At 64.9% G+C, this 106,245-nt stretch carries 117 protein-coding genes and 1 pseudogene (1 of these 118 only partly in view); 59 read left to right on the forward strand and 59 right to left on the reverse strand.

All coding sequences use genetic code 11. From position 1 onward, the window contains the following. The 4 genes from HWY37_RS08735 to HWY37_RS08750 form a co-directional block, all read left to right on the forward strand. Positions 1-728: the 3' end of an ATP-dependent nuclease gene (locus HWY37_RS08735; protein WP_176088391.1), read on the forward strand. It extends 979 nt beyond the left edge of the window; 728 of the gene's 1,707 nt are visible here — the last part of the coding sequence; its start codon lies off the left edge, out of view; its stop codon occupies positions 726-728. Beyond that, positions 721-2,160, forward strand: coding sequence for a DEAD/DEAH box helicase family protein (locus HWY37_RS08740; RefSeq protein ID WP_176088392.1), 1,440 nt, complete (start codon positions 721-723; stop codon positions 2,158-2,160). Before HWY37_RS08735 ends, HWY37_RS08740 begins: the two co-directional genes overlap by 8 nt. Before the next feature lie 336 nt (positions 2,161-2,496). Continuing rightward, positions 2,497-3,168, forward strand: a complete 672-nt coding sequence (locus HWY37_RS08745) for an HNH endonuclease (RefSeq protein WP_176088393.1) — start codon at positions 2,497-2,499, stop codon at positions 3,166-3,168. 270 nt (positions 3,169-3,438) lie between these two features. Continuing rightward, on the forward strand, positions 3,439-4,359 hold the full coding sequence (locus tag HWY37_RS08750) for a phospholipase D family protein (RefSeq protein WP_176088394.1): 921 nt from the start codon (positions 3,439-3,441) through the stop codon (positions 4,357-4,359). A 173-nt stretch (positions 4,360-4,532) separates the two neighbouring features. Here HWY37_RS08750 and HWY37_RS08755 read toward each other — a convergent pair whose 3' ends face one another. The 3 genes from HWY37_RS08755 to HWY37_RS08765 all read right to left on the reverse strand — a co-directional run bounded on the left by HWY37_RS08755 (position 4,533) and on the right by HWY37_RS08765 (position 7,395). Next, positions 4,533-4,832 carry a hypothetical protein gene (locus HWY37_RS08755; RefSeq protein ID WP_176088395.1) on the reverse strand — a complete coding sequence of 100 codons (300 nt, stop codon included), beginning with the start codon at positions 4,830-4,832 and terminating at the stop codon, positions 4,533-4,535. Between the two features lie 1,020 nt (positions 4,833-5,852). After that, complete coding sequence (locus HWY37_RS08760) at positions 5,853-6,428, reverse strand: hypothetical protein (protein ID WP_176088396.1); 576 nt, start codon at positions 6,426-6,428, stop codon at positions 5,853-5,855. Between the two features lie 106 nt (positions 6,429-6,534). Next, positions 6,535-7,395, reverse strand: coding sequence for a class I SAM-dependent methyltransferase (locus tag HWY37_RS08765; RefSeq protein ID WP_176088397.1), 861 nt, complete (start codon positions 7,393-7,395; stop codon positions 6,535-6,537). Between the two features lie 221 nt (positions 7,396-7,616). Here HWY37_RS08765 and HWY37_RS08770 point away from each other — a divergent pair, with 221 nt between their 5' ends. Then, positions 7,617-8,021: a VOC family protein gene (locus HWY37_RS08770; RefSeq protein ID WP_175208034.1), complete on the forward strand. Its 405-nt coding sequence runs from the start codon at positions 7,617-7,619 to the stop codon at positions 8,019-8,021. A 36-nt stretch (positions 8,022-8,057) separates the two neighbouring features. After that, positions 8,058-8,687: a LysE family translocator gene (locus HWY37_RS08775; RefSeq protein ID WP_176088398.1), complete on the forward strand. Its 630-nt coding sequence runs from the start codon at positions 8,058-8,060 to the stop codon at positions 8,685-8,687. Between the two features lie 124 nt (positions 8,688-8,811). Here HWY37_RS08775 and HWY37_RS08780 read toward each other — a convergent pair whose 3' ends face one another. From HWY37_RS08780 to HWY37_RS08835, 12 genes are all read right to left on the reverse strand, one after another. Continuing rightward, a complete protein-coding gene (locus HWY37_RS08780) occupies positions 8,812-9,981 on the reverse strand; it encodes a CMD domain protein (RefSeq protein ID WP_175208032.1) in 1,170 nt (389 codons plus the stop codon). Positions 9,982-9,999: 18 nt separating this feature from the next. Then, positions 10,000-11,295 carry an acyl-CoA thioesterase/bile acid-CoA:amino acid N-acyltransferase family protein gene (locus HWY37_RS08785; protein WP_176088399.1) on the reverse strand — a complete coding sequence of 432 codons (1,296 nt, stop codon included), beginning with the start codon at positions 11,293-11,295 and terminating at the stop codon, positions 10,000-10,002. 3 nt (positions 11,296-11,298) lie between these two features. Further along, complete coding sequence (locus tag HWY37_RS08790) at positions 11,299-12,870, reverse strand: ABC transporter substrate-binding protein (RefSeq protein ID WP_176088400.1); 1,572 nt, start codon at positions 12,868-12,870, stop codon at positions 11,299-11,301. Between the two features lie 66 nt (positions 12,871-12,936). After that, the gene (locus tag HWY37_RS08795) at positions 12,937-13,950 is read right to left on the reverse strand and encodes an ABC transporter ATP-binding protein (RefSeq protein WP_176088401.1); all 1,014 of its coding nucleotides are present in this window, start codon (positions 13,948-13,950) and stop codon (positions 12,937-12,939) included. Next, positions 13,947-14,954: an ABC transporter ATP-binding protein gene (locus HWY37_RS08800; protein WP_176088402.1), complete on the reverse strand. Its 1,008-nt coding sequence runs from the start codon at positions 14,952-14,954 to the stop codon at positions 13,947-13,949. The genes HWY37_RS08795 and HWY37_RS08800 overlap by 4 nt, the downstream gene beginning before the upstream one ends. Next, the gene (locus HWY37_RS08805; protein WP_176088403.1) at positions 14,951-15,868 is read right to left on the reverse strand and encodes an ABC transporter permease; all 918 of its coding nucleotides are present in this window, start codon (positions 15,866-15,868) and stop codon (positions 14,951-14,953) included. Before HWY37_RS08805 ends, HWY37_RS08800 begins: the two co-directional genes overlap by 4 nt. After that, a complete protein-coding gene (locus HWY37_RS08810) occupies positions 15,865-16,839 on the reverse strand; it encodes an ABC transporter permease (RefSeq protein WP_175208026.1) in 975 nt (324 codons plus the stop codon). Before HWY37_RS08810 ends, HWY37_RS08805 begins: the two co-directional genes overlap by 4 nt. Further along, the gene (locus tag HWY37_RS08815; protein ID WP_176088404.1) at positions 16,836-18,305 is read right to left on the reverse strand and encodes a flavin-containing monooxygenase; all 1,470 of its coding nucleotides are present in this window, start codon (positions 18,303-18,305) and stop codon (positions 16,836-16,838) included. The genes HWY37_RS08810 and HWY37_RS08815 overlap by 4 nt, the downstream gene beginning before the upstream one ends. Continuing rightward, positions 18,302-19,279: a LysR family transcriptional regulator gene (locus tag HWY37_RS08820; protein WP_175208024.1), complete on the reverse strand. Its 978-nt coding sequence runs from the start codon at positions 19,277-19,279 to the stop codon at positions 18,302-18,304. Before HWY37_RS08820 ends, HWY37_RS08815 begins: the two co-directional genes overlap by 4 nt. A gap of 239 nt (positions 19,280-19,518) precedes the next feature. Further along, complete coding sequence (locus tag HWY37_RS08825) at positions 19,519-19,749, reverse strand: hypothetical protein (RefSeq protein WP_175208023.1); 231 nt, start codon at positions 19,747-19,749, stop codon at positions 19,519-19,521. 377 nt (positions 19,750-20,126) lie between these two features. Next, on the reverse strand, positions 20,127-20,336 hold the full coding sequence (locus HWY37_RS08830) for a DUF7661 family protein (RefSeq protein ID WP_175208022.1): 210 nt from the start codon (positions 20,334-20,336) through the stop codon (positions 20,127-20,129). A 16-nt stretch (positions 20,337-20,352) separates the two neighbouring features. Beyond that, entirely contained in the window at positions 20,353-21,234 is an 882-nt protein-coding gene (locus HWY37_RS08835) for a LysR family transcriptional regulator (protein ID WP_176088405.1), read from the reverse strand. A 97-nt stretch (positions 21,235-21,331) separates the two neighbouring features. Between HWY37_RS08835 and HWY37_RS08840 the strand changes: the two genes are divergently transcribed. From HWY37_RS08840 to HWY37_RS08850, 3 genes are read left to right on the forward strand one after another with little or no spacing between them, the layout of a single operon-like run. Beyond that, on the forward strand, positions 21,332-22,339 hold the full coding sequence (locus HWY37_RS08840; RefSeq protein WP_176088406.1) for a membrane dipeptidase: 1,008 nt from the start codon (positions 21,332-21,334) through the stop codon (positions 22,337-22,339). Positions 22,340-22,364: 25 nt separating this feature from the next. Beyond that, entirely contained in the window at positions 22,365-23,336 is a 972-nt protein-coding gene (locus tag HWY37_RS08845) for a Bug family tripartite tricarboxylate transporter substrate binding protein (RefSeq protein WP_176088407.1), read from the forward strand. An 8-nt stretch (positions 23,337-23,344) separates the two neighbouring features. Then, on the forward strand, positions 23,345-23,845 hold the full coding sequence (locus tag HWY37_RS08850; RefSeq protein ID WP_175208018.1) for a RidA family protein: 501 nt from the start codon (positions 23,345-23,347) through the stop codon (positions 23,843-23,845). A 29-nt stretch (positions 23,846-23,874) separates the two neighbouring features. Here the strand turns inward: HWY37_RS08850 and HWY37_RS08855 are convergent, their stop codons facing one another. From HWY37_RS08855 to HWY37_RS08865, 3 genes are all read right to left on the reverse strand, one after another. Further along, the gene (locus HWY37_RS08855; protein ID WP_176088408.1) at positions 23,875-24,477 is read right to left on the reverse strand and encodes an OmpA family protein; all 603 of its coding nucleotides are present in this window, start codon (positions 24,475-24,477) and stop codon (positions 23,875-23,877) included. A gap of 1 nt (position 24,478) precedes the next feature. Then, a complete protein-coding gene (locus tag HWY37_RS08860; protein ID WP_246302230.1) occupies positions 24,479-24,970 on the reverse strand; it encodes a hypothetical protein in 492 nt (163 codons plus the stop codon). 164 nt (positions 24,971-25,134) lie between these two features. Next, positions 25,135-25,344 (reverse strand): hypothetical protein, encoded by a 210-nt coding sequence (locus tag HWY37_RS08865; protein ID WP_176088409.1) that lies wholly within the window; start codon positions 25,342-25,344, stop codon positions 25,135-25,137. Positions 25,345-25,527: 183 nt separating this feature from the next. Between HWY37_RS08865 and HWY37_RS08870 the strand changes: the two genes are divergently transcribed. Further along, positions 25,528-25,800 carry a hypothetical protein gene (locus HWY37_RS08870; RefSeq protein WP_175208015.1) on the forward strand — a complete coding sequence of 91 codons (273 nt, stop codon included), beginning with the start codon at positions 25,528-25,530 and terminating at the stop codon, positions 25,798-25,800. 28 nt (positions 25,801-25,828) lie between these two features. On the opposite strand, the gene HWY37_RS08875 is transcribed toward HWY37_RS08870, so the two are convergent. Together HWY37_RS08875 and HWY37_RS08880 are read right to left on the reverse strand one after the other, a co-directional pair. Further along, a complete protein-coding gene (locus HWY37_RS08875; protein ID WP_176088410.1) occupies positions 25,829-26,794 on the reverse strand; it encodes a 2-hydroxyacid dehydrogenase in 966 nt (321 codons plus the stop codon). A gap of 69 nt (positions 26,795-26,863) precedes the next feature. After that, positions 26,864-27,862: a Bug family tripartite tricarboxylate transporter substrate binding protein gene (locus tag HWY37_RS08880; RefSeq protein ID WP_176088411.1), complete on the reverse strand. Its 999-nt coding sequence runs from the start codon at positions 27,860-27,862 to the stop codon at positions 26,864-26,866. Between the two features lie 176 nt (positions 27,863-28,038). On the opposite strand from HWY37_RS08880, the gene HWY37_RS08885 reads away from it, so the two are divergent. After that, positions 28,039-28,944, forward strand: a complete 906-nt coding sequence (locus HWY37_RS08885) for a LysR family transcriptional regulator (RefSeq protein WP_176088412.1) — start codon at positions 28,039-28,041, stop codon at positions 28,942-28,944. A 74-nt stretch (positions 28,945-29,018) separates the two neighbouring features. Here the strand turns inward: HWY37_RS08885 and HWY37_RS08890 are convergent, their stop codons facing one another. Both HWY37_RS08890 and HWY37_RS08895 read right to left on the reverse strand, forming a co-directional pair. Beyond that, positions 29,019-29,399 carry a DCC1-like thiol-disulfide oxidoreductase family protein gene (locus HWY37_RS08890; RefSeq protein WP_013394373.1) on the reverse strand — a complete coding sequence of 127 codons (381 nt, stop codon included), beginning with the start codon at positions 29,397-29,399 and terminating at the stop codon, positions 29,019-29,021. 113 nt (positions 29,400-29,512) lie between these two features. Next, a complete protein-coding gene (locus tag HWY37_RS08895) occupies positions 29,513-30,463 on the reverse strand; it encodes a GlxA family transcriptional regulator (RefSeq protein ID WP_175208011.1) in 951 nt (316 codons plus the stop codon). 118 nt (positions 30,464-30,581) lie between these two features. Between HWY37_RS08895 and HWY37_RS08900 the strand changes: the two genes are divergently transcribed. Then, positions 30,582-31,187 (forward strand): LysE family translocator, encoded by a 606-nt coding sequence (locus HWY37_RS08900; RefSeq protein ID WP_175208010.1) that lies wholly within the window; start codon positions 30,582-30,584, stop codon positions 31,185-31,187. A gap of 160 nt (positions 31,188-31,347) precedes the next feature. Here the strand turns inward: HWY37_RS08900 and HWY37_RS08905 are convergent, their stop codons facing one another. The 14 genes from HWY37_RS08905 to HWY37_RS08965 all read right to left on the reverse strand — a co-directional run bounded on the left by HWY37_RS08905 (position 31,348) and on the right by HWY37_RS08965 (position 41,576). Continuing rightward, positions 31,348-31,980, reverse strand: coding sequence for a DUF2239 family protein (locus HWY37_RS08905; protein ID WP_176088413.1), 633 nt, complete (start codon positions 31,978-31,980; stop codon positions 31,348-31,350). Between the two features lie 202 nt (positions 31,981-32,182). After that, on the reverse strand, positions 32,183-33,130 hold the full coding sequence (locus HWY37_RS34625) for a tyrosine-type recombinase/integrase (RefSeq protein ID WP_343060967.1): 948 nt from the start codon (positions 33,128-33,130) through the stop codon (positions 32,183-32,185). 113 nt (positions 33,131-33,243) lie between these two features. After that, on the reverse strand, positions 33,244-33,600 hold the full coding sequence (locus HWY37_RS34630; RefSeq protein ID WP_246302231.1) for a hypothetical protein: 357 nt from the start codon (positions 33,598-33,600) through the stop codon (positions 33,244-33,246). Between the two features lie 9 nt (positions 33,601-33,609). Then, positions 33,610-33,801 (reverse strand): conjugal transfer protein TraR, encoded by a 192-nt coding sequence (locus tag HWY37_RS08915; RefSeq protein WP_176088415.1) that lies wholly within the window; start codon positions 33,799-33,801, stop codon positions 33,610-33,612. Next, entirely contained in the window at positions 33,801-34,253 is a 453-nt protein-coding gene (locus tag HWY37_RS34635) for a DUF3310 domain-containing protein (RefSeq protein WP_246302232.1), read from the reverse strand. The genes HWY37_RS08915 and HWY37_RS34635 overlap by 1 nt, the downstream gene beginning before the upstream one ends. A 2-nt stretch (positions 34,254-34,255) precedes the next feature. Next, positions 34,256-35,653 (reverse strand): DEAD/DEAH box helicase, encoded by a 1,398-nt coding sequence (locus HWY37_RS08925; RefSeq protein ID WP_176088416.1) that lies wholly within the window; start codon positions 35,651-35,653, stop codon positions 34,256-34,258. Continuing rightward, positions 35,650-36,129, reverse strand: a complete 480-nt coding sequence (locus HWY37_RS08930; protein ID WP_176088417.1) for a hypothetical protein — start codon at positions 36,127-36,129, stop codon at positions 35,650-35,652. The genes HWY37_RS08925 and HWY37_RS08930 overlap by 4 nt, the downstream gene beginning before the upstream one ends. Then, positions 36,129-37,049 (reverse strand): hypothetical protein, encoded by a 921-nt coding sequence (locus tag HWY37_RS08935; protein ID WP_176088418.1) that lies wholly within the window; start codon positions 37,047-37,049, stop codon positions 36,129-36,131. The genes HWY37_RS08930 and HWY37_RS08935 overlap by 1 nt, the downstream gene beginning before the upstream one ends. 240 nt (positions 37,050-37,289) lie before the next feature. Beyond that, a complete protein-coding gene (locus HWY37_RS08940; RefSeq protein WP_176088419.1) occupies positions 37,290-37,688 on the reverse strand; it encodes a hypothetical protein in 399 nt (132 codons plus the stop codon). Position 37,689: 1 nt separating this feature from the next. After that, positions 37,690-37,989 carry a PDDEXK family nuclease gene (locus HWY37_RS08945; RefSeq protein ID WP_063959467.1) on the reverse strand — a complete coding sequence of 100 codons (300 nt, stop codon included), beginning with the start codon at positions 37,987-37,989 and terminating at the stop codon, positions 37,690-37,692. After that, positions 37,982-38,152 carry a hypothetical protein gene (locus HWY37_RS08950; protein WP_176088420.1) on the reverse strand — a complete coding sequence of 57 codons (171 nt, stop codon included), beginning with the start codon at positions 38,150-38,152 and terminating at the stop codon, positions 37,982-37,984. Before HWY37_RS08950 ends, HWY37_RS08945 begins: the two co-directional genes overlap by 8 nt. A 3-nt stretch (positions 38,153-38,155) precedes the next feature. Further along, the gene (locus HWY37_RS08955) at positions 38,156-39,103 is read right to left on the reverse strand and encodes a DUF7666 domain-containing protein (protein ID WP_176088421.1); all 948 of its coding nucleotides are present in this window, start codon (positions 39,101-39,103) and stop codon (positions 38,156-38,158) included. Between the two features lie 85 nt (positions 39,104-39,188). Beyond that, positions 39,189-39,389, reverse strand: a complete 201-nt coding sequence (locus HWY37_RS08960) for a hypothetical protein (protein ID WP_176088422.1) — start codon at positions 39,387-39,389, stop codon at positions 39,189-39,191. 78 nt (positions 39,390-39,467) lie between these two features. Next, the gene (locus HWY37_RS08965; RefSeq protein WP_176088423.1) at positions 39,468-41,576 is read right to left on the reverse strand and encodes a DNA polymerase family A protein; all 2,109 of its coding nucleotides are present in this window, start codon (positions 41,574-41,576) and stop codon (positions 39,468-39,470) included. A 66-nt stretch (positions 41,577-41,642) separates the two neighbouring features. Between HWY37_RS08965 and HWY37_RS08970 the strand changes: the two genes are divergently transcribed. After that, complete coding sequence (locus HWY37_RS08970; protein WP_176088424.1) at positions 41,643-42,107, forward strand: hypothetical protein; 465 nt, start codon at positions 41,643-41,645, stop codon at positions 42,105-42,107. Positions 42,108-42,109: 2 nt separating this feature from the next. Here the strand turns inward: HWY37_RS08970 and HWY37_RS08975 are convergent, their stop codons facing one another. From HWY37_RS08975 to HWY37_RS09015, 9 genes are all read right to left on the reverse strand, one after another. Further along, positions 42,110-42,478: an HNH endonuclease gene (locus tag HWY37_RS08975; protein ID WP_176088425.1), complete on the reverse strand. Its 369-nt coding sequence runs from the start codon at positions 42,476-42,478 to the stop codon at positions 42,110-42,112. A 229-nt stretch (positions 42,479-42,707) separates the two neighbouring features. After that, positions 42,708-42,890 (reverse strand): hypothetical protein, encoded by a 183-nt coding sequence (locus tag HWY37_RS08980; RefSeq protein WP_176088426.1) that lies wholly within the window; start codon positions 42,888-42,890, stop codon positions 42,708-42,710. Positions 42,891-42,901: 11 nt separating this feature from the next. Beyond that, positions 42,902-43,501, reverse strand: a complete 600-nt coding sequence (locus tag HWY37_RS08985) for an ssDNA-binding protein (protein ID WP_176088427.1) — start codon at positions 43,499-43,501, stop codon at positions 42,902-42,904. Between the two features lie 37 nt (positions 43,502-43,538). Then, a complete protein-coding gene (locus HWY37_RS08990; protein WP_175213590.1) occupies positions 43,539-43,745 on the reverse strand; it encodes a hypothetical protein in 207 nt (68 codons plus the stop codon). Next, positions 43,742-45,010: a DUF2800 domain-containing protein gene (locus tag HWY37_RS08995; protein ID WP_176088428.1), complete on the reverse strand. Its 1,269-nt coding sequence runs from the start codon at positions 45,008-45,010 to the stop codon at positions 43,742-43,744. Before HWY37_RS08995 ends, HWY37_RS08990 begins: the two co-directional genes overlap by 4 nt. Further along, a complete protein-coding gene (locus tag HWY37_RS09000) occupies positions 45,003-45,326 on the reverse strand; it encodes a hypothetical protein (RefSeq protein ID WP_176088429.1) in 324 nt (107 codons plus the stop codon). Before HWY37_RS09000 ends, HWY37_RS08995 begins: the two co-directional genes overlap by 8 nt. After that, positions 45,323-45,577 carry a hypothetical protein gene (locus tag HWY37_RS09005; protein ID WP_175213587.1) on the reverse strand — a complete coding sequence of 85 codons (255 nt, stop codon included), beginning with the start codon at positions 45,575-45,577 and terminating at the stop codon, positions 45,323-45,325. The genes HWY37_RS09000 and HWY37_RS09005 overlap by 4 nt, the downstream gene beginning before the upstream one ends. Beyond that, the gene (locus tag HWY37_RS09010) at positions 45,574-46,065 is read right to left on the reverse strand and encodes a hypothetical protein (RefSeq protein WP_176088430.1); all 492 of its coding nucleotides are present in this window, start codon (positions 46,063-46,065) and stop codon (positions 45,574-45,576) included. Before HWY37_RS09010 ends, HWY37_RS09005 begins: the two co-directional genes overlap by 4 nt. 152 nt (positions 46,066-46,217) lie before the next feature. Beyond that, positions 46,218-46,658 carry a hypothetical protein gene (locus HWY37_RS09015; RefSeq protein ID WP_176088431.1) on the reverse strand — a complete coding sequence of 147 codons (441 nt, stop codon included), beginning with the start codon at positions 46,656-46,658 and terminating at the stop codon, positions 46,218-46,220. A gap of 148 nt (positions 46,659-46,806) precedes the next feature. Between HWY37_RS09015 and HWY37_RS09020 the strand changes: the two genes are divergently transcribed. From HWY37_RS09020 to HWY37_RS34880, 25 genes are all read left to right on the forward strand, one after another. Continuing rightward, the gene (locus tag HWY37_RS09020; protein WP_175213584.1) at positions 46,807-47,046 is read left to right on the forward strand and encodes a hypothetical protein; all 240 of its coding nucleotides are present in this window, start codon (positions 46,807-46,809) and stop codon (positions 47,044-47,046) included. A gap of 290 nt (positions 47,047-47,336) precedes the next feature. Further along, a complete protein-coding gene (locus tag HWY37_RS09025) occupies positions 47,337-49,634 on the forward strand; it encodes a VapE domain-containing protein (protein ID WP_176088432.1) in 2,298 nt (765 codons plus the stop codon). A 283-nt stretch (positions 49,635-49,917) separates the two neighbouring features. After that, entirely contained in the window at positions 49,918-50,151 is a 234-nt protein-coding gene (locus tag HWY37_RS09030) for a hypothetical protein (RefSeq protein ID WP_175213582.1), read from the forward strand. 40 nt (positions 50,152-50,191) lie between these two features. Beyond that, positions 50,192-50,668 carry a terminase gene (locus HWY37_RS09035; protein ID WP_176088433.1) on the forward strand — a complete coding sequence of 159 codons (477 nt, stop codon included), beginning with the start codon at positions 50,192-50,194 and terminating at the stop codon, positions 50,666-50,668. Positions 50,669-50,677: 9 nt separating this feature from the next. Then, positions 50,678-52,198, forward strand: coding sequence for a terminase (locus HWY37_RS09040; protein ID WP_176088434.1), 1,521 nt, complete (start codon positions 50,678-50,680; stop codon positions 52,196-52,198). Positions 52,199-52,210: 12 nt separating this feature from the next. Further along, positions 52,211-52,501 carry a hypothetical protein gene (locus tag HWY37_RS09045; RefSeq protein WP_176088435.1) on the forward strand — a complete coding sequence of 97 codons (291 nt, stop codon included), beginning with the start codon at positions 52,211-52,213 and terminating at the stop codon, positions 52,499-52,501. Between the two features lie 8 nt (positions 52,502-52,509). Beyond that, a complete protein-coding gene (locus HWY37_RS09050) occupies positions 52,510-52,914 on the forward strand; it encodes a hypothetical protein (RefSeq protein WP_176088436.1) in 405 nt (134 codons plus the stop codon). Between the two features lie 2 nt (positions 52,915-52,916). After that, positions 52,917-54,593: a portal protein gene (locus HWY37_RS09055; protein ID WP_176088437.1), complete on the forward strand. Its 1,677-nt coding sequence runs from the start codon at positions 52,917-52,919 to the stop codon at positions 54,591-54,593. 8 nt (positions 54,594-54,601) lie between these two features. Next, entirely contained in the window at positions 54,602-54,922 is a 321-nt protein-coding gene (gp10, locus tag HWY37_RS09060) for a capsid staple protein (protein WP_176088438.1), read from the forward strand. Between the two features lie 42 nt (positions 54,923-54,964). After that, entirely contained in the window at positions 54,965-55,321 is a 357-nt protein-coding gene (locus HWY37_RS09065) for a Bbp19 family protein (RefSeq protein ID WP_176088439.1), read from the forward strand. Further along, on the forward strand, positions 55,278-55,991 hold the full coding sequence (locus tag HWY37_RS09070) for a peptidase (RefSeq protein WP_176088440.1): 714 nt from the start codon (positions 55,278-55,280) through the stop codon (positions 55,989-55,991). Before HWY37_RS09065 ends, HWY37_RS09070 begins: the two co-directional genes overlap by 44 nt. 12 nt (positions 55,992-56,003) lie before the next feature. Beyond that, the gene (locus HWY37_RS09075) at positions 56,004-57,053 is read left to right on the forward strand and encodes a major capsid protein (protein WP_176088441.1); all 1,050 of its coding nucleotides are present in this window, start codon (positions 56,004-56,006) and stop codon (positions 57,051-57,053) included. Between the two features lie 27 nt (positions 57,054-57,080). Beyond that, positions 57,081-57,515, forward strand: a complete 435-nt coding sequence (locus HWY37_RS09080) for a Bbp16 family capsid cement protein (RefSeq protein WP_176088442.1) — start codon at positions 57,081-57,083, stop codon at positions 57,513-57,515. A 12-nt stretch (positions 57,516-57,527) separates the two neighbouring features. Beyond that, positions 57,528-57,722 carry a hypothetical protein gene (locus tag HWY37_RS09085; protein ID WP_175213571.1) on the forward strand — a complete coding sequence of 65 codons (195 nt, stop codon included), beginning with the start codon at positions 57,528-57,530 and terminating at the stop codon, positions 57,720-57,722. A gap of 70 nt (positions 57,723-57,792) precedes the next feature. After that, complete coding sequence (locus tag HWY37_RS09090) at positions 57,793-58,491, forward strand: phage connector family protein (protein ID WP_176088443.1); 699 nt, start codon at positions 57,793-57,795, stop codon at positions 58,489-58,491. Between the two features lie 3 nt (positions 58,492-58,494). Continuing rightward, entirely contained in the window at positions 58,495-60,552 is a 2,058-nt protein-coding gene (locus tag HWY37_RS09095) for a phage tail protein (RefSeq protein WP_176088444.1), read from the forward strand. Continuing rightward, on the forward strand, positions 60,542-61,024 hold the full coding sequence (locus tag HWY37_RS09100) for a hypothetical protein (protein WP_176088445.1): 483 nt from the start codon (positions 60,542-60,544) through the stop codon (positions 61,022-61,024). The genes HWY37_RS09095 and HWY37_RS09100 overlap by 11 nt, the downstream gene beginning before the upstream one ends. A 1-nt stretch (position 61,025) precedes the next feature. Then, positions 61,026-61,541, forward strand: coding sequence for a virion core protein, T7 gp14 family (locus HWY37_RS09105; protein WP_176088446.1), 516 nt, complete (start codon positions 61,026-61,028; stop codon positions 61,539-61,541). 145 nt (positions 61,542-61,686) lie between these two features. Further along, positions 61,687-63,783, forward strand: a complete 2,097-nt coding sequence (locus HWY37_RS09110) for a transglycosylase SLT domain-containing protein (protein WP_176088447.1) — start codon at positions 61,687-61,689, stop codon at positions 63,781-63,783. Next, complete coding sequence (locus tag HWY37_RS09115; protein ID WP_176088448.1) at positions 63,773-70,375, forward strand: ADP-ribosyltransferase-containing protein; 6,603 nt, start codon at positions 63,773-63,775, stop codon at positions 70,373-70,375. Before HWY37_RS09110 ends, HWY37_RS09115 begins: the two co-directional genes overlap by 11 nt. A gap of 62 nt (positions 70,376-70,437) precedes the next feature. Then, on the forward strand, positions 70,438-72,915 hold the full coding sequence (locus tag HWY37_RS09120; RefSeq protein ID WP_176088449.1) for a hypothetical protein: 2,478 nt from the start codon (positions 70,438-70,440) through the stop codon (positions 72,913-72,915). Positions 72,916-72,986: 71 nt separating this feature from the next. Continuing rightward, entirely contained in the window at positions 72,987-73,184 is a 198-nt protein-coding gene (locus HWY37_RS09125) for a hypothetical protein (RefSeq protein WP_176088450.1), read from the forward strand. Continuing rightward, entirely contained in the window at positions 73,181-73,675 is a 495-nt protein-coding gene (locus HWY37_RS09130; RefSeq protein WP_176088451.1) for a lysozyme, read from the forward strand. The genes HWY37_RS09125 and HWY37_RS09130 overlap by 4 nt, the downstream gene beginning before the upstream one ends. Next, positions 73,654-74,064 carry a hypothetical protein gene (locus tag HWY37_RS09135; protein ID WP_176088452.1) on the forward strand — a complete coding sequence of 137 codons (411 nt, stop codon included), beginning with the start codon at positions 73,654-73,656 and terminating at the stop codon, positions 74,062-74,064. The genes HWY37_RS09130 and HWY37_RS09135 overlap by 22 nt, the downstream gene beginning before the upstream one ends. Then, complete coding sequence (locus tag HWY37_RS34880; protein WP_425485010.1) at positions 74,018-74,179, forward strand: hypothetical protein; 162 nt, start codon at positions 74,018-74,020, stop codon at positions 74,177-74,179. The genes HWY37_RS09135 and HWY37_RS34880 overlap by 47 nt, the downstream gene beginning before the upstream one ends. Here HWY37_RS34880 and HWY37_RS09140 read toward each other — a convergent pair. Then, positions 74,169-75,248, reverse strand: a complete 1,080-nt coding sequence (locus HWY37_RS09140; protein ID WP_176088453.1) for an acyltransferase family protein — start codon at positions 75,246-75,248, stop codon at positions 74,169-74,171. The genes HWY37_RS34880 and HWY37_RS09140 overlap by 11 nt on opposite strands. Before the next feature lie 539 nt (positions 75,249-75,787). On the opposite strand from HWY37_RS09140, the gene guaB reads away from it, so the two are divergent. Further along, a complete protein-coding gene (gene guaB / locus HWY37_RS09145; RefSeq protein ID WP_059373216.1) occupies positions 75,788-77,248 on the forward strand; it encodes an IMP dehydrogenase in 1,461 nt (486 codons plus the stop codon). A 118-nt stretch (positions 77,249-77,366) separates the two neighbouring features. Beyond that, positions 77,367-78,959, forward strand: a complete 1,593-nt coding sequence (gene guaA / locus HWY37_RS09150) for a glutamine-hydrolyzing GMP synthase (RefSeq protein ID WP_175208008.1) — start codon at positions 77,367-77,369, stop codon at positions 78,957-78,959. 80 nt (positions 78,960-79,039) lie between these two features. On the opposite strand, the gene HWY37_RS09155 is transcribed toward guaA, so the two are convergent. After that, on the reverse strand, positions 79,040-80,278 hold the full coding sequence (locus tag HWY37_RS09155) for an MFS transporter (RefSeq protein ID WP_176088502.1): 1,239 nt from the start codon (positions 80,276-80,278) through the stop codon (positions 79,040-79,042). Positions 80,279-80,303: 25 nt separating this feature from the next. Further along, complete coding sequence (locus HWY37_RS09160; RefSeq protein WP_176088454.1) at positions 80,304-80,957, reverse strand: DsbA family oxidoreductase; 654 nt, start codon at positions 80,955-80,957, stop codon at positions 80,304-80,306. Between the two features lie 105 nt (positions 80,958-81,062). Between HWY37_RS09160 and HWY37_RS09165 the strand changes: the two genes are divergently transcribed. Continuing rightward, a complete protein-coding gene (locus tag HWY37_RS09165) occupies positions 81,063-81,977 on the forward strand; it encodes a LysR family transcriptional regulator (protein ID WP_176088455.1) in 915 nt (304 codons plus the stop codon). Positions 81,978-81,993: 16 nt separating this feature from the next. On the opposite strand, the gene HWY37_RS09170 is transcribed toward HWY37_RS09165, so the two are convergent. Beyond that, positions 81,994-83,160 carry a mandelate racemase/muconate lactonizing enzyme family protein gene (locus HWY37_RS09170; RefSeq protein ID WP_176088456.1) on the reverse strand — a complete coding sequence of 389 codons (1,167 nt, stop codon included), beginning with the start codon at positions 83,158-83,160 and terminating at the stop codon, positions 81,994-81,996. 81 nt (positions 83,161-83,241) lie between these two features. Between HWY37_RS09170 and HWY37_RS09175 the strand changes: the two genes are divergently transcribed. From HWY37_RS09175 to HWY37_RS09195, 5 genes are read left to right on the forward strand one after another with little or no spacing between them, the layout of a single operon-like run. Next, positions 83,242-84,009, forward strand: a complete 768-nt coding sequence (locus tag HWY37_RS09175; RefSeq protein ID WP_175208004.1) for an ABC transporter permease — start codon at positions 83,242-83,244, stop codon at positions 84,007-84,009. 24 nt (positions 84,010-84,033) lie between these two features. After that, positions 84,034-84,897 carry an ABC transporter ATP-binding protein gene (locus tag HWY37_RS09180; protein WP_175208003.1) on the forward strand — a complete coding sequence of 288 codons (864 nt, stop codon included), beginning with the start codon at positions 84,034-84,036 and terminating at the stop codon, positions 84,895-84,897. Between the two features lie 33 nt (positions 84,898-84,930). Then, positions 84,931-85,929 (forward strand): ABC transporter substrate-binding protein, encoded by a 999-nt coding sequence (locus HWY37_RS09185; protein ID WP_176088457.1) that lies wholly within the window; start codon positions 84,931-84,933, stop codon positions 85,927-85,929. Further along, a complete protein-coding gene (locus HWY37_RS09190; RefSeq protein WP_176088458.1) occupies positions 85,926-87,593 on the forward strand; it encodes a GMC family oxidoreductase in 1,668 nt (555 codons plus the stop codon). The genes HWY37_RS09185 and HWY37_RS09190 overlap by 4 nt, the downstream gene beginning before the upstream one ends. Beyond that, positions 87,590-88,309, forward strand: coding sequence for a GntR family transcriptional regulator (locus tag HWY37_RS09195; protein WP_175208000.1), 720 nt, complete (start codon positions 87,590-87,592; stop codon positions 88,307-88,309). The genes HWY37_RS09190 and HWY37_RS09195 overlap by 4 nt, the downstream gene beginning before the upstream one ends. 72 nt (positions 88,310-88,381) lie before the next feature. Here HWY37_RS09195 and HWY37_RS09200 read toward each other — a convergent pair whose 3' ends face one another. Further along, entirely contained in the window at positions 88,382-89,164 is a 783-nt protein-coding gene (locus tag HWY37_RS09200) for an aminoglycoside adenylyltransferase family protein (protein WP_176088503.1), read from the reverse strand. Between the two features lie 218 nt (positions 89,165-89,382). Between HWY37_RS09200 and HWY37_RS09205 the strand changes: the two genes are divergently transcribed. Then, entirely contained in the window at positions 89,383-89,988 is a 606-nt protein-coding gene (locus tag HWY37_RS09205; RefSeq protein WP_175207999.1) for a hypothetical protein, read from the forward strand. Between the two features lie 22 nt (positions 89,989-90,010). On the opposite strand, the gene HWY37_RS09210 is transcribed toward HWY37_RS09205, so the two are convergent. Continuing rightward, positions 90,011-90,355, reverse strand: coding sequence for a Rap1a/Tai family immunity protein (locus HWY37_RS09210; protein WP_175207998.1), 345 nt, complete (start codon positions 90,353-90,355; stop codon positions 90,011-90,013). Positions 90,356-90,399: 44 nt separating this feature from the next. Continuing rightward, complete coding sequence (locus HWY37_RS09215) at positions 90,400-91,317, reverse strand: LysR family transcriptional regulator (RefSeq protein WP_176088459.1); 918 nt, start codon at positions 91,315-91,317, stop codon at positions 90,400-90,402. Positions 91,318-91,436: 119 nt separating this feature from the next. Between HWY37_RS09215 and HWY37_RS09220 the strand changes: the two genes are divergently transcribed. The 5 genes from HWY37_RS09220 (at position 91,437) to HWY37_RS09240 (ending at position 93,792) form a co-directional block, all read left to right on the forward strand. Then, entirely contained in the window at positions 91,437-91,808 is a 372-nt protein-coding gene (locus tag HWY37_RS09220) for a VOC family protein (protein WP_176088460.1), read from the forward strand. Beyond that, the gene (locus HWY37_RS09225) at positions 91,795-92,598 is read left to right on the forward strand and encodes an SDR family NAD(P)-dependent oxidoreductase (RefSeq protein ID WP_176088461.1); all 804 of its coding nucleotides are present in this window, start codon (positions 91,795-91,797) and stop codon (positions 92,596-92,598) included. The genes HWY37_RS09220 and HWY37_RS09225 overlap by 14 nt, the downstream gene beginning before the upstream one ends. Positions 92,599-92,661: 63 nt before the next feature. Next, entirely contained in the window at positions 92,662-93,096 is a 435-nt protein-coding gene (locus HWY37_RS09230) for a VOC family protein (RefSeq protein WP_176088462.1), read from the forward strand. A gap of 77 nt (positions 93,097-93,173) precedes the next feature. After that, positions 93,174-93,521 (forward strand): hypothetical protein, encoded by a 348-nt coding sequence (locus tag HWY37_RS09235; protein WP_175207993.1) that lies wholly within the window; start codon positions 93,174-93,176, stop codon positions 93,519-93,521. A 52-nt stretch (positions 93,522-93,573) separates the two neighbouring features. Next, positions 93,574-93,792 (forward strand): tautomerase family protein, encoded by a 219-nt coding sequence (locus tag HWY37_RS09240; protein WP_176088463.1) that lies wholly within the window; start codon positions 93,574-93,576, stop codon positions 93,790-93,792. 31 nt (positions 93,793-93,823) lie between these two features. Here HWY37_RS09240 and HWY37_RS09245 read toward each other — a convergent pair whose 3' ends face one another. The 5 genes from HWY37_RS09245 to HWY37_RS09265 all read right to left on the reverse strand — a co-directional run bounded on the left by HWY37_RS09245 (position 93,824) and on the right by HWY37_RS09265 (position 98,618). Then, positions 93,824-94,729 carry a LysR family transcriptional regulator gene (locus HWY37_RS09245; protein ID WP_176088464.1) on the reverse strand — a complete coding sequence of 302 codons (906 nt, stop codon included), beginning with the start codon at positions 94,727-94,729 and terminating at the stop codon, positions 93,824-93,826. Between the two features lie 63 nt (positions 94,730-94,792). Continuing rightward, a complete protein-coding gene (locus HWY37_RS09250; RefSeq protein WP_176088465.1) occupies positions 94,793-95,659 on the reverse strand; it encodes a pirin family protein in 867 nt (288 codons plus the stop codon). Between the two features lie 12 nt (positions 95,660-95,671). Next, positions 95,672-95,800 carry a hypothetical protein gene (locus tag HWY37_RS34765; protein WP_258127996.1) on the reverse strand — a complete coding sequence of 43 codons (129 nt, stop codon included), beginning with the start codon at positions 95,798-95,800 and terminating at the stop codon, positions 95,672-95,674. 139 nt (positions 95,801-95,939) lie between these two features. Further along, a complete protein-coding gene (locus HWY37_RS09260; RefSeq protein ID WP_176088466.1) occupies positions 95,940-97,562 on the reverse strand; it encodes an NAD(P)/FAD-dependent oxidoreductase in 1,623 nt (540 codons plus the stop codon). A 102-nt stretch (positions 97,563-97,664) separates the two neighbouring features. Further along, a complete protein-coding gene (locus HWY37_RS09265; RefSeq protein ID WP_176088467.1) occupies positions 97,665-98,618 on the reverse strand; it encodes a GlxA family transcriptional regulator in 954 nt (317 codons plus the stop codon). A gap of 121 nt (positions 98,619-98,739) precedes the next feature. On the opposite strand from HWY37_RS09265, the gene HWY37_RS09270 reads away from it, so the two are divergent. Genes HWY37_RS09270 through HWY37_RS09280 form a run of 3 tightly spaced genes read left to right on the forward strand, consistent with a single transcriptional unit; the run spans position 98,740 to position 101,216 of the window. Continuing rightward, a complete protein-coding gene (locus HWY37_RS09270) occupies positions 98,740-99,540 on the forward strand; it encodes an SDR family NAD(P)-dependent oxidoreductase (RefSeq protein ID WP_176088468.1) in 801 nt (266 codons plus the stop codon). A gap of 3 nt (positions 99,541-99,543) precedes the next feature. Continuing rightward, complete coding sequence (locus HWY37_RS09275) at positions 99,544-100,761, forward strand: multidrug effflux MFS transporter (RefSeq protein WP_176088469.1); 1,218 nt, start codon at positions 99,544-99,546, stop codon at positions 100,759-100,761. Between the two features lie 41 nt (positions 100,762-100,802). Then, the gene (locus HWY37_RS09280) at positions 100,803-101,216 is read left to right on the forward strand and encodes a PaaI family thioesterase (protein WP_176088470.1); all 414 of its coding nucleotides are present in this window, start codon (positions 100,803-100,805) and stop codon (positions 101,214-101,216) included. A gap of 69 nt (positions 101,217-101,285) precedes the next feature. Here the strand turns inward: HWY37_RS09280 and HWY37_RS09285 are convergent, their stop codons facing one another. Then, positions 101,286-101,729: a DoxX family protein gene (locus HWY37_RS09285; protein ID WP_175207984.1), complete on the reverse strand. Its 444-nt coding sequence runs from the start codon at positions 101,727-101,729 to the stop codon at positions 101,286-101,288. A 328-nt stretch (positions 101,730-102,057) separates the two neighbouring features. Here HWY37_RS09285 and HWY37_RS09290 point away from each other — a divergent pair, with 328 nt between their 5' ends. The 4 genes from HWY37_RS09290 (at position 102,058) to HWY37_RS09305 (ending at position 106,044) form a co-directional block, all read left to right on the forward strand. Next, the gene (locus HWY37_RS09290) at positions 102,058-102,333 is read left to right on the forward strand and encodes a hypothetical protein (RefSeq protein ID WP_175208062.1); all 276 of its coding nucleotides are present in this window, start codon (positions 102,058-102,060) and stop codon (positions 102,331-102,333) included. A 4-nt stretch (positions 102,334-102,337) separates the two neighbouring features. Continuing rightward, positions 102,338-102,862 carry a helix-turn-helix transcriptional regulator gene (locus HWY37_RS09295; RefSeq protein WP_176088471.1) on the forward strand — a complete coding sequence of 175 codons (525 nt, stop codon included), beginning with the start codon at positions 102,338-102,340 and terminating at the stop codon, positions 102,860-102,862. Positions 102,863-103,049: 187 nt separating this feature from the next. Continuing rightward, complete coding sequence (locus tag HWY37_RS09300; protein ID WP_176088472.1) at positions 103,050-104,663, forward strand: ABC-F family ATP-binding cassette domain-containing protein; 1,614 nt, start codon at positions 103,050-103,052, stop codon at positions 104,661-104,663. Between the two features lie 106 nt (positions 104,664-104,769). Continuing rightward, positions 104,770-106,044, forward strand: coding sequence for a hypothetical protein (locus tag HWY37_RS09305; RefSeq protein WP_176088473.1), 1,275 nt, complete (start codon positions 104,770-104,772; stop codon positions 106,042-106,044). Between the two features lies 1 nt (position 106,045). On the opposite strand, the pseudogene HWY37_RS09310 reads toward HWY37_RS09305, so the two are convergent. Then, positions 106,046-106,245 (reverse strand): annotated as a pseudogene (locus tag HWY37_RS09310) (hypothetical protein); the annotation flags it as partial.

Consider the following 106,245-nt stretch of genomic DNA (forward strand, 5'->3'; position numbering starts at 1 on the left):
ACGTTGTGCATAGCAAAGACGGGGTGGTGCAGATCATTTCGGCGGCCAAGGAAGGGCTTGAACAGCTTGAGGTGCAGGGGAAAATTCGCTCCAGCACCGAAGCATTTCTGGCGAAGAAGGTTGTGGTCTGTGAGGGAGCTACCGAAGTCGGGTTCGTGAGAGGCTTTGACGATCACCAAGTCTGCAAGGGGAAAGACCCGCTGTCGTATCATGGCGCAGCTCTGCTGGACGCCAGAGGCGCCAGCAAGATCAAGGATCTGGCGAGGGCATTCAGATCGCTCGGCTACGATGTTTCAGTGCTTGCTGATGCAGACGCTGAAGATCAGTTCTCGGCCCCTGAAGCAGAGGAACTCAGGAGGCTTGGCGTCCCCGTGCATGTGTGGAGCGACAAACTGTCCTTGGAGGAGCGGGCGTTCCTGGATCTACCCTGGGCCAGTGTGTTGGTCAGCTTGAAGCTTGCGCAGAATGAGCTGGGTTACCCAGTTCATGACCAGGTGCGCTCGAGGTTTCAGGAAGCACTCGATCAAGATTTTGACAAGTGGCCCGAAAGCGCGAAGTTGCGGACCACGATCGGTGTCGCAGCGAAGAAGGGCGGTTGGTTCAAGGACACCACGAGAGGTGATCAGTGGTTCAAGGCTGTGAGTCCTGCATTCACCGACGCAGAATTTCTGGAGAAGGACTTGGCTGTCAAACTGGAGACGCTTTGGACTTGGGCCGAGCATGTCTGAGGAGCTAGCGCTTAAACTCAACGAGTTCCCTACCAAGGGGTATGTGATTGCGCCTGCCGGTTACGGCAAGACGCACCTTATTGCCATGGCAGTCAAAGCTGCCACCAAGCGGCAACTTATCTTGACCCATACCTTCGCGGGCGTGAATTCCATCAAAACCAAGATGACGGGACTTGGCGTACCTTCCTACAAGTACCAAATTGACACGATTGCGAGCTGGTCCCTGCGGCTCTGTCTGGCCTATCCGAAGACTTCTGGATGGAAGGTGGAGCATCCCACCAGCAAGCAGTGGAACAAGCTTTATGAATGTTGTTCACGATTGCTAGGGAAGCAGTTCGTTCGCCGCGTTGTCGCTGCCACCTACGCAGGCGTCTATGTGGACGAGTACCAGGACTGCTCCGTTCTGCAGCATTCCCTTGTTTGTGCCTTCGGTGAGTTTCTGCCCTGCCGAATCTTGGGCGATCCTATGCAGGCCATCTTTGACTTTGGTGGCGACGAAGGCAAGCCCGTCGACTGGGCTCTAAATGTCTATCCAACCTTTGCGTGTCTCGGTCAACTGGAGACGCCGTGGCGCTGGAGGATGGCTGGCGATCCGAAGCTTGGGGATTGGCTCAAGAAGGCAAGGGACACACTGGAACAGGGCCAGAAAATTGATCTTTTGAATGCTCTGCCTAGGTGTGTGAAACGGGTTTACACGGCCCCCGAATACCTTTCGTCAAAGCAGTACTCTTCGCTTATGGACATGCTGGATCATCAGGACAGTGTTATTGCCCTGCATGGCGGCGATCAGGAGTCCAAAAACAAGACCCATCTCTTGGCCCGAACTTTGGGTGGGCGGTTTTCTTCCATCGAAGAAGTTGAAGGCAAAGAACTTCATTCGTTCGTCAAGAAATTTGTTGCGGCCAAGACGACCAAGGCGGGCTTCCTCCTGGCGGTGGACTTTGCTAAGAAATGCTTCACCGGCGTTGCTAAGGCTCTGACTGCCGGTACTCGAAAGGGTGAGGTAGCGAAGCAAAGCAAAGCGACCAAGTATCCGTTGGTCCTGCACGCTGCGAACGCCTATCTGAACAGTCCGACAAGTGCTCACTTGAAAGCCTTCTTCTTGGCGTTGAAGGTCAACCCCGAGACATCTGCCTACCGTCGTGATCTGTTGTATCGCTTCCTAAACGTGTTGAAGATTCACATTGACGGGACAGGAGCGAATCTGACGGAGGCCGCGAACCTCTATCAGCGCGACATGAGGCACACGGGACGGCCAATTGGTCACCGCAAGCTCATTGGCACAACGCTACTAGTGAAGGGGTTGGAGTACGACCATGCAATCATCCTTGATGCAGATGCATTGGATGCCAGGGATTTGTATGTCGCAATGACCCGTGGGTCCAAGTCTTTGACCATAATTGGCGCGCAGCGGCACCTGCCAGCAAGATAAGGGTCCGTTTGGTCCTCCCGCACGAGGAATGGTGTCAGACTGAGCTGATCCGGATTTCTCGGACAGTTTGGTTAAGGCCCGGAGGCCTCGACCTGGACAGGGGTTCGATAACCTAGCCCTTGGTGGATTCGCTGGCGGCTATATAAGACCTCAATGTAGTTAAAGATTAGAAAATGGTGTCAGGCTACAATTTAGTGAGTTAAATTGTAGCCTGACACTTTTTCTTAGGGGCGTCGAAAATAAAGGTGTCAGACTACAATTTCGGCGATGAAAATTCTAGTTTGATAATTTAATTTTTTTCGTTCCCGTTCAGCCATTTTTTAGACAGGTACGTTCATGGCTTACGCCTTTGATCTCCGACAGGTTTGTGGGGGCTATGCTTACTTCAGTACGTTCACTCATGGGGATTTATCCCCTGATGATAGATACGAAATCAGAGTGCCATCCGAAGTGAACGTGGATCGCTTCTCAACAGCGCTAGAGGAACTTGGGCAGTCATTTCAATTCATCGACTCCGAAGATTCCTACAGAATTTGGATCTACTCGCAGGGGTGGGCAGTGGTAGCACCTGCCTTTGCAAGATCTCGCATGCAGAATTGGTTAAAACAACATAAATGCATCAGTACTGCTTTGGGAGCTTTTACGGATATCGAAATTGCCGCGCCAAGTGTCATGAAAAGGAGCTTTCGAGGTGTTGCAAAGAAAAAAATATTAGATAGAGATGGCGGTCGTTGCCTGGAATGCGGAAGCCAAAATGCACTGACTCTTCAGCATGTAATTCCTTTTTCGGCCGGAGGAGAGACGAGCAGCCGGAACATGGTAACTCTATGCGAAGAATGCAATCAAAGCTATCGTGACGAGATTAATCCTGAGCTATGTCGCCTAGCAGGATTGCATTACGGATATGAACCGTCATTAATCAAGTTGGCACCTGACCGGCAGACAGCGCTACGTCGTGCCGTATATTTCTCGAACAATCTCATGCATACCCGATGTGATTTATGGTGAACAACATGACTAAATTGGTGCTTGCGAAGAGGATGCTGTAGTTCACCTGTCTCGGCGTCGATCGACTGCTTCGGGTCGATAGCGCACCTTCATCAGCGCCGGCTTCCGGCCAACAGCAGACAGTCCTCGGATGTGGAAATTCTTTGGTTAGCCTAAGCAGACGCAAGTGGCTGCTGCCAGATGAGAATTTAGAATCAATCTGTCAAGCGAACAGTCTTAGTCTATGATTTTTCGTCCATTTTTAGTTGAGTACCCCATTTCGGAGTATGCATGTTCATCGGTGCCGCCAATGCCATTCTTCGTGCGATTGCGCGTCTCAGCGCGGCGCAAAGTCCCGGGCGACCTATTGGGTTAGCAGTAGCTTTCTGGGGCGAAGGCGCAGAGGGCCTCATTCGAATAGATCGGCACTACAGGGTTGTATGCAATCTCAAGACGGGCGGAACAAATCCCAAGGTAGTTAGGGAGCTTCTTCGACGGCCAAACGCGGAGGTTCGACACCTTCCCAATCTCCACGCGAAGGTTTCCGTGTTCGAGCACGGAGCTATTGTCTCATCAGCAAATTTTTCTAAAAATGGGCTCTGGCTTGACGGCGATTCAAGTGGCGGTTGGGATGAGGCCGCTTACGAGTTCTCCGATCACGACAAAGGATTCGCCGAGGTCGAGCTTTGGTTTGAAGCACTTTTTTCCAGAAGTCTGCTCATCTCAGAAGAGGATTTACTTGAGGCAGAGGCTGCGTGGGCTGCTCGAGTGCCATTTGCACCGATGGTCACCGTGTCTTCGGAGGTCCGCGACGCTGAAGCTGCGGGACTGCGAGCCGTGGAGCTTACCGAAGACGACCTGTTCGAGCGATTCCTCAAACCTAGAAATCGATTCCGTATGGCGGCACCGTGGTTGATTCAAGTCTTCTCGAAGATCGAGGAAGTGAACAATAGCAGCCGATATGTGCCCGCGTATGTAGCAAACATGATTTGGACTCAGTCTGGGAAGCCGATTGCCAGCAATATTCCGGAGCACCGCACGCTGCGGCAGCCGAGCGAGGTATGGAGCTTAGCTGTCGCGAAGAGCAAGAAACATGGCCCGAGAATTCATGCGCTCTTGCGGGCGGTGATCCACGACGAGATCACCCCGCCTGCCGTGAGATACTGGGCCGAAGAATGTGCGCAGGTAATATCCAACCCTTCGTTACAGTGAACTGCGTTCGGCACCCTCTGAGCCCAAATGTTGGTGTTGCGAGGCTGCCTTTCGACGAGACCAGTAACTGACCGCTTGGGGTCGTAAGCTGACCCTCCCCCTTGCATCTGACGCGCTGGCTGTGCTATCGCCAGTCAGCATCATGTCAATGCTGACTCCGTCAGACAAATCTCTCAATGAATCGGTTTTGCTCCGTCGGTGAATCTGAATTCATCAAGAGCAGATTCAACAAGATCTGTGATGTGATCGCAGAGACTTTCAATGCCGCCCAGCAAGTTGGATACAACCCAAGGATCGAGCTGCTGGTTACCGGCCGTCTCCGAGTCATTTGCTCCATTGCCAACAATTCGGCTAATTGCCCAAATTCCCTGGCAAGCCCGCTCCATCTTCCGCAGGTCTGAAAACCGAACTACGCCATGCTCGGGATCATCCGGCGTCGCCCAGCGGTCAAGTGTGTAGGGGTGATCATTCATTACTGCCTCCTGTTGAGTAAGGAGCCCGCGTCCCGCTGTCAATCGGGGTGGGCGGGCACAAGGCCGGGTTGACAGACCGGTAACAGGAGCAACCGGCGCACGCGAGCGTGCCCCAGCCTAGGCCCGCCCATAGCAGGGACGTGCGTCGGCCGACGGACGTAAAAATGCCGCTATTGCGGCGGCTGTCCGCTCCTGTTAACTCCGGCTGTCAATCCGGACGATCGTTGGTGCGATCGCAGGGCAAGTATAGGCGGAACGGATCATGGCAGTAATGCGACTAGTGGCATTTTCGTCTCTTTCGAGCTCCCGCGTATGCGGCGGATGTCTCCAGATTTCGATCGGAGGATCGGTTAGCGCCTGGGCATTGTCTTTACGCAGCATCGAAACCACTTCCGCCAGGCTGCGGGGTACGGAGACGATGTACTTGGTCTTCTTTTCCAACGCGAAGTGAGTTGTTTCGTCGGGGAAGTGTTGCAGGCGTGTTGGTCAGTGACGACGTCAACCGTGACGGGCAAGTAGTCCGACGTGCTCGAACCGGCCATGAACAGATTCAGGAAGCGCCTGCCGGAAAAGTCCCATTCGCTTGGCTAGTGCCCCCGATGATTTCATCGGTTGTTCGCGGGTTTCGATGCAGTAGATGCCGAAGCCTTTCGTGAGTTCCTGGGGCGTTCCTTGCAGAACGGTTCGTACGCAGGGTGAAGCCCAGGTAAGACTTGCTCGTCCGGTCGTCATCTTCGATCCCGTACACTACCCGGGTAACCAGGGAGCGATATGTCGATTCAATCACTAAGCCGATACAGCATTGTCTTGTTTCTCGTTGCGCTAAGTTCAGGTTGTTCTTCCATAGGCAACGAATGTCGCTGGAACCGCAGCAGCTGCATGTATGACGGCAAGTACGAGCCGGGCGAGGAAGATTACGCGGAAGCTGAGGCGAAGCGTCTGAACAAGGACTCGACTGATCGGTTGCGCCGAAGCTCTGGCAATTGATCGACGGATCGAGCTTTCTAAGCTCGTGAGGTCCTAGCCAGAGACCTGCCAGTCGCGAAACTGCTTGAACAAGCGAAACCCCACATAAGTTTCGCTCCTGAGCCAGCGCCGCCGGTAGTAGCAATCCCAGTAGCTGGTCATGCGTTGTTGCGCCAGATCCAGAAAGGCCGGATTGTCCCGAAGAACCGTTCCGTAGGTGCGCTTGTCCAGCAAGGGCAAGCACGCCTCGATGTCCTGCAGGATTTCGACGACGTATTCACTGCAGAGCTGCACCACGAACGGCACAACCCAAGGCTCGGATGCCCCAGCCAGCCGCTCAATTTGGCGCTGGCGTACGTGGCCGTCATGATGGCGTGACTGTATGCACGCGTAGATCAGTGCCTGGGGTTCGTCCAGCTTGGAGGACAAGGAGTCGCTGCCCTCATGCTGAACGCGATAGGGCAGTGCCAAGGGCTCGTCCTGCACAATGACGGACAAACCGCGGCCGCTCATGACCGAGGGGCAGATCTCCTCGGTGATATGTGCTGCTTCAGCGCGCAGTCGCGCGGGGAAGGCTGCTGTTAGCAGCGCTGTCTGCTCTGGAGCGGCCTTGCGCGGACGAGAGGACATGTGGGGAAGGTTGCTTGAATGGTGTTTACCGTGTCATGCGGTGCGTCTGGCGGAAGACCACGGCACGCACGGATGCTGACGCTGCGGCATGAAGCAGGAGAGGTGCTTACGCCGCCGCCTCCGCAGGTTTCGGCACAAAGAACCGATCCTTCAACTCCTGCAGCCCAATCCTATCCAGCATCTCCGTCAACCGCTCAGCCGCCTTCCTGCGCGGCAAATCCTTGTGCTGCGCAATGATGAGTTCGTTCTTCATCGAATGCTCCCATCCCACCAGCTCAGTCACGCTGACCTGATACCCGTGCGCCTCCAGCTGCAGGCACCGCAGCACATTCGTGATCTGGCTCCCGAACTCCCGCGTATGCAGCGGATGCCGCCAAATCTCAGCCAGCGGATCAGCCAGCGCCTTGGCCTTGTTCTTGCGCAGAACCGACGCCACTTCCGCCTGGCAGCAGGGCACGACGACGATGTACTTGGCCTTCTTCTCCAAGGCGAAGTGGATCGCGTCGTCGGTGGCGGTGTTGCAGGCGTGCAGGGCGGTGACCACATCGATCGTGGCGGGCAGTTTGTCCGACGTGATGGAATCGGCGACCGACAGGTTCAGGAACGACATCCCGCCAAATCCCAGCCGCTTGGCCAGTTCTTCCGACGACTTCACCAGTTCTTCGCGGGTTTCGATGCCGTAGATGTGGGAACCGTTCTTCAGCGCCTCGGGTTGTTCCTTGAAGAACAGGTCGTACAGGATGAAGCCCAGGTACGACTTGCCCGCGCCGTGGTCGGCGAGGGTGACGGCGCCGCGTTGTTGTTGGACGTCTTTGAGCAGCGGTTCGATGAACTGGAACAGGTGGTAGACCTGTTTGAGCTTGCGGCGGCTGTCCTGGTTCATCTTGCCGTCGCGGGTCAGGATGTGCAGGGCCTTGAGCAGTTCGATCGACTGGCCGGGGCGGATGTCGTGGGTTTTGTCGGACATGGGGTAAGGCAATGCGCCCCGCGATGGGCGGGGCGCATAAGAAGGCGGAAAGCGTCAGTTTAACGAAAACGCGGCCGGCCCTGGCGGAACGGGAGTGGACTGAGCCTCTTCTAGTGATCCGCATGATTTGGCATGCGAGTAACATGCCCGATGCGATTGGAGCAGGTCATGCATTTCTGAAAGCGCCCGGCCGCCAGGGCGGGCGCAGGGAGAGTCATCAAATGTTCAGCCACATCACTGTCGGGACGCGGGATCTTGAACGCGCGGGCCGTTTTTATGACGCGGTGCTGCTTCCGCTCGGACTGAAGCGTCGCGTAGTCGCGCCGGATGGAGGCCCTGAAGCGCTTTGCTGGGTGACGGGGCAAGCGCTGCTGCCGCGCTTCTACGTCTACATGCCCTACGACGGCGAGCCGGCGACGGTGGGTAATGGCAGCATGGTGGCTTTTCTGGCGCCTACGCAGGAAGCCGTGAGCACGGCCCATGCGGGCGGTCTGGCGCAGGGCGGTACGGACGAAGGTGCGCCGGGGATGCGTCCTCATTACGGCGACGGCTACTTTGGCGCGTATCTGCGCGATCCCGACGGCAACAAGGTCCATATAGTCCATCGCGGGGACCTCCCGCTGTAACGCTGGATATGTCCTGGCATCCCTGGAGAAACGCAAATGCTCGTGAGTCAGCTCGCTCTTGTGTATGGCACCTATCTGATTGCCACCGCCAGTCCCGGACCCAGCAATATGGCGATCATGGCAACGGCGATGCGTGACGGCCGTGTGCCGGCGCTTGCATTGGCGGCGGGCGTCATTACTGGCTCGTTGTTCTGGGCGACGCTGGCTGCGACTGGCATTTCCGCCGTGCTGGCGGCTTCCGCGCAGGCGCTTTACATCATGAAGATGGTGGGGGGCGTCTATCTGCTCTATCTGGCGTTCCGCACCGGCAGGTCGGCGCTGAGGCCGGGTGCGGCCTTTGTGAATGTGAAAACGGGCCGTGCGACGCCGCGCTATCGGGTGCTCTACCGCCAGGGCGTGCTCATGCATATCGGCAATCCGAAGGCGGTGCTGGCCTGGATGGCGATCATGTCCTTGGGGCTGGGGGAGAGCGCGTCGGACGGCACCTTGCCCGCGATCATCGGCGGTTGCGCGTTGCTCGGCGTCATGGTGTTCGGCGGTTATGCCATCGCGTTCTCGACCGCGCCGATGATTGCGCTGTACGCCAGGCTGCGGCGCTGGATCGAAGGGACGGTGGCCGTGGTGTTTGGCATTGCAGGTGTCAAGCTGCTGACCTGGCAACGTTGATGGGGCGGCTAGTCATCGGCGGCCAGCGTCGGCGATGACTAGCCTCAGCCCAAGCAAGCCCCAGCCCAAGCAAGCGTCCGGCCCAAGCAAGCGTCCGGCACGCAATCGGCCGAACGCCGCAGGATCAAGCCTTCGGAAAAACCGGCTCGCCTAGATTCAGCATCAAGCGATTCGCCCAGGCAAAGATCGCATCCGAATGCAGCAGATCCAGGATCTCGCCTTCATTCAAGCCCGCATCCTTCAAAGCCTGGATGCTGTCCGCATTCACCGCGGCAGGCGCTTCGGTGATCTGGATCGAGAACTTGCCGATAGCCAGTTCCCGCGCCGTGGTGCCGGCAGTAGCGGGATCCTCGAACACCTGCGCAATAACTTCATTGCGCTTGGCCAGCTGCTCGAAGCGCTGGGCATGCACAGACGCGCAGTACACGCAGCCGTTGATACGCGACACATAGGTCGAGCCCAGTTCACGCTCTGCACGCGACAGCCCGCCCGGTGCATACATGATGGCGTTGAACGCCGTGGAGCGCTGGCGCAGGATTTCCGGCTGATGCACCAGGAACAGGTAGTAGTCCGAGACCTTGGCCTTGGGGTGGCTTTCTTCCAGGACGGCGACTTGCTCGGGCGTGGCGGTTTCGACGTTGACGACGTCGAGCCAGGCCTTCCATTCCAGCGATTCGTTGGTGAAGCCGTGGGCCTTGATGACCGCGCCGGGCGCGGTGGCGGCGGTGTTGGCGGGGAAGGGTGCGGGCGGCACGCTGGCGGCGCGCGCGGGGCCGGCTTCCAGGGCCTTCATGGCTTCCAGGCCGGCGACTAGGCGGACCTGGTAGGACAGGAAGGCGACGAGCTGGGACAGCGTGACCACGGCGGGCGTGGAGACGCCGGCGGCCGGCAGAGTCTTGAGGGCGGCTTCGTCGCCTTCGACGGGCTTCTCGATCAGCTTGCGCGTGAATTCCAGGATGGCGGCCAGGCGCGGGGTGGCGGCGTCGGACGGCTTGCCGGATTCGGCGGTGGCGATGTCGGCCGGCGCGGCGCCGGCGTCGGCCACGCGCTTGCGGTAGTGCGCGGCCAGCAGCGGCGACGGGGTGATGCGGGTGGCGTACAGCGCGACCAGCAGGCGTTCGGCCAGGGACAGGCCGGGCAGCGCGGGGTCGAAGAGGGCGTCGTAGCTGCCCTGAGTGGCGGCGGCGACCTTCTCGCGGAAGTGGCGCACTTCGTAGGTCTTGGCGCCCGGGGCCAGGCCGATCAGGCGGTCGACGAGGTCGTCCGTGACGTTGTAGACGATGGGTTCAGCCATGCGTATCTCCTTGATGCTTTACTTGGCGGCGCGCGCTTGGACCGCGGCGTCCAGGAACCGCTTCACGCCTTCCCAGGATTCCTGGTCGGCGCGCGCGTTGTCCTTGGGGTTGCCGCCGCTGGTGCTGATCTTGCCGGACACGGGGTGGGCGTAGACGTGCTGAGTGGTGGGCACGTAGGGGAACAGGATGGAGTGCCCGCCGTTCTCGTAGTCCAGCCACTCGACCGGGTAGGGGTGCTTAACCTCGGTCAGCTTGTCCCGCACCATCTTCGAGTACAGGCTGGACGGCCAGGAGCCGTCGTCGGTGCCGGACAGCAGCATGACGGGACCCTGGATGTCCTCGACCTTGATGCGGGCGCGGGCCACGGCATCGGGGTCCTGCAGCGCGGTGAGGATGGCGCGTTCATGGCGGTGCGGCGCGGGGCCTTCGTCGAAGGGCGCCCAGGTGGCGGTGCGGTTGTTTTCCCAGACGTGGGGGATGGGCTTGCCGCCCAGGAGCCACGTGGGGCCTTCGCGGCCGATCTTGGGGTCGCAGGCGTTCTGGCCGCTGTGGACCACGGCGCCGGGCACGTAGGCGACCACGGCCGAGACTTCCTCGGGGAAGGTGGCGCCCAACAGCAGCACCAGTTCGCCGCCGCGCGACTGGCCGCTGATGGCGACGAAGTCGTGCTTGGGCTGCACTTTCTTGCGCAGCCAGCGCAGGCCGGTCTGGAAGTACTCCAGCGGGGTGTTGGAGATGTAGTCCGACAGGCCCGGCGCCTTGAAGTAGGCCAGCGCGAAGGCGGCGTAGCCGCGGGACGCATACAGCGCCGCGCGCGGTTCGTTGATGCCGCCGCCGGAGCCGTTGAGGATCATGACGGCGGGGAACGGGCCGGGGCCGGGCGGCAGGTACAGCGTGCCGACCAGGCCTTCCTCGCGCACGTCCTGGCGCGTCACGCCTTCGGCGGCCAGGCGCTGGGTGAAGCTGGCCTGGGCCTGCGAGCCCGCGGCGCGCGCCACCACGTCGGTGACCAGTGCCTCGGTCACCGGGTGGTTGAATTGCTCGCGGCTGGGCGAGTCCACGGGGGACTGCGACCAGATCAGGCCCATGGGCGCCACGCCGGCGTAGTCGCCGGACACGGGCGCGTCGCGGCCCAGGTCCACCGTGCCGTCCGCGCCCGCCACGAAGGCGGCCTGGCTTTGCCAGAGCACGCCGTTGCGGCGGGTCAGGGCGGTGATCTCCACCGTCTGGCCGGGCGCCACGTGTTCGACCCGGATCTGGCGCGGCACGTCGATCAGGTCGTCGGCCGGGGTGATGGTGAGGGTGGGCGTCATGGCTTACTTGCCCGTGTCTTTGGTGACCATCATGGCGGCGGTGCGGTCGCTGGTCATGGGGGTGACCTTCAGGCCCTTCTTGGCGGCCCAGATGTTCTTGTAGTGGAACAGCGGGATGATGCCGACGTCGTCGGACACGATCTTGACGGAGTCGCGCAGGATGGCTTCACGCTTGGCCACGTCGAATTCCGAGGTGGATTGCTCCAGCGCGGCGTCGACCTTGGGGTTGCTGTAGCGGCCCCAGTTGGACGCGCCCAGGCCCTTCTTGGCGTCGGCGGTGGCCAGGATGTTGACCAGCGCGTAGCTGCCTTCGCCGGTGCCGTTGCCCCAGGCCAGCATGCTGACCGCGAATTCGTTCTTGTTGGCGCGGCCCGAGTACACGGCCCACGGCACGACTTCCACCTGGGTCTTGACGCCGACGCGGGTCCAGAACTGCGCCACGGCCTGGGCCGTTTCCGGGCCTTGCGGGTAGCGGTCGTTGGGCACGTGCATGGTCAGCTTGAAGCCGTCGGGGAAGCCGGCTTCGGCCAGCAGCTTCTTGGCCTGGGCGACGTCGTTGGGGATGTCCTTGACGTCGGGGTTGTAGCCGATGGTGCCCTTGGGCATCCACTGGTTGGCTTCGGTGGCGGCGCCTTGCAGGATGCGGTCGGCGATGGCCTTGCGGTTGATGGCCAGGTTCAGCGCCTGGCGCACGCGCACGTCCAGCAGCGGGTTTTTGTCCAGCGGCTTGCCGTTGTTGTCGGTGATGTACTGGTTGGGCGCGGGGTTGAAGCTGGGCTGCAGGATCATGACGCGCAGGCCGTCGTAGGGGTAGACGGAGACGTTGGGGGCCTTTTGCAGCTTGGCCAGGTCGGACACCGAGACCTTGTCGATCACGTCCACGTCGCCCGCCAAGAGCGCGGCGGTGCGGGCGGCGGCGTTGTTGATGTAGCGGTAGTTGACCTTGTCCCAGATCTGCTTGTCGCCCCAGTAGGCGTCGTTGCGTTCCATGATGACGCGGTCGCCGGGGGTGTAGGACACGAACTTGTAGGGGCCGGTGCCAATCATGGCCTTGCCCGAGTTGTAGTCCTCGGTGGTGGACTTTTCGCCGACGTGCTTGCTGACCACGTGCACCGAGGCCAGGTTCAGCGGCAGGTCGGGGTTGGGGGCCTTGGTCTTGACGATGAGCGTCAGCGGGTCCTTGGCGGTCATCGTGTCGATGGTGCGCAGGTAGCCGGCATAGGTGGCGACGCTGCCCGGCACGGCGCGCGCGCGGGTGTAGGAGTAGATCAGGTCGTCGGCGGTGAAGGGCGTGCCGTCCTGCCACTTGACGCCTTCGCGCAGCTTGAATTCCCAGGTTTTGTCGTCCAGCGGCTTCCAGCTGACGGCCAGGCCGGGCTGCAGCTTGTTCCACTTGTTCTCGATCAGCAGGTCCCAGAAGTGCAGGGCCACCGAGCGGTCGCCGGCGTGGTTGTTCAGCTGCGGGTCCAGGGACGACAGCGGGTCGGCGAAGCCGATGGACAGGTCGTCGGCGCTGGCGGCGGCGGAGGCGCCGAGGATGGCGGCGGTCAGGGTGGTGAGAATCAGGCGTTTCATGTTCGGAGTCCTTGGTACAGGGGGAACTGGCGGTTAATTCGGAAGGCCGCCGCGCGGCGGCCGGGTTCACGCCATGTCGTTCAGGTGACAGGCGCTCAGGTGGTTGATGGCGATTCCCTTCAGCGTGGGAACCTCGGTCTTGCAGCGCGGCATCGCATGCGGGCAGCGCGGATGGAAATGGCAGCCTCCCGGGGGATTCAGCGGGCTGGGGATCTCGCCCTTGATCGCGGTAAAGGTCTTGTGGCGCGACTTCAGGCTGGGGATCTCGGCCAGCAGGGCTTGCGTGTACGGGTGGTTGGGATGGCGGAAGACTTCTTCCACCGTCGCCGTTTCCACCACGCGGCCCAGGTACATGATCACGACGCGGTCGGACAGGTGCTCGACCACGCCCAGGTCATGGCTGATGAAGAGATAGGTCAGCCCCAGGTCTTCGCGCAGGTCCATGAAAAGGTTCAGGATCTGCGCCTGGATCGACACGTCCAGCGCGGCCACGGCCTCGTCGCACACCAGCATTGTGGGCTGCACGGCGAGCGCGCGGGCGATGCCGATGCGCTGGCGCTGGCCGCCGCTGAACTGGTGCGGATAGCGCTGGCGCAGCGCCGGGTCCAGGCCGGCGCGTTCCAGCTGGGCGCTGACGTAGTCGTCGAAGTCGCCGTTGCCGACCAGGCCGTGGATGCGGGCCGCTTCGCCCACGATCTCGTCCACGCGCAGGCGCGGGTTGAGGCTGGCGTAGGGGTCCTGGAAGATCATCTGCACTTGCAGGCGCGCGGCATGGGCCTGGGCCGAGTTCATGTCGGCCGGACGTACGCCGTTGATGCGGATCTCGCCGCCGGAGGGCGTGAGCAGGCCCGCGGCGATGCGGCCCAGCGTGGACTTGCCGCAGCCGGACTCGCCGACCAGGCCGACCACTTCGCCGGGGTTGACGATCAGGTCCACGTTGTCGACGGCGCGAGTCACGGCGGGCGGCTTGGACAGGCCCAGGCGCTGCATGGCGCGCGTCGCCGGGCCGGCGGGGCGTTCGCCGAAACGCTTGCTGACTTGGCTGAGATCAATCAGCGGGGTAGGGGCAGTCGTGCTCATGCCATCGCCTCGCTGGTCTGGATCGTGGGGTGGAAGCAGCGCACTTTGTGTTCGGGCAAGGCCTGGGTGATGCCGGGCTGCTGGCCGCAGGCGGCGGTGGCGCGCGAGCAGCGCGCCGCGAAGGCACAGCCCGCGGGCAGGTTGAGCAGGTTGGGCGTCATGCCGGGAATCTGGCGCAGGCGCTGGCCGCGCTGGTTGTTGCTGGGCAGGCTGTCGATCAGGCCCACGGTGTAGGGATGCTGCGGACGGTCCAGCACGTCGTCGACGGTGCCGTGTTCGACGATGCGGCCGGCGTACATCACCGCCACGTCGTCGGCCAGGCCGGCCACCACGGACAGGTCATGGGTGATCCAGATCAGGCTGGTGCCGTGCTGCTGCGCGAGCTTCTGCACTTCGGACAGAATCTGCGCCTGGATGGTGACGTCCAGCGCGGTGGTGGGTTCATCGGCGATGATCAGGTCGGGCCGGTGCAGCATGGCAATCGCAATGGCCACGCGCTGGCGCATGCCGCCGGACAGCTGATGCGGATAGGCCAGCAGCCGCTCTTCGGGGCTGGGGATGCCCATCATGCCCAGGGTGTCGCGCGACAGGGCGCGGGCTTGTGCCGCGCTCATCTTGTTGTGGGCGCGCACGGTCTCGATCATTTGCGCGTCCACCCGCAGCACGGGGTTCAGCGTCATCATCGGGTCCTGGAAGATCATGGCGATGCGGTTGCCCTGCAGCTTGCGCAGCTCGCGGGGCGCCAGCTTGGTCAGATCGCGGCCCTGGAACAGCACCTCGCCGCCGACGATGCGGCCGGGAGCGTCGACCAGGCCCATGATGGAGAAGCCCGTCACGGACTTGCCCGAGCCGGACTCGCCGACCAGGCCCAGGATCTTGCCGCGTTCCAGCGTGAAGGAAACGTCGTCCACGGCGGGCAGCACGCCCGCGCGGGTATGGAAGTGGGTGCGCAGGTTGCGCACCTCCAGCGTCGGCGCGCCGGCAGTATGGCGGTCGGCGCTCATTTGTGGGTCCTCGGGTTCAGCACGTCGCGCAGGCGGTCGCCCACCAGGTTGATCGCCACGATGGTGATCAGGAGCGCGATGCCGGGATAGAAGCTGATCCAGTACTCGCCGGACAGCATGGTCTGGAAGCCGTTGGAAATCAGCAGCCCCAGTGACGGCTCGGTGACGGGCACGCCCAGGCCCAGGAAGCTGAGTGTGGCTTCCAGCGTGATGGCGCGCGCGATCTGCAAGGTGCCGATGACGATCAGCGGCGGTAGGCAGTTGGGCAGGATGTGCTTCAACATGATGCGCCAGTTGGGGATGTCCAGGCAGCGGGCGGCCTCCACGTATTCGCGGCGGCGCTCGACCAGGGCCTGGCCGCGCGCGGTGCGGGCGTAGTAGGCCCATTCCAGGATCACCAGCGTCAGCACCACGTTGCCCACGCCCTTGCCCAGATAGGCCAGGATCATCATGGCCACCAGGATGGACGGGAACGACAGGATCAGGTCCACCAGGCGCATGATCAGCGCGTCGACCTTGCCGCCGGCGTAGGCGGCCAAGAGGCCCAGCAGCGTGCCGACGATGCCGGCGATGAGCGCCGAGCCCACGCCCACCACCAGGCTGATGCGCAGGCCATACAGAATGCCCGAGAGCAGGTCGCGGCCCTGGCCGTCGGTGCCCAGCCAGTAATGGAAGGTGTCCAGCCCGTTCATGCTGCCCGGCGGCAGGCGCGCGTCCAGCACGTCGATCTGCAGCAGGTCATAGGGGTTCTGCGGCGCGATCCAGGGCGCAAGGGCGGCGGCCAGGATCAGCAGCGTGGCGACGACCAGGCCCAGCACCGCCGTCTTCGACGACATGAACTCGGCCAGGTTGCGCCGCCACGGCGATTCGCGGCGCAGCGCGGGGGTAGGGTTCGGGGTAGATACGGCGCTCATGCCGAGGCCTCCAGCCGCACCCGCGGGTCCAGCACTTTATAAAGAATGTCCACGATCAGGTTCAGGGTCACGAACAGGCACACCACCACGATCAGGTAGGCCACGATGACGGGGCGGTCCAGCGCGTTCAGGCTGTCCAGGATCAGCTTGCCGGCGCCGGGCCAGGCGAAGATGCTTTCCGTGACCACGGCGAAGGCGATGGTGGAGCCCAGCTCCAGGCCCAGCACCGTCACCAGCGGAATCATGGTGTTGCGCAGCACGTGCACACAGACCACGCGCATGGGCGACAGGCCCTTGGCGCGCGCGAACTTCACGAAGTCCAGCGGCAGCACGTCGCGCACGCCGGCGCGGGTCAGGCGAATCACCAGCGAGATCTTGAACAGCGACAGGTTGAACGCCGGCAGGATCAGGTGGCGCCAGCCGTCGGCCGTCAGCCAGGACCACTGGAAGCCCAGGAACTCCACCGTCTCGCCGCGGCCGCTGGCCGGCAGCCAGCCCAGCGACACGCTGAAGGTCATGATCAGCATCAGCGCGATCCAGAACGTCGGCAGCGAGAAGCCGACGATGCTGCCCGCCATGATCATCTTGGAGAAGCGGCTGTCGGGATACAGGCCGGCGTAGAGGCCCAGCGGCAGACCCACCACCACGGCCAGCATCATCGCGGCGATGGCCAGTTCGAAGGTGGCCGGCAGGCGCTGGATCACCAGCTCGATTGCGGGGATGTTGTAGACGAAGCTGTTGCCCAGATTGCCGTGCAGGGCGCCGTTCAGGAACCCCAGATACTGTTCCCACAGCGGCTTGTCGAAGCCCAGCTCGGCGATGATGCGGGCGCGGTCCACCTGGTCCACGTCCTGGCCGATCAGGATGTCCACCGGATTGCCGATGGCGTGCAGGCCCACGAAGACGATCAGCGTCATCAGGAAGACCACCACCGCGGCTTGCGCGATGCGGCGCAGCAACCAGCCTGTCATCGCGCGGTCTCCGATTGCGGGGTCGGCGTCGGGGCTGGTACCCATTCATCGCCGAACACTTCCGGCTCGCAGAACGCTTCCATATTGGCGTAGTGCGTCTCCACGTCCTCGCGGTAGAACAGGCCGGCGATGCCTTGCGCCAGGCGCTTGGCGCCTTCGCTGATGGCCGGGATGTCGCCCGAGATCGTGCCCTGCGTCAGGGCCGCGGGGTAGGAGAAGCAATGCACGCGGTCCAGACCGGGGCAGGCGCCCGGGGTCTTTTCCTGCAATTCGAACACCGCGCCCAGGTCGGGCGAGTCATGCAGCTCCTGGTCCTCTTCGCCGGCCGGCGGCACATAGCGGTCGCCCCAGGCGCGCACGTGCGGCGCCAGCGCGGCGAACTCCGGACGCACGGTCCAGTCGATGCGGAAACCCGTGGAGAAGATCAGGAAGTCCAGCACGAACACGCCCTTGGGCGTGGTGACGTGGATCTCGTCGCCGACCAGCGCCAGGTCCTGCACGCCAGCGCCCAGGTTGAAGCGGGCGTTGGGGTGGCGCGAGACGCGCAGCGTGCTGCCGCGCGGCGGCGGCACCTGGGCGGCGTTGATGTAGTGGCGGATCTTCCACTTCCATTCGTCGGGCAAGGTCAGGTGGCCGTGGGTCAGGCCGGGATTGCCCGCGCCCTTGCCCTTGTTGACGCGGGGAATGTCGTTGCGGCGGATCAGCAGGTCGACGCTGGCGGCGCCGGCTTCCAGCGCGGTGGCCGCGCTGTCCATGGCCGACGCGCCCGCGCCCACCACGCCCACGCGCTTGCCGGCCAGGGTGTTGTAGTCCATCACGTCGGACGAGTGCGCCCAGCGGTTGCGCGGCAGCTTCTTCGCAAAATCAGGCACATAGGCGCCGCCCAGGCCGTCGCGGCCGGTGGCCAGCACCACGCGGCGCGCCAGCACCGTGCTGCGTCCGGCGGGGGATTCGATGTCCAGCTGTACCAGCTGGTCGGCGCGCGGCAGCACGGCCAGGACGCGGTGCTCGTTACGCAGGTCCAGGTCCAGCGCGCGGCGGTACCAGCGCAGGTAGTCCATCCATTGCAGGCGCGGAATCTTGTCCAGTGCTTCCCAGGCCTCGGAACCGAACTGGGCTTCGAACCAGGCGCGGAAGGTCAGCGCCGGCAGGCCCAGCGCGGGGCCGGTCAGCTGCTTGGGCGAACGCAGGGTTTCCATGCGGGCGGTGGTGGCCCAGGGGCCTTCATAGCCTTCCGGCGCCTGGTCGAAGATCGGGGCGTTGATGCCCAGGTGCTTGAGCGAGGCGGCGGCGGCCAGGCCGGCCATGCCGCCGCCGATGACGGCCACGTCCAGCACCGGCTGGCCGTCGACGAGGCGCGGCGTGACCCAGTTCTTGGCGGGGATTTCCAGCCAGGACAGGTCTTGCCGCAGGCGCGCTTCCAGCGCGGCGAGGCCTTGCGGCGGGGTGGCTACAGGCTGATTCATATAGCAGGTGATTCCGTAAGAGGGGCGTCGTCGCCGTAGATCGACTGCAGGAGCGCCGAATGTTCGGCGGCGTCGTGCAGGGCGAAGCCGGGCAGCAGGGCCGCGGCGGCTTGGGCGAGCGCGTCGACCATGGCCTGGCAGGCTGGCGTCGGCGTTTGCGACTGCGGGGTGATGACCCCGAAGAAAAAGGGGATGTCCAGGTCGATGGGCCGGATCGCCACGCCCGGCATGGGGGCGCCGTAGGCGGTGATCGGTTCCAGCACCGACACGCCCAGTCCGGCGCGCACGGCGGCCAAGGCGTTGACGGACGAATTGGTTTCCATGGTGCCCAGCGCCTGGGCGTTCTGCGCCAGCGCGGCGTCCAGGCGGCGGCGCAGCCGGTAGGGGTTGGCCATGGTGATCAGGCGGCGTCCGGCCAGCGCGGCCACCGGCACCACCGCCTGCTGCGCCAGCGGATCGTTTTCCGGCAGCGCGACCACACAGGGCGCTTGCCCGATCCAGTGCACCGTCAGGCCGCGATGTTCCAGCGGCAGGCTGGTCGCGCCCAGTTGGGCGGCGCCCGACAGCACGGCGTGCACCACGCGTTCGGGTGAGGCGCTGCGCAGCTGGATACGCGCGGCGCCGACCCGGTCCTCGATGCGCTTGAGCGCGTCGGGCACCAGGCCTGCCGCCAGGGCGGAAGTGGCGGCCATCAGCAGCGGCTGGGCCTGGCCGCGGGCGATTTCATCGGCGCGGCTGCGGATCTGCTGCAGGCCCGCCAGCGCGCGTTCGACATCGTCATACAGCAGGAAGCCTTGCTCGGTCGGCGTCACGCGCGGACCGCTGCGAGCAAACAAGGGATAGCCGATCTCGGCTTCGAGTTCCTGCAACAACCGGCTGATCGCCGGCTGGGAGCGTCCCAACAGCCGGCCGGCAGCAGTGACGCTGCCCGTGGACATGACGGCCGCGAAGGCCTCGAGTTGACGAAGTTCCATCTGATTTGATCTATGCCAAGGACGAATTCTTGCCCGGCAAGTATGCGCTTTGCAAATAATTAAAGAGCATAAGTAAATTCCCTGATGGGGTTTTCCTCAGGGAATTTCATAACTGGTAGTTATTTCAAGGGCTTGCGGGAATCCGTCCGCCTTCCTGGCTCCCGGCAAGAGAAAGCCCGCTTGCGGCGGCAGCGGGCTTTTGGCTGGTCAAACGGGCGGGCGCGGTGGGTTCGGCCCGTTCAGGAATGGCTGCGTCCTTCGCGGCGCCAATACAGATAGCGTTCAATCTCTGCCTGCTCCACCGCAGGGTCAAGCCGGCGCCATCTGACCACGTATCCGCGGTGCGCCGGCGGCATCCAGCCCAGCACGGAGTACATCGTGACTTCGGTCTCGCCCGTATTGAATTCGGTTTCGAAGAATCCCTGGCGATCCGGTGGATCGCTGCCGCAAATCCAGCTGGAACCTGGCATGACGTTCTCCCCGTACACCATCGCGTTGTAGGGGCGATCCGGTCAAAAGCCGACCCGCGTTTCGGATTGAGGTCGATGGCTATGGACCAGACCACCTGCAATCAGCCGATTGGTAAAACTGCTTTCAATCCTACGCGCCGGGCTATGGAATGGCATACGTTTTAGCCCCGATGCGGGCTGCGGCCGCCTTGTGTTAGAAACACGGATGGGGCTGCTGCCGCAATCTTTGCGAACCTTTGCAGTTCGATTTGGCGGATGCCGGTAGTATTCGGCCATCGAACCTCAGGAGCCCGCCATGCACAGTCAGCAACCCGCGCCCGAGCCGAACAAGCGCCGTTGGCCCTTCGGCTACGGTGAAGAGGAATAGGCCCGCGACGTCAGTCGATGCGCGCAACCCGGTCACCCGGACCGGAGGCCTCGTGATAGATGTCATCCAGGTATTCGGCCAGTTCATCGCCGGATACGTCGGCAGGGATGGCCAGATCCGAAACCCTTACGCGCTTGCCGCCTTCCGAGCGGTACACCGCCCACGCCGCGCCTTCGCGCTGGATATCCAGTTGAAATCGGCCGTAGATGTCGAATCTCATGGGCGTCCCTGAAGAATCATGACCAGGTCAGCGCCAGCTCGGCGGCCACGCTGCGCGTGAGTCCCAGCAGCGCCTGAGCGGCCGGGCTGAGCGTTTCGCCGCCGCGCGTCAGCACTTCCAGGCTGCGCACGGCGCTTTGATCGGCCAGGGGCACGATCGCCAGTTTTTCGCTGGCCGTGACGGCCAGCGCGGGCAGGATGGTGACGCCAAAGCCCTGTTCGACGAAGGTCAGCAGGGACGTCGTGTTGCGCACCGTCAGCAGCGACGCGTCGACCAAGGCGGCGACCTCCGGGGTATTGAAGCGGGCGCACAGGCCGTTGGCGATGAACGTCGAGGCGTCGATGTCGCTCCAGCGCGCTGCGCGCCCGAGCTTCGTCAGGCTATGCCCGGCCGGGCACACCAGCACGAAACGGTCCTCGAACAAGGGCTCGGTCACGATGCCGGGCAGGGGCGCCGGCAGGGTGGCGATGCCGAAATCGACCTCGCCATCGGCCACCGCCTTGCCCACGGCGGCCGAGTCTATGTCGCGCAAATCCACCCGCACCTGCGGATACTGCCTGCGCATCGCGCCGATGACCTGCGGCAGGAGCCGGATGGCGGCCGAGGGCACGGCGGCGACCTTGGCCATCCCCAGCGCGCCGCTGGCGTAGCGCACCATGTGCGCCACGGCGGAATCGAACTCGCTGATGGCGCGCTGGGCCTGTGCCCGGACATAGAGCCCCAGGGGCGACAGCCGGATCTTGCGTTCGCCTTCGAACAGGGGACCGCCCAGTTCCGATTCCAGCTGCTTCAGGGTCATGGAGAGCGCGGCGGGCGTGCGGCCGACCCGGTCGCCGGCCTGGGCCAGTTCGCCGGCGTCGACCACCGCCATGAACATGCGCAAATGTTCGAGCTTCACGTTTAAGAAAATATTAAATAGATCGAAGAACTTTTAGTTTGACTGAAATTCGGCCGGATATCTACAGTACCGCTCATCCCAATCAAGGAAGCAAGCAATGAGCGCAAGCGCCTTACGCGTCGACGGGCTGCAGTACAGCAACTGGTCCGAAAAGATATTCCGCCAACTGCGCGAAGGAGGCGTGGACGCGGTCCACGTCACCATCGCGTACCACGAGAACCTGCGCGAGATGATCCACAACATCGAACGCTGGAACCGCTGGTTCGAACGCTATCCGGACCTGATCGTGCATGCGCGCAGCGGCGACGACGTCCGGCGAGCCCGCGAGTCCGGCCGCACCGCCATCATCTTCGGGCTGCAGAACCCGTCGCCCATCGAGGACGACATCGGCCTGGTCGAGGTAGTGCACACCCTGGGCGTGCGCTTCATGCAGCTGACCTACAACAACCAGTCCCTGCTGGCTTCGGGCTGCTATGAATCGGTCGACAGCGGCGTCACCCGCATGGGCCGCGAAGTGATCAAGGAAATGAACCGGGTCGGCCTGGTCATCGACATGAGCCATTCGGGCGAGCGCTCCACGCTGGAAGCGATAGAACTGTCCGCGCGGCCCATCACCATCAGCCACGCCAATCCGCACGCATGGGCCCAGGCGTTGCGCAACAAGTCGGACACGGTGCTCAAGGCGCTGGCCGCGGCGGGCGGCATGTTCGGCTTTTCGCTGTATCCGCATCATCTGAAGAACAAGTCGGCCTGTACGCTGGACGATTTCTGCGCCATGGTGGCCCGCACGGCCGAGCTGGTGGGCGTGGAGCATCTGGGCCTGGGATCCGACCTGTGCCAAGACCAGCCGGACTCGGTGGTGCAGTGGATGCGCACCGGCCGCTATACCAAGAGCATCGATTATGGCGAGGGCTCCGCCGCGCAGCCCGGGTTTCCGCCCCAGCCCGTGTGGTTCCAGGACAGCCGCGACTTCCAGAACATCGAAGAGGGACTGCGCGCGACCGGGTTTGCGCAGGACGAGGTGGCGCTGCTGATGGGCGGGAACTGGATGCGCTTCTTCGACGAGGGCTTCGGCCCGCAAGCCCCTGCCTCTTCCCATGCCTGACCGGCCGCAATCTCGGAGCACTTACATGAAGAACGCAATTCGCATCCTGGCTTGCGCCACGCTGGCGCTGGGCGCCATCTGCAACGCCCGCGCGCAGGACTTTCCGACCAAGAGCATACAGATCATCGTGCCGTTCCCGCCGGGCGGCGTGGCCGACCTGGTCGTGCGCACCGTGGCGCAGAAGCTGGGCCAGGACGTCAAGCAGCCCGTTCTGGTGGTGAACAAGCCCGGCGCCAGCGGCATCATCGGCGCGGAATACGTGGCCCGCGCGGCGCCGGACGGCTACACCTTGCTGCTGGCCAACCTGCCCATCATGTCGATCAACGAGCTGCAGTACAGCAGCCTGCCGTATTCCGCCGCGCGGGACTTCGCGCCCGTGATCCTGCTGGCCGACCAGCCCTACATCATCGCGACCGGCAACGCCGTGCCCGCCAAGACGATGAAGGAGTTCATCGCCTATGCCAAGGAAAAGCCCGACACGCTGACCTTCGGTTCGGCGTCCAGCTCCACCTTCCTGGCGGGCGAGCTGTTCAAGCAGCGCGCCGGCATCCGCATGGCTCACATCCCCTACAAGGGCAGCGCGCCCGCCATCAACGATCTGCTGGGCGGACACATCAGCCTGATCCTGGATCCGGTGATCACGCTGCTGCCGCATGTGCAGGCCGGCAAGCTGCGCGCCCTGGCGGTCACCTCGCCCGCGCGCATCGATTCCGCGCCGGACATTCCCAGCTACAAGGAGGTCGGCCTGGAAGACATGGACATCACGTCCTGGCAAGGCATCGTCGCGCCGGCCGGCACGCCCGCGGCCGTGGTCAAGAAGCTGAACGAGGACTTCAACCGCGCCTTGCAGTCGCCCGAAGTGGCATCGCGCCTGAAAGAGCAGGGCGTGAGCACCAAGGGCGGCTCGGCCCAGGCCTTCACCGATTTCGTCGCGGCCGAGAACAAGCGTTGGGCGACCTTGGCCAAGCAGGTCAACTTCCTGCCGGGCAAACTCTGAGGATCGTCATGAGCGGAGCCGATGCGCGTTTGCAGGCCCTGGGACTGACGCTGCCGCAGCCCACGCCGACGCACTATTCCTACCTGCCCGCGCTGCGGCACGGCGCCACGGTGTACGTGGCCGGGCAGATCCCCAAGCTCAGTGCGGACACGCTGCTGGTGCAAGGCCTGGTCGGCGAGCAGGTCGACGAGGCGCAGGCGCGCGAGGCCGTGCGGCTGTGCGTGCTGCATGCCCTGTCGTGGGTCGCGCATCACGCGCAGGGCAGCCTGGATGCGGTGGAACAGGTCTTGCGCGTCAACTACTTCTTCCAGGTGGGAGAGCGGGCAAGCACCAGGCTGTCTTCCATTGCCGATAGCGGATCGGAACTGCTGACCGCGGTATTCGGCCGGCAAGGCGAACATCCGCGTTCGGTCATCGGCGTGCGCGAGTTGCCGCGCGATGCGCCGGTGCTGATCAGCATGGATGTGGCCCTGGCCGTTGCGGGCGAATCGCGAAGCCCGGCCCGTTGAGGCGGGCGCGGGCTGCGCGTCGCATCTGTTCAGTGCTTCTTGGGCAGCACGAATTCCACCCGCCGGTTCTGCGCCCGCCCTTGCGGGTTGTCCGCGCCGTTGGCCAGCCGGTTCGACTGCACCGGCTGGGTATCGCCCAGGCCCTTGACCGACAGGCGAGCCTTGTCCACGCCGTGGCTCGTGAGCCATTGCGCCACGGCCTGGGCGCGCCGCAGCGACAGGTCCTTGTTGTAGGCGGCGGACCCCTTGGAGTCGGTGTGGCCTTCGATCGCGACGGTGCCGGCGGAGTCTGACTTGATCAGCTTCGCGATGTCCTGCAGCGTGGGTTCGGCGGCGGGGCGGATGGCGGCCTTGTCGAAATCGAACAGCACGTCGCCCAGCATCGAGACCGTCACGGCGTTCTTGTCCTGCCGCACCGACAGGCCGTCGTGGCGCGCGGCCAGTCCATCAATCTGCGAGCTCAGGTCCGATATGCCGCCGCTGGCGTCGGAAGGCAATCCCTTCAGGTCCAGGATGGTCGCTTGCAAGTCCAGGATCTCGGCCTTGTAGGGAGGCTCCTGCGCCATGGAGCCGCCGGCGGCGGCGAGCAGCGCCGCGGCCAGGATTATCGGCGCGCCCGAGGAGGCGGCCATGTCAGCGGTCGGTGATCTTGATGGCGTCGAAGGTCTCGACGCCCGGGATCGTCAGCGACACTTCCTTGACGTCCTTGGGCGGGGCGGGGAACTTGCCCTGCCAGGACCCGGCGATGGGGGCTTCCTTCGAGGTCCGGATCATCAATTTGGGATTGGTCAGCGGCTTGTCGTTGCTGTCCTTCAGCAGCAGGTGCTTCTTGTTGCCGGCGATGACGTAGAAGCTGTTTTCGTAGTCGCTCTTGCTGATCTGCGGATAGATCATCTCCGTTTTGTCCATGACGACGGGCTTGAACCGTATCTTGATGGACAGGATTTCTCCGCTGCGCACCGCTTCGACAACCTGGCCTTCGGCGCTGCCGGAGTCGGTCAGGCCGGTGGCCAGCGGCGCGGGCGCGTCGGCCTGGCCCTGGGCCAGCGCGGCCTGGCCGGCCGCTGCCAGCGTCAGGCACAGCCCCAGGGCACAGGCGGCGGCAGTCTTTCTGATCGGAGTCACGATAAGCATCCTTTGTCGTTGAAAACCATTCAGGGCTATGCGCCCGGCCCGGGACTCATCCTTTCGGCCTAGTCCAAAGTCCAGCGCAAGATGGTCCGACTTTCAGACGCTTATTTCCGTTTGATGTTTTTCCAAGAAGTTACGGAATCTGGCTGGCCAGGGGCTCACCCGCCACGGTGGCCGTGGTAGCGGGGCGCGGCCACGCTGCGGGTGTTTTCCTTGTGCTGCGATCCGACCAGGGCTTTGCGCCGCGCGTCCTCGTGCTGGTGTTCCGCCTTGGCGCGTTCCTTGTCGGCATGGGGTGGCGCGGATAGGTCGGCCGGGGCGGAATCGGCGGTATGGGCGGGATTGGGGTGATGGGTTTTGGGCGTCATGGTGCGTACCTATGAAGGTGACGCGGCATATGCCGCCAGTCCACGTTACGCCGCTTGCGGGCGTTACGCCAGCGATCCGCCGCCTGGCCCCTGGCACAGGCCCGGTTGTGAGAATTGCTGAGCTTTCATCGCTTTTCCCTTCGTAATATCCAGTTTGAAAGGGTATTGAAAGGACAAAGAGCCATGGGGACATGCAAAAAATGCGAGGCGATCGTGCCGAACCGGCGCGATGAGCCCGGACACGGGAGCCTGATCAGCCTGGGTCTGGTGAGGACGCTGGGGCAGGAACAGCGCGGGGTGAAGCACGAGGCGTTCACCTGCGCGGACTGCGGCACGGATTGGGACTATCTGCACGACAAGCGCGACCCGGCATCCGGGTGGAGCCGTTGCGCGCCCGAACCGCGAGCCGAAGCCGCCGTGGCTCAGCCGCAGGCCAGGATGGCCGGCGCCGCCTAGCGCCCGAGTGCCCGGGCGGGCGCTGTCTTCACACCACCCGGGTGCGCACCTGGCCTTCCCGGAACCAGCCGTCCAGGTTCGCCAGCATCAATTCCGCCATCGCACGGCGGGTTTCATGCGTGCCGCTGGCTATGTGCGGCAGCAGCACCACGTTATCCATTTCATGCAGCGCCGGGGGCGTGGCGGGCTCGTGTTCGAACACGTCCAGCCCGGCGCCCGCGATGCGCTGGTTTATCAGCGCATCCACCAGCGCGGCCTCGTCGACCACGGTGCCGCGCGCGATATTGATCAGCCAGCCCTGCGGGCCCAGCGCCTCCAGCACGGCGGCGTTCACCATGTGCCGCGTGGCGCCGCCGCCCGGCACGGCCAGCACCAGGAAGTCGGATTGGGCGGCCAGGTCCAGGATGTCCGAGCAATAGCGGTAGGCGGCGGGGGCATCCGCGCGCGGCTTGCGGTTGGTGTACAGGATCTCCATGTCGAAGGCGGCGGCGCGGCGCGCGATCTGCAGGCCGATATTGCCCAGGCCGACGATGCCGCAGCGCTTGCCGCTCATGCGCGTGCCCAACCCGAATCCCGCATCAGGCCAGCGGCCGGCCCGCACGAAACGATCCGCCTCGGCGATGCGGCGCGAGACGGCCAGCATCAGCGCCAGCGCGGTGTCGGCCACGCACGCGTCCAGTACGCCGGGCGTGTTGGTGACGATGACCCGCCGCGCCTGCGCCGCGGCCACGTCGATGCTGTCATAGCCCACGCCGAAGCTGAACACGCCTTCAAGCGCGGGCAGGGCGTCGATCAGCTCGCGCGTCGCGCCGTGGCGGCCGCTGGTGGCCACGCCGCGGATGGCGGGGCCGTGTTCGCGCAGGAAGGCGGCGGGATCGGCGGCCTCCCAGAGGCGGTGGACCCGGTAGCGGGAGTCCAGTTCCGCGGCGAGTTCGGGCAGCAGCGGGCCGACCATCAGCAGTTGGGGGGCGGTGGCGGGGAGGGAGTGATTCATGGGCGCGGCTTCAGGATGTGGCTTCAGGAGTTGGCTGTAACCCGGGCCCGGAGCGCGGGCCCGTCAGGGTCAGTTGTTGGTCTGTATGTTGCGGGACTTGATGATGTGGCCGTAGCGCTCGCGTTCGCTGGCCGCCAGCGCTTGCAGCTGACCTGGCGTGGATCCGTGAGCCAGCGCGCCTTGCGATTCCAGCTTGGTCTTCATGGCGGGGTCGGCGGCGATTTCGCGGATGGCCTGCGACAGCTTGTCGATGACGGCCGGGGGCGTGCCGGCGGGCGCCAGCACCGCGGTCCAGGAGCCGGACTGCGCATTCTTCACGCCGGCCTCGTCGATGGTGGGCACGTCCGGCATGGCCGGCGAGCGCGTCGCGCCCGTCACGGCCAGCGCGCGCAGCTTGCCGCCGTTGACGTAGGGCATGGTTTCCAGCACCGAGGCGAACAGCATGTCGACGCGGCCGGCCATCAGGTCGGTCATGGCGGGGCCGCCGCCCTTGTAGGGCACGTGCATCAGGTCCGTGCCGGTGGCTTGCTGGAAGATCTCGGCGGACAGGTGGGGTGCGCCGCCGGTGCCGGAGCTGGCGTAGGTGTGCTTGCCCGGCTGGGAGCGGGCCAGCGCCACCAGATCCTTCACGTTCTTGGCGGGCAGGGTGGCGGGCACGACCAGCACGAAGGGCAGGTCGGAAAACAGCGACACCGGCGCGAAGGCGGTGGCGGGATCCGAGTGCAGCTTGTAGATCCACGGGTTGATGGCAAGCATGCCGGAATTGGCGAACAGCAGCGTGTAGCCGTCGGCGGGCGAGCGCGCCACCAGGTCGGCGGCGATCTGTCCGCCCGCGCCGGGGCGGTTGTCGACCACCACGGACGAGGCGAATTTTTCGCCCAGGGCGACCGCCAGCAGGCGCGCCGAGATGTCGGTGCCGCCGCCAGGTGAGAAGGGCACGATGAGGCTGATCGGGCGGTCCGGGTATCCGGCCGCGTTTGCATTCCAGGTCAGCGCGGCGGTGGCGCTCAATGCCAGCGCCGCGGCGATGAGCCGGACGCGTTTCCGGGCGATGTGCTTAGTCTCCATGCTTTTCTCTTTTTGGCGGTGTGGGCGGCGTTTGCCGCGGAAAAAGCGATGCTGCGCGGGTGCTCCTTGGTGATGCCTGGGGGCCGTCTTGCGGCCTAGGGCGGAGTATAGGAACGGCTATCGATGGATAGCCGTTCGAGCTATAAATAGCATTGATCAATTCAAGGATTGGATCGATGGAATTCCGTCAACTGGAGTGCTTCATAGCGGTCGCGGAGGAGCTGCATTTCGGCCGCGCGGCCGAGCGGCTCTGCATGACCCAGCCGCCGCTGTCGCGCCAGATCCAGCTGCTGGAGCAGGACCTGGGCGTGACCCTGTTCGAGCGCAACAGCAGGCAGGTGCTGCTGAGCGCCGCGGGCAGGCGCTTCCTGCGCGATGCGCGGCACCTGCTGGAGTTCTCGGCGCGCGCGGCCGCCAGCGCGCGCCGCACCTCGGGAGGCGAGGCCGGCCACATCACCCTGGGCTTCACGGCCGTCGCCGCCTACCGCCTGATGCCGTCCATGATCATGCGGGCGCGCAAGCTGCTGGGCGGCGTGGAGATCCAGCTGCGGGAAACGGTCAGCACCGACCTGGGCCGGCTGCTGCTGGCGCGCGAGGTCGACGCCATCCTGGCGCGCAGCATTCCGCAGCAGGCCGGCATCGAGGCGCGCCTGGTCGAGCGCGAACCGCTGGTGTTGGCGCTGCCCGCCGGCTCGCCGCTGTGCGAGCACGCCACCGTGCCGCTGCGCCTGCTGCACGGGCAGCCGTTCGTGCTGTATTCGCCGCGCGAAGGGAAGTACTTCTACGACCGCATCGTCGGGGCCTTCGGCCTGGCCGACGTGCAGCCCGATTACGTGCAGCGGGCGGGGCAGACCCACACGCTGCTGGCATTGGTGCGCGCAGGGCTGGGCGTGGGCATCGTGCCGGATTCGGCGCGGGAGCTGCGCTTCGAAGGGGTGGAGTTCCGGCCGATAGGCCAGCGCAATCTGTACGCGGACATGTACTTGGCCTGGCATGCGCAGCATGACAATCCGGCCCTGGAGGCGTTCCTGCAGCGGGTGGTGGAGGTGGACCGGGCGGCATCTTCGCGGCGACGGGCTTGATGCCGGATGCTGTGGTGCCTGAGTCAGCGCCAGCGCCGGCGGGCGGCGCTGGCGCGTAGCGGCGGGAAAGCCGGCTACATCTGCATCTTCTTCTTGCCCAGCAGCGTCAATGCCAGGCTGCGGCCCGTGCGCATGAAGGGATACAGCGCGGTCGACAGGCAGGGGTTGCGGAACACGGCGGCGTTGACGCTGTTGAACAGGTCGTTGCCCGTGCTGATCAGCGCCAGCCGGTTGATGCAGTCCGCGCCCCAGTAATCCTGTCCGTCCAGGTGCAGCAGCATGCCCTGGTTCAGGTCATAGCCTTGCGCCTTGTAGGCCACCGCCAGGTCGGGGTGGTCGCGCATGTTCAGCAGATCGATGGGGCCGACGGCCTTCTGCAATTGCAGCATCCGCACGTAGTTCGAGCAGAAAGGGCAGTCTCCGTCGTAGAGCAGGAAGTTCTTTGCGATGGCCATGGTGCACCGTGTGGAAATGCGCGGGCGCGAAGAGCGCGCCCGCCGCCTTGTTCCGATTAAAACGCATATCGCGGGATGCGCCCACTGTCTGTCTTGCGTTGCGTGAGCGTATCTCAGCGCATCTGGCGCACGCCATGTCCCAGCCGCCGACGCAGCAGGTTGCGCAGCGTGACGCCGTCGGCGTAGCCGACCTGCGCCGCGATCTGCTCCAGCGATTGGCTGGTGGTTTTCAGCAAATGGGCCGCGCGCTCCACGCGCAGGTCCTGGAAGAACGACAGCGGACTCTTGCCCAACACCTCCTGCATGCGGCGCGCCAGGGTGCGCTTGCTGGCGCCGAGCGCCTGCGCCGCAGCGTCCAGCGAAAAGCCCTGCGCCAGATGGGCGCGGGCCCAGCGTTCGAAGGCCTGCACCAGCGGTTCGGCATGCGTGAGGTGATCGGTGATGACGTAGGCCGATTGCGCGGGCCGCTGGTCCACGATCAGATAGCGGGCCACCAGCGCGGCCAGTTCAGGACTGGCCTGGCGCACCAGCCATAGCGCCATGTCCATGTGGCTGAGCGCCGCGCCTGCCGTCAGCAGCGACGACGAGCGCACCAGCATGCGCCCGTCCTCCAAGTCCACCGCGGGATAGCGCTGCCGGAATAGCGGCGCCAGCCACCAGGTGGTGGTGGCCTTGTGGCCGTCCAGCAAGCCGGATTCCGCCAGCACGAAGGTGCCGATGCAGGCCGCGGCAGTGTTCGCGCCGGAGCCGCGCTGGCGCAGCATGCGGCCGGCGTCGCGCACGTCGGCCCGGTCCAGCGCGGGCAGCAGCGTTTCGGGCATCTTGCAGCCGATGGCCGGGATGACCAGCCAGTCCGGGGCCGACGGGTCCGGACCGCCCGCGACGGGCACGCTGAATCCTTGCGAGGTACGGACCTTGCGGCGCATGCCGACGATCCGCGTATCGAATCGCGGTACGGATTCGGGCAGCAGCGGCGCCAGTTCGTTGGCCGTGGTGAACACGTCCAGGATGGCGGACAGACCGGTATCGAACACGCCCTCCAGGGCCAGGATCTGGATCTTCATGGCAAGAACGCTATCAAAGATGTCAAAACCGCCAATATTAATAAGGTCGGCCCGGACCCACAATGCTGCTGTCTGATCGGCGGCGCAAAGGTGCGCCGCGAGCAACCGGAGCCGTATCTTGTCCTTAGTCTGGTCCTTTGAAAATCTGCTTGCCCTGGCGCTGTTCGCCTTCGTGACCTCCGTGTCCCCGGGGCCCAGCAACGTCATGCTGATGACCTCCGGAGCCAACTTCGGCTTCGGCCGGACGCTGCCGCAGGTGCTGGGCATCACCGCGGGCTTTACTTCGCTGCTGCTTGGGGTAGGGCTGGGCCTGGGCGCGCTGTTCCACGCCTGGCCGGCCCTGTCGGTGGGCCTGAAGCTGGGCGGCGCTGCCTACCTGCTGTACCTGGCATGGCGCATCGCGCTGTCGCGCTCGATCAGCGCGGGCCAGGCCTCGGCCAGGCCGCTCACCTTCATGGAATCGGCCTTGTTCCAGTGGATCAACCCCAAGGCCTGGATCGTGGCGCTGGCCGCGGTCGCGGTCTATGTGGACGCCGCCGCGCCCTGGGCTTCGCTGGCGTGGATGTGCCTGGTGTTCGCGGTGGTGAACGTGCCCAGCGTTTCGCTATGGGCGGGCTTCGGCGTGGCGCTGCGCGGATTCCTCGCGCAGCCCGGACGTCTGAAGTGGTTCAACATCGCCATGGGGACGCTGCTGGCGCTGAGCTTGTGGCCGATGCTACGGTGATGGAGTCCGGCGCCAACGTGGAAGAGGGGGGGCGATACGGGCGGGTGCTGCATTTCTGTGCCGCACCCGCAGCCGCACTCACGCCCGCAGCCGCGCATGTCGCTTCCTTGCAGGCCGCGCATGCGCATGCCGCACGCGGGCATGTCGCACCCGCGGACAGTCAGCCCGCGACAGCTTCGCCGGTTTCGCCCCAGGCCAGGCCCATGGCGTAGCCGCGCACGTCCTCCGGCCATGCGGCAATCTGCTGCGCAAAGCGCTCGCGGTCGTCGGCATACAGCGCCCGCGTTGCTTCCTCGAAACCGGGCAGGTTGCCGCCCATGCTGGACATGAAGTGGTAGGTGGCCTCCTGACGCTGGCGGCGGCGGTCCCGCGCCTCGTTGTCGCGGCGCGCCTGTTCCACCAGCTTGCGCAAGGCGACCGAGGCGCCGCCGGGTTGCTCGCCCAGCCAATCCCAATGGCGCGGCAGCAGGGTCACTTCACGCGCCACCACGCCGAGCTTCGGACGGCCGCGGCCGCGGGGTTGCGTTTCTTCCTCCGCGTCGGCGGGGATGCCAGGCGGTGGGGCGACGCGGGCGCGGTGACGCTCGGCGATGGCGGCGGGGCTGCCGCTCAAGTCCAGGTCGACCTGCTTGCCGGACTGGTCGTCGAACAACAGGATGGTGGCGTCGTTGCCGGCGTCCATGGCCTGCCTGACGGCGAGCGCCACGTCGGCGAGCGCGCCGGCGGCAAGAATGTGGTGGCCGGCGAACGCGGTATGCGAAGCGACGGGGAGAGGGGTGATTGCTTGGTTCATATTTTGTCCGGGTAAAAATTCATGGACGAATTATGATCCGGGTAAAAATAGAAGTCAATATACCCGGATAAAAATATTTGAGCAGGCTGGCGGCTGCGGATCCGCGCAGAAATATCCTCGAGAACCTAGGGTCAACACCTAGAAATGCCGCGAAGCCCCACCGCAATTTTCGCTGCAAAATCAGCGGCTTACCCGCAGAATCTCAGGCCACCAGCTTTAAACTGGGGGACTTTTGGGGTAGCGCCTTCGCCCGCATCTCGCGCATCAACGCCCACAGGTTGAGCGATTCGCCCTCGTCGTGCCGCTGGTTCATCTGCTCCAGGGCGTCGTAGATCTCGCACAACTGCGCGACGGCATAGTGGTGCGTCATGTTGTTGCTGCCCTGGGTGTGCCACAGGATTTCGTTCTGCGTGCGTTCGGAAACACCGGCCGCGCGCAGCCGCATCCCTACCGTGTGCCGAAGATCGTGCACGTGGAGGTCGTCGAGCCCGGCCTTTTCCCGGGCTGCTACCCAGTAGCGATTGCCCATCTTCGTGACAACGGCGTACTTCGGCGGGCGGCCCGGGCGGGTCTGATGGGGGAAAACGAATACCCGTTCTGGGTGCAGGCCACGCTGGGCGTCAACCAGTCGTTGCGCGACCGAGTTGCAGACGATCAGACGTTCCGACTTCCGGCCCTTCACGAACTCCCGCGGCACCACGAAAATGGACACCTCCAGGCCAGGCCGGATACTGACGCGAACCTCCCAATCCCAGCTGAGATTGCTGACGACGTTGCTGCGCACCCCCGTGTTCAGCACGAATTCGGCCATGGGCTTGAGGTAGGGGGCCAGGTGCTGCAAAAGGCGCTCCTGCTCGACCCAGGTGATCGGACGGGGCTGCCGTTGATCTGACAGCGGCAGCATCGTGATCTTGGGCGCATGCGGTAGCCACGTGGCGCCGTTTTCAAACTGCCATTTCGATACCGCCCGGCTGAGGATCGTGCGCACGCATTCCAGGGCGTTGTTGATGGTCTTGTTCTTCCAGCCGTACCGACGCCGATCGATGACGAAGTCTTTGAGGACGGCATCACACAGCTTGTCGATTGTTAAAGAACCGTTCCATTCCACCAGCGGTTCGAGCATGTAGGCGTCGGTCACGACCGACGGCATGCCCTCCTTATCCTTGAGCAGCTGCGTGGCCGCGTCTTCCAGTGTGACCGGCACCCGTTTGTTGGGATCTGCCAGAAACTGCAGGGAGACACGGATTGCTTCACGCTGCGCCGTCAGGTAGTCGGTTGCCGCTGCTTGGCTTTCGAAGCCGCGCTTGCGAATGCGCTGTTTTTTGTACTGGGCGTCGACCTCGAAGGTACCGTCACCAGTCGCGTAGACGCCGTTCGTTTTTGAACGTCCCATTGCTTCACCTCTGTGATAGAAGCGGGACACTCATTACCCGCGGGCAGTTTAACCGCTTCCTTGTAGTCGTCCCAGGCGGCGTCCAGGTCCGCGCGCTCGTAGATGATCGACGGCCCGGCGCGCGTGCCCTTGCCGGCCAGTCGTGGTGCGATGTTGGTATCGAAGAACCGGCGCCGCACGCCGAGATAGGCCTGGGCTTCCTGGATGGTGAATCCCCGTTTTTCCATGTCGCACCCCTACGGCAGCTTGTAGCGGTCGCGGCAGGGCGCGCAGGCGCCCGCCACCAAGCGGCCCGACCATTCGCCGCACAGGTCGCATTCGCCGGGCTCGCCCTTGGGCATAGCCGCGGCGCGGGCACTAGCGGCCGCCTGGCGCGCGGTGGCTTCGCGCTCGATGTGGTCGCCAGCTTCGTCGATGATGTCAGCCATCAGTTATCTCCCAGCAGGTGGTTGATGTACCAGCGCGCCTTGCGCAGATCCTCGGGACCGTTCTTGCGCTTCCAGCGCCACAGGTACTTGATGGCGTTCGCGGTGCAGGCGGCCTCGATGCCTTCCAGGCCGGTCGTGGCGGCCGCGATCGCGTCGATGCACTCGATGCCGCCGGCCGTGTAATGGGCCGGGTGATTCACGGCGTCGGTACGAGCGTCGGCGTCGGCTGCCGAGACGGGCATGCCGCCTGTCGTGTAGCGGGCGTCGAGAGCTTCCAGATCAGCTTTGGCCTCGGTGAGTTCAGGCCTCTTCGCCAGTATTTCGGTCAGGCACTTACGAAGCCCGGTTACCTCCCAAGGCCGTAAGGGCAGGGATTCCTTCAGCTTATGCAGCACGTGCTGCGCAGGTGAATTATCTTCAATGAATGGGGCGAAGGGTGCAGGTTCACGCATGGTTACGCTCTCCTTTTCAGGGCTTCCAGCAGGAGGTCTTGCACCTCGCGCTTGGTTTCGATGCGCGCCAGCACGATCTCGTCGACCGTGTCGCGCGCCAGGATGTAGTGGATGAAGACGGGCCGGTCGTGGCCGGCCTGCATCTGGCGCGTGGGCCCGATGCGTTCGATGATTTGCTGGTGCTCTTCCAGGTTCCAATTGACGCTGAAGAACACCAGGATGTTGCCGCCGTCCTGCAGGTTCAGGCCGTGGCCGGCGCTGGCGGGGTGGGCGAACAGGACCGGGATCTTGCCGGCGTTCCAGTCGCGCAGGGTCTGCGGATCCTTGTCCAGCTGGCGGCCCTTGGGGAAGGCCTTGAGCAGGCGCGCCAGGTCGGACTTGAAGTGGTAGGCCACCAGCACCGGCATGCCGGCCGCTTCCTCGATCACCTCGTCCAAGGCCTGCAGCTTCACGTCGTGGACCTCAGCCCACTGCGCGCCGTCCTCGCCGACATAGGCGGCGCCGTTGGCCAGCTGCAGGCACTTCATGGTCTTGGCCGCGGCGTTGAACGCCTCGACCTCGTGTTCACCGATCTGGGCGAACATGGCTTTTTCCATGTCGTCGTACAGGCTGCGCGCCTTGGCCGGCAGATCCACGCGGATCATGTTGACGATGGGCTCTTTCAGGTCGAACCAGTCGCGCGCGTCCAGCGACAGGCACAGGTCGCGCATGGCGTCCTCGATCTGTTCCTGGGCATAGGGCAACGGCTCGATGCCGTAGCCGTCGAAGGAGGGCCGGAACCAGCGCTGGCGGAACGCGTCGAAAGTGCGGCCCAGGCGCTGGCCCTGGTCCAGGTACCAAGCCTGGCCCCACAGGTCCTGCAGGCCGTTGGGGGAGGGTGTCCCCGTGAGTTCGATGAAGTGCGCCGCGTGCTTGTGCGCGACGCGACCCAGCGCGCGGGCACGCTGCGTGCCCTGGCGCAGCCGGAAGCCCTTCAGCTTGGTGGACTCGTCGGCCACAATCTTGCGGAACGGCCAGGGCCTTTTCCAGCGGTCCAGCAGGTCGACCAGCCAGGGCAGGTTCTCGTAGTTGATCGTGAAGACACTGGCGGAAAACCCGAAGGCGCGCACCAGGGCGCGCTCGCGCGCCTTCACGTCGCCCACGATGGGCGTCACTTCCAGGTTGCGCAGGTGCTGCCATTTGCCGGCCTCGTCCGGCCAGGTCGACTGCGCCACGCGAAGGGGTGCGCAGACCAGCACAGGGCCAGGCTCGACCAGTTCGAGCAGGTCCAGGGCGTTCAGCGTGGACACGGTCTTTCCCATGCCCATGCCGGCCCAGACGCCGCAGCGCTGCACGTCCAGAATGTGATTCGTGATGAGCGCGCCATATGGGCGCGCGATGAAGGCGCGGCGCTTCGTCACTGGCGGCCGTCCTTCTGCGCGCCCGCTTGCGCCGCGATGGTGAGCTTGTAGTGCGCCACCACGTCTCGATATAGGGCTCGGTGCAGGCTCTCTAGGCTGTTTCCCAGCCCGGTATAGTCCCACGCCATATGCGTGCCGTTCATCGTCTGGAGAATTTCGAACGATGGCTCATCCGCGTCACCGGCCTGATCGTGCGCCCATTGCCTAGCTATTGTGTAGGCGACGTTCACGTCTTTCGCGCTCTGTTTCCCCTGGGTAAGGAGGTCTAGAAAGCGCTTCTCGGTCAACGGCTCTATCCAGTACGTTTCGCTGTTTCGCGGAACCCAGTGTTCAGTGATGCCGTCCGGGGATGCATACCGAGTCTTGTAATCTCCGTCTTCGGTGTATCCCACCACGACGACAAGGTGCCAATCGTTGCCGGGCCAGCCTAGTCGGGTAACGCAAACGGTACCCGGCGCAATGACTTTCCGTCCCATTACATGCCCTCCGGCTTGGTGACCGGACCGCCGTTGTCTGGCTCGGTCGGGCGGTCATCGAGGTGGTATTGCGCGGACAGGGCGGCGTCGATCACAGACTGCGCGTGCTTCCGCATGGCGACGCGCCCCGGTTCAGGTAAATGCTCCCAGGGATACCCCTTGAATTCAGTCATCGCCTTCGCGGCGGCATCCAAGTCGATGCCGACCCAGCGCACCGCCTCGCTGGCCTGGGCGGTTGCCCTTGGGGTCTGCTGCATGGTGTAGCTACCGTCAGCATGGCGAAGGAATGAAAAGCCCGCAGTCCGTGCGGCGTCGATGATTCCTCTCGGCACAGCCTCGCTGGCCTGGGGCGCGGCATTCAAAATTGCCTGTACCAGTCCTACAGCGTTGTCCCACGTGCTGTCGTTGGCGAAGTTGCTCAGCACCTCATCCACTTCCGGCAATTCGGCAATGCGCAACGCATCATGCCAACTCGTCGAGTTCGCGTCCTCGGCGGCAGGGACGCTGGTCTGAGGAGAGGCATAGAGGGCGATCCCCGGCTTGCAGCCGTGCTTCCAGTGAACATCCCCACGATGATCGGTTACGGCCACCGGATTCTGCGCCGCCCCGGCTACAGGGGCGCTTGCCAAGGCGGCGTTGTGCTTGGCATATGCGCGGACCTCCTTGTGCGTTTTCAGTCCGGGGCCGGTTCCGGCCCACGCCGCGATATGTTCCAGGGCGAAGACCGCGCGCGGGGTATCGGCTACAGGGGAGCGCAGCTTTACCAGCGCTTCCACAACGCGCCGCATGTGGTCGTACTCGGCCTTGGCCTCCGGCTCGCTGGTCCAGTCGTCGCGGTCGCTGCTGGGCGTATGGCACTCGCGGAGGCTGTCCGCTTCTGCGATCAGGATGCGGATAGCCTCCCGGATCGGGTCCTGCATTGCCGCCGGAACTCTTCCAGGGCGGGCTATTGTGCTAGTGTTGGCCATATCCGGTTTTCCTTTCTCAACTAGGGGATTGACAGTGACTGCTCCGAACTACCGAAAGGCCGTGGCGAACCATGAGGTCATCGTCCAGGCGGAAGAGGGAAGTGCAACTGCGGCGGTGTTCATTCGTCAGCCAGGTGGCACAGCGAAGGAGGCGAAGCTGCCCATTGAGGTGCTTGTTGCTGGGGGTCTTCCTCATCGGGCCGCATTGGCGTTTCTTGCCGACGCCGTTGCAGTGGGCATTGCCAACGCTCGATTGGCGGAATAGCCGTGCCTAGCGGCAACCGCACGTAGAACGACCGCCAGGTCATCCACCCATGCCGGCCAGGTCGGCTCGCCACCTGCGGCAAGCTCGGCCTGGTACTGTTTGCGTGCTTCGTTCGCCATAGCTGACAGGCGCGCCGCCGCGCCCGCCAACGGCGTATCGTCCGCCGCGCTGGCCGCGCCAACGTCGGCCGGCGCGCCGAACAGGCCGGCCATCATTTTTTCGTGCATGGCCTCGGTGTCGCAGGTGGCGCAGACGCCAGGACCGCCGCAGCGGGCGCGGGCACCATCGGCGCGAGGGGTAACCCATCCGTGTTTCGTATCGCTCATGTCATGCCTCCCGGGCCAGCGCATCCACGCCGGCGATGCTGTCGACCACCTCCACGCGAAAGCCCAGCTTGCGCAGGCGCGCATGCTCGCGCTCCTGCGCCGCGGTGGCGGCTTCGCCGGTGGCTTTGAACTCGATGAATTGGACGTAGCGCGCGACGATGGCCTGGTGTTCGGGCGGGATCGCGCGCAGGCGCAGCCGGTCCGGCACGTTGCGCCGGCCGGGGCTGGTGAACTTGTAGGGGAGGTCGCCCTGCGCCTTGAACATGGCGACCCCGTACTGCTCGATGCTGGACTCACGCATAGCAGACACCCCAGACGTCGCATAGAGCCATCGCCACCAGGTCGAATACCAAGTAGCCCAAGACGCCCAGGCACACCAGCGCGCAGAAGACCGCGCACGCCGTGTCCAGGCGCCCCAGCGGGGGCAGGAGAGGGAATTCGTCGTCATCGTGGCGCTGGTGCATGGCTTACTCCTGGTCGTCGGGAACTTCGATGAAGGCGCCGTCGGCCGCCAGGCGGTACCAGGTGTCGGGCTTGACACCGTCCTGGCCCGCGATGGCGCTGCGGATGTGCACGAGCTTGAAATCGTCGTCGCGGTAGCACAGGACGATGGCACTGCCGGCGCTAGCGCGGGCGCGGCCCTGGTAACCCGAGGCCATGGCAACGGAATCCTTGCCGGAAACGCTGGCGGCCGAGTAGTCGCCCGTGTTGCTGGCGGCCGAGCGGGCGCCCGTGTTGCTGGCGGCCGAGCGGGCGCCCGTGTTGCTGGCGGCCGAGTAGTCGCCCGTGTTGCTGGCGGCCGAGCGGGCGCCCGTGTTGCTGGCGGCCGAGCCGTAGCCCGTGTTGCTGGCGGCCGAGCGGGCGCCCGTGTTGCTGGCGGCCGAGTAGTCGCCCGTGTTGCTGGCGGCCGAGTAGTCGCCCGTGTTGCTGGCGGCCGAGCGGGCGCCCGTGTTGCTGGCGGCCGAGCCGTAGCCCGTGTTGCTGGCGGCCGAGCCGTAGCCCGTGTTGCTGGCGGCCGAGTAGTCGCCCGTGTTGCTGGCGTGGGAACGCTCTTCGGTTGCGGTCGCGCCGTTCGCCTTGTCCACGCGCGCCATGATCCACTCGACGGCGGACTTGATCAGCTGCGGAACCTTGATTTCCGCCTCGATGGTGATCTTGCCGCTGGCCAGCTTCGTGTCGCCGCCTTCCTTCCGGTCGATATCGCCGTGCGCGACCACCACGGCATAGCGGCTCTCGGCCGGCGCGTAGTAGCCGAACACGTCCAGCGGATACTCGCAGCTGTGGAAGCCGCCCGAGGCGCAGCGCACGACCTTGCCTTCGTGCTCGTAGGTCTTGCCCAGCTCGTACTGGTAGCCGCGGCAGGCGAGGTTCTTGTCGAAGCCCTTGAACGCGGTGATGCGGGTGTCGTTGCTCATGTTGCGATCCTTGTGGTGTGGTGTTTGCTACAGTGAATTGCCTATTTGCTAAACATTGAGGCGAAAGAAAGCCCGGCGAACCGGGTTAGGCAGGGGTGGCAGGGCGCAGCTCGCGCGGACGGTACGCCTTAGGCTGGCCGCAATAGGCGCGGCGAGCGTAAGTCAAGGCCCCATCTGCGCCCCAGCCCTCGGCGCGCAACGACAGGTAGACGTTCGCGCTGAAAGCGTGGCCGCGGCTTTCGGCCAGGCGGTAGACGCGGCGGCAAAGCTTCAGACTTGCGGTCATGTTCTTCTCCTGGTAGCTCGCCTGAAATTGGCGTGTTAAGCAAATATTAGCAAACGCTAAATTAAAAGGTCAACAACTTTATTCTTTGCGATAGCGCAACGCTTCGAACCCGGCCGCCGCCAGGGGGATGTCAGCCGCCCAGGCCGGCGGCGTGGCCATGATGCTGGCCAGGTGTGCGGCGTTGAACTCAGGACTGTCCGGGGCTTCGGTAATGATTTCGTCGTGCACGGTCAACACGATCTGGTAGCCGGCCGCCTCGACCGCCGGCATGTTGTGCGCCAGGATGTCGCGCGCAAACGACTGGCAGGCGTTCTCGAACAGCTTGCCGCCGTAGCTGTGCAGCCGTGTCCACTTCCGGCTGTACTGGTTCACGCCCATGTACGAGAACTTGCCGTTGTCGTCGACCTGAGGGGAGGGGTAGCACAGGAACCGGCCCGACGGCATGCGCACGCGCAGCCAGGCGCCGTCCCGGCGCAGGCGGAACCGTCCGCAGTCGATCGTCATGCCCGGGTTGCGGGTGGCGCGCATGGCGGACTCTTCCAGCGCGCCCCACAACGACTCAATGCCCTGGTGCCCGCGCCGCCATGCCCGCTTGAAGCTGTCGCAGACGATGAACGCGCGCTCGGACAGGCCGAAGGTGCTGCGGCGCTTGCGCACCGTCCAGTCGTACATGCCCTTGGCTTCGTCGCGGATGTCGTCGGGCAGGCCGGGGTAGGCGTCCTCGGCCATCTGCTCGATGTCGAATCCGTAGGTCAGAGCGCCTGTCAGGAACGCGCCGACGCCGCCCTGGTACGCCAGCATCAGTTCCATGACCTTGCCGATTTGACGCATGGTCTTGTCGACGTCTTCCGGCCGCACGCCGAACGCCTTGGCATATGCCACCTTGTACAGGTCGGCGCCGATGCCGGCGTCGAAGTCACGGAATGCCTGCAGCTTCCAGGACTCGCCCGCCAGCCAGGCTGCGTCCCGCCCCTCGATGTTGGCCAGGTCGGCCACGACCAGCTTCTTGCCGCGCGGTGCCACGATGCAGCCGCGGATGGCGGCGCTGGCCACCTCCATGACGTTGTCATAGATGAGGTCCGCCGCGCCGGCCTTGATGGCGTCGATGCCGAAATCGATCTCGTCCTGCAGGGCCTCGTCGCGCAGCGTTCCGATCTTCGGGCGCGGCAGGTTCTGCGGCTGCCAGAGGCGACCGGCCCAGCGCCGCGTGCGCCCGGCGCCGGCAAACTGCAGCAGGCCGCGCAGCCGGCCGTCCGCGCTGGCGCCGTTGATGAGCCGCTTGTACTTGCTGGTGCTGGACGTGCTGGCCTGCAGGCGGATTGCCAGCAGCTCGCGTAGGGCCCACGGCAGCGCCTGGTCCTCGATGCGACGCTCCAGGGTACTGGCCTGCAGGTCGGGCAGCTCTACGCCATACTCGGCCAGCAGGTGCGCCAGCAGCTTGTCGCGCTTGGTGGCCGACTCGACCGCGCCGTCGGTCAGCTCCAGGGTGCGGGCGGCCAGGTTCTTCTTGGCACGCTCCACCGCCGTTACCGCCGCCTGTGCCAGCTCCCTGTCCACCAGCACGCCGCGCTGGTTGATGCGCTGGTCCAGCAGCCAGAGGTTGAACTCCTCGCCGCTGTAGTTCCAGGTGGGCATCTTGCGGTAGATGACCCGCATGGCCTCGATGTCCTGGCCGGCGTACTCCACGAACTGCGCCCACTCGGCAGGGTGGGTGTGGCGCGTCGCGCGGCGCAGGGCCATATTCTTGGGCCGCGGCTTGCAGAACAGCTGGATGAAGCCCTTGCCGGTCTTGAGCTTGCGCTGGTCCAGAGGCACATTCATCACGTCGCACAGGATGTCCAGCGCGCCCGGCAGGGCGTGCGTGTAGGCCTGCACCATCGTGTCGAACCAGGCCGCCTCGGGGATCATGGCGTGCAGCGCCGGCTGGGCGTGCTTCATGACCGTGCGGTCGAACATGCCGCCGTTGTGCCAGACGTGCCGGGTATCGGGCCGCTGCAGGATCTCCAGCAGCGCGGCCGGCGGGCGCGGGTCGGCTGTGACATCCCAGACGCGCACCGACTCGTCCTCCAGCGCGTAGGCCCAGAGCAGGATCTCGGCCTTCTCGGCGTAGGCGTGCGTGCCGTAGGTCTTCAGGTCGCGCTCGCTGAAGGTTTCCAGGTCGTGGAAGGCGGTGGCGGTGGGGATCATGCTGCGGGGACTCCAGGTCTACCGGTACACTTGACGCATCTTGTGGGCGTCAACAGGGGGTAAAGCGTGCGAAAAATCATTGCTGCTGTGGTGGTTTTGTCTTGCTTCAGCGGGCCTGTTCTGGCGCGCGACCTTAATGCGGGCGCCGTCGCCCGCCTCTGCCTCCACGAGGCCGCCCGCGAGGCGGCGGGCAGTGCGCAGGCGCAAGGTCTGTGCACTACGCTTTTCGAAGGCTATTTGGCCGGCCTCAACGAGGGGGCATCCCGTGGCGTTTCCGCCGCCTACATGGATGACGCCGAAGTGTTCAAGATCACTGGGGCCGACGGCGCGAACGCCCTGGCCGAGCGTGCGGCAAGAGCCGTTGCTCGCGCGCGGTGTAACGCGCCGCCGAACTCGGACATGCTCATTAACCGTTTTGTCGACAAAGTGGTGCACGTGAAGGACGGCAAGCTGACGAACACGCCCCTTGCCGATCGCACATTCAAGCTCGTAATGCGCCTCGTGCTTGATGAGGGCGATTGCAAGGGCTGACATCACGCTGCCTTCCTAAAAGGGGTGTAGTGCCGGCCTTCGGCCACGCACTGTTGGACGTTCTTGCGTTGCGTACCGCCCTGCAGGTGGGCGGGGTTGCAGCACAGTCGGTTGTTGCACAGGTGCATCACGACGCTCTTGCTGTTCAGGCGCCGGCCGCCCATTTCGACTAGCGCCACGCGGTGCGCCAGCGCCGACTTCACCTTGCCCTTGCGCGGGCCTTTCTTGAATCGCATGCTCATCTTTCCGTAGCCGGAAGCATTCCGTGCGCCGATCCACAGCCAGCAGGGCGTGCCGTTGTGCGACAGCTCGTCGGAGATCATGGTGTTGGCCAGGATGCGCTCGGCCAGGTTTGCGTACGGCGATGCCACGGTGCGTCCTCATGCTGAAAGGGGTGGGGACCATGCCCCGGATTGCCGCCATTTCTATTGCCGGCTTCCAACGGATTGCGCGTACTCACCAGCGCCGTAATCAACATGTGCGGGCGGAGCTGGGTAGCGATCCGGGGCGTTGGCGCCGCGTGGTCCTGGTCGCGGCTGAGGATGGGAAGCCCCCGCTATCGCACGGCGCCGGGGAGGGCGGCGCCGTGAGGGTGTGGGGTTATGCCTGGTTGCCGGTGTCGTCGTCTTCGCAGTGCGAATACTCGCCGCCGAGAGCCGTCGCAATTTGTTCGCCAGTCGCCCGGGCGACAGCGTCGAATCGGTCGGTAGACACTTGCGATCCCACATACTGAGCCGGAATGCGGAGGAAAAAATCTCCCACGTGCACAATGAAAGTCAGCATGTGCGCGCTCCTTAGGCCAGGTCGTCGCCGGCGTCGGAGCCGTCGCCGAGGTCGTCGAAGTCGTCGGCGTCGCCCTTGCTGGTGCCGCCGAAGGAATCGCCGTCCTTGGCGAACTGCACGCCGTTCACCGTGCAGCGGATCGTCTTGCCGTACTTGTTGTCCTGGGCCCACAGGTCCACGGTGGCGTTGACGTAGCAGCCCGAATAGATGCGGCCTTCCTTGCCCGGGTATGCGGTGCCCTTGGCGGCGTCGATGATCGGCGACTTGTCGGCGTCCAGCAGCAGCGGCATGCCGTCCTTCTTTTGGCGCACCGCGCCCAGGGCCATGTTGCCCTCGAAGCCGTCATAGGCCTTGCGCTTGCCCGGGTAGTAGCAAACCTCTTTCGGGTTGCCGGTTTCGAGCAGGTTGTCGACGATGGCCTTGCCCTTGGCACCCCACTTTTCCGCCGCGGCGGCATACATGCCGTCCTCGATGGTCTTGCGGGCGGGGTGGCCCTGTTCGGGAATGAGGAAGGTGCAGCCGTAGCGCTCTTCCTGACCAGCTTCGAAGGCCTTGGCCTCGGTCAGGCTTTGGGCGAAGGCGACACGGACGTTGCTCAGTTTGACTTTCATTTTCAGGTTCCTTATGGGTCTGTCTATTTGCTGCGGTTCAACGGAAAAATTCAGGGTGCGCGCGCTTGGCGCGCGCGGTGGCCTTGGCTATCGCCTTGGCCCGTTCGTGGGGGTTTCGGACGCGGGCGGCCGACTGCAGCGCCAGGCGGAACTCCAGCGGCAGGACGTTGGCGTCCTTGCCTTCGTTCTCCCGGGGCGCCGATGTCAGCGTCGGGTTGTTGGGCTGCAGTCGGTGCGTGCTCATACGAGGTCCGCTCCTTCGGTGACGACTTCGCCAGCGCCGGCCGTGACGTCGTCGAAGTCGTCCGCCGCGGGCTTGATGACCAGCGCGGGGCGCTTGTCGGATGCCGGCGCCACGCTGGGCGAGCCCTCGGACTTGGTGATCAGGGCCTGCGCCTTCGCCCAGCGGCGCGGGGTGTCCTTGAGCAGCTTCTCGGCGTTGGTCGGGCTGATGACCTTCTTGTCGTACATTTCGTCCGACTTCAGGCGCATGCCCTTGAGCAGTTCCTCGGCGTCTTGCTCGCTCGTCCACTTGCGGGGGCCAGCGCGGCCCTGGACCAGTTTCCAGCCGTCGACGGGCTCGCCCAGCAGCAGGCGGCGTTCAACTTCGCCCCGGACGCCGTTGCCCCAGATCTCGATCAGATCTAGGGCCTGCATCGCTTTGCCCAAGGCTTCGGGCGTGGCCGGTGTCAGCGCTTTCAAGGTCATGGCCTTCTGCTCGTCAGAGCACGCCCACGCAGTCAGGGTGTCGAAATCGGTGCCGATCTCGTCCTGGACGTGCTGCGCCAGCGCAGGGCATGCGCCGCGTGCCTTGCAGAAGCGACACGCCTTTTCCGACGGCGCGTAGTCCGAGGGCACGGGCGGTGTCTCGCTGCCGACATACAGATAGGCGCGCTCGGCGGCTTCCTTCAGGCGCGCGCCGCGCTCGCGCAGCTCGTCGACCGTGATGGCCCACTCGCTGACGTGGTTCAGCCGCGGCTGGTGAATCGTCATGCGCACGCGCTCGAAGTCCAGGACGACGGCAAACTGATCCAGCGCGCCCAGCGCGTAGAGGATCATCTGCTTGTTCTCTTCGGCGTCGACCTTCACGCCGCGCCCGAACTTCAGGTCACAGACGTGCAGCTCGTCGTCCGTGCGCAGGATGACCGCGTCGGACGTGCCGAAGGCCTCGGGCACCCAGCGGCTGATGTCCAGGCGCTGTTCAAGCAGCAGCTCATGGCCGGCGGAGACGTCGCGCACGTAGTCCACATACTTCTGGACCTCGGTCGCCATGTCGGCCGTCACCTCCACGGTCTTGCCGGCGCGCATCGAGATGCGACGACCCTTGTAGGCCATCGCATCCTTGCCCTCGCGCAGCGCCATTTCAGCCACAGAATGCGCGGCCGTGCCCTCGTCGGCGTAGTCGCTGCTGGTGTCGGGGTAGCCCGCCTCCAGCTGGATGCTTGCCGGGCAGGTGGACCACCGCTCAGCGCCCGAGGGCGAGAGGGTGGCGTGTGCGGGTTCAGTCATTGCTGACCTCCCCACCGCCCTGGACTGGCGCGCCCGTCAGCGTCGCGGCTTCCACCGGGATGCAGGAGACACGACTCCCCTGGAAGGTGTACAGCTGGCCCGCGTAGATGAACGGCGCGCTGCTGCCGCGAAGGTCAAGAAGTTGCGCACCCAGCTGGGTGACGCGTTGGGTGGCGGCCTCCATTGCAGCTATCGCAGTCGCCGGTTGACCAGCAGTACCCATCGCGGCGATCGCAGCTGCGGCTGCCTCCCGGTGCGTGTTCTCCTCAGCTTGCGCCGCAAGCAGATTCGAAATCAGGGAATCCAGGCTGTTCATTTCAATGCTCCTATGTCAGCTTGGCCATAGACGCGCTTGAGCTTCTGATAGACCGCGCGGGTGCTGGTGGCCCGATGGCGCCAGGTGCCGGTGATGGCCGCGTAGCGCATGATGGGTTTGCCCATGGCGTCCAAATTGCCGGTAGGCACAGCCTCCTCACGGCCGCCCTCGCAGACCAAATCGTGAGAGGGCATTCCGGCCGTCATGCGGCGCGCAGCCCGGCGCAGCGCACGAGCTTTGCGGCCGTTCATGCGATGGCCTCTTCGTGGGACGCGGTGGGGTCGTAGTCGCCGGCGATTACCTGTTCCGCCTTCGCCTTGAAGTCCGCGAACTGATCGGCTTTCAGATCCTTGGCGGAGGTGACGCCGAAACGCTGCAGCAGGCCTTCAGCCTTGGCGCGGCTGATCTTGGCGATCTCCAGCACCAGCGGCTTGATGTCCTTCGTGTAGTCGAGGGAGGAATCGACGGGCGCGCTGGCTTTCGTCGATTCGGTCGAGGAATTCGCCGAGCTGTCGGATGCAGTCGGGGTCGGCTTTTCCTGCGAGGCCTTGGCGGACGTGTCCGCCGTCTGGGCCTTTTTTTCCGCGGGCGCCGAATCGGGCTTGGTCGTAGCTGCCGGTACGTCGCCAGTGGCGAGCAACGTGGCGGTGGCCAGGGCGTCCTTGGCGGTATCGAGTGTCGCGGTGAAAGTGACTCGCGCGTCCTTGATGGCGCGCTCAACGGTGATCCCGAAACTCATGTCTTTTGCTCCAATTGGTGAGGTGGTGCACTGCTATTTCAGATTAGCAAATGCGATATTTATGGGCAATTGAAATTTACTGTTTGCTAAATTTCAGGACGCAAAAAAGCCCGCAGAAGCGGGCGCGGTTTTCGAATCGGCATGGCGGGCTCCTACATGGTCAGCTTCACCAATCTCATAGAGAAATCACGGTCGAGCTTGCCTGTAAGTTGGGCGTGCTCATAGACCAAATTCACGATATCCGCGTATTTTTCAGGGGTCAGCGAGGTTTTCAACTCCTGTTGTATCTCTGCAACCATTTTCACTGCGCCGCCCACGAAGCTCGGATCAACGCGCACGGTTTGCGTCGGGGCGACCCCGCCGGTACCGGTATGCGGCTGGTCCATCCAGTAAATGGGTTTACCGGCCTCGCGCTCGATGCGACGGCACGTTTTTTCGGTAATGACCCGGTGTCCGTTAACCATTTGCGACAAAAACGATGGTCCCGAGTGTCCCATCTTTTTAGCAAAGCTGGCCGGGCCTCCTTGCTCTGACAGAACGATGCGAAGGTTGGCGCGGCGTTGCTTATTCATTGGTGTGTCGTCGTTCAACATTGCGTTTTCCTCGTTGGTGGGGTTGGGGTTTTCTCTAGGCCGCGACGGTAACATCCGCCGAAAAGATAAGCAATACGTAATGTTAAATTGCCCGCTCGCATAGTCGATTGCTAAACTACGTTAGCAAACAGTCGAGTGGAGCAATCGAATGAACCAAGACCCCATGGCCGCGCTCTACACGGCGCGCCTATGCAACGTGCGCGCCCTGGCCGCCAGAGAGGGCGGATCCGTCGCCCTGGCTGACAAACTCGGGTGGGATCAGGCCTGGATGTCCCAACTGATCGGCAAGAACCCGTCGCGCAACATCACGGAGCGCACGGCGCGCAAGATCGAGGCGCGTATGGCGCTGCCGATCGGCAGCCTCGATCTTATGCGGGCGGCAGCATGAGGTGCGCACGCCCCATCCATAGGGCCTACGGCCTTTGGGCATCCCGTAAGCGTCGGCCGTTGCCGAAGCCGCCGGTGGACGAGCTGGCGCGTTTCCTTTCTACCTGGGATTCACGCGAGACCCTTCGGGTACGGCAACAGGCTGACATCGCGGCGGAGTGTGTAGCCCGGATTGCAGCGAATAACGAGGCCATCTATGGGCTGCCTTCTGTTCGGGCCGTCTGGTTGTTTGGCCTGTGCGTGGTGGCGATCCTAGCCGGCGTGGTCATGGGCTACCTGGAGAGGTAACAGATGACCGAGAACGATAAGCAGGCGCTGGTCGCAGCGCTGGGCCCCATCATCGACCGCGTGCGCCGGGATGTGTGCTGGAAGAAGACGGACGACGGCCCGCGCCGCGTGGATGAGGCCTTGACCGATGCGCGCCTCGCGCAGCACGTCAACGGCGGCCCGGCCTACGGCGCTGCGCCCATCCTGCCCGGCCAGTCCGTGACGCTCCTGGGCGTGCTGGACTTCGACAGCCACAAGGGTGAAACCCCGTGGCCTGACATGCAGGCCGCGGCCGCGCGCGTGGCGCAGGCGCTGCAGGCCCAGGGCGGCGCACCCGTGGCGTTCCGCTCATCCGGCGGGCACGGTATCCATCTGTACTGCCTATGGGCCGAACCCCAGGACGCCTATAGCGTTCGCATGTGGCTGCGCGCGGCGCTGGCCGCGGCGGGCCTGGCGCCGGGCACCAAGGGCGTGGCCGATGGTCAGGTCGAGGTGTTCCCGAAGCAGGACGCCGTGGGCACCGAAAAGAAGCGCTACGGCAACATGTTCATCCTGCCGCTGGCCGGCGCCAGCGTGCCGCTGGACCCGTTCGACCTGGACGACCTGCCGCGCGACTATCTGGTGGGCATGGACTGGCCGATGTCGGCGCCCGTACCAGTGCTGGAGAAGCCCGAGCGCGAGCTCGCCGCGGTGCCGGCGGGCGACGCCGACGCGGCCGTGCTGGAGAGCGCGCTGGCCGCCATCAAGAACGAGGACGGCAACGCGCTGGACTACGACCAGTGGCGCGACGTCGTCTTCGCCATCCACCACGCCACGGCGGGCGCCGACTACGGGCTGGAGCTGGCGCACCAGTTCAGCGCGCGCAGTGGCAAATACGATCCGGACTTCCTGGATAACCGCGTCTGGCCCTACATCGACAGCGCGCGGGCCGACGCCGTCACCATTCGCACGGTGCTGCACATGGCCCGCCAGGCGGGCTGGCAGGAGCCGGCCGACCTGGTCGCGCGCGACTTCGATGTGGTGGAAGCGCCGCGCGCAGCCGACGGTCGACCTGAGAGGCCGCTACCCAACTTCGAGCGCAACGACCACGGCCGTATCCTGGCCACGATCGGCAACCTGGCGCTGGCCGTGCGCGATGAGCGTTGCAGCGGCGCAACGGTGCGCTATGACGATTTCCGAGCCGAGATCCTGGCTGCGAGCCCGACCGACCCGGAAGGGTGGCGCCCGTTCGAAGACGCCGACTACACCCGCATGCAAATCTATATGGAGGCCGGCGGCTTCCAGAAGATCGCGCGCGAGTCGCTGCGCGACGCCGTATGGCTGGTTGCCATAGAGAACCGATTCGATACCGCGATCAAGTGGCTGTCCTCGCTGGAATGGGACGGCGTGGCGCGCATCGGTACGTTCTTGCCGCGGTACCTCGGCACGCAAGACACGCCGTACACCCGAGCGGTGTCGCGCTACACCTGGACGGCGCTGGCCGGGCGCGTCATGCAGCCTGGCGTGCAGGCCGACATGGTCCCGGTGCTGATTGGTAGCCAGGGCCTGCTCAAGTCCTCGGGCGTGGCCGCCATGGCGCCAGCCGAGGAGTTCTTCACGGAAATGGATCTGGCGAGCCGCGACGCGGAGGCAAGCCGGCGCATGCGCGGGCGGCTGGTCATCGAACTCGCCGAGCTGAAGGGCCTTTTCTCCAAGGACGACGAGGCAATCAAAGCGTTCATCACTCGGCGCGAGGAAGAGTGGCGTGTCCTCTATAAGGAGTTCAACACGACATTCAAGCGCCGGCATTTGTTCGTGGGCACCTCCAACCGTTACGAGTTTCTGTCAGACGATACTGGGCATCGCCGCTGGCTGCCGGCCGCGGTCGTGCGGCAAGTGGATGTGGCAGCGATCGTGCGCGACCGGCTGCAGCTATGGGCTGAAGCCCGCGAAGCCTTCGGCCGGGGCGGGGTGGACTGGCAAGAGGCGGAAGACTTGGCCAAGGGCGTGCACGCCCAGCATGAGATCCATGAGCCGTGGACGCCCATTGTCGAAAACTGGCTCACCGCGGGCGATTTCGAGCCGCTGGGCGGGGCCGAAGATGTCCGCCGGTTGGTGGCCACGTCGCACGAAGTGCTGGTCGGCGCACTGGGGTTCGAGCCGCGCAACATCAAGGTGGGGGATGAAAGGCGCGTGGCGGGAGTCATGAAAAGGTTGGGGTATTTGCAATCAAGGCCGTATGTGGACGGAAAACAGGTCAGGGCGTGGGTTTTTACGGGTCTGCAAGAAATTGCGAGTACGCAAGAAACTGCGAACTCGCAAGAATTTGCGGATTTAGCGTGATGACTGGCCGATTCTGCCCCGTGGACAAGACGCATAAGACGGATCAAGACAGATCGGATTTTTTCTATCTGTCTTACCGGAGAGCCTTTGTTTATGCGGTTCTAGGAGGTAACAAGACAGATAAGACAGATAAATTCTCTATATTTCATGTGCGAATAATTAGGGGCTCCAGGAAAGTTTCCCAAACGAGGGGTCTTATCTGTCTTATCCGTCTTACGGTAAACGCGCAGTTTTTTGCGGATTGGCGCTGGCGCGCGGCGGCCGTTTGCATCGGGAGTGCGCGATGACCCGAATCACGGTAGGTGTGAACGAGAAGGGTGTGCGGGTTGGCGAGGACCACCAGCGCGCCACGCTCACCGACCACGACGTCGAGCTTATGCGCCAGCTGCGCGAGGAGGGCCTGGGCTACAAGCGGCTGGCCAAGATGTTCGACACGAGCGTGCGCAATGTGCGAGACATCGTGAACTACAAACGGCGCGTGACCACGCCCACGGCCTGGAAGACCGTCGAGGGGTAGGGTGCGCATAGCGCGGGCGGCGGAATTTACCGTCCCGTGCATGCAGACCATCCGCACACCTGAAAAAGATTTCGCGTTTTTGGCCACCCTGGCCGACACGGGAAACGTCACGAAGTCGGCCGCCGCGGTCGGCGCAAGCCGACGTGTGGTGTACGAGTGGCGCCTGGCTGACCAGGATTTCGCCGAGGCTTGGGACCAGGCAATACGCGTGGCCACCCTGGGTTTGGAGGACGAAGCCCGCCGGCGGGCGCAAGAGGGTGTCGAAGAGCCCGTGTTTTACCTGGGCGGTCAGTGCGGCACGATCCGCAAGTACAGCGACACGCTGCTGATCTTCCTGCTGAAGGCTCATGATCACAAGTACCGTGAAAAGACCGGCCTGGAGTTGAGCAACCCCGACGGCTCCCTCCAGCCGTTGAGCGATGCGCAAGCAGCCGGCCGCATTGCAGCCCTCATCGCGGTGGCTCAGGCCCGCCAGGCGCAGGAAGCGAGCGACGAGCCCGGCGCCGACCTGGTGTAGGGGCGCGGCTTGAACGCGTCCGAGATTCTGAAGCTACTGCGCTACCTGACCCCGGCCGAGCGCGCCGAGGTCGAGGCCATCCTCGCGCAGGACAAGACCATCTGGCGCCCGCTGCCAGGCCCCCAGATGATGGCTTATGACTCGGTGGCCACGATTATCGGGTACGGCGGCGCAGCGGGCGGCGGCAAGACGGACCTGGCCTGCGGAAAATCGCTCACGGCGCACCAGAAGATCCTGGTGCTGCGCCGCGAGGCCACCCAGCTGACCGGCATCGTTGACCGCTTCACGGAGCTATTGGGCAGCCGTGATGGCTACAACGGCGCCGAACGCATCTGGCGCCTTCCAAACCGCCAGATCGAATTCGGCTCTACGCCCAATCCCGACGACTGGAACAAGTACCAAGGCCGGCCGCACGACCTGCTGGTGTTCGACGAGGCGGCCAACTTCCTGGAAGGGCAGGTGCGCGCGCTGCTGGGCTGGTTGCGATCCGTGGACCCCTCACAGCGCTGCCAGGCCCTGCTCACGTTCAACCCGCCCACGAGCGCCGAGGGTCGGTGGATCGTCGATTTCTTTGCGCCCTGGCTCGACCCCAAGCACCCGAACCCGGCCCAGCCGGGTGAGCTCCGCTGGTTCGCCACCGTGGACGGCAAGGACGTGGAGTGTGCGGACGGCACGCCCTTCGAGCATGGCGGCGACCTGATCACACCGCTGTCGCGCACCTTCATCCCGTCGCGTGTGAGCGACAACCCGTACCTGATGGGGACCGGATACATGGCAACCCTCCAATCCCTCCCCGAGCCGCTGCGCTCCCAGATGCTCTATGGCGACTTCCAGGCCGGCATGGAAGACGACGCGATGCAGGTCATCCCCACGGCATGGGTAGAGGCGGCGCAGGCGCACTGGAAGCCGATGCACAACAAGCCGCGCATGGACAGCGCAGGCGTGGACGTGGCGCGCGGCGGGCGCGACAACACGATCATCGCGCGGCGTCACGGCTGGTGGTTCGACGAGCCGTTGGCCTACGCGGGCAAGTCCACGCCCGATGGTCCGAGCGTGGCCGGCGTCACCATTGCCGCCGTGCGCGACCGCGCGCCCATCCACATCGACGTCGTGGGCGTGGGCGCGAGCCCGTATGACTTCCTCGTGCAGGCTGGGCAGCACGTCCTCGGGATCAACGGCGCCGAAGCCGCGCCAGGCACGGACAAGTCGGGCCGTCTGACCTTCGCCAACACGCGCAGTCACGACTGGTGGCGAATGCGCGAGGCGCTGGATCCCGCCGCGGACAACGGCATCGCGCTGCCGCCCGATCGCCAGCTGCTCGTCGACCTGTGCGCGCCGGTATGGCGCCTGCAGGGCCGCACGATCTACGTAGAAAGTCGCGAGGACATCATCAAACGCATTGGTCGGTCGCCGGACTGGGCCAGCGCCTACATCCTCGCGCTGCACGACACGCCCCGAGTGGAAGACATCCCGGGTGCGCATACCCGCAAACGTGGCTCCTACGATCCGTACGCAAACCTGAATCGATAGGACAGAACCCCCATGTGCGAACCCACGACCATTGCTCTTGGCGCTGCAGCGTTGGCGGGCGGAGCGGTGCTGTCGTCTGCCATGGCGCCGAAAACTCCCAGTGTTGCGCCCACGGCGCCCGTACAACCGCCAACGAAACAGGGCGAGAAGGCGCCGGACGCCGATCAGCTGCGGCGCAAGAACGGCGGGAACCTGATCGATACCGGGCCTGGCGCGTCTTCGGGCAGCACGCTACTCACGGGGCCCGGGGGCATCGACTCCGAAGGGCTCAGCCTGAACAAGAACACGTTGCTGGGGGGCTGACCATGTGCATGGCACCGAGCATGCCCGGCACGGGCAACACCTTTTGGACCACCGGCGCGGCCGGTATGACTCCCGAAGAGCAACAAGCTCTACCCTCGTTGACGCCTGAAGCGATCACCTGGGGCGGAATCAGTACCGTGGCCCAGTTGAGCCAGGAGCGCACGGCGGCGCTCGATAAGTGGAAAGCTGAGAACCCCGAGCGCTACCAGGAAGGCCTGCGCGAGCAGGAGCGGCAAGCGGCAGGTCAAGCGCCGCGCACGCAGGCCGCTACGGATGCACGCCGCGGCGCCGGCGGATCAGGCGGCGGGGCGGGCGCATCGTCCACAAACACGCTGTTGACAGGCAGGGGCGAGTCCCAAGGCGTGGACCCGTCCGCGCTGGACCTGTCCAAGAGCACGTTGCTGGGGCTCTGACAATGGCCCAGCCGCACGTTCCGCGCGACAAATACCTCTCCCGCTACTCTGCGCTGCAATCCGAGCGATCCAGCTGGAACACATTCTGGCGCGAGCTGACCGATTTCATCCTGCCGTATAGCGGCCGGTTCTTCACGTCTGACCGCAACCGCGGCACGCGGCGCTTCAACAACATCTACGACCCCACGGGCACGCTGTCGGCGAACACGTTGTCGGCCGGCCTGATGGCGGGCATGACAAGCCCGGCGCGCCCTTGGTTCCGCCTGGCCACGCCCGATCCGGCGCTGATGCAATACCACTCCGTCAAGGTGTGGCTGTCAGACGTCACGAAGCTGATGCTGGACGTGTTCGCACGATCCAACACCTACAACAGCCTGCAGAGCATGTATCAGGATCTGGGCGTGTTCGGCACGGCCGTCAGCTTCGTGCACCCGGATTTCAACGACGTCATCCACCATTCCCCGTTGCCGGTGGGCGAGTTCTATCTCGCCACGAACGACAAGGGCAACGTCGATACGCTGTATCGCGAGTTCGACGTCACTGTCGCGCAGCTGATCAAGAAATTCGGTATCGAGAACGTCAGCACGGCCGTGAAGTCCATGTACGAGAACAGCACGCTCGACAGCTGGGTGACCGTTGTCCAGTGCGTCGAGCCGAACGTTGACCGCGACCCGAAGTTGCGCGACGCGCGCAATATGCCGTTCACGTCAGTCTACTTCGAACACGGTCAGACGCCCGACAAGTACCTGCGCCGCTCCGGCTTCGAGGAGTTCCCCGCGCTGGCGCCGCGGTGGCAGGTCTGGGGCAGCGACGTCTACGGCGTGGGACCGGGCGGCCTGGCGCTGGGATCGGTGAAGGGGCTGCAGCACCGACAGCTGCGCCTGGCCGAAGGCCTGGACTACACGACGAAACCGCCAGTCCAGGCGCCTACCGCCCTCAAGAATCATGACATCGACATGCTGCCGGGCGGCGTGACGTTCGTGGACGCAGCCAATCCGAACGCTGCCATTCGGCCCGCCTGGCAGGTGCAGCTCGACTTGGGCGGCATGCAAGCGAACATCCAGGACACGCGCGAGATCCTGCGGTCGACGTTCTACGCCGACTTGTTCCTCATGCTGTCCAACGTTGACGTGCGCATGACCGCCACGGAAGTGGCCGAGCGGCACGAGGAAAAGCTGCTGATGCTGGGCCCCGTGCTGCAGCGCTTGCACAACGAGATGCTGGACCCGATGGTCGAAATGGCTTTTCACCGCCTGGCCGCCGCCGGCGCACTGCCGCCGCCGCCTCCCGAGCTGGAAGGCGTCGACCTGAATATCGAATTCGTGTCCATGCTGGCGCAGGCGCAGCGCGCAATCGGCGTGAACAGCACCGATCGCTACGTCATGACCCTCGGCCAGGTGGCGGCGGTCAAACCCGAAATTCTGGACCGGCTGGATGCTGACGCACTGGCTGACAGCTACGCGGACCAGTTGGGCGTCGACCCCCGTCTGGTTGTGCCGCTCGACAAGGCTGTGCTGGTGCGCCAGCAGCGCGCCCAGCAGCAGGCTGTCATGCAGGCCGCGGCCACCGCCGAGCAGGCCGCCACGGCCGCCCAGCGCCTGGGCGCCGTGCAGACCGGCGAGCGCAATGCCGCCTCTGACCTCATCAACCAGTTCCAGGGATACAGCATCCCGCAATAGGTGCCGCCATGAACCTGACCGACATGAAGCTCTCGCCCGATGAGGCCAAGGAAATGGATTGCACGGCGGGCTGCCTGGGCGGCGATGATGGCGGCCCCAAGTACCCGTGGGGGCTGATCCTGTCCCTGGACGACGACACACTGCGCAAGCTCGGTGTGTCGGAGCTGCCCAAGGTCGGCCAGCAGATGCACCTGATGGCGGTGGTCGAGGTATGCACCACCAGCCAGCACGCGAATCAGGACGGCACGGACAAGTGCGTGTCCCTGCAGATCACGCAGCTGGGGCTGGAAGGCGCCGCGCCGGATCCCGCGCAGGTGCTCTACGGCTAGGGGTGCGCATACCGTGCGCGGTGAATCCCAGAATTCGAGCGCATGAGTTCCACGACATACGACCCTCTCAATCCGTCGGCCACGGAAACGGACCGCGACGCGAAGCGTGAAGACGCCAAGCAGGAATCACGGCTTGAATCGGACGACTTGAAGTGGCTCATGGGAAACCGACGCGGCCGCCGCATTGTGTGGCGCCTGCTTTCCCGGGCGGGGGTGTATCGGTCCTCCTTCAGTACGAACGCCATGCAGATGGCGTTCAACGAGGGGAACCGGAACGAAGGGCTACGGCTCATCGCGAAGTTGCACCAGCTCTGCCCGGAACGGTACGCCGAAATGCTCCAGGAGCAGACCAAGCATGACCACCGAAACCCAAGCGACGACCGGAACAACGCCAACTGATCCCGGCACGCAGCAAGCCGCGACCGCACCGGCCACCCAGGACTCCACCGTCCTGACTACCGACGCGCCCGCGAGCGAGCAACAAGCGCAACCCACGCAGCAGGGCGAGGCTCGGGCCGGCGACAAGCCGACCACCGAGGCCAAGCCAGATGGCGAGAAGCCGCAGAACGAGGACGACAAGTCCGAGGCTGACGGCGAAAAGGGCGCGCCCGAGCAATACGAGGACTTCGCCGCGCCCGAAGGGGTGCAGCTGGACGCCGAGCTGGTGGGCGACCTGAAGACCATCGCCAAGGAACTGAACCTTTCGCAGAAGGACGCGCAGCGTGTGGCCGACCTGGGCCCGAGGCTGATGCAGAAGCTGCAAGGACATCAGGCCGAAGCGTTCGCGCAGATCCGCCAGACCTGGGCGGACACCGCGAAGGCCGACAAGGAAATCGGCGGCGAAGCTTTCGCCGAGAACCTGGGCGTGGCTAAGAAGGCACTCGATTCGTTCGGCACTCCCGAATTGCGCACGTTGCTCAACGAGTCCGGCATCGGAAACCACCCGGAGCTTATCCGGTTCATGGTCCGCGCCGGCAAAGCGATCAGTACCGACACGTTCGTCGCAGGGGAGCGCGGCGCGGCAGGCGCGCGGCGTGACCTGGCGAGCAACCTTTACCGCAAGCAATAAGGAGCCTTCACCATGGCCACCCTCCCGTCCCGTCCTGGCGCCGTCACGCTGACCGACTTCGCCAAGTCCATCGATCCCGACGGCTCGACCGCTTCGGTGATCGAACTGCTGAACCAGTCCAACGAAGTGCTGCAGGATATGCGCTGGATGGAGGGCAACCTGCCCACCGGCCACCGCACCACCGTCCGTACCGGTCTGCCCACGCCGACCTGGCGCAAGCTGTACCAGGGCGTCCAGCCGACCAAGTCGCTGCGCGCACAGGTCGATGACGCCACGGGCATGCTCGAAGCCCGCAACGAGGTGGACGTCGATCTGGCCAACCTCAACGGCAATAGCTCGGCGTTCCGTCTGTCGGAAGCGCAGGCCGAAGTCGAGGGCATGAACCAGTCGTTCACGCAGACCCTGTTTTACGGCGACACCGCTGCCAACCCCGAGCGCTTCATGGGCCTGGCGCCGCGCTACTCGTCGATCTCGGCCGCGAACGGCGTGAACATCGTCGACGGCGGCGGCACGGGCAGCGACAACACGTCGATCTGGCTGGTCCTGTGGGGCGAGAACACCGTCACCGGCATCTACCCGAAGGGCTCGGAAGCCGGCTTGACCCATCAAGACCTGGGCGAAATCGACGCGTTCGACACGCAGACGCCGCCGGCGCGCTTCCGTGCCCTGGCCGACCTGTGGAAGTGGAAATGCGGCCTGACGGTCCGCGACTGGCGCTATGCCGTGCGCATCGCCAACGTGGACATTTCGGACCTGGTGGGCCAGACCGGCAGCCAAGCCCCGACCGCCACCACGGCGCTGATCAAGCTGATGGTGCGCGCCATGGCTCGTATTCCGCAGATGGGTATGGGCACCGCGGCCTTCTACGCCAACCGCACCGTCAAGGAATACCTGTCGATCGCGGCCCTGGACAAGTCGAACGCGGCGCTGGCTATCCAGCCTGCCATCAACCAGTTCGGCACGGTGTCGCCCGGCAGCGTCGGCAACGGCACCACGACCTTCCTGGGCGTGCCGGTGCGCACCGTGGACGCGCTGCTGTCCACCGAAGCCCGCGTCGTCTAAGCGTCCAACGAGATACGGAGAACCACCATGATCCTGGACACCCAAGAAACCTTCTCGGAAGGTCAATCCATCGCCGCCGCGGCGGGCGACGTCGTGTCGACCAATGTGTACGACACCGGCGCCGCCCACGATGTGGGCATCGGTGAGCCGCTGTACCTGTACGGCCGCATCGGTACCGCTGTCGTTGGCGCCGGCGCGACGGTGCAGGCCGTCCTTCAGACGGACGACAACGTCGGCTTCGCGACCCCGCGCGAGTTCCCCATCACCGGGGCACTTGCCCCTGCGGCGCTGACCACCAATGCGGACTTCTTCAAGTACCGACTGCCGGTGGGCCTGGAGCGGTACCTGCGCATCGTGTACCGCGTTGCTGGCGCCACCACGACCGCGGGCACGGCCAGCGCCTACATCGTCAAGGACGTGCAGGCCAACGTGCCGTATGCCAGCGGCTTCACCGTGGCCTAAAGGAGCTATCACATGAAAGTTATCGCGACCGCTGTGGGTTACGCCGGCAAGGATGGGCACCAGCTGCGCCAGCCGGGCGATGTCTTCGAGATGCCTGAAGGCTCCAAGGCGTCTTGGTTCAAGCCCGTTGATGACGACGAGCAGGGCGACAAGCCCCGCGGTAGTCGGAAGGCGGACAGCAAGCAAGCAGGTCAGGACCTGGCGTAAGCCCGGGCGCCTCTGACCCGGTGACAAGAAGCGGGGGCCGAGTGCCCCCGCTTGTTCGTGGAGCATGACCATGGCGTCCGTCGTCGACATCTGCAATTTGGCGCTTGCCCACCTGGGCGACGAGGCCACTGTATCGAGCATCGATCCGCCCGAGGGGAGTGCGCAGGCGGAGCACTGCGCGCGCTTCTACCCAATCGCGCGCGACTCGGCACTGGAAGGCCACGACTGGAACTTCGCCACCACGCGCGGCGTGCTGGCGCTGGTCGGCTCGGCGTGGCCCAGCTGGGCTTACTGCTATGAGCTGCCCGCCACCTGCGTGCGCGCGATCAGCGTGCTGCCTCCTGGCGCACTGGACGACTACAGCGTCGGCTATCCCGCCTCCGGCGCCGACTTGGGCTACCCCGGATCGATGATGGTGGCGCACGGCGCGCTATACATGCCCCAGGAATTCAGCATCGAGACGGGCGAGAACGACGGCCAGGCCACTGACGGGCGCCGGTTGCTGTACACGAACCAGCAAGGTGCCGTGCTCCGGTACACGCGGCGGGTAGAGGACCCGACGCGCTTCCCGCCATTGTTCGTGGATGCACTGTCCCGGCTGCTCGCCTCGTACCTTGCGGGGCCGGTAGTGAAGGGGACCGAGGGAGTCGCGGTTGCGCAGGCGCAACTTCGCGCCTACCAGAGCATTGTTTCGCAGGCGACCGTGTCGGATAGCAACCAGCGCAGTATCAAGCCGCGGCAAAGCGTGCCGTGGATCGCGGGGCGCTGAGTTATGGCCAACGTTCGCACCCTATCGCGTTCCTTCGCGCGTGGCGAGATCAGGCCGGAACTGTTCGGCCGCGTCGACCTGCCGCAATACCAGACCGGCCTGGCAACTTGCTCGAATTTCATCACGTTGCCCCATGGACCTGCCCAGAACCGCGCGGGCCTTGGCTTTGTCCGCGCCGTGAAAGACAGCAGCAAGCGCACCAGGCTGATTCCGTTCTCGTTCAACACGCAACAGACCTTCGCGCTGGAGGTGGGCGAGGGTTATGTTCGATTCCATACCATGGGCGCGACGCTGGTGAACGGCGCGACTCCGTATGAGGTGGTGACCCCTTACCTTGCAGTGGATCTGTTCGACCTGCACTATGTGCAGTCCGCGGATGTGCTGACGATCGTTCACCCGGGCTATGCGCCCCGGGAACTGCGGCGGCTTGGGGCGCTGAACTGGGTGCTTTCCACCATCCAGTTCACGCCGACCATTTCCGCGCCGGCTAGCGTCACAGCGACCGCGCACGCAGGCACAGGGACGGCCGACAATACCGATCACACCTATGCCGTCACCTCGCTGGCGTCGGACACGCTCGAAGAATCGCTTATCTCGACGGCTTCCAACACCGTTTCGAATGATCTGTCCCTGCAGGGCGCGTACAACGATGTCGCGTGGCCGGCCGCGACCGGCGCGGTACGCTACAACGTGTATAAGCGCAGCAACGGGCTGTGGGGATATGTCGGGCAGTCCGGCGGGTTGACGTTCCGGGACAACAACATCACGCCCGACATTTCGCAGGCCGCGCCCACCTTGGCGGACCCATTCAATGGTGCCGACAACTACCCCGCGGCAGTCTCGTACTACGAACAGCGCCGCTGGTTCGCCGGCACGCGGAACAAGCCCCAGAATGTCTGGGGCACCCGATCGGGCACAGAATCGAACCTGGCCTCGTCCATACCGACGCGAGACGACGACGCCATCGCCTTTCGCATCGCGGCGCGCGAGGTGAACACGATTCGCCATATCGTGCCGCTGTCCAATCTCGTTGTGCTCACGGCCAGTGCCGAGTGGCGTGTTTCGCCGGCTAACTCCGACGTGCTGACGCCAGCGACGGCGTCGCCGCGGCCGCAGTCGTACAACGGCGCGAACAACGTGCAACCGGCCGTCGTGAACAACAATCTGCTGTATGCGGCCGGGCGCGGCGGGCATGTCCGGGAAATGTCCTATAACTGGCAGGCGAACGGCTACATCACCGCGGACGTGTCGATCCTGGCACCCCATCTATTCGATTACCGCACCATCGTGGACATGGCGTTTTCACGCGCGCCGCATCCGATCCTTTGGTGCGTGTCGTCGTCGGGCGAGCTGCTCGGCCTGACCTACGTACCCGAGCAGCAGGTGCAAGGCTGGCACCGTCACGGCACGAAGTCCGGGCGCTTCGAATCGATATGCACGGTGGCCGAAGGCGACGAGGACGCGCTCTATGCGATCGTCCGCCGAACGGTCAACGGGGCGCAGGTGCGCTATGTGGAGCGCTTGCATACCCGGATGATGCCTAGCCAGGCCGACGCGTTCTTCGTGGACAGCGGCCTCACCTATGACGGGCCGCCCGCCACGGTGTTTTCTAACCTTGGCCATCTCGAAGGGGAGGCGGTGAACATTCTGGCCGATGGCGCGGTGGTGTCATCGCAAACCGTCACGGCCGGCACCGTCACGCTGGAACAGCCAGCCCGCAAGGTCCATATTGGGCTGCCCATCCAGGCGGATGCAGTGACCTTGCCGTTGGCCTTCGAAACGCAGGCGATGGGCCAGGGCCGCGTCAAGAACGTGAACAAGGTGTGGTTGAGGCTGAATGAATCGTCGGGCGTCTTCGCCGGGCCTGGGTTCGACAAGCTGACCCAGGTCAAGCAACGCACGACTGAGCCGTATGGATCGCCACCCCGCTGGATCTCGGGAGAGTTCGAACACGTGGTAAAGGCCGCGTGGACTGACGGGGCGCAGGTGTACGTTCGACAGACCGATCCCCTTCCTGTCACTCTCGTGTCCATGACCATCGAGGCGGCAATTGGCGGCTGATCTGGTCATCCGGCCGGCTGCCCCCGTGGATGCCGCCGCGCTCGCGGTCGACCTGCGCGCCCAGGACGCCCAGGAGATCCGGGCGATGCACGGCGCGCAGGTCGATGTTCCTGAAGCCATACGCCACAGCATCGCCGTGTCTTCGCATGCGTGGACTGCCGTGTCGGACGGGCGCATCGCCATGGTCGGCGGGGTGGCGGACATTGGAACGTTGCTTGGCGACAACATTGGGAGTCCCTGGCTACTGGGCTCCTCGATCATGTTCCGACGTCCGGGTGCGCTTACTCGTGTCGGGCGTCGATATGTTGCTTTTATGCACACTATTTATCCCGAACTGCGCAACATGATCGACGCCCGGAACACTCAGAGTATCGCCTGGTTGCAACGCCTGGGGTTTACGGTGCACTCCGAAATTGGGGTGCCATGCGGGCCGGACGGCGTGCTGTTTTATCGCTTCAGCAAAAAGGTTTGATATGTGCACCCCTGCCGCAGCTCCTTACGTGATGATGGCCGGCGCTGGCGCGTCGGCGGTCGGCGCGAGCAACAGCGCCAAGGCGCAACAAGCGGGCTTGAACCACCAGGCCGACGTCGCGGCGAACAACGCCCAGATTGCGGAATGGCAGGCGCAAGATGCGATCCGCCAGGGGCAGGAGCAGGAGCAACAGAGCCGTTTGCAGTACGCCGCTACCAAGGGTACGCAGCGCGCAGCGCTCGCCGCCAATGGCGTGGCCCTAGATGAAGGGAGCGCCGTCGATATCCTGGCGTCGACCGCCTACATGAACGAGATGGATGCCGCCACCATCCAGGCGAACGCTGCGCGCTCTGCCTGGGGCTATCGCACACAAGGCACGAGCTACAGCGATAACGCGACAGCCCTGCGAGCCGGTGCTGGCGCAGTGAGCCCTGGATCAGCGGCTGGGCTGAGCTTGCTGGGAAGTGCTGGCCAGGTTGCGGGCAGTTGGTACCAGTATTCGAAAGCGTCAAAGTGAGGGCTGACCCGTGCCGCGCGTTCCTATCGTAGACGCACCCCGCGTCAATTCGTCCGGCTTGCCGGGTGTGCGCCAGCAGGCGGGCCCGGGCGCGCTTGCGCAGGAGATTGGCGCTAGGCAGACGGCGCAGTTGGGCCAAGGGCTCATGTCTGCAGGTGTGGCAGCCACGAGCATCGCGACCGACATGCAGCAGCAGGCGAACCAGCTGCGCGTGGACGATGCGGTCAACCAAGCGAAAGAGGCGGCGCTCAAGCTCACCTTTGACCCGCAGGCCGGGTATACGAATGTGAAGGGCATACAGGCCCTGCAGCGCGACAGTGGCCAGCCGCTGGCGACCGAATACGGTGGCCTGCTGGACCAGCGAATGCAGAGCATTGCCGAGGGGCTGGGTAACGACGCGCAGCGCCTGGCATTCCGCCGAGCTTCCCAGGCGATCGGGCTGCAGTTCCAGGAGCAGGCGACTCGCTACGAGGGCGAGCAGTTCCGTACCTACGCGGCGTCAGTTCGGGAAGGCACGATCGCCAACAGCACCAACGAAATCGCGCTCTACTACAACGATCCGCAGAAGATCGACCAGAACATTTTATCGATCCAGGCGGCCGTGGCCGATCTGGGCCGAATGAAGGGGGTGTCGGCAACGCTGATCGAAGCCCAGACCCGCAAGGCGACGAGCACGGCGCACCTGACCGCGCTGTCTTCTGCGTTGCAGAAAAACGACGTGGCGTATGCCGACGCCTACATGCGCAAGTACGCGCCGCAGATGGACGCCGACGACATGCTGCGCATCAATGGTCTGCTGACCAAGCAGATGGATGCGCGCCTGGGCGCAGCCGCGGCGACGTCGGCCGTGAACGGGGCCATGCCGCGGCTGATGCCTACACCTGGTGATCGGCTGGTCAATCTCGTTACGGGCAACGGCGCGCAGCTGCCGCCTGACCTTGTCACGACAGTGGCGAAGGCCGAAAGCCGCAACCGCGACCTGAACCCAGACGGCACGGTTGTGACCTCGCCTGCGGGTGCGAAAGGCCGCATGCAGGTCATGGACGACACCAATAGGGATCCCGGCTACGGCGTCACGCCGGCGCGTGACGACAGCTTAGAAGAGCGGGCGCGCGTGGGCCGCGACTACCTCCAGGCGATGCTGCAGAACTACGGCGGCAACCTGACGCAGGCGCTGGCGGCATACAACGCAGGGCCCGGCAACGTGAACAAGGCGCTCGCCGCCGCTGACAAGGCGGGCGACCGGGCCAACTGGATGAACTATCTTCCGAAGCCGGAGGAGACCATCCCCTACGTGCGCGGCATCCTCGCGAAGTACGAGGCCGGGCAGGGCGCGCCGGCTAAGCCAACCCTCTACGAACTGCAGCGAAACGTGCGGGATCAGATGGAAGGCCAGAACCCCGAGCGGATCCGCATCGCCTTGGAGGAAACCGCGCGGCAGTATGAGGTGGCGAACAAGGCCATCAAGCAGCGCGACGACGAATCGGTCGCGGGCGCCATGCGCGAACTCGTAGCGAACGGTGGCAAATACTCCGAGCTGCCGTTGGCTGTGCGCGCCACGATCCCGGCCGAGAGTGTGGCCGAAGTCATCAGCTTCGCCGGCAAGATCGCGAAGGGGGAGGACCGGACCAACGAGGCTGTCTACCAAAAGCTGGCTGGCGACCCTGCCTACCTGCGAAGCCTGAGCGACAACGAGTTCTACAGACTGCGGGGCGAATTGAGCGAAAGCGATTTCAAGACGTTTTCCAACCAGCGCGGGGCGGCCGCTGGGCGTGGAACGGACAAGGCTGACGATCTGAATACGGCGGCGATCAATAGCACGCTGAACAATCGTCTCTCTACGCTCAAGATCGACCCCACGCCGAAAGATGCCACGAGCGATGCCGTTCGCGTTGGCGCGATCCGCAAGTTCGTGAATGACGCGGTGCTCAGCCAGCAGAAGGTCACTGGCAAGCAGATGACGGACCGGGAGACGGAGGAATTCATCGACGGGCTGTTTGCCAAGTCGGTGCAGTTTCGAGGCTACTTCAGTACATCGAATGAGCGAATGCTGACCATAAAGGCCGGTGATATTCCGAGCGACGTCAAAAAGGCGCTCAAAGTCGATTTCAAGAAGAACGGCATCGACGACCCGACTGAAGCCGATTTGCTGGGTGCCTACTGGCGTCTGGAGACCGCGCGACAGCAACGCGAGGCGCGTCATGCATCCATGACACAAAGGAACGCTGTAGATGGCAGCTGAAACACTTGATACCGCAAGCGCCGTTTCGGCCTACTTGAACGACCCTAACCCGCCCACGACAGACCCGGCGGGCGCGACGCGCGTGTCTGTGGCGGCCGCCTTGGGCAGCAACCCGGACCTGGAAGCTGAACTGCGCCAGGTCGCGACGCGCACCGGAATCCCTATCGATTCCGTGCGTCGTCACCCGGAGGAAGTCAAGCGCGAGGCCGCGCTCACGTCGTTCGACTTCGAGCGCTTAGCCCGGGATTTCCCCTCGACCGCGGCCTATCTGGCTGGCGTCGAGAATGCACGCATTGCCCACGACGACGTCGACAATATGGGCGTCATCGAGAAGGGGCTGCGCGGCCTGGCCAACGTGGGGAAGGCCGCGGCTTCCGCCATCCCGCAGGCCGGCGGCGCGCTGTGGCGTGTCGGGCAAGGCGCAGCCGAGAACCTGGCGCCTCTGCTGGACCCGCTGGCGGGCACGCTGCTGCCAGAGAACCCGCTGCGGCGCCTGGCCGCCGGCATGGCCGACCAGGGGCGCGCGGGCGAGATCTCCGCCAAGGGGCTAATGCCCCAGGCTGCGGGAAATATCGAAGCGGGCGTCTATTCAGGCGTGCAGTCGCTGGTCACAATGGGCTTGACGCTTCCGGCCAGCATTGTGACGGGCAACCCCGCGCCCACGCTTTACGGCATGTCGGCCATCACCGGCGGCCAGGCCTACGGCCAGGCGCGCGAGGCGGGGATGGATCCCTACCGCGCGCTGATGTTCGGCACGTCCCAGGCCGCCATCGAGTACGCGACCGAGCGTATCCCTGTCGGCCGCTTCCTCCATGACATGAAGGCCGGCACGCCGCTCTGGAACATGTTGCTGCGCCAAGTATCAGCCGAGATCCCAGGCGAGCAGGTTGCGACGGCGCTGCAGGATCTGAACGAGTGGGCCGTGCTGAACCCGGAGAAACCTTTTTCCGACTATCTTGCAGCGCGCCCTGACGCCGCGGCGCAAACCTTGGTGGCCACCATCGTGGCGTCGGGCGGCGCCGTGGGCACGGCACAGCTGGCGAACACAGCTGCGGATCGGCTGGCCGGGCGCACGGTGCGCGCGGAGCGCGCGCAGCTGGATGGGCAGGTGCTGGCCGAACTGGACGCCACCGCGGCGGCGTCCAAGCTGCGCGCCCGTTCGCCGGAAGACTTCCAGGCATTCGTCAAGGACGCCATGGCCGACGGTCCCGTGCAGGACGTCTACATCCGGGCGGAAGACCTGGCGCAGTCCGGCGTGGATATCGCCCAACTGGCTCAGGTGTCGCCTGCAGTGGCGGCGCAGTACGAGCAGGCGCTGGCGACCGGCGGCGACGTGCGCATTCCGGTGGACGAGTACGCCACGCGCGTTGCGGGCACGGACCTGTCGCAATCCATGCTGCCGTTCCTGAAGACCGATCCGGCCGGCATGACCCAGGCCCAAGCCCAGGAATTCATGCAGAATCGCAGCGAGCAGCTGCGTGCCGAGGTCGAGCAGGTCATGGCCGAGCGCGAGGCAGATGCCCCGTTCAAGGAGTCCAAGGATCTGGTCGAAGCGGAGTTGATGACCCAGCTGGAGCAGGCCGCTCGGTTCACGCCCGACGTGAACCGCGCCTATGCGGGCATGATGTCCAATTTCTATGCTGTGCAAGCTGCGCGGCTGGGCGTCACCCCACAGGAAATGTGCCAGCGCTACCCGGTCCAGATCCGGGCCGAAGGCATGGGGCAGTTGAACCAGGCGCTGGCGGCGCAGCCGCCCAAAGGATGGATCCACTCCACCAGCGGCGCCGACGCTGCGGCGTTGTGGGATGGGCAGGCCGGCGGTACCACCGTATTCTGGACTGACCTGCAAGGCAAGCTCGGCGACGATCTGCCGGGCACAGCCGGCTATTCGCATTCGCTCGGACGCTCGGACCTTGCGCATATCCGAAAGGCTCATGGAGACGTTGCGGCGGAGACGGCGCGAGGTCAATTGCCGATCACGGCCGCCGACGTGGCGCAGGTGCCCGATATTGTCACGGACTACGATGCGATGCGGGCGGATCTGCGAGGGGCGAACGGCAGCGATCGCATCGCTTACGCGAAGCGAGTTAGCGACGGAGTGCTGGTGTACCTGGAGGAAGTGAGCCACAAGCGGCAAAACATGCGCGGCGTCACGATGTGGAAGTATCCCCCGTCGGTCGATGAGCAGCAGATTTTGCAATCTGCTACCGCCGGCCAAACGTCCGAAACGGACGGGGGCATGGGTACTAGTGTAGGACCAAATGGTCGGGAACTCAATCAGTCCGAGGTACCGCAGACAGGTACGCCGGAATTTCTGCGTTGGTTCGGGGACAGTAAGGCGGTGGACGCGCAGGGCCGGCCGCTGGTGCTCTATCACGGCTCCGAGACTGCAGGATTCGACACGTTCAATCCCGGCGAGACTGGAATATTCTTCACGACATCGCGGCTGATGGCTTCCCAGTACGCCGGGTCGCGCGCGGAGGCCCGCGCCGGCGAGGACATGCCCAGTATCTATCACGCGTATGTGAAGATTGAAAACCCTTATGAGGTGGATTGGGGTGAGCGCGATTGGAACAAGGGTGACGGTCAGTTTCGTACCACTGACGACGTAGCCCGGTACGCGAAAGAGAATGGTTATGACGGGGCCATCATCCGAAACGCGAAAGACGCCGCGACGGACAACTACAGCCATGTCGTGGCGGATATCTTCGTCCCCTTCGAGTCCAACCAGGTGAAATCGGCCACGGAGAACCGCGGGACTTTCGACGCCCGTGACCCGAGCATTCTGAACCAGTCCGAGCGCGGTGCCTACAACATCGACACGCGAACTATTTCGCTACTGCAGAATGCGGATCTGTCGACCTTCCTGCACGAGTCTGGCCACTTTTACCTGGAAGTCCTGACGGACATAGCGGGTCAGGCCGAGGCGCCGGCCGCCGTGCGCGATGACGTTCAGAAGCTTATGGCCTGGTTCGGAGTGCATGACCTGGCCGCCTGGAACGCGCTCGACCTGGAAGAGAAGCGCCCCTTCCATGAGCAACTGGCGCGCGGCTTCGAGGCGTATCTTTTCGAGGGCAAGGCGCCCGCGCCAGAACTGCAAGGTCTATTCCAGCGTTTCCGCGCGTGGATGCTGGCCGTGTATCGCTCGATGTCCGCGCTGAACGTCGAGCTTTCGGACGAGGTGCGCGGCGTCTTCGACCGCATGCTGGCGTCAACGGAGCAGATCCGGGAAACCGAGACGATGCTCGATTACAAGCCCGCTTTCACGTCGGCGGAGCAGGCCGGCATGACGCCGGAAGAGTGGGCGCAGTACCAGGCCCTTGGCCTGGAGGCGACCCAGGACGCCGTGCAGCAGCTGGAGGCGCGCAGCATCCGCGACATGAAATGGTTGTCGGGTGCGCGCAGCCGCGTGATCGCCCAACTGCAGCGGGAGGCCGCCGACCGGCGCAAGACCGTGCGCAAGGAGGTCGAGGCAGAAGTCATGGCGGAACCGGTCAACCAGGCCAAGACCTTCATGAAGCGCGGAGTGGACCCGGTGACAGGTGAACCTGTGAGCGGTCCTACCAAGCTGCAAATCAGCGCTCTGGAGGATCTGTACGGCGCTGAAGGGGACCGATATGCAATGCTCGATTGGTCCAAGTTGGGCTACGGCAAGTACGGCATGCTTGCCGCGGACGGGCTAAACCCGGACATCGTTGCCGATCGGTTCGGGTACGAGTCCGGCGACGGGCTGGTGCGCGCGGTGCTCGCGGCCGAAGACCCTCGCGCCAAGATCGAAGCCCTGACGGATCAGCGTATGCTGGAGCGCTACGGCGATCTGACGGATGCGCAGAGCATTGCCCGCGCGGCCGATGAAGCGGTGCACAACGAGGCGCGCGGCCGGTTCATCGCGACCGAGGTAAACGCGCTGCAGCGCGCCCTGGGTCAGCGCCAAGTGCTGGCCCGCGCGGCGCGGCAGTTCGCCGAGGCGACCATTGCGCGCCTGCGCATCCGCGACGTGCGGCCCAGCCAGTGGGTCGTGGCCGAAGCGCGCGCCGCGCGCGCCGCCGAAACGGCGCTGCGCAAGAACGACTTGCAGGGCGCAGCCGTCGAGAAAAAGCGCCAGCTCGTGAACAACTATGCCGCACGGGCTGCGCAGGCGGCCCAGGCCGAGATCGAGACAGACCTCAATTACATGAAGCGCCTGTCGGGCTCGACTTCGCAGTCCGGCATGCGTGGGGAGTCCCTGGCGCAGCTGAACGCGCTGCTGGCGCGGTTCGACCTGCGCAGCAGCATGTCATTGCGCCAGATCGACGCTGCCAAGACGCAGAGCCTGGCCGAGTTCATCGCCAGCGAGTCGGAGCGACTGGACGCGGTCATGCCTGACCTACCGGCGTACATCCTCGACGAGGGGTATCGCCGACATTACAAGGACATGTCCGTCGAGGAGTTCCGGGGCCTGGTCGACAGCGTGCGCCAGCTCGCCAATCTGGCGCGGCGCGAACAGAAGATGTACACCGCGCTGCGCGATATGTCGTTCGACGAAGAGCGCGGCGCGATCTTGGCGCGTCTGCGGGAATTCAATCCGAAGGCGTTCGACGAGGCCGGCGACCCGCTGGCGCGCGAACCGGAATTTGTCCCCAATATCCGCAAGAGCGTGTCAAAGTTGGGGGATGGGTTCTCCGGAGAGTTTCTGAGCGCCGAGACGATCCTCGATATTCTGGAGGGCGGTAAGTTCGGCCAGGTACACGAATCGTTGTTTGGCCGGATGAGTTCGCGGGCAAACTGGAAGGCCACGCGCATGGAAAAGGTGTACCGCGACCTGAAGCCGCTTTTCAAACAGTGGAACCTGAAGGAGCGCCGCGACTACGGCCGCAAGGGTATCGTCGTGCCCAGTATCGGCACCAGCATCACGCGCGAGAATGCCCTGGTGGCGGCCCTCCTGTACGGCAACGCCGACGGCCGCAAGCGGCTGGAGAACTACGGCTGGAACGACAACCGCATGCAGGGCGTGCTGGAAGTCCTGGACGAGCGTGATTGGAATCTCGCGAATGCGATCTGGGAGCAGTTTGACACGAAGCTCTGGCCGGAGCTGGAGGCGCTGAACAAGCGCACGCGGGGCAAAGCCCCGCCGAAAGTGGAGCCGCTGCCGTTTCCCACGAAGTACGGCGAGGCCCGCGGCGGCTATTTCCGCTTGAAGTACGACACGGATCTCGACGAGCGCGCGCACCGGTTCGACGAGGGCGCCGCCGTGCGTGAGCTGCTGGGCGGCGGCATGGGCATGTCCGCCAAGACGAACCAGGGGGCCAGCACGCAGCGCAAGGACGGTGTGGTCATGCGCCCACGTCTGGACCTGGGCGTCTTCGTGGAGGCCGTCAACGAGACGGTGCACGATCTGGCGCTGCGCGAGGCAGTGGCCGATACCATGCGCCTGCTCAACGACAAGGGCCTCCAGACCGCGATCAAGTCTTCGGTTGGCGTGCCGGCATACCGCGCGCTGGTGAACCGGGTGCGCGAGGTGGCGGCACCGCCGCGCAACCCCTCCGGGTTCATCGAGAAGATCCTGGCCAGCGCCCGGCGCAACACCATTGTGGTGCTGATGTCTGGGGTCAAGACGGCGCTGCAGAACGTGGTGGGCCTTGTGCCTGCGCTCACTCGCGTGAACGCAGGCAGCATCGGCCTGGAAATGGCGCGGTTCTATAGCCCGGCGATGGCCGAGCGGTACCGCTTCGCCATGGAGAATTCCGAGTATATGCGCCACCGGTACCAGAATTTCGATCGCGATCTGAACGACATGGCCGCCAAGCTGACGGTCAAGGGCCGGCTGTTGCCCGATACGGCGACCATGCTGGCGCTGATGGGGCTTGTGGATCGTGGCGTATCCGTGCCGGTATGGAATGCGGCTTTCAAGGACGGCATGGTGCAGTTCGACAACGACAACGCCAAGGCCGCCGACTACGCGGACCACATTGTGCGTCAAACGCAGGGCAGCGGCCGCGACGTTGATCTGCCGAAGATCATGTCGGGGCATGGTGGATACGGTCAGCTCAAGCGCTTGTTCACGATGTTCTACAGCTACTTCAACAGCCAGCTGCAGATGCTGGTGCGCGCGGGCGCGATCGCGAAGCGCGAGGCCGCCAGCAACCCCGGGATGGCGATTGCCAAGTTCACAGTGCAGTTCGTCATGATCGCCGTGTTGCCCGCGATCCTCACGGAAATGATGATGGGCAACGGCGGGGACGATGAGGACGAAGATAAGCTGGCGAAACGCTACGCCCGGGCGCTCCTGATGTACGGCGCCGGCATGTTTCCCATCGTGCGCGATATCTCGTCCTACACCTGGTCCGTGTTCGACACGGACACCTACAACTTCGGCTACAAGATCAGCCCTGTCCAGTCGGCCGGCGAGGGTGTCGTAAAGGGTATCCAGTCGCTGGCCGATATCGTGGCGGGGGAGGGCGACATCGTGGACACCAAGAATGCGATTATGGCGACGAGCTTCGCATTCGGGCTGCCGGGGAAACTGATATCCGACTTTGTCGCCGGCGCCAATGCCTGGATGAGCGGTGACGCCGGGCCCGAAGCGTTGCTGTTCGGCGCCCCGCGGCGGTAGCCCGGGTGCGCATACCCATGACCTAGCCTCTGAGAATTGGCGCGTACCGCGAGGACGCGCCAATGACCATCAGCTCTACCACCCGCAAGGCGGGGCCGTTCTTCGGCAACGACGCAACGATCGACTTCCCGTTCACCTTCAAGGTGTTCAAGAAGCAAGACGTGCGCGTCACTCTGACGGATCCTACCGGGGCCGACCAGGCTCTGCTTCTGGATTCTTCCTATAGCGTCACCCTCAACACCGACCAGGATTCGAATCCTGGCGGGACGGTGCGCTATCCCGTTCTTGGATCGCCGCTTCCGGCGACGTGGCGCTTGACGGTTACCGGCGGTCTGCCGAACACCCAGCCGACCGACATCCAGAACAACGGCGGCTTTTACCCCCAGATCGTAGAAGACATGGGGGACCGCAGCACTATTCAGATCCAGCAACTGCAAGAGCAAGTTGATCGATCCCTGAAATTCTCCATCTCTGATTCAGGCGCCGGCGCGGTGCTACCCCCAGCGGACCTGCGGGCCAACAAGATGTTGGGGTTCGACGCGGCGGGAATCCCTACCACGCTCATCCCGGCGTCAGGCTCTGCGGCTGAGGTAGCGCTCGCTCTCGCGTCCTTTATCAACTCGCTGGCCAACTCGACGGACACTGTGCAGGGCAGCGCGTTGGTGGGCGGCGTGTCCCGGATCGTCAGTACCATCGACGAGCTGCGCAACCAGCGCGGTGACAAGAACCCGTATGTGACCGCCATAGGCTACTACGCCCGCGGTGACAAAAGCCCGGCCTTCTACTTCTATGATCCGACCGACGGGGTGAGCGCCGACAACGGGGGCACCGTGATCGTGACCCAGCTCGGCCATCGGTACAAGCTGAATCATCGTGGCTTTGTGTCGATCGATGATTTCGGCGCGCGTGGCAACGGCGTGGCCGATGATTCAGCGCGCATCCAAGCCGCGTTCGACTGGGCCAGTGCGTCGAAAGTCCCGCTGACCGCAAGTGCAAGGACATACGGCCTGGCCCTGTCGCAGCGCATCGCAATGGAAGGCTGGAACCAGACGTATTGCTGTTTGGTCTTCAAGTCGTATGTCAGGATCCAGGGTGCAGGCAAGGGCAAGACGATCTTCAAGTTGCTTGACAACGAAAGCTCCGACGCCAGCCCGAAGTGGTTCAACATGATGTCGGCGAATACGGTGGTCGAGTACCCCTATATCGACGGCATTACCTTCGATATAAACGGTCAGAACAACAAGATCAACCCGGGCCGCGGAGCGGGGCTGTTCGACGGTTTCAACTGCGCGGCGTTGATGGTGTCGGGAAGCGTGGCCAGTGTGGGCGTAGATGCCGGCACGCGCTACCTCAATTTCACCAACAACCAGGTCATCAATTCACCGGGCGTCACGTGCATAGCCACCGGGCAACGCAATGGCCCCGGCACAGTCATCAAAAACACTGGGTACATCGGCAACTGCGATTTCCTCAACAACGGCTTGGATAGCCAGGACCATTCCAGCATTTTCGCGTTCGGCGACGACATCACTATGCGCGATTGCTGGTTCAAGTTCCCGACACCGTCTACTGGCCGGTTCGGGCCGGTTGTCGCGGTCGAGATGCACGGCTCGAACATTCAGATGATCAACTGCCATGTTGAGAATTATTGTCAGATGGCGTGGTTGGTCCACGGGCCCGATGGTATGCGCCGCAATCAGTCTGTTCTCAATTGCACAGGTAAGGTGACGCACAAGGGCATCGGGCTATATAGCAGTGCGACTTGGAATGGTGGGTTGTCGGATCTCTTCGTACTGGGCAACCAGATCGAGATTACAGGTGACCTGATCGTTAATCCGCACCTGATCGGCACTAAGTACGCCTTCTACTTCGCGTCCGGCCACGGCGCGGATGTGTATCGTCTGACCGCGGCCGACAACCTCGGCTATTGCAGCGATACGACGGACAACGCCGGTATGGTTTGGGGAGCTGACACCGACACGATCATGCAAGAGGCGTTCGACATCAACAACCATTTCAGCGGCTTCAGCCGTGGGGTGATCGTAGGCGGTGGCGGCGGCGGTCGCCTGCTGGTGTACAAGCAAGTTGGGTTGTCGGTCCAGAACTGCCGCGCCACTCCAGTTGTCCCCACCGCGGACACGCGAGGACTACTTATCACCGGCATCAATTACACGCTCGATATCTCGAACCCGACCATCGGGTCCGGCGACATTCTGTCTGCGCCTCCCGTCGCAATTGAGATGTCTGGGTCGGCCACGAACCTGCACCTGGAAGGTGTCAACGCGATGGATTGCCCCGTCGATGTCCTCGACGGAATAACCGTGAGCGGCTATCGCACGGGCACATTCGCACGGCGGTTCAATGCACTACCCGCCCAGTCCACCTGGAAAGCGGGGGATATCGCCTATCTGGCGGTCCCCTCAGAGGCTGGCGTTGCTGGCAGCAAGGTCATGACCAACGGCTGGCGCCGGATTACCAACGGTACTGGGAACGTTCTCAATACGGACTGGCTGGAAATGCGGACGCTGACGGGAAACTGATATGCGTCTGGGAATTGGTGCCCGCGCGCCGGATCAACATCGGAGGCGACATGCCCCAAAGGATCTTCAAGATGCAAACTGAAATCGGCGCCGAAGTCGCCAAGGCCGCGCCACCCGCAACTGTTGTGGTCGCCGGCGCCGCGTCAGGCTGGGACCTGAATGCAGCCGTGCTGTGGGCGACGTTGATCTACATCGGTTTGCAGGCGGCCTATCTGCTTTGGAAGTGGCGCCGGGACATGCGGCGTGAACGGGGAGAGGTAGAAGCGTGATCCCCGCCGAGCTGAAACGCAAGATCCTCGTCGCGGCCGCTGGTGGGGCCGTGGCTATTGCTGGCGTGTTGGTTACGCATTTCGAACCTGGCAAGGTCCGCGGCAAGCCCTACATCGATCCGGTGGGCGCGCTTACCGTCTGCGACGGTCACACAGGCCCTGACATTGATCCGAAACGGATTTACACCAATGCCGAGTGTGATGCCTGGCGTGACGCGGACCTGGCAACGGCTGACCGCGCGGTGCGTCGGCTCATCACCGTGCCGCTCAATGAATGGCAGCGCGCCGCGCTCATCGACTTCACCTACAACCTCGGTGCGGGCAATCTGGAACAGTCCACCATGAGGCGTAAATTCAACTCCGGCGACTACGCCGGCGGCTGCGCCGAGCTTGACCGCTGGGTAAAGGGTAGGGTGGGCGGCAAGCTGATGACGCTGCCGGGCCTGGTTACGCGCAGGGAGGTGGACACGTGGGTCTGCCTTCGATCCTGATCGGCTGGAAGGGCTACGCCGCGGCGGCCCTCGTTGGCGCAACGGTACTGGCTGGCGCCGCTGGCGCCATCGCCTGGTACGGTGTCAGCCAGCGCGCCGCCGGGCAGGCCGAGTGCCAGGAAGCCCATCGCGTGGCCGGCCTGGAGGAATTCAAGGCCGAGGCCGAACGCCTGGCCGGCCTGTCCGGCGACCTGCAAGCCCGCATTGATCAGCTCGCCGCCACGCGACCGCAGGTCATCGAGAGGTACACCCGTGAAATTGTCCAGCGCCCTTTGCCTGCTGACTGCGTGCGCGACCCTGGCCGGGTGCGCGCAACCAACGAAGCCATCGACGCGGCCAACGCTGCCCGTCAACCTCAGCGCGCCGTGCCCGCCGATCCCGCGCGTTGATGCACCGTCCTGGGATGATCTGGCGCTGGCACATGCCGCACTGGCGTTCCAGTATGCCGAGTGCGCCGCCCGGCACCAGGCGGTTGTAGACGCCTGGCGGGCGCCTAAGCAGTAGCCGGGACTGCTGCAGTTTGGGCGGTGGTTTTCTTCTTGTTGCCTAGCTTGCGCAGGAAGTTACGGGACGGTCGCTCGATCAGGTAGTAGGAGATTGTGGCCGTACAGATGGCCAGCGAAATCTTGTCGGCCAATCTCAGGCCCACAATCTCGTTGGACATGACCACGTTCAGCAAGAAGTGCGTCAAGTACAGGGAATAGGAGATCTCGCCCAGGAACACGGAAACCCGATTCCCGAAAAGGAGACGCCCCAAGCCCTTATCGCAGAGCAGCCCGGCGATGATGAGCAGCGCGCCACAGGTCATGATCCACGATTGAAACGGCACCGTGCAGGCGTAACCGAGGACGCCGATACCCGCGACAACCATCGCATCCGATACGAGGGTAGGGAGCTTGTTGATGTCCTGCACGACGCGGTAGAGAGCCACGCCCGCGATGAACACGGATGTGAACTGAACCAGGAAATTTCCGTGGGATAGGACAATGTTGCTCGTATCGACGCCGGCAGCCTGCAAGAGGCCGATATGGGGCATCTTCATCAGGATCCAGACCATAGCGGCCATGACTGCGGCGGCGAACGCCTTGGGCAGCTTGAACAAGATCAACGCTGCAAACGGGAACCAGATATAGGCGAACATTTCCACGCTGATCGTCCAGGACAGCGCATTCCATGAAAACTGGTTAACGAAGCCCCAGGCCTGGATCAGTAGCAAATTCAGGCCGAAAGTGAAAGCCGTTTCATTGGGCGTGCGCAGTGGATACCCGGCCTGCATCAAGGCCAGGAAGGCCAGGAGCGTAACCAGATGCAGCGGATAGATCCGGGCCACTCGTTTGTAGAAGTAACTGCCGTAGGTGCCCAGATTGACCGACTTCCGGAACTCCGGATAGACGTGTGCCATCACGAATCCGCTTAGGACAAGGAAGACGATCACGCCGGAGAAACCATATAGCAGGATCTGCATGAACAGGCCCTCGCCTTTCATGCCGCCTCCCCAGGTGTAGTGCATCAGAACAACCCAAAGCGCGGCGTACCCGCGGACTCCGGTGAGAGCCGGGATGTTTTGTATCATTTTTATTCTCTGTAAGAACGGAATTTGCGAAGGATTGTAGCCGGGTGAGCCAAAATGGTGCGTGTGGTTGTCCTATCTCTTCAGGGGAAAAACCGCTGTGGCGAAATAGGTGCGGTCCTTCGACAGCCTAATTTCATCATCCGCCCCGGGCTCCCTGAGCCAACTTGAGCAGCCGTCGTCCGGGAAGGATGGAGAAATAGGGAATCGCGGATCCCTGCGGCAATAAGGTCTTCTACCTTCATCGGACGTTTCGCCGTGAAAGTGGGTGCAGGTCCAGCAGCCGCCCGGGTTGCGTGAGGGATCTTTGAAGTAGGACATAACTGTACAAACATACAGTATTGCTGGCGTTTGAGGTGTGGCGCTGCTGGGGGAGTTTCGGGGGACTTCTGTAGTCAGTACGGTACAAAACAGTGCAAAATGGGTAATAAGTGCCTGCTGTAAGTTATTGATAAATAAAGAACTACAAAAATTTCCTAGGGTCAACACCTAGGCAAAACACACAGGCGGCGTATAATCTTGCTTTGCGCCCGGAGTTACCCATGCGTCTCGTACAAAAAGCGCTCACCTTCGACGATGTGTTGCTGGTGCCTGCGTATTCCGAGGTCTTGCCTCGCGACACTTCCCTGGCTACGCGCCTCACTCGCAACATCACCCTGAACATCCCGCTCGTGTCCGCCGCCATGGACACCGTGACCGAATCGCGCCTGGCCATTGCCATGGCGCAAGAGGGCGGCATCGGGATCATCCACAAGAATCTGTCCGCTGACGCCCAGGCCCGTGAAGTCGCCCGCGTCAAGCGCCACGAATTCGGCATCGTGATCGATCCGGTCACCGTCACCCCCCAGATGAAGGTGCGCGACGCCATCGCGTTGCAGCGCCAGCATGGCATCTCGGGCCTGCCGGTGGTCGAAGGGCGCAAGCTGGTCGGCATCGTGACCAACCGCGACCTGCGCTTCGAAGAAAACCTGGACCAGCCCCTGCGCAACATCATGACGCCGCAGGAACGCCTGGTCACCATGAAGGAAGGCGCCACGCTGGAAGAGGCGCAGTCCCTGATGCACAAGCACCGCCTGGAGCGCGTGCTGATCGTGAACGACGGCTTTGAACTGCGCGGCCTGGCCACGGTCAAGGACATCGTCAAGAACACCGAACACCCGATGGCCAGCAAGGACGCCCAGGGCCAGCTGCGCGTGGGCGCTGCGGTCGGCGTGGGCGCCGGCACCGAAGAGCGCGTGGAAAAGCTGGTTGCGGCTGGCGTCGACGTCCTGATCGTCGACACCGCCCACGGCCATTCCAAGGGCGTGCTGGAAGGCGTGCGCTGGGTCAAGCAGAACTACCCCAAGGTTGAAGTCATCGGCGGCAACATCGCCACCGCCGCCGCCGCGCGCGCGCTGGTCGAGTACGGCGCCGACGGCGTCAAGGTCGGTATCGGCCCCGGTTCGATCTGCACCACCCGCATCGTGGCCGGCGTGGGCGTGCCGCAGATCCATGCCATCTCCGAAGTCGCGAAGGCGCTGGAAGGCACGGGTGTGCCCCTGATCGCCGACGGCGGCATCCGTTACTCGGGCGACGTCGCCAAGGCCCTGGCGGCCGGCGCTTTCGCCTGCATGATGGGCGGCATGTTCGCCGGCACGGAAGAAGCTCCCGGCGAAGTCGTGCTGTTCCAGGGCCGTTCGTACAAGTCCTACCGCGGCATGGGCAGCCTGGGCGCCATGACGGATGGCTCCGCCGACCGTTACTTCCAGGATCCGTCCAACAACGCCGACAAGCTGGTTCCCGAAGGCATCGAAGGCCGCGTCCCCTACAAGGGCAGCGTGCTGGCCATCATTTACCAACTGGTTGGCGGCATCCGCGCCTCGATGGGCTACTGCGGCTGCGCCACCATCGACGACATGCGCACCAAGACCGAATTCGTGGAGATCACCTCCGCGGGCGTGCGCGAGTCCCACGTGCACGACGTACAGATCACCAAGGAAGCGCCCAACTACCGCGCCGACTGATCCGTACAGTCAACTACAATGTCATGCATCGCGCACCGGCAAAACCGCAACATGAATCAGCGGTTTTGCCGGTGCGGTTTTATTTACTGCGGTTTTATTCTTTACCGGTAGAGTCTCCATGCACCAGCGCATCCTCATTCTCGACTACGGTTCGCAAGTCACCCAGCTGATCGCCCGCCGCGTCCGCGAAGCCGGCGTCTACTCCGAAGTGCACCCTGGCGACGTCGACGACGCCTTCGTGCGCGACCAGATGGCGCAAGGCTTGAAGGGCATCATCCTGTCCGGCAGCCACGCTTCCGCCTACGAAGAAGGCTCCATGCGCGTGCCGCATGCGGTGTTCGAGCTGGGCGTGCCCGTCCTGGGCATCTGCTACGGCATGCAGTCCATGGCGCAGCAACTGGGCGGCGTGGTCAGCTTCTCCGACCATCGCGAATTCGGCTACGCCGAAGTCCGGGCCCACGGCCACACCAAGCTGCTGGAAGGCCTGGAAGACTTTTCCACTGCCGAAGGCCACGGCATGCTGAAGGTCTGGATGAGCCACGGCGACAAGGTCACCGAGCTGCCCCCGGGCTTCAAGCTGATGGCTTCCACGCCGTCCTGCCCCATCGCCGGCATGGCCGACGAAGACCGCAAGTTCTACGCCGTCCAGTTCCACCCCGAAGTCACGCACACCGTCCAGGGCAAGGCCATGCTGGCCCGCTTCGTGAACGAGATCTGCGGCTGCGAAGGCGACTGGAACATGCCCGACTACGTGGCCGAAGCCGTTGCCCGCATCCGCGAGCAGGTCGGCGCGGACGAAGTCATCCTGGGCCTGTCCGGCGGCGTGGACTCCTCGGTTGCCGCGGCGCTGATCCACAAGGCCATCGGCGACCAGCTCACCTGCGTGTTCGTCGACCACGGCCTCTTGCGCCTGGACGAAGGCAAGCAGGTCATGCAGACCTTCGCCGAAAACATGGGCGTGAAGATCATCCACGTCGACGCCACCGCCCAGTTCATGGGCAAGCTGGCCGGCGTGGCCGATCCGGAAGCCAAGCGCAAGATCATTGGCCGCGAATTCGTCGAAGTGTTCCAGGAACAGGCCGGCAAGCAGAAGAGCGCCAAGTGGCTGGCCCAGGGCACGATCTACCCCGACGTCATCGAATCCGCTGGCGCCAAGACCGGCAAGGCCACCTCCATCAAGTCGCACCACAACGTGGGCGGCCTGCCGGACACGCTGAACCTGCAACTGCTGGAGCCGCTGCGCGAACTGTTCAAGGACGAAGTCCGCGAGCTCGGCGTGGCCCTGGGCCTGCCGCCGCAGATGGTCTACCGCCACCCGTTCCCCGGCCCCGGCCTGGGCGTGCGCATCCTGGGCGAAGTCAAGCACGAGTACGCCGAACTGCTGCGCCGCGCTGACGCGATCTTCATCGAAGAGCTGCGCAACACCAAGGACGAGGCCAGCGGCCTGACCTGGTACGAACTGACCTCGCAAGCCTTCGCCGTGTTCCTGCCGGTCAAGTCGGTGGGCGTGATGGGCGACGGCCGCACCTACGAATATGTCGTGGCCCTGCGCGCCGTGCAGACGTTCGACTTCATGACCGCCGACTGGGCGCCGCTGCCGCATCCGCTGCTGGCGCGCGTGTCGTCGCGCATCATCAATGAAGTGCGCGGCATCAATCGTGTGGTGTATGACGTGTCGAGCAAGCCGCCTGCGACCATCGAGTGGGAGTGATCCCGCTGTTGTCGTGCGGTGAATGAAAGAGGCGCCTCGGCGCCTCTTTCTTTTTGAGCCGCGAGATGAGAACGCTGCGGTCATCCCCTCAATCGCACCAAGAATGCTCCCAACGCCGTGACCGTCGCCAGCACCGTTACCGCGATCCATCCAAACTGCGCATACAGCAAGGCTGCCAATGCCGATCCGATGGCCATGCCGATGAACATGCCGGTAAACAGCACCGCGTTGAGCCGGCTGCGGGCATTGGCATCGATGCCGTAGATGATGGTTTGGTGAGCGATCAGTGCGGCCTGTATGCCCAGGTCGAAGCCGATGGCGCTGGCGACCAGCAGCCCTAGCTGCGCGCCGGGTGCCATGAACGGGGCTACTCCCATGACGGCGAAGGACGCGACGACCAGACCTGCGCCTAGACGGGTGACCAGCGGGGCGCCGTGGCGGTCGGCGATGCGTCCGGCGATGGGAGCGGCCATGGCTCCTGCCGCGCCGGCCAGTCCGAAGGCGCCGGCGGCAGCCGCGCCCATGTGGAAGGGCTTGTCATGCAGCATGATGGCCAAGGTGGACCAGAAGGCGCTGAAGCCGATCGACAGCAGGCCTTGGGCCCAAGTGGCGCGGCGCAGCGCAGCGTGTTGCTGCCATAGCGCGGCCAGCGATCGCAGCAGCGCGAAGTAGGGCAATTGCGTGCTGGCCTCGAAGCGCGGGAGCTGGCGCTTTGCGGCCAGGCCTACGAGCGCGATGCTGGCGGCGGCCACCGCGAACATGGCGCGCCAACCCCAGTTCTCGGCAACGAAGCCGCTGACTACCCGGGACAGCAGGATGCCCAGCAGCAAGCCTGTCATCACTGTGCCGACGATTTTGCCGCGGTGCGCGGCTGGCGCCAATGTTGCGGCTGCCGGAACGATGTCCTGCGCCATCGTTGCGGACACGCCGATGGCCAGGCTGGCGGCCAGCAGTGTCTGCAAAGAGGGCGACAGAGCCGCCAGCAGCAGCGCGGCGAACAGGATGGCGGCCTTGGCCAGGATGATCCTGCGCCGGTCGTGGCGGTCGCCCAGTGGCGCCAGGAAGAGGATGCCCAGGGCATAGCCCAACTGGGTCAGCGTCGGCAGCAGTCCGACCGACTGGGGAGAGGCGCCGATGTCCGGGGCCAGCACTCCCAGCATGGGCTGGCTGTAGTACAGGGACGCGACCGACAGACCGGCGCTGCTGGCCAGCATGAAGGTCAAGCGCAGCGGCAGCCCTGGGGAGGAGGCCGGATCCTGATCCTTGGCGGCGGTTGTTCGAGTGGAAGGGACGGCAGGCGACGTGCTGGCGGCTGACATGTTGGTGTGTTCCATGGTTGGGGGCTCAGTTGGCGGCCGGCGCGGCGGCCTGTTGGAGGGCTTGCAGGAATACCGCGGGCGGTTGTGCGCCGCTGATGAGTGAGCCGCCGATGCGCAGGGCGGGCACGGACCGGATGCCGTCGATCCGCGCCTGCCGTTCTCCAGCCGCGACTTCGCGCTCGCCAGCCGCAGTGGCCATGACGTCGCGGACCTCTTGCGCGTCAAAGCCGGCCTGGCTTGCAAGCGCGACCAGAACCTCCGCATTGCCGATGTTCCGGCCTTCGCTGAAATAGGCATGGAACACGGCAGCGAACAGCGCGTCGGTCTTATGCGCATCCCCCTTGCCGGCTGCAAAGGACATCAGCCGATGGGCCAGTCGGGTGTTCGGGGTGATGGCCACGCGGTCGTAGCGAAAGTCGATGCCTGCGCGCTTGCCGGCGAGCGCTGCTTCCGCATCCATCGCCTGGGAACGGGCCCAGCTGCCGAACTTGGCGCTGCGATAGGTCTTGCGGTCCACGCCGTCCTCGGGCATGTCGGGGTTCAGTTCGCAGGGCGCGTACTGGATCGCCACGGGCGTATCCGGCGGCAGTTGGGCGAGGGCGGTTTTCAGGTGGCTATGGCCGATCCAGCACCACGGGCAGATGAAGTCGTAGGTGATTTGAATGTCGACGGATTTCATGACGCAGGTCCTTGCGTTGAGGGAATAGCCAGATTAGTCTTTGCGATGAAATCAATGAATTAGTCGATATCGCAATCCAGTATTGCGTTTTTCGCAAAGATAACCATGGATAAACTACAAGCCTTGCGCGCCTTCCTTGACGTGGCCGAGTCCGGGGGATTCTCCAAAACCGCGCGGCGGCTGGGGGTCGCCACGTCTTCCGTCACGCGCCTGATCGATACCTTGGAGGAGTCTCTCGGTACGGCGCTGTTGACCCGGTCGACGCGCCGGGTAACTCTGACCGACGCGGGAGCGACATACCTTGAGCAGGTATCCAGGGTCGTGTCGGATCTGGAGGAGGCCGACGGCAGCGTGTCGGACGTCGGGGCTGTCGCGGTCGGGCCCTTGAGGGTTTCCTTGCCGGTGACTTTCGCGCGCCTCTGCCTGGGACCCCATATATCGGGTTTCCTGCGCGAGAATCCGCGCGTCTCACTGGATCTGGTGCTATCCGATGCGTATGTAGACTTGGTCGCGGAGCGGATCGACGTCGCGGTCCGCATCGGCACGCCGGCCTTGCAGCCTCAATTGATCGTGCGCAAGTTGGCCGAGCACCGGCGCTATGTGGTGGCTAGCCACGCGTACCTGGAGCGGCGCGGCACGCCTGCGGCGCCAGAAGAGCTGACGCAGCACGATTGTGCGCGATTCGCCTATCAGGCAGGTCCGCAACGCTGGTCGTTCCTGCGGGGCGATGGCCACATGCAGCATGTGGAGGTGCAGGGGCGTCTGGCCGCCAACAACTCGGACATGGTGCGCGAAGCCGTGCTGGATGGCTTGGGCATTGCGTTGCTGGCGGAATGGCTGATCGGGGAGGACGTGCGGGCCGGACGGCTGCGGCGGCTTTTCGAGGACTATGAGGTCAATCCGCAAGAGCAGAGCGTGTGCGTTCATGCGGCGTATCTGCCGAATCGCAGGCACTCCAAAAAGGTCCAGGTCTTTCTGGATTTTCTCCAGATGCACCTTGCGAGGAACACGGCCGGCTGAGGGGAAGCGGCGGCGGTTATGAACGCAAGCCGCAGATATCGCGCAACTGCGCGATATCCGGTTCCACCCCCAGCCCCGGCGCGTTTCCGAGCAATGCCTCTCCTTCCACGATCACGCTCAAAGCCGGACTGAGCGCCACACGCAGCGGATTCTCGTTGGCGTCGATTTCAAGCATGCCGCCGGCTTTTCCGCGGGCCGCGAGAACATGCGCCGAAGCAAGCTGGCCCACGCCCGCGCCCAGGAAATGCGGGCAATAACGCAGTCCCGCTTCATGGATCCGGTCAATGACGGGCAGGCAGCCGGAAATGCCGCCCCATTTGGCCAGGTCCGGCTGCACCACGCTCAGCGTCCTGCTCTGGATCATCGCCTTGAAGGCATCTGAACCGATGAGGTTCTCTCCTGCAGCAAGCGGAATCCCCGCTTTTTCCGCCAACTGCGCCCATTCCGAGACGGGACGGTCCGCGCGCAGCGGTTCCTCCAGCCAGCGCGGCGTGAATTCGCGCAAGCGGCTGGCCATGTTCAGCGCGCCCTCCAGATCCCAGGCCTGATTGGCGTCCAGCATGAGTTCGTTGCCTTCGGGCAGCCAGGCGTGAACCGTCTTGACGTTCGCGAGATCCCGCTCCGCGCCGAAGCCCACCTTGAGTTTGAAGGCGCGATAACCCTCCGCGTGTTTGGCGAGCACCGTGTCTTCCGGACGGTCCGGGTTGATGCCGCTTGCATAGACGCGGACTACGCCTGAGGCGCCGCCCAGGAATTGCCACAGCGGCACGCCGGCCCGGCGGGACTGCATGTCCCACAAGGCCAGATCGATGCCCGCGATCACCTGGGCGATGGGGCCCGGCTCGCCGGATTGGATGGCGAGCACCGCCGTGCGCGCGCTCATGAGGTCGAACGCGGCCTGCGCCGAGGCGCAGGGCTGGCCAATGAGCAGCGGCGCGACGACGGTTTCAAGCAGGCGGGCGCGGTGTTCCGCGCCGCAAGCCGGGAAGTTGCACCAGATCTCCCCCCAGCCCACCGCGCCGTCCGCGTCTTCCACCCGCACCAGCAGGGCGGGGCGGTCAAGCATGGTGCCGAACGAGGTCTGTACCGGACGCTTGACCGGCCAGCGCAGCACGAAGGCCTCGATGCGCGCCAGCGTGAAAGGTTCGAGGGCCCAAGCTTGCTTGATATTAGGGTTTGTCATGGCATTAAGTTGTTAAGTGCTGGTCTATAGTATGTTTAGCACTTACGGATTGCAACTCAGGTCTAACCCTCTATAAACACCATGCGTCTTCCGTCCTTCATCTCGCGTCCGCTGCTCATCGCGGCGCCATGGCTATGCATACTTGGGCTGTGGCTGGCCATCAGGGCCAGCGGGCTCGTCAGTCCCGCGCTCGTGCCTTCGCCTGCCGCTGTCGTCGAAAAGTTCATCGAGCTCTCCAAGGACCGCCTGTGGCTGGACATCTGGATGTCGGCCCGCCGCGTGTTCATCGGGGTTACGTTCGGCATCCTCGTCGCCGTGCCGGTTGGTTTTTGCCTGGGCTGGTATCGCGGGCTGCGGGCCTTCATCGATCCCGTCATCAATTTCTTCCGCGCGCTCCCGCCGATCGCGCTGATACCGCTGGTGATCGTCTACTTCGGGATCGGCGAATCGGCCAAGACCGCCATCCTGTTCTACGCCTCGTTCTTTGCGGGCGTCATCGTGATGTACGAAGGGATCGCGCAGATCAGCCCGATCTTCGTGCGGGTCGCCCGCACGCTGGGCGCCAATGACGTGGAGATCTTCACCAAGATCATCGTTCCGCTCACCGTGCCGCACATCCTGACCGCCATCCGGGTGGCGCTGGGCGTGGCCTGGGCAACGCTGGTGGCGTCCGAACTCATCGCGGCCCAGCAGGGGCTCGGGGCGCTCATCCAGAACGCGTCTTCGTTCTTCCAGCTGGACGTGATCTACGTCGGGATCATCTGCATCGGCCTCATCGCGATGCTGATGGACCTGGCCCTCAGGGCCGCAAGCCGGCGCCTGGTCGCCTGGCAAGACCGCATCGCCTGAGACCGACCCTGGACATCCAAGACCATGACCATCAGCACCCAACTGCGCAGCGTGGATACCTCTTCGGCCGCACCCGCCGCGGATCCGAAAGTCAGGATCCGCTTCGATAACGTCACGGTGGACTTTCCCACCGCCACGGGCCCGATGCGGGTGGTGGACGGCGTGACCCTGGACATCCGGGACGGCGAGTTCGTGTCCATCATCGGCCCCTCGGGCTGCGGCAAGACGACCTTGATGAATATCGTTGGCGGCTTCGTGCAGCCCAGCGCCGGCGCCGTGACGCTGGACGGCAAGCCCGTCACGGCGCCCGGACCGGACCGCGGCGTGATCTTCCAGGAATACGGCGTGTTTCCCTGGCTCACGGTCCGCGGCAACATCGAATTCGGCATGAAGCTCGCGGCCAACAAAGTGGGTGCGAAGGAACGCGCCGAGGTCTGCCAGCGCTACATGAAGCTGATGGGCCTGACCGATTTCGCCGATCACTTTCCCAAGCATCTGTCCGGCGGCATGCGGCAGCGGCTGGCGATCGCGCGCGCCTACGCCGTCAATCCGCAGTTCCTGTTGATGGACGAGCCCTTTGGCGCGCTGGATGCGCAGACGCGCACCGCCATGCAGGACCTGCTGCTGGAAGTGCTGCAGACCGAGGGCAAGACGGTGATGCTGATCACCCATTCGGTGGACGAAGCCATCTACCTGTCGTCGAAGATCGTCGTGGTCACGGCCCGGCCCTCCAAGGTCCGGAAGGTGATCGAGGTTCCATTCGGCTACCCCCGCTCGGAGCGGGTCCACGAAGACCCGCGTTTTGTCGAGTTGAGCCGTGAAATCCGGGAACTGGTGATGTTCGAGTACCAGGCCCAGGCCCGCCAATCCGTCCGACCGACCGATTGAGCCCGCGTCAGCAGCCCATAACAAGGAGACTCCATGAAGCTCAATCGCAGAACCCTGCTCAAGGCCGGCGTAGCCGCATCCATCGCAGGCATCGCCGCCCCGGTCATGGGCCAGACGCGCAAGAAGTTGCGCGTCGGCTACCTGCACACGCCCGCCGTCGACGGGCACTTGTGGCTGGGCATGCAAATGGGCAGCTACGCCAAGCATGGCCTGGAACTGGAACCCATCGTCTTTACGACGGGCCTGGAGATCTTCCAGGCCATGATAGGCGGCAGCCTGGATGTGCTGGCCACCGGCGCGGTCGTTTCGAACTTCCCGGCCCGGGGCCAGGGCAAGGTCTTCCTGGTGAACGACATCGAGTACGGGACCGCCCAGCTCTGGGTGCGCGACGATTCGATCAAGACCGTTGCCGACCTGAAGGGCCAGCAGATTTCGACGACGACGGGCACGACCGCCCACGTGTTCCTGGACAGGGCATTGCGCGCGGCCAAGCTCGACCCGGGCAAGGACGTAAGAATCGTCAACCAACGCATGGCCGACGCGGTGACCTCATTCGTGTCGGGCGCGGTCAATGCGCTGGCGCTGTGGGTTCCGTTCGACACGGTCGTCCGGTCCAAGGTGCCGAACGCGCGCATGCTGATCGACGCCTCCGCGTTCTATCCGGAGGCAGCCATCATGGGCGGATGGGCAGCCAGGAACGATTTTTACGAGGCCCAGAAGCCGGCCATCCGTAGTCTCATCGCCGCCTGGGGCGAGGCCAACGACGTCATCGTCAAGACGCCGGATACGGCGATCGAGACGCTGCAGAAGTCCCAATACAAGGACGTCCCGCTTGAGGAATTCAAGGCGCAGTTCAAGCAGGCCAAGTACTTCTCCACGGCCGAGTGGCGCACCAAGTATGAGGATGGCTCCGTGACCCGGTGGCTGCAGCAGGTGACTGACTTCTTCGCCCAGGCGGGGAATATCGCCAATCCCGTGCCCGCCGCGCGCTACTTCGATCCCACGGCCTATCTCGAGGCGATCAAGGCATGAGCGTTCCGGCTTCCGCAGGCTTTGACTACATCGTCATCGGCGGCGGCTCCGCCGGATGCGTGCTGGCCAACCGGCTCAGCCGCGATCCCGCCGTGCGCGTGCTGCTGCTGGAGGCGGGCGCGGCGGCGCACAATTTTTGGCTCAAGTTGCCGGTGGGTTACTTCAAGACCATCTACGACCCGCGCTTTTCCCGGCTGTTCCCGGTGGAAGCCCAGGCCGAGACCGGCAATCGCGCCATCCTGTGGCCGCGCGGGGTAGCCCTGGGCGGCTCCAGCGTCATCAACGGCTTGCTGTACATCCGCGGGCAGCATGAGGACTACGACGACTGGGCTGATCTTGGCGCGACGGGTTGGGGCTACCGCGACGTGCTGCCATACTTCAAGAAATCCGAGCGCTACGACGGCGGCGAGTCCGAATACCACGGTGCGGCGGGCGAACTGCGCGTCTCCAACCTGCGCAACGACCATCCCTATACGGCTGCATGGGTCGAGGCGGCGGTTGAAGCGGGCTGCCGGCGCAATGACGACTTCAACGGCGCGGAATCGGAAGGCGTGGGCGCCTACCAGTTGACCTTGGGCAGCCGCTGGCGTTGCGACGCCGCGACCGCGTTCCTGAGTCCGGTCCGGTCGCGCCCGAACCTGGTGATCGAAACCGGGGCTCACGTCACGCGCATCCTGATCGAAGGGGGGCGGGCGCTGGGCGCGGAGTGGGTGCAGGATGGTGAGCTGAAGCGCGCGATGGCGGATGCCGAGGTGGTGCTTGCCGCGGGCGCGCTGCAATCGCCCCAGGTGCTGCAGCTGTCCGGCGTGGGCGACGCGGCGCTGCTCGCCAGGCATGGCATCGGCGTCGCGGCGCACTCGCCGGAAGTCGGCCGCAACCTGCAGGACCATTACCAGGCGCGCGTCATCGTCAAGCTGAAGCGGCGCATGTCGCTCAACGACGCGGTGCGCAATCCGTTCAGCCTCGCCAGCATGGGAGCGCAGTGGCTGTTCCAGGGCAGGGGGCCGCTCACGGTCGGCGCGGGCCAGGTGGGCGGATTGGCGGCGACCGAGCATGCGGTGGGCGGCCGCGCCGACATACTCTTCAACGTCATGCCGCTGTCGGTCGACAAGCCTGGCGACCCGCTGCACCGTTTTTCCGGCTTTTCCGCATCGGCGACACAATGCCGGCCCGATTCGCGCGGCGCCGTGGAGATCGTGAGCAAGGATCCGCTGGCCTCGCCTCGCATCGTCTCGAACTACCTGACCGAGCCACGCGACGCGAAGGTGCTGGTCGCGGGTTTGCGCATGCTGCGCGACATCTATGCCCAGCCATCGTTTCGCGACCTGGTGACCGGCGAGGAGTACCTGCCCGGAAACGATGTGACGACGGCCGCGGCATTGGAACAATTCGCCCGCAACAAAGGGGGCACCGTTTTCCATCCCGCCGGCACCTGCCGCATGGGCGGCGATGCCGCATCGGTGGTCGACGAGCGCTTGCGCGTCCGCGGGATCGAGCGCCTGCGGGTGGTCGATGCTTCGGTCATGCCCAGGATGGTGTCGACCAACACCAACGCGGCCTCGATCATGATTGGCGAGAAGGGCGCCGCGCTGATTCTTGAGGACGCGCGCGGCGCAGTCCGGCCGGCAGCGCGTGATATAGTCGCTGACACTTTGACGCCATGATTCTCGACACCGCCCAAGCCCCTCTCTACGTCCAACTTTCGGATCTGTTCCGGCAGCGGATCCTGAAGGGCGTCTGGAAGAACGGCGACAAATTGCCGTCGCTCGATGCGCTGGCCGAAGAGTTCCACGTGGCCAAGGTCACGGTGCGCCAGGCAATCGAAAGGCTGACCCGCGACGGCCTGCTTTCACCGCAACGGGGGCGCGGCACCTTCGTCACGGGAGCGCCCCAGGACAACCGCTGGTTTCGCGTCGAGACCTCGCTGGAGAACCTGTCCAGCGTCTACCGCGACACGCACCCGACCATACTCAATATCGACGAGTCGACGCGCACGCCCTTGCTGCACGATGCCGACGGCGTCGCCGCGGAAAAGTACGTCTTCATGCGGCGTATCCATGCCCGCGATGGGCAGCCGTACTGCGTCATCAACATCTACCTGGACGCGGCCATCTTTGCCAAGCACCCCACGCGTTTTCGCAAGGAAACGGTCATTCCCATTCTGATGGGCATGCCTTCCGTGGATATCGTCAGCGCCCGCCAGGTGTTGACCATCTCGACCGCCGATGTCGAGGTCGCACATCACTTGGGTATCAATGTGAATGCGCCGGTGGCGGAAGTCCGGCGCGTGTTCACCGGACCGGACCGCCGCGTCATCTACCTGGGTGAAGTGACCTATCGCGGCGATTTCGTGCGCATGGAAATCGACCTGAAGCCTTGATGGCGGCAGGGCGGTCGAGGCGTTCACTCGGACCTGCCGGCCGTTCACGCGTCCAGGAACCGCCCGGCGTTTTCAAAGCCTCTCGATGGCGTGGCGCGCGTAGGTAATGAACGCCTCGGTCTCGGCCGGGTATCGCGCCAGATCGTCGTCTTCTTGCCCCAGGTAGATCCGGCGCGCCTTGTCCAGGATCTCGCGGTACGGCGGGTCTATCCTCTCCAGCAGCCACGTCGCGGCCTGAGCCTTGGAGGCGATGCCGCCGGAGATGGCCGTGTACCAGATGCGCGCCAGCGCGAGGATGATGTGTTTCTCTTCGCCGGCCCAGTCCTCGGGCGTATTCCATTGCGCCACGGTGTCGAGCAGGGCGCGCCTCAGGTCGGCTGGAGGCACGGCCTCGAATACCTGGTCGGCCTGCTGGCCGACGACAGCAATGTTATGGCCGCGGGCCTTGGTGAGCAGTATGGCCAGGTCGGGGTCCATCATGGGCGGTTCCACGACGCCTGCCTCCAGGTCTGCGCGCAGCCACTCGCCGAACTGGAGTTCACGCCGGGCCGGGTGGCGCCAGGGCGCGATGTGTTCAAGCGCCAGCACGGTGACTTCGAGCGCGCGCAGGCTGGGCGAGGCGCCCGGCGGGGCGGAGATCGCCAACAGCTCCACGGCCAGCGCGCGCAGCGTGGCCTCGTCCGGCGGCCGGGTCACGGTGACGAGCAGGTCGATGTCGCTGTGCGGTTGCAACCCGCCGTCCACGGCGGAACCGAACAGGTGGATGGCGACGAGGTCGGTTCCCAGATGGCGCTCGATGAGGCTTTGGGCCGCGGCGACCTGGGGGGCGATTTGGGAGGGAATGAGATGGGCCATGCCTGGATAGTAGCCAGGATTGCGCGCGGCCAGCGGGCTGGTGGTCAAGACGTTGCGATCGATGGGGCCACGCGGAGCGGCGCTGGTACTATGCCGGCCAGGAGCTAAGGCTCAACGCACAAGGCCCAACGCTCAACGACTAATGCGAGGGCCAGGGCCCAAGCCCCAAGCCCCAAGCACCACTTCCAATGATCCCCATGAGTCCCAGGCAGGCACCGATGACCCGTTTACTGTTCCGAGCAAGCGCGCTGGCCGCCGGCGCCCTGATGGCAATGGCCGTCCAGGCGCAATCCCCCGCGCAAACTCCGAACATCGGCGGCTGGCGCCAGGTATCGGATAGCCAGTTCAAGCGGCAGTTCCACTTCTCGATGCTACCCAGCCCGGCGCCCATCGGCAGCAATTGGGCGGCGTACGACGACAAGGCGGGGAAGGTGGTGTGCTGCCTGGTGGTGGAAGGAGGAGAGGTGACGGAGGAGCAGCTGGGTAGCGTCTACGACATTCCCGGGCCCTGGATAACCGATCTGACCAATGGCTGGAACCTGGACGCGGCGCCATACCGGCCGCGCGTGCAGTTGCTGCGGGTGGATGGGGAACTGAGCGGCTACGAGTTCGGCGATGCCGGCGACGGGGTGGGCGGGCTGCTGGTGCCCGACCACGCCCAGGCCGTCGCTCCGCGCACGCTTGAGATCAACGGCCAGCGCTACGCGGTGGAACGCAAGGATTCGACACTGGCCGACGACGATGGCGGTTTGTACTCCTATCGCCTGCTCCCGGCCAAGGGTGGCGCGCCTTTGAAGATCGAGGTTCCCATCGGGACCTATTGAGGAACGAAGTCCGCCCGCAGCATCAGCGCGTTTGCTTGCACGGAAACGACTGCGCCAACGCTTCGCCGACCAGGGGGCCGGCATTGCCGCTCAAACGGGCTGCGGGCAGGCCCGACAGATACGTGTACACGCGATCGCTCAGCTCGTGAGGCAGGACGCCCGTGCTCGTGCACCATGCCGCGCCTTGCGTCTGGTCGGCGATGCCGGCGATGTAGGCTTGCCCGTAGGCGCTGGAATACAGGCGGCTCTGCGCTTCGGCCTGGAACTGGTTGGGCATCTTGCCTTGCAGTGCCGCGACAAGTTCGACGCCGGTGAAGTGCCAGGTTCTGGATGCTTCGGCCTGGCAGACGGCGGTGAAAGCCAGCATGGCGCATGCAGCGAGGAACCTTGCGGGCGGGGCGGGACGGCGGATCATCGTAAGGGCTGCTCCTGGTTGTTGGGGTTCAGCGTTGCGCGCAGCAGGTCGAACTCTTGCACGACGTGATCGATCAGGGCGCGAATGCGAGGGCTGTCGCGCATATCGGAATGAAAGCCCACGCGCACGGACCGGACCGGCATAGGATGCGGCACGTCCACCCGCTGCAATAGCGGTTCCCGGTCAGCCAGAAGGCAAGGTAGCACGGCCATGGCGGCGCCCTCGCGCGCGACGGCCAGGTGGGCGCGCAAGCCGTTGACGTGCAGCACCGTGCGGGCCTGCGTCGCCAGGCCTGACAACCAGGCTTCGTGCGGCACCTCGCCCGCGGCCCGGTCGAGGTAGACCAGATGGTGGCCGGCGTAGCCGTTGGCGGCATCCGGCGCGCCGTGCCGCCGCAGATAGTCATTGGACGCATACAGCGCGTAGGCGACTTCGCCGACGCGCCGCTCGATGAGGTTCTCCTGGGTAAACGCGCCGAAGCGAAACGCCAGGTCGGCTTCGCGGCGGGCGAGGTTGAAGACCTGGGTGCCGTTGATCAGTTCGACCAGCACGCCCGGATGCCGCGCGGCGTAGCGGGCGAGCATCGGTGCGATCACCTCGTCGCCCAGCCAGTCCAGGCTGGTCACCAGGATCTCGCCGCTCAGGCCGGTGTCGCGCGCCGCCACCAGCCGCTCCACGGATTGGGCGCCCGCGTCCATGCTTTCGAGGCCGTCGAGCAGCGAGCGCGCCAACGCCGTCGGCCGCAGGCCATGGGCGTCGCGGTCGAACAGCTGTGCCTGCAGGCGCTGTTCCAGGGCGTCGAGCCGCCGGCTCACCGTGGGCTGGGTGGTGCCGATCGCCCGCGCGGCGGCGCTCAGCGTGCCGTGGCGGGCGATGGCCAGCGCGACTTTCAGGTCATCCCAGTTGATCGACATCGTTCTGCCTTGCTATGCGTTTTCGAATGGCGGGCATGCCGCAATGTTGGCTGCGTGGGCGGCGGGGCATGGATAGACTTGCATGCGCCTGGGTGTTCCCAATCCTCCGGACCGAGGCCATGCAAATAGATCATCTCATCCTGCGCGTCGCCGACGCGGCCAGATCGATCAGCTTCTATCAGCAGGTGCTGGCGTTGCCGCACGCCAGTGCGCCGCCTTTCGAGGTACTGCGCCTGGGCAACGGTTGCGTGATCGACCTGCTGGAACAGGCGCCGAACGACCCCGTCCACCTGGCTCTGGAAGTGGATCGGAAAGCGTTCGAGGCAGTGTATCAGCGGCTGCGGACGCTGGGCCTTCCGTTTGGCGGCGATGCATTCACGCGCGATGGCGGCATAGGCTGGCAGTACGGCGCGCGAGGCTGGGCGGATGCGCTGTACTTCCACGATCCCGATCTGCATAGCATCGAAGTGAGGACCTATGACGCAGCCTGATAGCGAAGTTCGCGCCGTGCCCGGTCCGCCCGTCTACGCGGACATGCGCGGCAAGGTCGCGGTGGTGACCGGCGGTTCGCGCGGCGTCGGCGCCGCAACCTGCCTCGCGTTGGCGCGCAACGGCGTGCGCGTGGCAATCAACGGGCGCGACGAGGAGGCCTTGCAGAGCAGCGTGGCGGCCGTGCGCGCATGTGGCGCCGAGGTGCTCGCCATCCGGGCGGATTGCTCGGACCTGGCCCAGGTGCGGCGCATGCGCGATGCCGTCCTGACGGAGTTCGGCGCGCCGGATTTCGTGCTGGCGTTTGCCGGAGGCGGCACGGCAAGGCCCGTACCCGTGCATGAGATCAGCGAGGAAGACTGGCGTTCCAGCCTGGACCACAACCTGACCTCCACCTTCTTTACCCTCAAGTGCTTCCTGCCGGACATGCTCGCCCGCGGCAGCGGCGGCATCCTGACCATGGCATCCGCCGGTGGCCGCATGGCCTCGGGCGCGCCGGCGGGCTATGGCGCGGCGAAGGCGGGCGTGATCATGCTGACGCGGCACCTGGCGCAGGAGGCTGGCCCGGCCGGCGTGCGCGTCAACTGCATTTCGCCGTCGGCGGTGCTGACCGAGCGCACCAGGGCCAACCTGCCGCCGGAGCGGCAGGCGCAGATGCTGCCTGCCTTTCCGCTGGGCCGGCTGGGCACGCCGGAAGATATTGCCCAGGCATCGCTGTTCCTGCTCAGCGATGCGTCGTCCTGGGTCACCGGCATCGTCCTGGACGTCGCAGGCGGCCGGGTCATGGTTTGAAACCCACAACATGCTGCCTGTCTGGTAATTTGGCGACCGTGGCCTCATCTCAGGGAGCGTCCCATGAAACCAAGCATCACGGTCATTACCCTCGGCGTCGAGGATCTGGAGCGATCGGTGGCTTTCTACCGGGACGGGCTGGGGCTGTACACCGAGGGCATCGTGGGACAGCACGTCGAGCACGGCGCGGTCGCGTTCTTCGATCTGCAGGACGGCCTGAAGCTTGCCGTGTGGCCGCGCGCCAGCATGGCCGCCGATACGGGTCTTCCGCTGAGGACGGGAGGCCAGCTGGAAATGTCGCTAGGACACAATGTCCTGTCCAGGAACGAGGTGGACGAGGTGATGCGGCAGGCGGGCCGCGCGGGCGCCAGGGTGGTCAAGGCCGCGGCGGACACCTTTTATGGCGGCTATGCCGGCTACTTCATGGACCCGGACGGGCACTTGTGGGAAGTGGTCTACAACCCCCACATCCTGCCCAAGAGCCAAGACAGGCAATGACGCGTATCGCTCTGTTACGGTAGCGCGCGGTCTGTTCCTTTAAGCTGCGGCGGTCTCAATCCCGATGGAACTGCCACATGTACAAGGCCTTGATTTCCACCGCGTCGCTGCTTGCACTGTTGGGCGCCGGAAGCGTTGCCCGCGCCCAGGACCTGGTCCTGCCCACCATTCCTGAAGCGACGGATGCGATCGTCGACATGCTGGCGGGTTCCGGCATGCCGCGCCCGTCCAAGGTCAAGCTGGGCACCTGCATCAAGGCGGAAGAGGCCTCGCATCCGGGCCAGGTCGCCTGCACCGTCGCGGTGACCATGGGCTCCGCGATCAGCGAGAACCAGATGGATTTCTACAAGCAGGGCAAGACGTGGAAGGCGCAGCCCAGCGTTTCTCAGGATAAGCTGCCGTTTCCTGATCCCAAGCTGGATTGATGCCGAAGTCAGGCCAGGTTGCGGGTGCAGGCATTTCAACCAGGAGAACGTCATGCCTTTCGTCAGTATCCGCATTACCCGTGAAGGCGTTACCGCCGAGCAGAAAGCGCAGGTCATACGGGAAGTCACTGAAACGCTGGAGCGCGTGCTGAACAAGCCGCCGGCCTGGACGCACATCGTGATCGAGGAAGTGGACACCGACAACTGGGGTTTCGGCGGCCACACGATAGCGGTAATCCGCGAGGGCAAGGCGCCGCTGCCCGGGGCCTAGTGTGTGGTGCGACGGCTTCAAGGGGCCGGCTTCAATTCAGGCAGACCAGGCCGGACTCGCGTATCTTGGCCATCGTGAATTCCACGAAGGCGTGGACCGCGCGCGGCAGTTGCCGCCGGCTCTGGTAGACGAGATGCAGGTCCACGCCGGCGACGCCATATGACGACAGCACCGCGACGAGCCGGCCGTCGCGGATATGGGCGGCGCTCATGACGTCCGGCAGCAGGGAGATTCCCAGGCCGGACAGGGCCGCCTGCAGCAGGGCCTGCGCGGAGTTGGCGTGGAAGCGCCCGGACACGGGAACCTCGATGGCGCCCTCAGGGCCGATCAGCCGCCAGACCGGGCGGCCCGAGGCCGAGGACATGACGATGCAGTCATGCGACGGCAGGTCCTCCGGGGCTTGCGGCATGCCGCGTTCGGCCAGGTAGGCGGGGCTGGCGACCAGGCTGTGCCTGCCGGTGCCGATGCGGCGCGCCACCAGCGTGGGCTCCTGCACTTCGCCGCCGCGGATAGCGACGTCGATGCGTTCGCTCACCAGGTCGGCGCGGCTGTCGCTGAGCGCGAATTCCAGCTTCACCTTGGGGTAGGCGCGCAGGAACTCGGCCATCCAGTCCACCGGAAACCAGTTGAAGAAATCCGCCGGCGCCGCCACGCGTATCCGGCCGCCCGGCGAAGGGCCGTCCTCGGCCAGGTCGGTGGCGGCTTCGGCCAGGATTTCCACGGAATCGGCGCAGCGCGCATGGAAGGCAGCGCCGACCTCCGTCAGGGTGAGCTTGCGGGTCGAACGATGCAACAGCCGGGCGCCCAGCGCGGCTTCCAGCTGCTGGATGCGCCGGCTGAGGGTGTTGGAGGGCATGCCGGCGCGGCGGGCCGCCTCGGCGAAGCTGCCTGCCTGCACCACCTGGACGAACAGCGCGACATCGTTCAGATCGACCATGCAAGATTCCTTCAAGGGTGAACAGGCCCTGGTCATGCTCCTGTGGGGCGGGCCGGGCGCGCTTCAGAATCGTACACGGGCGCGGCCTTCCAGCGTGGCGCCGATTTCGCGGATGCGGCTTGCGCCCAGGGCCAGCGCGGCGGGACTGGTATGGACCGAGTACGAACCGAGCACGAGAGGGTGCGGATGCGGGACGGCGGATCCGATCACGAATTCGGTGTCCTGTGTCGCCCGGATGTCGATGGCCTCTTCGGACTCGTCGAACACGGCCATCTCGCCGGCGCTTACGCTGCCATGGGCGCGCAGCTCGCCCGAGCTGACGGCCAGCCAGGCGACGCTATGCCCAGGCGGCGGCACGTAGCGCCATTGCTCGCCGGCGCGCAGACGCACGCCAAGATAGGTCATGGGAGAGGGTGCCGCCAATGCGCCTGCCACGCCCATGTACTGGCCCAGCAGCACTCGCGCCGGACCGGCGGCGGGCAGGCCCTCGGGACTGATGTAGCGGCTGAACGCGGGCGCACTCTCCAGTTCCGGCGGCATGGCCACCCACAGCTGGAAGCCGCGGATGCGGCCCTCGGTCGCCGCGCCGCCGCCGTGCCAGACGCCGCCGCCCGCCATCATCCATTCCACGCTGCCGGGCGGCAGCGTGCCGTTGGCGCCGGTGGAATCCTCGTAGCTGATGTGGCCCTCCAGCAGGTAGGTGAGCGTGGCGATGCCCGAATGCGGATGCAGCGGCATGGCCATGGGCCGCATGGCGGGATCGTCGAAATGGTCCAGGAAGACGTGGGGCTTGAGCACTTCGCCCAGGTCGGACGGGCTCATCAGGCGCGTGATGGAGCGGTGGCTGGATCCCGCGGTCTGGTGGACGATGCGGCGTTTTGCCGGGAGATGAAGGGCTGCGGCCTGCGTGGCGGGAGTGGATATGTCCATGACGCCCCTCGCTTAGAGTCCGGTGCTGCGCGCTTGCTTGCCGCGCCGGCTGGCGATGGCGTGTATCCACGCGGCAGGCTTGTCGCTGAAGCGGCCTTCGCGGGTGGAACCGATGATGATGCCGATGCGGGGTTGGGTCATGGCATTTCCTGACTGGGGTTGATATGCCCTCCAGAATAGGAATGCCGGGCCGCGCGCACTAGATGGCGCGCGCGGCGTTCATTCGTCCATTTTTGAGGGGAATGGGGCTGTGACCCCGGCTTCCCCGGTCGTGCCCGCGTCAGCCAGCCTGCCGCTGGCGGCTCATGATGCTCAAGGCGACGGCCTCGGCGATCTTGATGCCGTCCACGCCCGCCGACAGGATGCCGCCTGCGTAGCCCGCGCCTTCACCGGCCGGAAACAGGCCCTCGGTGTTGATGCTTTGCAGGGTCTCGGTGTCGCGCTTGATTCGGATGGGCGAGGAGGTGCGCGTTTCGACGCCGGTAAGCACGGCGTCGTGCATGCCGAAGCCCTTGATGGTCTTGTCGAACACCGGCAGGGCCTCGCGGATGGCGCTGATGGCGAATTCGGGCAGGGCGTCCGCCAGGTCGGTCAGATGCACGCCCGGCGTGTACGAGGGCTGCACCGAGCCGAACTCGGTCGAGGCCTTGCCCGCGATGAAATCGCCGACCAGCTGGCCCGGGGCGCTGTAATTGCGGCCGCCCAGCTCGAACGCCTGGGACTCCCATTTGCGCTGGAAGTCCACGCCCGCCAGCACGTGCTCGGGGTAGTCGACCTCGGGCGAAATCCCGACCACGATGCCGGCGTTGGCATTGCGCTCGTTGCGCGAATACTGGCTCATGCCGTTGGTGACCACGCGGTTGGGTTCGGAGGTGGCCGCCACCACGGTGCCGCCCGGGCACATGCAGAAGCTGTACACCGACCGCCCGTTGCTGGCGTGGTGCACCAGCTTGTAGTCCGCCGCGCCCAGGATGGGATGGCCGGCGTTGGGACCGAACCGGGCGCGGTCGATCAGCGATTGCGGGTGTTCGATGCGAAAGCCGATGGAGAACGGCTTGGCTTCCATGAACACGCCCTGGTCGCGCAGCATCTCGAAGGTGTCGCGCGCGCTGTGGCCGATGGCCAGCACGACGTGGTCGGCTTCGATGTGCTCGCCATTGGCCAGGGTCACGCCGGTGATGCGGCCGTTTTCCCGCTGCACCGTTTCCACCTTGCTGGAGAAGCGGACTTCGCCGCCCAGCTTGGTGATGGTGTCGCGCATGACTTCGACCATGCCGACCAGGCGGAACGTGCCGATGTGCGGCTTGCTCACGTACAGGATTTCTTCCGGCGCGCCGGCCAGCACGAATTCCTTCAGGACCTTCTCGCCGTAATGCTTGGGATCCTTGATCTGGCTGTACAGCTTGCCGTCCGAGAACGTGCCCGCGCCGCCTTCGCCGAACTGCACGTTCGATTCGGGATTCAGGATCCGCTTGCGCCACAGGCCCCAGGTGTCCTTGGTGCGTTCGCGCACGGCCTTGCCGCGTTCCAGGATGATGGGCTTGAAACCCATTTGCGCCAGAACCAGCCCGGCGAACAGCCCACAGGGGCCGGTGCCGATGACGATGGGGCGCCTGGCCAGGCCGGCGGGCGCCTGGGCGACGAATTTGTATTCGGTGTCGGGAGTCGGCTTGACGTTGCGGTCGTCGTGAAAGCGCTTGAGCAGCGCCGTTTCGTTCTCGACGTCGATGTCGAGCGTGTAGATCAGGAGGATATTGTGTTTCTTGCGGGCGTCGTAGCTGCGGGAGGCCACGGTATATCCACGCAGGTCGCTGGCCGGGACGCCTAGTTTCTTGAGAATCGCCGCAGGCAATTCCTCGGGCGTGTGGTTCAACGGCAGCTTGATTTCAGACAGTCGCAACATGCTTTGGTCCAGACAGATGGGCGATCACAACGTCGCCAAGGCGCAAATTGTACTGGACGGCGGGGCGCGAGACGGCGCCGGGAATGGGAGCTTTGCGCCCGCTCAGGGGGCCGGAGCAGCCGTCCGCGAGTCGCGCCGCAGGGCTTGCGGCGGCTGGCCGAAGCCGCGCATGAAGGCCTCGCGCATGTGGCGCCGGTCGCGAAAGCCGGTTTCCCTGGCGACCACGTCCAGCGGATGGCGGCTGCTTTCTATCATCAGACGGGCGGCTTCCAGCCGCAGTCCCTCGATGGCCTTGGCGGGAGACTGGCCGGTTTCGGCCGTGAACACGCGGCTGAACTGGCGCGGGCTGAGGCTGGCGGCCTCGGCCAGCTGTTCCACGCTGAGGGGCTGCGAGAGGTTGCGGCGGGCGTGCTCCAGCGCCTGCTGGATGCGGTCAGATTTGGGCGCGAGCCTGAGCATTTCCGAATGCTGGGATTGCCCGCCGGAGCGGCGCTGGTGCATGACCAGGCGGTGCGCCACCGAGCGGGCGGCCTCGGCGCCCAGGTCCTTTTCCACCAGCGCCAATGCCAGATCCAGTTCGGCCGTCATGCCGGCGGAGGTCCATACCGGCCCGTCGGCGATGTAGATTCGGTCGGCCTCGACCTGGATGCGGGGATGGCGCTGCCGCAAGGCTTCGGCCCAGTACCAGTGGGTGGTGGCGCGCCGGCCGTCCAGCAGGCCGGCCTCCGCCAGCAGGAAAGCGCCGGTGCACAGGCCGGCGATGCGGCGCGAGCGGGGCGCGAGCTTTTCCAGCAGCCGGGGCAGTTCCGCCGCCACCGGCCGGGCCAGGGGCGAAATCACGCCGGTCACGAGCCAGGTGTCGGCCTGGCTGCGGGCGGTGAGAGGGCGGGCTTGCACCGTCAGGCCCGCCGACGCGCGCACGGAACCGTCCAGGGCATAGCTGTCCACGGCGTAGAAGGGCTGGCCCGCCACCACGTTGGCCAATTCGAAAACGGCCTGCGTGCCCAGGCCTATGACCTGGAAGCCTTCGGGAAGTATGTAGCCGATGCGGTGCATGGGTGACGTCCTGTTTCGTGCATGTCCTGATTAATAACTATATATGTCATTTACGCCATTGGCCGCAAGTCGCAACATGGACGCCATGGAAAACGTCCATTCCCCATTCAGGAGTCTCGCCATGTCACAAATCCATCCCGGCACCGCCCTGGTCACGGGCGCCTCCAGCGGTATCGGCGCCTTGTACGCGGAAAAGCTCGCCCAGCAGGGCTACGACCTGATCCTGGTCGCGCGCAACCGTGAACGCCTGAACGCGCTGGCCAGCGCCATCAGCACCCGCACGGGCCGCGCGGTCGAGGTGCTGCCCGCGGATCTTGCCGACCGCGACTCGTTGGCGCGGGTGGAGGATCAGCTGCGGCAGGACGCCAGCATCGCCTTGCTGGTGAATAACGCCGGCATCGGCACACACACGCCGCTGCTGCAAAGCGACGTGGCGCAGATGACCCGCATGGTCGAGTTGAACGTCACCGCGCCGATGCGGCTGGCCTATGCAGCCGTTCCCGGTTTCGTCGCGCGCGGCCGCGGCGCCCTCATCAACATCGCCTCCATCGTCGCCGTCGCCCCGGAAGTATTGAACGGCGTCTATGGAGGCACCAAGGCCTTCGTGCTGGCGTTCAGCCAGTCGCTGCAGCACGAGCTGGCGGGCACGGGCCTGCGGGTGCAGGCCGTGTTGCCGGGCGCCACGGCCACCGACTTCTGGGCCATAGGCGGCCGTCCGGTGGAACAGCTGGATCCGCGCATCGTGATGCGGGCCGAAGACCTGGTCGATGCCGCCTTGCTGGGCTTTGAGCGCGGCGAACGGGTGACGATCCCCTCGCTGCATGCCGCGGAGGAGTGGGATGCCTACGAAGCCGCGCGCCTGGCCATGGCGGCCCATCTGTCCAGCAACACCGTCGCGCCGCGCTACGCGGGCGCGCTTTGAGCCATGAACGGTCCCGCCGCCATCGCCGCCGCGCAGGGCGCCGCCGTTCCCGCCCGCTTGAGCGGACGCCTGCTGGCCGTGCTTGCCGGGCTGGCCGCCCTGGGCGCGCTTTCCACCAACATCATTTTGCCGGCCTTTCCGCGCATGGCGTCCGAACTGGGCGTGGACACGCGTGACATGGGGCTGGTGCTGTCGAGCTTCTTCCTGGCCTTCGCCATCGGGCAGTTGTTCGTCGGGCCGGTTTCGGACCGCTGGGGCCGTCGCGCCCCGGTGCTGGGCGGGCTGGCGCTGTTTCTGGCTGGCAGCCTGGTTTGCGCCTGGGCGCCGACCTTGCCGCTGTTGGTGGCGGGCAGGGTGATCCAGGCGCTAGGCGTGTGCGCGGCCTCGGTGCTGTCGCGCGCCATCGCGCGCGATCTGTTCGAGGGCGAGGCCTTGTCGCGCACGCTGGCCCTGACCATGGTGGCAATGGCGGCGGCGCCCGGGTTTTCGCCGCTGCTGGGCAGCGCGATGGAATACGGGCCAGGCTGGCGCGCCAGCTTCGCGCTGGTCGCCTTGCTGGGCCTGCTGTTGGCGCTGGCCTATGCCGTCGTGGTGGGAGAGACGCATCCGGCCGACCGGCGCGCCGCGGCCACGCCGGCTGCCGTGCTGCGCGGATACGCGACCCTGGCGCGAGACGTCCGGTTCATGGGGCCGGCGCTGGCGGTAAGCGTCATCATCGGCGGGCTGTATGCCTTTTTCGCCGCCACGCCGGCCATGCTCATGGGGCGCATGGGCTTGAGCGCGGTGCAGCTGGGCCTGTTCTTCGCGTCCACCGTGTTCGTGGTCTTTGCCGCCGGCATGCTGGCGCCGCGCCTGGCGCACCGTTGGGGCGCGGCGCGGGTGGCGCGTTGCGGCTGCGCGGTGGCGCTGGCCGGCGCGCTGGCGCTGCTGGCGGGGGGCGAAGAGGGCGGCTTGCCTCAATTCACGGCGGCCGTCGCGCTGTATCTGTTCGGCATGGGGCTGGTCAACCCGTTGGGCACGGCCATGGCGCTGGGGCCGTTCAGCCGGCAGGCGGGGCTGGCTTCGTCGCTGCTGGGCGGCCTGCAGATGGGTTGCGCGGGTGGCATGACCGCACTGGCCAGCCTGGCGGGCGGCAGCCCCGCGATGACGCTGGGGCTGGTGCTGGCCGCGGCTTCGGCGCTGGCCTTTGCGGCGCTGATGGCGCGCGGACGCCAGGGATAGTATTTTTCGAGGCTTCGATGAACATACACATGGGAAAGAACATGCTGCGCGCTACCGAAACCATAGATAACCTGCTTGAACGCCAACGCGGCACGCTGCCCGATACCTTCGGCGTGAGGCCGGTGTCGATCGAAGAAGGCCGCATGGCGATGGAGATGACCGTCGCGCCGTGGATGATGGCGCCCAATGGTTATCTGCACGCGGCCACGCAAGTGATGCTGGCCGATACCTGCGCGGGCTACGCCACCCTGGCGCATCTGCCGGAAGGCGCGAAGGGCTTCACCACGCTGGAGCTGAAGTCGAACTTCCTGGGCACCGCCAAGGAAGGCGTGCTGCGCGTGGAGGCGGTGGCCGAGCACATGGGACGCACGACCCAGATATGGTCGGCCACCGTCGTCGATGCGAACGGGCGGAAGCTGTCGCTGTTCCGCTGTTCGCAAATCATCCTCTGGTAGGGCCAGGGCCTGGTCACGCGAGATCAAGCCTTGCACAGGCCAGCCATCGGGCGGCTGGCGTCGTTGCTGTCACCTTGCGTGGGCGCGGCGCGCGTCCAGACTGTACCGCCCCGCGCCGTGGGCGGCCAGGGCCAGGAAGGCGCCCGTGATGGCCAGGTTCTTCATGAACATGACCATCTGCATCTGATCGCCGAAGTTGGCGTGGAACAGCAGGCCGGTCAGTAGCGTGAACCCGGCCAGCAGGACGGCAATGATGCGGGTGCGCCATCCCAGCAGGATGGCCAGGCCGCCGCCGATCTCCGCCGCGATGACCAGCGGCAGCAACAGGCCGGGCACGCCCATGGCGGCCATGTAGCCGGCGGTTGCTCCATAGGCGGCGATCTTGCCGAAGCCGGACAGCAGGAACAGCGCCGACAGCAGGGCGCGCCCCAGGAATTCCGCGCCGTCGCGCAGCGTGTCGGCGGCCGGACGATGGGAGGCATTTGCGATGCCTGTTTGAGTCATGGTGGACATGGAGTGGTCCTTGCGATGTGTGTTGAGACCATCGCAATGTAGGGGCGGCGGGCAGGGCGCGAATAGGCGGCCCGGATGGATTGCAGCCGTCCATAAATGCGTGCAGTAGTACATCCCGCAAGCCTTTTGGCGCTTGTCCTCTTCTTTTCAGACGGATTCCGCCTTGGTTCCCAAGTGAGCCCTGGATAAGCTGCATGGCCGGCTTTCGGGTTCTGCGGCCTTGCCGGAAAGCCGGCGGCGGCTTTGAAGTGGCGCCGCTGCAACGCTCGAAAATTTTCAGGTTGTCGATTGACAACCATCTCGATTGTCTTCATACTGGAAACCAATGATGGCTCGTCCGTCCCATCCCAAGAAAGAGGTAGAGGCAGCGCTGCGCCAGGCCGAAGAAAACGGCTGGCGCGTGGAAGTCGGCGGAAGTCATGCCTGGGGCCGGATGTATTGCCCCGGCAACGATGTGGAGTGCCGCTGCGGCGAATTCTGCATCACCAGCATCTGGAGCACGCCGAAGAATCCAGGCAATCATGCGCGCGCCTTACGGCGCGTCGTCAACAACTGCACAGCGCACCGCGGACTGCCCGAGGCAGACGACGGAATCTGGGAGTAGCGCGATGGAATATGTCTTTACCTTGAAGTACCAGCTTGCCGATGACGCTCACGACCTGGACGCGCTGGTCGAACGCCTGGGCGAGGCCGGTTGCGATGATGCGCTGGTGGGCACGGGGCTGCCGGGACGGCTGGCGCTGGAGTTCACCCGCGAGGCGGACAACGCCGAGGCGGCGGTGTGCTCGGCGCTGCGGGACGTCCGGCGCGCCGCGCCTTCCGCCAAACTGATCGAGGCCGGGCCCGATCTCGTGGGCCTGACCGACGTGGCCGAGCTCGTCGGCGTGTCGCGGCAGAACATGCGCAAGCTCATGCTGGCCCACCCCGGCAGCTTTCCGCTGCCGGTGCACGAAGGCAGCACATCGATCTGGCATCTGGCGGATGTGCTGGCCTGGCTGCAGGCCCGGGGTAGCCATCCGCAGGCCGAGGCCGTGCTGGAGGTGGCGCGCGTCGCCTTGCAGGTCAACGCCGCGAAGGAAGGGCGGCGGGTCCTGCGTTCGGCCTCCAAGGAACTGGATGCGCTGATGGGATGAGCCTTCATCGCAGTCGTGGCAGCCTTTGCCCGGCTTGGCCCCGCGCCGCAACCGCTCTTACAATGCAGCATCCATCCCATCCCCAGGAGTCATTCGCCATGCGCCATTGATGCCGCCGTCTTCCCGACGGCCAGTCTCCACCTACCCCCAGAGAGCAGGGGAGTTCTCGGCATCCTTGGAACCGCATATGACGAATCCCTATCTCGCGCTGGAAGGCGCGTCCTATGTTCTGCCGGATGGCAGGACGCTTTTCTCCAGTCTCGACATACAGCTCGATCATCGGCCCACCGGGCTGGTCGGGCGCAATGGCGCGGGCAAGACCGTGCTGGCCCGCATTCTGGCCGGACAGCTGCAGCCGACCTCGGGCCGCTGCGTCCGTCCGGGCAGCGTGCATTACCTGGCGCAACAGGCCGCGCCGCGCGGGCACGAGACGGTTGCCGGCCTGGCGGGCATGCAGGCCGTGCTGGATGCGCTGGTGCGCATCGAAGCCGGCAGCGCGGCTGCCGCGGATTTCGACATCGTGGGCGAGCGCTGGGATGTGCGCCAGCGACTGGCGCAGGAGCTGGAACGCGCCGGCCTGGGCTATTTGGATGCCGCAGCGCCGGCGGGCCGGCTCAGCGGCGGCGAGGCCATGCGCGTCGCGCTGATCGGCGCCTTGCTGTCCGACGCTGACTTCCTGATCCTGGACGAACCCACCAATCACCTGGACCGGCCAAACCGGCGCGCGTTGCTGGAACAATTGCAGCGCTGGCCGCGCGGGCTGCTGGCGATCAGCCATGACCGCCAGTTGCTGGAAACGATGGCGCGCATCGTGGAACTGTCTTCATTGGGGCTGCGCAGCTACGGGGGCGGCTACAGCTTCTATGCGCAGCGGAAGGAGGAGGAACGGCACAGCGCGCTCCAGCTGCTGGAACAGCGCAAGCACGAACGCCAGCGCGAGGAACAGGCGCTGCGCGAGCAGCGCGAGCGCCAGGAGCGGCGGCAGGCGCGCGGCAACCGTCAGGGGCGGGAGGCCAATCAGGCCAGTATTCTGCTGGACCGGCAGAAGGAACGCAGCGAGAGCTCGATGGGCAAGCTGCGCCGGCAACATGCGGCGGCGAGCGAGCAGTTGGCGCAGCGCGTGCGGGCAGCGGCGGACCAGGTCGAGGACGACAATGCCATCGTGCTGCGCGGGCTCTCGCCAGCCGCGCCTGCGCAGCGCCGCGTGGCGCAGCTGGACGGGGTGCGGCTGCCGTTTGTCGCGGCCGCCACGCGCCGCATCGACCTGACGCTGAGCGGGCAACAGCGGGTGGGCGTGGTCGGCCCCAACGGCTGCGGCAAGTCGACCTTGCTCAAGGTGCTGGCTGGCCAGCTTCCGCCGGCGGATGGAACGTGCCAGGTCTCGGTGGACGCGGTCTACCTGGACCAGGAACTGGCCACGCTGGCGCCGGGGCGCACGGTGCTGGAGCAGATGCAGGAGGCCAACCGCCGCGCGCCGGAAGGCGATCTGCGCACGCGCCTGGCGCAATTGGGTCTGGACGCGCGCAAGATCATGGCGCCCAGCGGGGCGCTCAGCGGCGGCGAACGGCTGAAAGCGGCTTTGGCGTGCGCGCTGTACGCGGACCCGCCCGCGCAGCTGCTGTTGCTGGATGAACCCAGCAACCATCTGGATCTGCCCTCGCTGCACGCGCTGGAGACGATACTGCGCGTGTATTGCGGCGCCCTGGTGGTGGTGTCGCACGACGATGCCTTCATGGACAGCCTGCAATTGACGCATTACTTGAGGGCGACCGCGGCAGGATGGCGGCTCGAGGCCCTCTGATCGCGCGTTGACACCCTGTGCGCAATCGTGGCGAGCGGTAACATTCCGCGCGCCGCCGCGAGATTAACATCGACCGCTTCAATCCGCGCAACCACAGGGTGTAGACATGCTCGAGCCCGTACTCGCGCCATGGGCGCTGACTGGCCGATTGTGGCTGCGGTTCTGGCCGCAGCTGATGGCGCTGGTGCTGGCAGGCGCGCTGGCGCGCGATGTGCTGCTGTGGGTGGCGGCGCAGACCGGCTTCGTCAACCATCTGGCCGGCCTGGCCGTGCTGACCCTGGTCGCGTTGGCGCAGTTGGTCACGACCGTGGCAATGTTTCTGGTGCTGCTGCCCGGCCTGCCGGCCTTGCGCGAGGCGCAAGCGGCGGCGCGCGGCGGGGACGCGGCGGGGGACGGCGCGCAAGGGCGGCTGGGGCAGGCGCTGACGGTGGCCTTGCTGCCGTTCTTTGCCTATTACGCGGCCTGGGGCTTCCTGGGCGACATCGTGCGGCAATACTCGCGCCTGGCCTATGGCCTGGACCCCTTGGGCGAGCACGGCAACGTGCTGGACGCGCTGGATTCGCGCTGGCTGATCGTCTCGGTGGCAATCTCCTGGCTGGTGCGCAAGGCGGCGGTCATGGCGCGCGACCGCACCGGGAAGGGCCGCTGGCAATGGCTGGTGGTGCTGTGCGAAACCAACTGGATCCTGATCGGCTTGTACGTCATCAGCCGCTGGAAGGACCAGGCCTGGCAATGGCTGGCGGACCGGCGCGGGCTGGACGCGCTGTGGCAATCCCTGATCAACATGGTGACGCCCATATCCAACGCCTGGGCCGCGGGCATGACCCCTGCCGAGGCGCAAGGGCCAGGCTGGGGCGCGACGCTGGTCAGCCTGTTCTTCTATGCCTTGTTGCCGGTGCTCTGGCTGGTGATGGCGGCGCTGGTCTATGGCTATGACGTGCGCGAGGACGCGGAACTCAGGCGCTATCAAAGGCTGGAACGGTTCGGCGAACGCTATCGCGCGGTGCCGCGCTTCCTGCGCGATTTCGTCGAGCATTTCATCGCCGGCTACCGCAAGCGCTATCTGCCGCTGGCCAGCGGCGTGCGGCTGGCCTTTCACAGCGGCGCGCTGCTGCTGGTGACGCTGATCGTGGGCTACCGCCTGATCGACTGGGGCGCCGCGTGGCTGTGGTACGGCGCGGCGCGCCTGATCGGGCCGCACGACCTGGATACCTGGCAGCTGCTGGCGCATGGCGTGTCGCTGCTGTTCGGCAGTCCGTTCCGCGATTCTTCCACTGGGCTGCTGATCGAGCCCTTGCGGATCTGCTTTCTTGCCGCCGTGCTCGAATGCGCTTACGCGCCGTGGAAGATGCGCAGCCCGGCGTCCGCGCCGGCAGCCTGATTCACCCGGGTGCCTCCGGCGGCGCGAAGCGCAGGTAGGCGGGCCGTTCGGCATCGATCGACACCGAGATGGTCCAGGGCGCGGCCGCGTCGGCCGGCACCATGAAGGCCTCGATCAGATTCACCTTTGTTCCGGGCGCGGCGCCGCTGTGGGCGGCGGCCACGCAGCCGCGCGCCGTGCCGGGCGCCAGGCGCAGCGCGG

The sequence above is a fragment of the Achromobacter anxifer genome, assembly GCF_903652925.1.
Taxonomy (GTDB): Bacteria; Pseudomonadota; Gammaproteobacteria; order Burkholderiales; family Burkholderiaceae_B; genus Achromobacter; species Achromobacter anxifer.

Bases quoted from the DNA above. Each gene is read 5' to 3' on its own strand.
- HWY37_RS08740 (WP_176088392.1), top strand. From the start codon at position 721: ATGTCTGAGGAGCTAGCGCTTAAACTCAACGAGTTCCCTACCAAGGGG.
- HWY37_RS08745 (WP_176088393.1), top strand. From the start codon at position 2,497: ATGGCTTACGCCTTTGATCTCCGACAGGTTTGTGGGGGCTATGCTTAC.
- HWY37_RS08750 (WP_176088394.1), top strand. From the start codon at position 3,439: ATGTTCATCGGTGCCGCCAATGCCATTCTTCGTGCGATTGCGCGTCTC.
- HWY37_RS08755 (WP_176088395.1), bottom strand. From the start codon at position 4,832: ATGAATGATCACCCCTACACACTTGACCGCTGGGCGACGCCGGATGAT.
- HWY37_RS08760 (WP_176088396.1), bottom strand. From the start codon at position 6,428: ATGTCCTCTCGTCCGCGCAAGGCCGCTCCAGAGCAGACAGCGCTGCTA.
- HWY37_RS08765 (WP_176088397.1), bottom strand. From the start codon at position 7,395: ATGTCCGACAAAACCCACGACATCCGCCCCGGCCAGTCGATCGAACTG.
- HWY37_RS08770 (WP_175208034.1), top strand. From the start codon at position 7,617: ATGTTCAGCCACATCACTGTCGGGACGCGGGATCTTGAACGCGCGGGC.
- HWY37_RS08775 (WP_176088398.1), top strand. From the start codon at position 8,058: ATGCTCGTGAGTCAGCTCGCTCTTGTGTATGGCACCTATCTGATTGCC.
- HWY37_RS08780 (WP_175208032.1), bottom strand. From the start codon at position 9,981: ATGGCTGAACCCATCGTCTACAACGTCACGGACGACCTCGTCGACCGC.
- HWY37_RS08785 (WP_176088399.1), bottom strand. From the start codon at position 11,295: ATGACGCCCACCCTCACCATCACCCCGGCCGACGACCTGATCGACGTG.
- HWY37_RS08790 (WP_176088400.1), bottom strand. From the start codon at position 12,870: ATGAAACGCCTGATTCTCACCACCCTGACCGCCGCCATCCTCGGCGCC.
- HWY37_RS08795 (WP_176088401.1), bottom strand. From the start codon at position 13,950: ATGAGCACGACTGCCCCTACCCCGCTGATTGATCTCAGCCAAGTCAGC.
- HWY37_RS08800 (WP_176088402.1), bottom strand. From the start codon at position 14,954: ATGAGCGCCGACCGCCATACTGCCGGCGCGCCGACGCTGGAGGTGCGC.
- HWY37_RS08805 (WP_176088403.1), bottom strand. From the start codon at position 15,868: ATGAGCGCCGTATCTACCCCGAACCCTACCCCCGCGCTGCGCCGCGAA.
- HWY37_RS08810 (WP_175208026.1), bottom strand. From the start codon at position 16,839: ATGACAGGCTGGTTGCTGCGCCGCATCGCGCAAGCCGCGGTGGTGGTC.
- HWY37_RS08815 (WP_176088404.1), bottom strand. From the start codon at position 18,305: ATGAATCAGCCTGTAGCCACCCCGCCGCAAGGCCTCGCCGCGCTGGAA.
- HWY37_RS08820 (WP_175208024.1), bottom strand. From the start codon at position 19,279: ATGGAACTTCGTCAACTCGAGGCCTTCGCGGCCGTCATGTCCACGGGC.
- HWY37_RS08825 (WP_175208023.1), bottom strand. From the start codon at position 19,749: ATGCCAGGTTCCAGCTGGATTTGCGGCAGCGATCCACCGGATCGCCAG.
- HWY37_RS08830 (WP_175208022.1), bottom strand. From the start codon at position 20,336: ATGAGATTCGACATCTACGGCCGATTTCAACTGGATATCCAGCGCGAA.
- HWY37_RS08840 (WP_176088406.1), top strand. From the start codon at position 21,332: ATGAGCGCAAGCGCCTTACGCGTCGACGGGCTGCAGTACAGCAACTGG.
- HWY37_RS08845 (WP_176088407.1), top strand. From the start codon at position 22,365: ATGAAGAACGCAATTCGCATCCTGGCTTGCGCCACGCTGGCGCTGGGC.
- HWY37_RS08850 (WP_175208018.1), top strand. From the start codon at position 23,345: ATGAGCGGAGCCGATGCGCGTTTGCAGGCCCTGGGACTGACGCTGCCG.
- HWY37_RS08855 (WP_176088408.1), bottom strand. From the start codon at position 24,477: ATGGCCGCCTCCTCGGGCGCGCCGATAATCCTGGCCGCGGCGCTGCTC.
- HWY37_RS08865 (WP_176088409.1), bottom strand. From the start codon at position 25,344: ATGACGCCCAAAACCCATCACCCCAATCCCGCCCATACCGCCGATTCC.
- HWY37_RS08870 (WP_175208015.1), top strand. From the start codon at position 25,528: ATGGGGACATGCAAAAAATGCGAGGCGATCGTGCCGAACCGGCGCGAT.
- HWY37_RS08875 (WP_176088410.1), bottom strand. From the start codon at position 26,794: ATGAATCACTCCCTCCCCGCCACCGCCCCCCAACTGCTGATGGTCGGC.
- HWY37_RS08880 (WP_176088411.1), bottom strand. From the start codon at position 27,862: ATGGAGACTAAGCACATCGCCCGGAAACGCGTCCGGCTCATCGCCGCG.
- HWY37_RS08885 (WP_176088412.1), top strand. From the start codon at position 28,039: ATGGAATTCCGTCAACTGGAGTGCTTCATAGCGGTCGCGGAGGAGCTG.
- HWY37_RS08890 (WP_013394373.1), bottom strand. From the start codon at position 29,399: ATGGCCATCGCAAAGAACTTCCTGCTCTACGACGGAGACTGCCCTTTC.
- HWY37_RS08895 (WP_175208011.1), bottom strand. From the start codon at position 30,463: ATGAAGATCCAGATCCTGGCCCTGGAGGGCGTGTTCGATACCGGTCTG.
- HWY37_RS08905 (WP_176088413.1), bottom strand. From the start codon at position 31,980: ATGAACCAAGCAATCACCCCTCTCCCCGTCGCTTCGCATACCGCGTTC.
- HWY37_RS34625 (WP_343060967.1), bottom strand. From the start codon at position 33,130: ATGCCGTCGGTCGTGACCGACGCCTACATGCTCGAACCGCTGGTGGAA.
- HWY37_RS34630 (WP_246302231.1), bottom strand. From the start codon at position 33,600: ATGGAAAAACGGGGATTCACCATCCAGGAAGCCCAGGCCTATCTCGGC.
- HWY37_RS08915 (WP_176088415.1), bottom strand. From the start codon at position 33,801: ATGGCTGACATCATCGACGAAGCTGGCGACCACATCGAGCGCGAAGCC.
- HWY37_RS34635 (WP_246302232.1), bottom strand. From the start codon at position 34,253: ATGCGTGAACCTGCACCCTTCGCCCCATTCATTGAAGATAATTCACCT.
- HWY37_RS08930 (WP_176088417.1), bottom strand. From the start codon at position 36,129: ATGGGACGGAAAGTCATTGCGCCGGGTACCGTTTGCGTTACCCGACTA.
- HWY37_RS08935 (WP_176088418.1), bottom strand. From the start codon at position 37,049: ATGCAGGACCCGATCCGGGAGGCTATCCGCATCCTGATCGCAGAAGCG.
- HWY37_RS08940 (WP_176088419.1), bottom strand. From the start codon at position 37,688: ATGAGCGATACGAAACACGGATGGGTTACCCCTCGCGCCGATGGTGCC.
- HWY37_RS08945 (WP_063959467.1), bottom strand. From the start codon at position 37,989: ATGCGTGAGTCCAGCATCGAGCAGTACGGGGTCGCCATGTTCAAGGCG.
- HWY37_RS08950 (WP_176088420.1), bottom strand. From the start codon at position 38,152: ATGCACCAGCGCCACGATGACGACGAATTCCCTCTCCTGCCCCCGCTG.
- HWY37_RS08955 (WP_176088421.1), bottom strand. From the start codon at position 39,103: ATGAGCAACGACACCCGCATCACCGCGTTCAAGGGCTTCGACAAGAAC.
- HWY37_RS08960 (WP_176088422.1), bottom strand. From the start codon at position 39,389: ATGACCGCAAGTCTGAAGCTTTGCCGCCGCGTCTACCGCCTGGCCGAA.
- HWY37_RS08965 (WP_176088423.1), bottom strand. From the start codon at position 41,576: ATGATCCCCACCGCCACCGCCTTCCACGACCTGGAAACCTTCAGCGAG.
- HWY37_RS08980 (WP_176088426.1), bottom strand. From the start codon at position 42,890: ATGCTGACTTTCATTGTGCACGTGGGAGATTTTTTCCTCCGCATTCCG.
- HWY37_RS08985 (WP_176088427.1), bottom strand. From the start codon at position 43,501: ATGAAAGTCAAACTGAGCAACGTCCGTGTCGCCTTCGCCCAAAGCCTG.
- HWY37_RS08990 (WP_175213590.1), bottom strand. From the start codon at position 43,745: ATGAGCACGCACCGACTGCAGCCCAACAACCCGACGCTGACATCGGCG.
- HWY37_RS08995 (WP_176088428.1), bottom strand. From the start codon at position 45,010: ATGACTGAACCCGCACACGCCACCCTCTCGCCCTCGGGCGCTGAGCGG.
- HWY37_RS09000 (WP_176088429.1), bottom strand. From the start codon at position 45,326: ATGAACAGCCTGGATTCCCTGATTTCGAATCTGCTTGCGGCGCAAGCT.
- HWY37_RS09005 (WP_175213587.1), bottom strand. From the start codon at position 45,577: ATGAACGGCCGCAAAGCTCGTGCGCTGCGCCGGGCTGCGCGCCGCATG.
- HWY37_RS09010 (WP_176088430.1), bottom strand. From the start codon at position 46,065: ATGAGTTTCGGGATCACCGTTGAGCGCGCCATCAAGGACGCGCGAGTC.
- HWY37_RS09015 (WP_176088431.1), bottom strand. From the start codon at position 46,658: ATGTTGAACGACGACACACCAATGAATAAGCAACGCCGCGCCAACCTT.
- HWY37_RS09020 (WP_175213584.1), top strand. From the start codon at position 46,807: ATGAACCAAGACCCCATGGCCGCGCTCTACACGGCGCGCCTATGCAAC.
- HWY37_RS09025 (WP_176088432.1), top strand. From the start codon at position 47,337: ATGACCGAGAACGATAAGCAGGCGCTGGTCGCAGCGCTGGGCCCCATC.
- HWY37_RS09030 (WP_175213582.1), top strand. From the start codon at position 49,918: ATGACCCGAATCACGGTAGGTGTGAACGAGAAGGGTGTGCGGGTTGGC.
- HWY37_RS09035 (WP_176088433.1), top strand. From the start codon at position 50,192: ATGCAGACCATCCGCACACCTGAAAAAGATTTCGCGTTTTTGGCCACC.
- HWY37_RS09045 (WP_176088435.1), top strand. From the start codon at position 52,211: ATGTGCGAACCCACGACCATTGCTCTTGGCGCTGCAGCGTTGGCGGGC.
- HWY37_RS09050 (WP_176088436.1), top strand. From the start codon at position 52,510: ATGGCACCGAGCATGCCCGGCACGGGCAACACCTTTTGGACCACCGGC.
- HWY37_RS09055 (WP_176088437.1), top strand. From the start codon at position 52,917: ATGGCCCAGCCGCACGTTCCGCGCGACAAATACCTCTCCCGCTACTCT.
- gp10 (WP_176088438.1), top strand. From the start codon at position 54,602: ATGAACCTGACCGACATGAAGCTCTCGCCCGATGAGGCCAAGGAAATG.
- HWY37_RS09065 (WP_176088439.1), top strand. From the start codon at position 54,965: ATGAGTTCCACGACATACGACCCTCTCAATCCGTCGGCCACGGAAACG.
- HWY37_RS09070 (WP_176088440.1), top strand. From the start codon at position 55,278: ATGACCACCGAAACCCAAGCGACGACCGGAACAACGCCAACTGATCCC.
- HWY37_RS09075 (WP_176088441.1), top strand. From the start codon at position 56,004: ATGGCCACCCTCCCGTCCCGTCCTGGCGCCGTCACGCTGACCGACTTC.
- HWY37_RS09080 (WP_176088442.1), top strand. From the start codon at position 57,081: ATGATCCTGGACACCCAAGAAACCTTCTCGGAAGGTCAATCCATCGCC.
- HWY37_RS09085 (WP_175213571.1), top strand. From the start codon at position 57,528: ATGAAAGTTATCGCGACCGCTGTGGGTTACGCCGGCAAGGATGGGCAC.
- HWY37_RS09090 (WP_176088443.1), top strand. From the start codon at position 57,793: ATGGCGTCCGTCGTCGACATCTGCAATTTGGCGCTTGCCCACCTGGGC.
- HWY37_RS09095 (WP_176088444.1), top strand. From the start codon at position 58,495: ATGGCCAACGTTCGCACCCTATCGCGTTCCTTCGCGCGTGGCGAGATC.
- HWY37_RS09105 (WP_176088446.1), top strand. From the start codon at position 61,026: ATGTGCACCCCTGCCGCAGCTCCTTACGTGATGATGGCCGGCGCTGGC.
- HWY37_RS09110 (WP_176088447.1), top strand. From the start codon at position 61,687: ATGTCTGCAGGTGTGGCAGCCACGAGCATCGCGACCGACATGCAGCAG.
- HWY37_RS09115 (WP_176088448.1), top strand. From the start codon at position 63,773: ATGGCAGCTGAAACACTTGATACCGCAAGCGCCGTTTCGGCCTACTTG.
- HWY37_RS09120 (WP_176088449.1), top strand. From the start codon at position 70,438: ATGACCATCAGCTCTACCACCCGCAAGGCGGGGCCGTTCTTCGGCAAC.
- HWY37_RS09125 (WP_176088450.1), top strand. From the start codon at position 72,987: ATGCAAACTGAAATCGGCGCCGAAGTCGCCAAGGCCGCGCCACCCGCA.
- HWY37_RS09140 (WP_176088453.1), bottom strand. From the start codon at position 75,248: ATGATACAAAACATCCCGGCTCTCACCGGAGTCCGCGGGTACGCCGCG.
- guaB (WP_059373216.1), top strand. From the start codon at position 75,788: ATGCGTCTCGTACAAAAAGCGCTCACCTTCGACGATGTGTTGCTGGTG.
- guaA (WP_175208008.1), top strand. From the start codon at position 77,367: ATGCACCAGCGCATCCTCATTCTCGACTACGGTTCGCAAGTCACCCAG.
- HWY37_RS09155 (WP_176088502.1), bottom strand. From the start codon at position 80,278: ATGTCAGCCGCCAGCACGTCGCCTGCCGTCCCTTCCACTCGAACAACC.
- HWY37_RS09160 (WP_176088454.1), bottom strand. From the start codon at position 80,957: ATGAAATCCGTCGACATTCAAATCACCTACGACTTCATCTGCCCGTGG.
- HWY37_RS09165 (WP_176088455.1), top strand. From the start codon at position 81,063: ATGGATAAACTACAAGCCTTGCGCGCCTTCCTTGACGTGGCCGAGTCC.
- HWY37_RS09170 (WP_176088456.1), bottom strand. From the start codon at position 83,160: ATGACAAACCCTAATATCAAGCAAGCTTGGGCCCTCGAACCTTTCACG.
- HWY37_RS09175 (WP_175208004.1), top strand. From the start codon at position 83,242: ATGCGTCTTCCGTCCTTCATCTCGCGTCCGCTGCTCATCGCGGCGCCA.
- HWY37_RS09180 (WP_175208003.1), top strand. From the start codon at position 84,034: ATGACCATCAGCACCCAACTGCGCAGCGTGGATACCTCTTCGGCCGCA.
- HWY37_RS09185 (WP_176088457.1), top strand. From the start codon at position 84,931: ATGAAGCTCAATCGCAGAACCCTGCTCAAGGCCGGCGTAGCCGCATCC.
- HWY37_RS09190 (WP_176088458.1), top strand. From the start codon at position 85,926: ATGAGCGTTCCGGCTTCCGCAGGCTTTGACTACATCGTCATCGGCGGC.
- HWY37_RS09195 (WP_175208000.1), top strand. From the start codon at position 87,590: ATGATTCTCGACACCGCCCAAGCCCCTCTCTACGTCCAACTTTCGGAT.
- HWY37_RS09200 (WP_176088503.1), bottom strand. From the start codon at position 89,164: ATGGCCCATCTCATTCCCTCCCAAATCGCCCCCCAGGTCGCCGCGGCC.
- HWY37_RS09205 (WP_175207999.1), top strand. From the start codon at position 89,383: ATGACCCGTTTACTGTTCCGAGCAAGCGCGCTGGCCGCCGGCGCCCTG.
- HWY37_RS09210 (WP_175207998.1), bottom strand. From the start codon at position 90,355: ATGCTGGCTTTCACCGCCGTCTGCCAGGCCGAAGCATCCAGAACCTGG.
- HWY37_RS09215 (WP_176088459.1), bottom strand. From the start codon at position 91,317: ATGTCGATCAACTGGGATGACCTGAAAGTCGCGCTGGCCATCGCCCGC.
- HWY37_RS09220 (WP_176088460.1), top strand. From the start codon at position 91,437: ATGCAAATAGATCATCTCATCCTGCGCGTCGCCGACGCGGCCAGATCG.
- HWY37_RS09225 (WP_176088461.1), top strand. From the start codon at position 91,795: ATGACGCAGCCTGATAGCGAAGTTCGCGCCGTGCCCGGTCCGCCCGTC.
- HWY37_RS09230 (WP_176088462.1), top strand. From the start codon at position 92,662: ATGAAACCAAGCATCACGGTCATTACCCTCGGCGTCGAGGATCTGGAG.
- HWY37_RS09235 (WP_175207993.1), top strand. From the start codon at position 93,174: ATGTACAAGGCCTTGATTTCCACCGCGTCGCTGCTTGCACTGTTGGGC.
- HWY37_RS09240 (WP_176088463.1), top strand. From the start codon at position 93,574: ATGCCTTTCGTCAGTATCCGCATTACCCGTGAAGGCGTTACCGCCGAG.
- HWY37_RS09245 (WP_176088464.1), bottom strand. From the start codon at position 94,729: ATGGTCGATCTGAACGATGTCGCGCTGTTCGTCCAGGTGGTGCAGGCA.
- HWY37_RS09250 (WP_176088465.1), bottom strand. From the start codon at position 95,659: ATGGACATATCCACTCCCGCCACGCAGGCCGCAGCCCTTCATCTCCCG.
- HWY37_RS34765 (WP_258127996.1), bottom strand. From the start codon at position 95,800: ATGACCCAACCCCGCATCGGCATCATCATCGGTTCCACCCGCGAAGGC.
- HWY37_RS09260 (WP_176088466.1), bottom strand. From the start codon at position 97,562: ATGTTGCGACTGTCTGAAATCAAGCTGCCGTTGAACCACACGCCCGAG.
- HWY37_RS09265 (WP_176088467.1), bottom strand. From the start codon at position 98,618: ATGCACCGCATCGGCTACATACTTCCCGAAGGCTTCCAGGTCATAGGC.
- HWY37_RS09270 (WP_176088468.1), top strand. From the start codon at position 98,740: ATGTCACAAATCCATCCCGGCACCGCCCTGGTCACGGGCGCCTCCAGC.
- HWY37_RS09275 (WP_176088469.1), top strand. From the start codon at position 99,544: ATGAACGGTCCCGCCGCCATCGCCGCCGCGCAGGGCGCCGCCGTTCCC.
- HWY37_RS09280 (WP_176088470.1), top strand. From the start codon at position 100,803: ATGCTGCGCGCTACCGAAACCATAGATAACCTGCTTGAACGCCAACGC.
- HWY37_RS09285 (WP_175207984.1), bottom strand. From the start codon at position 101,729: ATGTCCACCATGACTCAAACAGGCATCGCAAATGCCTCCCATCGTCCG.
- HWY37_RS09290 (WP_175208062.1), top strand. From the start codon at position 102,058: ATGGCTCGTCCGTCCCATCCCAAGAAAGAGGTAGAGGCAGCGCTGCGC.
- HWY37_RS09295 (WP_176088471.1), top strand. From the start codon at position 102,338: ATGGAATATGTCTTTACCTTGAAGTACCAGCTTGCCGATGACGCTCAC.
- HWY37_RS09300 (WP_176088472.1), top strand. From the start codon at position 103,050: ATGACGAATCCCTATCTCGCGCTGGAAGGCGCGTCCTATGTTCTGCCG.
- HWY37_RS09305 (WP_176088473.1), top strand. From the start codon at position 104,770: ATGCTCGAGCCCGTACTCGCGCCATGGGCGCTGACTGGCCGATTGTGG.